The sequence below is a fragment of the Bacillus sp. PK3-037 genome (genome assembly GCF_054161355.1).
In genome coordinates, this window is the sequence record NZ_CP096408.1 from 2070735 (window position 1) to 2186077 (window position 115343).

A 115343-nucleotide genomic window follows, 5' to 3' on the forward strand; every position below is an offset into this window, starting at 1 on the left:
ATCCGACGGTAGAAGGTTTGGCGTCTGTCATCAGCGAAGGAACGGAAAGTCCGTATGAAGCCATTAAGCCGGCAGGAAAACGCGAGACCTACCCGGTTTCCTCCGCCCAAAAGCGGATGTATGTGCTCCAGCAGCTGGAGGATGGAGGCACAGGCTACAATATGCCGGCAGTCTTGGAGCTGGAAGGAAAGCTGGATCTTACAAGAATGGATGCCGTATTCAAAAAGCTGATCAAACGCCACGAGTCACTGCGCACGTCCTTTACAACGGACACAGACGGCGAGCCGGTTCAGCGCATCCATGACGAGGTGCCGTTTAGATTCCACACCTCTGTGCTCGGCGGACAAACTGAACAGGAAGCCGCGTCAGCGTTTATCCAGCCGTTTGATCTCAGCCAAGCTCCGCTGTTCCGGGCGGGAATCGTCAAGGTATCAGACGGGCGGCATCTATTACTGGTCGATATGCATCACATTATTTCAGATGGTGTGTCAGTCAATACGCTCATTCGGGAATTCGGGGAGCTGTATGCCAATCAGGAGCTACCTGCGCTTCACATTCAATATAAAGACTATGCCGTATGGCAGGAGGCCTTTAAAAAAGGAGACACGTACAAGACGCAGGAGGCATACTGGCTGAAGCAGCTCGAAGGCGAGCTGCCCGTACTGGACCTGCCGGCTGATTACGCCCGGCCGCCTGTGCGAAACTTCGCGGGTGATCAAGTCTCATTTACGCTCGATCAAGAACTTACAGCCGGACTTCACAAGCTCGCACGCGAGAACGGAAGCACCCTGTACATGGTGCTCCTGGCAGCTTACACAGCGTTATTGGCGCGCGTAAGCGGACAGGAAGACATCATCGTCGGGTCACCAATTGCCGGACGTCCTCACAAGGACCTTGAGCCGATACTTGGAATGTTCGTTAACACCCTGGCGCTTCGGGCACGCCCGGAGGGCGGGAAGCCATTTGCGCAATTTTTGCAGGAAGTGCGCGAGACTGCATTGGAAGCTTACGAACATCAGGATTATCCGTTCGAAGAGCTTGTCGACAAGCTCGGCGTAACAAGGGATATGAGCCGAAATCCAGTGTTTGATGCGATGTTTATTCTTCAAAATATGGACAAACAAGACATTCATCTTGGAGACATAAAAGCCCGGCCTGCAAATGTCATTCATCAAATTTCTGTATTTGACATGACGTTGATGGCGGCTGAATCAGATGGAGTCATCAAATGTGACATGGAATTTAGTACCGACGTATTTATGAGAACGACAATTGAACGCTGGACGGCTCATTTTACCGAATTTTTGCGTGTTGCCACGTCAAATCCTAATACAACTCTTTCACAAGTGGATATACTCAGCGAAAAAGAAAAACAAAAGATTTTGATAGAACTCAACAAAACCCACGTTGAATGTTCTCAAACTGATACCGTTTTTCATCGCATGTTTGAAAAGAGGGCTGAAGAGACACCGGAGCATATTGCTGTTATTGACGGTGAAAAACAGATCAGCTATCGCCATCTCAACGAAAAAGCCAATCGTCTGGCGCGTACGCTGCAAGAAAAAGGAAAAGAGACGCAGCCAATCGTTGCTGTTTTAGCGGAGCGATCCATTGATGCTATTGTTGGCATTTTAGCTGTTATGAAAGCCGGCGGCGTGTATATTCCGATAGATTCTCATTATCCAAAAGCCCGGGTTGAATATCTTCTCAAAGACAGCGGGGCTGAAATTCTTCTTTTACAGAATGAAGTAAAGCATTTGATTGCAGGCTCAGATATAGGTGATATTTCTTGCGTCTGTCTTGATGATGAAAGTTTCTATGAAGCAAAAAGATGCAACCTTTCTTCATCTCCTGCCCCGGAGGACTCGGCATATATCATTTATACGTCAGGAACAACCGGTGCGCCTAAAGGCGTTATCGTTACGCACCGCAACTTTGCTCATGCTGTTCTTGCATGGCGGAGCATATATCAGCTCGATCAAATGCCTGTCAGGCTGCTTCAAATGGCGAGCTTTTCCTTTGATGTCTTTTCAGGAGACTTGGCGAGAACATTGGCCAACGGAGGGACTCTAGTCATTTGTCCTGATGAAACAAGGCTTGAACCTGCTGAATTATATGCATTGATGAACCGCCAGCGTATCACGATCATGGAGTCAACACCGGCACTCATTGTCCCATTTATGGAATATGTTTACCGCAACCAGCTTAGTCTTCCTGACTTAGACATCCTTATTCTTGGTTCGGATATGGTGAAAGCCCATGATTTCAAAACACTGGCGGACCGTTTCGGAAACAAAATGCGCTTAATCAATAGTTACGGGGTCACCGAGGCCACGATCGATTCAAGTTACTATGAAATGAATATGGGTGAAGAGTATTCGGGAGACAGCGTACCGATCGGCATCCCGCTTCCCAATGTAAAACTGTACGTACTCAGCCAGACTGACCAAATACAGCCGATCGGTATTGCCGGCGAGCTTTGTATCGGCGGAGCCGGCGTTGCCAAGGGCTATCACGGAAAATTTGAATTAACGGAAAAGAAATTTACAGAAAATCCATTTGTGCCCGGAGAAAGACTGTACAGAACAGGGGATCTGGCTTGCTGGCTTCCAAACGGCACTCTCAGGCTTCTTGGCCGGATAGATCATCAAGTAAAAATAAACGGGTACAGAATCGAAACAGAAGAAATTGAAAGTGTGCTCCTCCAAACCGGACTTGTCAATGAAGCGGTTGTTGCGGTTCAAAATGATACGAATGGACAGGCTCGTTTGGCAGCGTATATTCTGCCTTCCGATGCCGATACAACGGCTCTCCGCGGTGCTTTATCAAAAATGCTGCCGGCATATATGGTTCCTGCGCATATCATTCCTTTGGAAACTATGCCGCTGACATTAAACGGGAAGCTGGACAGAAGAGCCTTACCGGCACCAAATGAAGCTGTCTCGCGGCCGTATACTGCACCGGTCAACGAATTGCAGGGAATGACAGCGCAGATATGGGAGGACGTGCTGAGCGTGTCTCGAGTTGGCATTCACGACTCCTTTTTTGAGCTCGGAGGAGACTCTATTAAAGCACTGCAAGTGTCCGCCCGGCTGGCAGCTGAAGGCTGGAGCATGACGATACAAGATTTATTCCGTTATCCAACAGTTCATGAGCTGAGCGGCCATATCACTCCATTGATATCTCAGGCAGAACAGAGGCCTATCGAAGGTGAAGCGGATCTCACACCGATTCAGAGCAGATTTTTTGATCAGCGTCATGCTTTTCGTGATCATTACAACCAATCGGTCATGCTTTTCAGCGAAAAGGGGTTTCATGCTGACGCACTTCGACAAGCGCTGCGCAAATTGACTGAGCATCATGACGCGCTTCGCATGGTGTTTACACAGGATCATACCGAGCGTGTCGTTCAGTACAATCGCGGTATTCAGATTACTGAAAATGAACTGTTCGGATTTCATCTAGCGGATTGGACAAAAGAACAGGCAAAAGGCACACTCTTGAAAGAAAAATTTGCTGCTGAGGAAATCGTGCTTCAAAGCAATATGAATGTAAAAGAAGGACCTTTGCTGCAAGCGGGATTGTTTAAAACGAGAGAGGGAGACCATTTGCTGATTACGATCCACCATCTCGCTGTAGATGGCGTTTCTTGGAGGATTCTGCTTGAAGATTTAGCTGCAGCCTACCAACAGTCTTTGGAGCAAACAGAGATCAAACTGCCGCCGAAAAGCGATTCTTATTTATCATATGCCAACGGTCTGGCACAAATAGCCGGGAGCCGGCAATTGTTATCAGAAATAACATATTGGCAAACGATTTTGGATGCTCATAACGTTTTTCTGCCTAAGGACATGGCTGAGTCGGACAGGCATCAAAGCAGTGCTGAAACAGCTGCATTTGTATTAGCCAGTGACTGGACTAAAAAACTGCTGTTTGAAACGCAGCAAGCCTATGGTACTGATGCCAACGAACTTTTGCTGACCGCTTTAGGAATGGCGCTTTACGAATGGAGCGGGCACGAACAAATTGTGATCAGCGCTGAGGGCCATGGAAGAGAAGGACATGTTCCGAATATTGATATTTCACGGACAGTAGGTTGGTTCACTTCTATTTATCCTATCCTTCTGGACATGAGTGCACCGCATTCATCTGAAGATCAGCTCGGTTACAGAATCAAAGGGACAAAGGACAGGCTGAGAAGAGTGCCACACAAGGGAACGGGCTACGGCTTATTAGTACAAAAGGGAGCCATACAGCATAAAGAGCCTGAGATCAGCTTCAATTATCTTGGACAATTCAGCGAAGGTGAGAGTTCAGATTTGTTTCAACTGTCTTCTTATCAGCCTCGTTACGAAATAGCGGGGGAGAGAGAAAGAGAGTACGAGCTCGATATTAATGCTCTGATAACAGACGGACGCCTGCAAGTCAAAGCAGTATACACCCGGGTGTTCCACGAAAACACAATTCAGTGTTTGATGGACAGCTTTCACAGTCATCTTATCGAGATCATTGAGCATTGTACAAAGAAAAAAGAACGAGAAAAAACGCTGAGCGATTTCAGCAACAAAGAACTAACGCCATCCGCATTATCTAGCATCGAAAATCTCGTTAAAGATCTTTAACTTTTGGAAAAGGTGTGTGGAATTGATGACGCAAGCAACACAGATCCAAGATATTTATCCGTTATCGTATATGCAGGAAGGGATGCTGTTTCATTCACTGCTTGATTTCAGCTCTAAAGCCTATGTGGAACAAACCTCGTTTACCATTACAGGCAGCCTGTGTATCGATTCGTTTCAAAAAAGCTTAAATCTTCTTGTTTCCCGATACGATATTTTCAGAACCATATTCATTAAGGAGGTTCCAGACCTCACTGGGCCGCAGCAAGTTGTGCTGACAAACCGGGAATTGACCGTACAAAGGGAAGATCTTTCTCACCTGAAACATGATGAGCAGCTTGCTCTGATAGAAGACTTTATGCAGCAGGACCGGGAAAAAGGGTTTCACTTGCAAAAAGATCCGTTAATGCGGCTCACGCTTTTTGATAGAGGAGACAGCACATATACATGTGTCTGGACGCATCACCATATCATCATGGATGGCTGGTGCCTGGGCATCATCCTCAAAGAATTCTTCAGCATGTATGACTCACTTAAAAATAACAGGCCTGTACAGCTCGATAGCACGGTGCCGTACAGCCGTTATATTGAATGGCTCGGAGAACAAGATCAAGAAGAAACCGCTGCATACTGGAGAGATTATCTGCAGGAGTACGGCAATACCGCTTCTATTCCCAAACTAAAAAGCCGCTCAGCGAACGGGGAATATGAAGCCGCAAATATCCGTTTTTCTTTAGAGCCGGCTATCGTTCAGAAATTGACAGCAGCTGCTCAAAATTGGGGAGTTACATTAAACACTTTATTTATGAGTCTATGGGGTGTTCTTCTCCATCGTTACAACGGTACGGATGACGCGGTCTTCGGCTCTGTTGTTTCCGGACGTCCGTCAGCGATTGACGGGATCGAGTCAATGGTCGGCTTGTTTATTAACACTGTTCCGGTGCGTATTCGATCTGCAGAGAAAATGAGATTTTCTACGCTTGTCAAATCCGTGCAGGAGGATACTTTACGTTCTGAGCAGCATGGTTATTATCCGCTTTACGAGATTCAAAACCGCAGTGCTTTGAAGCAAGGATTGATCGATCATATTCTTGTCTTTGAAAATTATCCTGTACAGCTTCAGCAGGCAGTCAATAGGCAAAGCGAAAATGACGAAAACGCATTGAAGCTTGATGACATTTCTATGTCAGAACAAACCAGCTATGACCTTAACGTTGTCATCGTTCCAGGTGAATCATTTTATATTAAATTCAGCTACAATGCCGCCGTTTATGAACGTGAAGAGGTGCTTCGAATTCAGGGGCACCTCATGGAGGCAATGGATTGTATTTTGTCAAATCCCGATATTGCTGTCGACAGCATCAACATTGTGCCTACTGAAGAACGAAAGCTCATTCAATCGTTTAACGAAACGGAGCGCGATTATCCAAATAAAACGCTATCCCAATTATTTGAGGAACAGGCTCTCAAAACACCTAACGCGGCTGCTTTGAGAATGGGAGATGAGTGCCGGACATATCGGCAATTAGATGAAAGAGCCAATCAGATTGCACACGCCCTGATAGAAAAGGGAGCTGGATCTGGCGGGATTGTCGCTGTGATGATGGAACGGTCAATGGACATGGCTGCTGCCCTGCTTGGAATTTGGAAAGCCGGAGGCGCTTATCTGCCTCTTGATCCAAGTTATCCGAAAGAGCGGCTTTCTTTTCTGCTGCATGACAGTCAAGCAGCTCTCTTACTGACAGAAGAAGAACTTATTTCATCCATCCCGTCAGGCTATGAAGGCAGTATTGTGACATCAGGACATACAACACATTACAGAACGGATTCCCCTGATGCATCGATTGGTGAGCTTGCCTACCTGATCTATACGTCAGGAACGACAGGACGGCCAAAAGGAGTGCTCGTTGACCATCAAGGAATTGCAAATACCTTGCAGTGGAGACGGGAAGAGTACGGCATGAGCGAAGGGGATACAGCACTTCATCTGTTTTCCTATGTTTTCGACGGCTGCGTGACGAGCTTGTTTACTCCGCTTCTGTCCGGCGCATGCGTGCTGCTGACAACAGATAACGAAGCGAAGGACGTGCTCGCCCTCAGACGGAAAATAGCTCAATACAAGGTTAGTCATATGCTTATTGTTCCTTCCTTGTACCGGGTGTTATTAGAAGTGCTGACTGCTGAAGATGCAAAAAGTCTTCGTATCGTGACATTTGCGGGCGAGGCAGTGACTCCCGACCTGCTTGAGACCAGCAGAAAGATTTGTCCCTCCGCTGAACTTGCAAATGAATATGGACCGACAGAAAACAGTGTGGCAACAACAATCCTTCGTCATCTGAACGAAGAAGAGAGAATCACGATCGGACACCCGATCGCCAATACAAAAGTATATATTTTACAAGGAGAGCAGCTGCAGCCGATAGGCGCGGCGGGTGAACTGTGTATTTCCGGCGCGGGTCTCGCACGGGGGTACTATAAGCGGACAGAGCTAACAGAGAAAGCATTCACAGACCATCCATTCCTTAAAGGGGAACGCTTATATCGAACCGGGGATGCAGGGCGCTTCCTGCCTGATGGCACGATTGAATATATTGGACGTTTTGATGATCAGGTAAAAATCAGGGGATATCGCATTGAATTAAGTGAGATTGAAACTGTTCTTCGGCAAGCATCTGGAGTGAAGGAAGCTGCAGTGCTGGCCCGTGATGTTTCTGATGAGGAAAAGGAACTCGTTGCTTATATCGTTCCGGAAAAAGGAAACGGCCTTCCGAATCTGCACCAGCATCTTGCCGGTACATTGCCGTCCTATATGATTCCCGCAAGCATCATCAAAATCACTCAAATGCCGTTAACATCCAGCGGGAAGCTCGACCGTTCCGCACTTCCGGAACCAGAAAACACAACTAGCTTAACGTACATGCCGCCACAAACCTTAATGGAAACGGAACTGGCACGCATTTGGGAAGAGGTGCTGAACAAAAATCAAATCGGTATTCGCGATGATTTCTTTCAATTAGGCGGACAGTCCTTAAAAGCAGCCACACTCGTATCACGAATACATAAACGGCTGAATATCGAGCTGCCGCTCAGTGACGTTTTTTCTTATCCGACCGTGGAAAGCATGGCAGCCAAACTGATGAGTTTACATGAGCATGCTTTTACGCAGATTGAACCTGCGGATTTTAGAGATGTTTATCCGCTGTCTTTCTCACAAAAAAGATTATACGCTCTTTACCAGTTGGCAGATGACAGCACAGGTTACAACATGCCGGCGGTACTGGAACTGCGAGGACATTTGGATCGCGGAAGATTGAGAAAAGTTCTCACAGAGCTTGTGAATCGGCATGAATCATTGCGTACGGCATTTGAACTGAACAACGGAGAGCCAGTGCAAAAGATTCATCCGGCGCTGACAGCTGATCTGAAAGAGCTTGAAATTGAATCAGAGCAAATGCTGCAGTCTGCGATCTCGTCCTTTATCAAACCGTTTGATCTTACCGCGGGACCGCTTTTTAGAGCAAGCTTGATATCTCTCGAAAAAGAAAGAGCCTATTTGTTGCTTGATATGCATCACATCATTGCTGACGGAATCTCCATGAGTACACTCGTCCAAGAATTCACTGATCTTTATTGCGGAAAAGAGCTTCCAGCTTTAAACCTGCATTATAAGGATTTTGCGGTTTGGCAGCAGGAGAAGTTTCCGGAAACGCATTACAGCAAACAGGAGGCCTACTGGCTGAAGCAGCTAGGCGGCAGCCTTCCAGTATTGGATTTGCCGCTTGATAAAACGAGGCCGCTTCTGCCTGATTTCAGCGGCGGAACATTTGAAGTAAACATTGATAAAAGAACGGCGGAAGAACTGCACCGCTTGATGTTTGAAACGGGAACGACGATGTATATGCTCCTTCTGGCTGTCTATTCCATCATGCTTTCCAAACTGAGTGGGCAGGAGGATATCGTTGTCGGCTCGCCTGCTGCCGGGAGACCGCACGCTGATCTGGAGCGAGTCATCGGGATGTTTGTCAATACATTAGCTATGCGATGCCAGCCTGAGGGCCACAAAACGTTCAGCTCTTATTTGCAGGAAATTCGCGAACTTGCTCTGACTGCATACGAGCATCAGGATTATCCTTTTGAAGAGCTCGTCAATAAGCTTGAAACGAAACGGGAGGTAAATCGCAATCCGCTGTTTGACGCGATGCTCGTGCTTCAAAACAGCGAAGATTTCCGGTTTGAAGTGCCTGGTTTATCTATCTCGTCTGTAACCCCGTCACACAATGTATCTAAATTCGATTTGACATTACACGCTGAGGAGCATTCCGATGGCATTCGCTGCCGCTTCGAATACAGTACCGCGCTGTTTGCAGAAGAGACCATTGCAAGATGGGCTTCCCATTTTATTGAGCTGGTGAAAGGAATAACGTCTGATATCCATAGGAAGCTTTCGGAAATGCAATTGCTATCTGCTCCAGCGCGCGAATTGCTTCTTGAAACGATGGGTCAGTATGCTGACTATCCAAGAGATGAAAGCATCGTTCGTTTATTTGAAAAACAAGCAGCTGAACATCCCGAACATACCGCAGTCGTATGCGATCATATACGGCTGACTTATCGGGACCTGAATGAAAAAGCAGAACGGACAGCGGCTATGCTGATGAAACAAGGAGTCCGATCCGGGGATATCATCGGTTTAATGTTTGATCGATCGCCTGATATGGTGATTGGCGTTTTATCTATTCTAAAGGCCGGAGGGGCATACTTGCCGATTGACCCTGAATATCCTCAAGAACGCATCAGCTTTATGCTGAATGACAGCGGGGCGAGAATTCTCCTGACAGAGCACGGACACAACAAGCCGGCGGATTACTATGGGCAAATTTTATACCTGAATGACGCCGAAAACGAATTGATTTCGCCTGATTTGAAAACGCAAGAAACATTAGCAGACCAGCCAGCTTATGTGATTTATACATCTGGAACCACTGGGCAGCCAAAGGGCGTCGTTGTCGAGCACCGTAATGTGATTAGTCTATTGAAGCATCAGGACCTGCCTTTTGATTTTGGCAGTGAGGACGTGTGGACTTTATTTCATTCATATTGCTTTGATTTCTCAGTATGGGAAATGTTCGGAGCGTTACTGAATGGAAGTACGCTGGTTGTTGTCTCCAGAGAAACAGCCCGCGATCCAAACGCATTCCGCCTATTGTTAAAAAACGAAGGCGTCACAGTACTCAATCAGACTCCAACTGCTTTTTACGGACTCATTCATGAAGAAGAAAACCATACGGACCGATTACATGTGCGATACGTTATTTTCGGCGGAGAAGCTTTACAGCCCGGCATGCTTGTAACCTGGAACGAGAAATACCCTGATACTGATCTGATCAATATGTACGGCATTACTGAAACAACTGTACATGTGACATATAAGAAATTGTCCTCAGCTGATATAGAAAAAAATAAAAGCAATATCGGAAAACCGCTGGCAACCCTTCAGGCTTATGTGATGGATGCTCATATGAATCTACAGCCTACAGGAGTTCCAGGAGAGCTGTATATTGGCGGAGAAGGTGTAGCCCGGGGATATTTGAACAGAGATGATCTGACCGCGGCCCGATTTGTACCTAATCCTTATCTTCCGGGAGACAGATTATACCGAACCGGAGACATTGCAAAGCGTCTGGCAAGTGGAGATCTGGAATATATGGGCCGCATTGATGATCAAGTAAAGGTGAGAGGACACCGCATCGAGCTCGGCGAAATCCAGGCGTCTCTGCTTCAGCTTCCAATAATTAAAGAGGCTGCTGTCATCACAAGAGATGATGAACAAGGCCAATCCGCTGTATATGCTTACTTGGTTGCGGAAGATGGACAGGTCGTAAATGAAGCAGATATCAGGGCTGCCCTGAGAGCCGTTCTGCCTGATTTTATGGTGCCTGCCCGCTTGATCCAGATTGACAGCATCCCGCTAACGGTTAACGGCAAGCTCGACCAGAAAGCCCTGCCGGAACCAGATAAGCGCGCTCAAGCTGAGAATGATATCAGCCCTAGAAATGAGATTGAAAAGGCGATGGCTGACATTTGGGAGGAACTGCTCGAAGCGGAGGAGATAGGTGTCAGCGCGAATTTCTTTGAGCTTGGAGGGGATTCAATAAAAGCGTTGCAGGTGTGTGCACGGCTGAAGCAGCGAGGCTATGAAACGACAGTGCGTGAGATGTTTGAGCATCAGACGCTTGGTGAACTGTCCGCCCGCGTTCGAAAAGCCGTACGCGTAATTGACCAAACGCCAGTCGAAGGCGAGCTGCCTTGGACACCTGTACAGCAATGGTTTTTCTCACAATCATTGGAAGCCCATCATTTTAATCAATCTGTCATGCTCTACCGGGCTGAACGGTTTGATGACATTGCACTCAGAAATGTACTGAGAAGCTTGGTGACACATCATGACGCACTGAGAATCATATGCCGTTACAAAGATGGCAAGCCTGTACAGGTTAACAGAGGAGCAGATCTTCCGGATGAGGAGCTATATGCCTTCGATCTGTTTGATATAAGAGATCATCGTTCAAATACAGCCGGAAATGCACAGGGCTTGTCAGCCGAAGCACACAAACAGATTGAAGAAATGGCAAACCAAATTCAGCAAACCATTCGACTGGAGACTGGCCCTTTGCTTCATGCTGGTTTGTTTAAAGCCGAAGATGGAGACCATTTGTTTCTGACGATCCATCACTTAGTCATTGATGCCGTTTCATGGCGCATTTTATTTGAGGATTTTTCAATTGCTTACGAACAGGCAGTCTCAGGAAAACCCATCGTACTGCCGGAAAAAACGGATTCATATTTCACTTATGCACAAACATTGGCTGACTATTCAAAAAGCCGTCGTCTGCAGCGTGAAATCGCGTATTGGAATGAGCGGGAGGACCGGCATATTGAGCGTATTCCCAAAGATCATTCGATCACATCGAACTCATTCAAGGATACAGAAGTAATTGATTTCGAGCTGTCTCGTGAAGATACAGAATTGCTGTTAACTGGTGCAAACAATGCATACAACACGGAAACGAATGATATCCTTCTGACTGCTTTAGGCCTAGCCTTGCAGGAATGGACGGGACTTGACCATTTCAAAATCAGTATGGAGGGCCACGGCAGAGAAGATTATCTTGACAATATCGACATGAACAGAACTGTAGGCTGGTTCACTTCAATTTATCCTGTATGGCTTGATATGAGTGATTCTGACTATACGGATGAAGGTGAGCGGCTGGGACGACACATTAAACAGACAAAAGACATGCTGCACCGCATACCGCATAAAGGCGCAGGCTATGGAGTGCTGAAATATATCAATAAGATATGGGATTCTGAGTACAGCGACCCGGAAATCAGCTTTAATTACTTAGGCCAGTTTGATCAGGATGTTCAATCAAAAGCTTTTGAGATTTCTGATATTAAGACAGGGAATGAAATCAGCCCGAATTGGGAGCGTCCTTATGTGCTTGATATCAGCGGAGCCGTTTCATCAGGATGCCTGCACATGCACATTATTTATAACCGTCTTCAATTTAAGAAACAAACCATACAAGCATTAGCCGATCATTTTAAACATGCGCTTGAAAACATGATTCAGCATTGCGCGGGCAAAGAAAACCGCGAATGGAGTGCCGCTGATTTTACTGATGAGGATTTAACGCTGGAGGATTTAAGTGAGATTATGGGGGCCGTCAACAAACTATAGGAGAGGAGATTCATTGATGCCGCAGCAACCCGAAATACAGGATATATATCCCTTGTCTTTTATGCAGGAGGGGATGCTTTTTCATTCGCTGTATGATGAACAGTCGAGAGCTTATTTTGAACAAGCGTCTTTTACAATCAATGGGCAGCTTGACTTAGACCGTTTCCAGAAAAGTATGGACGCTGTTTTTGACAGGTATGAAATCTTTCGAACGACTTTTATCTACAAAAATGTAGCCAAACCTCGTCAGGTGGTGCTTAAAAACCGTCCTTGCCATGTTCATTTTGAAGATATTTCTCATCTTAATGAGAGAGAGAAAGAACATTGTACAGAAGCATTCAAGGAACAAGATAAAAAAAGGGGCTTTGATCTTCAGTCGGATGTACTGATGAGAATATCCGTTTTAAAATGGGCGCCTGAGCGTTACGTATGCATCTGGAGCCATCACCATATTTTAATGGACGGATGGTGCTTAGGCATCATCATTAAAGACTTTCTCCACATTTATCAAGCGCTGGGAGAAGGGCGGCTTCCATATTTGCAGCCAGTTCAGCCGTACGGAACGTATATTAAATGGCTGATGCAGCAGGATCGTGAAGAGGCAGCTGAATATTGGAAAAAGCGGCTGCAGCATTTCGAGAAAGCTTCTTCTTTGCCAAAAAGAAACGAGCAAGTATCAGAAGGTGAATTACAGCAGGTCACGTTTACCATCTCTGAAAGAGAAACGTCCGATTTGCAGAAAATCGCAGCAGCATCCGGTGCAACGCTTAACACCGTTTTCCAAGCTTTGTGGGGGATTTTGCTGCAAAAATTCAATCGCTGTGACGATGCCGTCTTCGGATCAGTCGTCTCAGGCAGGCCTTCTGAGCTGGAAGATGTAGAAAATATAGTCGGCCTTTTTATCAATACCATTCCCATCCGGGTCCAAAACAAAGCTCTTTCTTTCTCTGGCCTGGTCAGCCGGATGCAAAAGGAAATGACTGAAGCAGAAGCATATAGCTATTTCCCTCTATATGACATTCAAGCACAGAGTGCTCTTAAACAAGATCTCATTGATCATATTATCGTGTTTGAAAACGTGCCGACCCAGCAAGAAATTGAAGGACTAAACCAGACTGGATCGTTCGGTTTCTCAGTGGAAAACTTTGCGATGGCGGAGGAGACTAATTATGGATGCAGCGTCAAAGTCATTCCAGGCCGCACATTGTTCGTGCGCATCAATTTTCATACAGGTTTATATGAGCCTGGCATAATAGCTGAGATAAAAGATTATTTACAGCATATGATTTCAGCTGTCATCTCTGATCCTTCTCTTCCTGTTTCAAAGATGACGTTACTAGATCATGACAAAACACAGAAAATGGTTGCTGAATATAATACGACGGGAGCTGTTTCAGCGCTAGCTCCGACGCTGCACGGGCTGTTTGAACGTCAGGCGGCTTTGACGCCGGATCGGACGGCCTTACGCTTTTCTGGCGGCTCGCTGACTTACGCGCAGCTTGACATGTACGCCAATAGGCTGGCAGCGCGCCTTACGGCGCATGGTATCACAAAGGAAAGCATTGTCGGTGTTCTAAGCGAGCGTTCGCCGGACATGCTGACAGCCGTTCTCGCCGTATTAAAGGCTGGCGGAGCTTATGTGCCTCTTGATCCTGCATATCCAGAGGAGCGGCTGAGCTATATGCTGAAAGACAGCGGGGCAGCATTGTTGCTGACGCAGCCGGGATTAAAGGCGCCTGTTTTTTCCGGAAAGACACTGGAAGTGGATATGACGGCTCTTGCGAATGAAGAATCTGAATGTCACTCTCTTCATCAAGCGGACAGCGATTCTCTCGCCTATGTGATCTATACGTCGGGCTCCACTGGACGGCCGAAAGGGGCCGCCGTGGAGCACCGCCAGGCTGTTTCCTTTCTGACCGGCATGCAGATGCAGTTTCCTTTAGAGGATGACGACATCATTATGATGAAAACGTCTTTTTCCTTTGATGCATCTGTCTGGCAGCTGTTTTGGTGGACGCTTTCAGGTGCTTCGGCCTATCTGCTTCCGTCCGGCTGGGAGAAAGACCCGGCATTGATGGTAAAAGCCATTCGGGAGGAAGGCGTTACAACGGCCCATTTTATTCCGGCCATGCTGAACAGCTTTTTGGATCAAGCGGAAATAGAGGCACCGAGAAGCCTGAAGCGCGTATTCGCCGGAGGTGAACCGCTTGCTCCCCATACGGCAGCCCGATTCGCTTCTTTGCTGCCGGAGACATCGCTGGTTCACGGCTACGGGCCGACAGAAGCAACCGTTGATGCCGCATTTTACGCGTGTGATCCTGAGCTGGACAAGGATCGCTTGCGCCTTCCGATCGGAAAACCCGTGCCTGGCGCGCGTCTGTATGTATTAGATCCTCATTTAGCCGTACAGCCTGTCGGCGTAGCGGGAGAATTGTATATCGCCGGAGCCGGCGTCGCCAGAGGCTACTTGAATCGTCCGGAATTAACAGAAGAACGTTTTCTTGATGATCCATTTTATCCGGATGAACGCATGTACAAAACGGGTGATTTGGCGCGCTGGCTCCCAGACGGACAGGTTGAATTCCTCGGCCGTCTGGATGACCAGGTAAAAATCCGCGGCTACCGGATTGAGCCGGGAGAAATCGAAGCGGCGCTCAGAAGCATTGAAGGCGTCCGGGAAGCAGCTGTAACTGTTCGTACAGAAAGCGGCGAGGCGGAATTATGTGCGTATGCGGAAGGGCTCGGAAGAAATGAAGTGCGCAAGCAGCTTGAGACATTGCTGCCGGGCTATATGATTCCTGCTCATATCATTGAGATGGAACAATGGCCGGTTACCCCGAGCGGAAAGCTCGACCGAAAAGCGCTGCCTGCTCCTGACGGAGCGGCAGATCGGGAAATCTACACAGCGCCGAGAAACCTGACAGAGATGAAGCTTTCCCAGCTGTGGGAGGAAGTGCTGAAAAGCGGACCTGTCGGCATTCACGACAACTTTTTTGACCGGGGCGGCCATTCCTTAAAAGCCACCGCGCTTGTCTCCCGGATCGCCAAGGAATTCGGCGTCCAAGTGCCGCTGAAGGATGTGTTTGCCCATCCGACGGTAGAAGGTTTGGCTTCTGTCATCAGCGAAGGAACGGAAAGTCCGTATGAAGCCATTAAGCCAACTGAAAAACGCGAGACCTACCCGGTTTCCTCCGGCCAAAAGCGGATGTATGTGCTCCAGCAGCTGGAGGATGGGGGCACAGGCTACAATATGCCGGCAGTCTTGGAGCTGGAAGGAAAGCTGGATCTTACAAGATTGGATGCCGTATTCAAAAAGCTGATCAAACGCCACGAGTCACTGCGCACGTCCTTTACAACGGACGCAGACGGTGAGCCTGTTCAGCGCATCCATGAAGAAGTGCCGTTTACATTCCGCACCTCTGTGCTCGGCGGACAAACTGAACAGGAAGCCGCGGCAGCGTTTATCCAGCCGTTTGATCTCAACCAAGCTCCGTTGTTCCGAGCGGGGGTCGTCAAGGTATCAGACGGGCGGCATCTATTACTGGTCGATATGCATCACATTATTTCAGATGGTGTTTCAGTCAATACGCTCATTCGGGAATTCGGGGAGCTGTACGCCAATCAAGAGCTACCTCTGCTTCACATTCAATATAAAGACTATGCCGTATGGCAGGAGGCCTTTAAAAAAGGAGACACGTACAAGACGCAGGAGGCGTACTGGCTGAAGCAGCTCGAAGGCGAGCTGCCCGTACTGGACCTGCCGGCTGATTACGCCCGGCCGCCGGTGCGAAGCTTCGCGGGTGATCAAGTCTCATTTACGCTTGATCAAGAACTCACAGCCGGGCTTCACAAACTCGCACGGGAGAACGGAAGCACCCTGTACATGGTGCTCCTGGCAGCTTACACAGCGTTATTGGCGCGCTTAAGCGGACAGGAAGACATCATCGTCGGGTCACCAATTGCCGGACGTCCTCACAAAGACCTTGAGCCGATACTTGGAATGTTCGTCAACACCCTGGCGCTTCGGGCACGCCCGGAGGGCGGGAAGCCATTTGCGCAATTTTTGCAGGAAGTGCGCGAGACCGCCTTGGAAGCTTACGAACATCAGGATTATCCGTTCGAAGAGCTTGTCGATAAGCTCGGCATGACGAGGGATATGAGCCGAAATCCGCTATTTGACGTGATGTTTGTGCTTCAGAATATGGACCAAGAATCCATGCAGCTGAAGGACCTGTGTCTCCGGCCCGCAACAAATGTGGAACATCAGGTCTCAAAGTTCGATTTAACCCTATATGCGTACGAGGAAGCTAATGGTTCTATGATGTTTCAAATGGAATATAGCACTGATCTCTATCAGAAAAATACGATTGAAATGTGGCTTCACTATTTAATGAATATGCTGCGCGCCATCATCCAAGACAGCGAAGCAGCACTTGGAACAATACATGTATTGGACGAGAATGAAACCCATTTCCTTATCCATGAACTCAACTGCACAAAAAGAGAGTATCCGAGACATGAAACCATCAGCAGGCTGTTTGAGTTACAGGCCGCACAAACGCCTGATGCCATAGCTGTGGCCGGCGATGAACAAACATTAACGTATAAGGAGCTGAACATCCGGGCAAACAGGATTGCTGCTGTTCTTCGGAGAAAAGGAGTCGGACCTGAAACTGTAGTTGCATTATTGACAACACGAACTCCAGAAATTGCAGCAGGAATGCTCGGCATTTTGAAAGCTGGAGGAGCCTATCTGCCTATTGCTAAGGATCTTCCCGCTGACCGAATATCATATATGCTGTCTGACAGCGGTGCAAAAATACTCCTTCAATCTGAAAAAGCAAACAATCAACGATTAGACTTAGAGCTTACATGTGAGAAAATCGTCATCGAAGAGATTCAAGGACAAGGAGAAACGAAGAACTTTGAATCTCCAGCAGGACCACATTCACTCGCTTATATCATCTATACCTCGGGATCAACCGGCAAACCGAAGGGTGTCATGATTGAGCAGCGAAGTGTGATCCGTCTTGTCAAAAACAGCAATTACATTGAATTTACACCTGAAGATCGGCTTCTGCTGACTTCTTCACTCGGTTTTGATGTCGTTACATTTGAAATACTCGGGCCGCTGCTAAATGGCGCTGCTTTGCATCTCACAGATAAAGAAACATTTCTGGATTCCCATCAGCTTAAGAGATACATAGAACAAAACGGAATCACCACAATGTGGCTGACTGCATCTCTTTTCAACCATTTAACAGAACAGAATGAGAAAATATTTTCCCGGCTCACAAATCTGATTATTGGCGGAGAAGCTCTGTCAGCCAGTCATGTCAATCGAATCAAGCAAGCATGCCCGGAATTGTCAATCTGGAACGGATATGGGCCGACTGAGAATACAACATTTTCGACTTGTTTTCACATTGAAAAACAGTATGAACATTCCATTCCGATCGGCCGGCCGATTGGTAATTCAACCGCATTTATCTTAAATAAATGGGGAATGCTGCAGCCGATCGGAGCTGTCGGTGAACTGTGTGTCGGCGGAGATGGTGTGGCAAGAGGCTATATTGGTCGACCAGACCTGACGAAAGAAAAATTTGTACCAAATCCATTTGCGCCCGGCGAACAAATGTACCGTACCGGTGATCTGGCACGCTGGCTACCGGACGGCACAATTGAATATGTAGGCCGTGTCGATGATCAGGTAAAAATAAGGGGGTACCGGGTTGAACTCGGTGAGATTGAATCAGCGCTTCGTCATATAGACGGTGTCAAAGAAGCAGCCGTATTGGCGCGAACAGGACAATTAGGCACCAAGGAGCTTTACGCCTATATAAGCGTAAAAGAGGGTACTGATGCTGAACAAGTGCGTACTCACCTTTCTCAAATGCTGCCAGGCTATATGATGCCGGCCTATGTGATAGAAATGGATGCTCTCCCGCTCACTGCCAACGGAAAATTGGACCGAAAAGCACTGCCTGAACCAGATATCACATCTAAACAAACGTACGTCCCGCCTCGAAATGACCTTGAAGAACAGCTTGCGATCATATGGCAGGAGGTTCTCGGGACACAGAGGATCGGAATAGAAGATTCGTTTTTTGAACTAGGCGGAGATTCAATCAAGGCTCTTCAAGTATCCGCGCGCCTCGGACGTTATGGATGGAGCTTGCATGCAAGCGATTTATTCCGCCATCCCAAAATAAAAGATTTATCAGCAGTCATCCGGAAGACAGAAAGAGTAATAGACCAAGGATCTGTTCAGGGAGCTGTTCCATGGACACCTATTCAGCATTGGTTCCTCTCTCAGGATATAAAAGAAAGACACCATTTTAACCAGTCTGTCATGCTGTTTAGCCCTGATTGTTTGTCGGAAAATGCACTGCGCGCATCATTAAAAAAACTGGCAGAGCATCATGATGCCCTGCGGATGATTTATCGGGAAGATAGCGGACAACAGATGCAAATCAACCAAGATATTCATGAATCCAAACTGTACAGCTTAAGGATTTCTGATTTTTCAGATTCGGGAATCGATTGGGAAACGAGCATTAAAGAAGAAGTGGCAAATCTTCAGCAAAGTATCAATCTCCAACAAGGACCATTACTGCATGCCGCTTGGTTTAAAACGCTGTCCGGAGATTATTTATTTCTCACGATTCATCATTTGGTCGTTGATGGGGTATCATGGAGAATTTTACTGGAGGACCTGTCAGCGGCATATCATCAAGCAGCTTCAGGACAGGCTATACAGCTTCCGCCTAAAACAGATTCCTATCAGGAATACGCACGGCGAATTCAAGATTATGCCCAAAGCAGCAAGCTGATTCGCGAGGAAACGTACTGGCGGACGGTTGAAGAGGAAAAAGCAGCGGAACTGCCATATGAAATGCCTTATATGGAGAATATGAACAGCAGTGAAAGGGAAACATTGCGCTTTTCACTCACTGAAGCAGACACCGCGGTCTTGCTGCAAAAGGTAAACCACGCTTATGGAACAGATACACAAGATATTCTATTGACGGCGGCTTCCTTAGCGATTTGTGACTGGACAGGGGGCAGCAAGCTCCGTATGGCAATGGAGGGACACGGAAGAGAACACATTCTGCCGGATTTAGACATCAGCCGGACGGTTGGCTGGTTTACATCCATTTACCCCGTCCTTATTGACTTTGAAAATCAAGCGGATGAGCTTGGACCCGCAGTTAAAACCGTGAAAGATACATTGGGCCGGATACCGAACAAAGGGGTAGGGTACGGCATGTTGAAATATCTTACACCTCCCGAACATAAAAGCATGGTGTTTTCAAAAACACCTGAAATCGGCTTTAACTATTTAGGGCAGTTCAACGACATAGAAAGTCAAGACCGTTTCCGCCCATCCGGTCTTGGGAGCGGTAAGGACATCACTCCTACTTGGAAGCGGGAGCAGCTTATTGAGATGAGTGCGATGGCAGCAGAAAATCAGCTTCATTTTCAGCTCAGCTATCCTCCGGCACGGTTTCACAGGGGTGCAATGGAGCGGCTCATCACCATGATTGAATGCTATTTGCAGGATATTATGAAACACTGTGCTGAAAAACAGAACACAGAAAAGACGCTGAGCGATTTCAGCAGCCAATCATTAACGGCAGAGGATTTGGACAGTATATCCAGCTTGGTGGAAGACTTGTAGAAAATCGTGACAGGGAGATATGAACATGACAAAAGCGAATTCAATTCAGGATATTTATCCGCTGTCTTATATGCAGGAAGGAATGCTCTTTCATTCCCTCCTGCAAAAAGATTCACGGGCATATGTTGAACAAGCCTCTTTTACAATAGAGGGAGAAGTCAATTTGCAGTTTTTCCAAGAGAGCATCAATGCTTTAGTAGCAAGACATGACATTTTCAGAACGATTTTCATCAGCCAAAATGTCTCTTCTCCTCAGCAGGTTGTCCTGAGGGAACGGACTGTCAGTGTACTGGAGGAGGACATTGCTCATTTAGATGAAGCGGGCCAATCTGCGTTTGTCGAACGAATAAAAGAAAAGGACCGCGCCAAAGGGTTTCATCTGCAAAAAGATATGCTCATGCGCATCACACTTATTCGAACCGGAATGCGGCAATATACTTGTATTTGGACCTTTCATCACATCATGATGGACGGCTGGTGCCTCGGCATTGTACTAAAAGAATTCCTTCAGATTTATGCATCAAAAATAAAAGGGGCTCCATTATCATTGGAGCCCGTTCAGCCATACGGAACTTATATCAATTGGCTGATGGAGCAAGACAAAGAGAAAGCTGTTTCCTATTGGGACAATTATCTTTCCGGCATTGAGCAGCAAACCTTGCTCCCGAAGCAGAAAAAAACAAAGAGCACAAGCAGGCAGGAGCAAATTACATTTTCATTTTCAAAAGAAGACAGCAGCAGGCTGTCAGAGCTTGCCGTAAGAGAAGAAGTCACACTCAGTACAATTTTCCATACCCTATGGGGAATTCTTCTTCAAAAATATAACAATAGTGATGACGCGGTATTCGGTTCTGTCATTTCAGGAAGGCCCTCAGACATTGAAGGAATTGAACAAATGGTCGGGCTTTTCATCAACACAATTCCCATACGGCTGCATGGATCAAAAACGCCATTTTTACAGCTCGTAAAAGACATGCAAAAGGATCGCCTTGCTGCAGAAGCATACAGCTACCATCCTCTATACGAGATACAGTCCCGTTCAGCAGTCAAGCAAGGTTTGATTGATCACATTCTTGTATTCGAAAACTATCCGGTGCAGAAAGAAATAGAAATGCTGAACAGCCAGGAGCCTGATTCAGATCTTTTTCAGATTCATAACTTTACAGTAGCGGATGAAACCAATTACAGCTTTTATCTTATGGTGGCGCCAGCGGAAGAAATCCATATAAAAATGAGCTATGATGCAGCACTGCACGACCGATCCTTTGTGCTTTCTGTTAAGGAGCATCTTTTGAACACTGTTTCCCAAATCTTAGATCATCCGTATCTCTCACCCGAAGACATCGATATCACAACAGACACTGAAAAGCTGCAGCTGATTGGGGAAATCAAAGATCACAAACCAGTATATGAAACCATCCATGCCATGTTTGAAAAACAGGCAGAAAGGACGCCTGACGCGCGGGCTGTGATTGATCAAGCGCATTCTCTGACCTATAAAGAATTGAACGAATCCGCCAACAGATTGGCACGGCATTTGCGGAAAAAAGGCGTTATGAGGCAGGAACCTGTCGCAATCATGATGGAACGCTCAACTGAGTTCGTTACAGGTATTCTCGGTATATTGAAGGCTGGAGGCGCCATTGTTCCAATCGATCCCCATTATCCGTCTGACAGAATAAATTATATTCTGAATGACTGCGGCTGCTCTCATGTCGTTTCACAAGCGCATTTTGCACCTTTGCTTGAGACTGGCCTGAATGTTATCTATATGGAAGATATTCAAATCGAAGACGGCAGCTGCTTACATTCAGTGAATCGTGCGGACGACCTGCTCTATATGATTTACACATCAGGCACAACAGGAAAACCAAAAGGCGTTCAATTTGAACATCGAAATATGGCTAACTTGCTGCAGTTCGAATTCACTCGCTCTGGCATTGATTTTGAAAATGATGTTTTGCAATTTGCAACTCCTGCCTTTGACGTCTGCTATCAAGAAATATTTTCAACATTGCTGGGAGGCGGCACACTTCATATCGTGCCAGAAGCTATAAAAAGAGACGTGCCGCAGCTGTTTGCATTTATAAAAGAGCATCAGACGACTATTGTGTTTCTCCCAACGGCTTTTATCAAAATGATTTTCAGCGAACAGGAATTTGCGAACGCGTTTCCTCATGATGTAAAACACCTGATTACAGCCGGTGAGCAATTAATCGTTTCCGGTCTTCTCCAAGATGTTTTGCGCCAGCGCAGTATGTACTTGCACAATCATTATGGACCTTCAGAAACTCATGTAGTGTCGGCATATACCATACATCCGGGTGACCAAATTCCGGAGTTTCCTCCGATCGGAAAACCGATTGATTGTACTGATATGTATATTTTAAATCGCCAAAAACAGCTGCAGCCTCGGGGGGTATCAGGAGAACTATATATTTCCGGTTCAAGTGTCGCCAGGGGTTATATCAATAACGAGAAACTGACGCGAGAGAAATTTTTACCCGATCCCTTCAAGCCCGGAGCGGTCATGTACCGAACGGGAGATGTAGCGAGAATTCGTGAAGACGGCAGCTTTGAATATATCGGTCGAGCCGACGATCAAGTAAAAATCAGAGGTTATCGAATCGAGCCGCAAGAAATAGAAATCGCGTTAATGAATCATCCAGAGGTCAAAGAAGCTGCTATTCTTATCCGGCAAAATCAAGGTGAAGAACATGAGTTATGCGCTTATTATTGCAGTATGCACAGGCTGGATTCCTCGGCGTTGCGACAATATCTGGCAAGTGAGCTCCCAGAATATATGATTCCGGCCAAATGGGTCTGGGTTGACAGCATTCCTTTGACGCCGAACGGAAAAGTCGATCAATCAGCTCTTCCAAAACCGGAAGCTTCAATCAGCAGTAATACATACGCTGCTCCGCGGAACCTGTTAGAGGTAAAGCTTTCGCAGCTGTTTGAAGATGTGCTGAAGGAAGCCCCGATCGGCATTCACGACAACTTTTTTGACCGCGGCGGACACTCGTTAAAAGCAACGGTGCTTGTGTCGCGAATCGCCAAGGAATTTCATGTTCAAGTCCCGCTGAAGGACGTATTTGCCCATCCGACAGTGGAAGGATTGGCTCTCATTATCCGACATGCAGAGGAAAATCCCTTTGCGTCGGTTGCACAGGCAAAAGAACAGCCGACGTACCCAGTATCATCAGCTCAAAAGCGGATGTACGTGCTCCAGCATCTAGATAATGGCGGTGTCGGCTACAACATGCCGGCAGTTTTAGAACTGGAAGGGAAGCTTGATCGCGAAAAACTGGCTGCTGTATTCAAGGAACTGATCAGCCGGCATGAGCCGCTTCGAACGTCCTTTGTGCCGGGAGAAGATGCCGAGCCCGTACAGCGTATTCACAGTGAGGTTCCGTTCACGTTAAGTGAAGAAGCCTCTGCTGCTGGATTTGTCCGTCCATTTGACCTCAGTCAAGCGCCGTTATTCAGAGCTGGCCTTGTGAAACTGGCAAACGAGAAGCATTTGCTGCTGGTGGACATGCATCATATCATCTCCGATGGTGTATCCGTTCAGCTTTTAATCCGCGAATTCACTGAGCGCTATGCAAATCGGACGCTTAAGCCGTTACGAATCCAATATAAAGATTACGCCGTTTGGCAGCAGGAATTTCAAAAGGGAGACACATACAAAAAGCAGGAGACTTACTGGCTGAGACAGTTTAGCGGTGAGCTGCCGGTGCTCGAGCTCCCAACAGACAAGCGCCGACCGGCAGAACGGAATTTCACAGGCGGCAAAGTTTTATTTCAAATGAATGAAGAAATCACGTCCCGCCTGAAGGAGCTAGCCCGCAAAAATGAGAGCACGCTGTACATGACGCTACTCGCATTGTATTCAGCTTTTTTGTCGCGGTTAAGCGGTCAGGAAGACATCGTGATCGGTTCGCCTATTGCCGGACGCCCGCATGCCGATCTTGAAGCGGTCCTCGGCATGTTCGTCAATACATTAGCGCTCCGGACGCACCCAGCCGGCAATAAGACATTTACGGATTTTCTGAAGGAAGTCAAGCAGACTGCACTGGAAGCCTATGAGCATCAGGATTATCCGTTTGAAGAGCTGGTTGATCAACTCGGTGTGCAGCGGGAAATGAGCCGGAATCCGCTGTTTGATACAACACTTGTGCTGCAAAATATGGAAAAGCAAACGCTGAAAATGAATGATTTGCTTCTTAGATGGAACGATTTGCAGCATCCGATATCTAAGTTCGATATTTCCCTGTATGTCACGGAGCATGAAGCTGAACTGTACTGTCAGTTTGAATACAGTACCGCTTTGTTTGAAAAAGATACCGTTCAAAAGTGGGCCGACCTTTTTACGACACTTGTGGAAAACACAGTTTCCAGTCCTGACATGGAATTGGACAATATCCCGATCCTCACAATAGAAGAAGAAAGGTCTTTCATTGACTCGTGCCATCCGCTTGAAGAGACAGGCTATCCGTTGAAACAGACCCTGCACCATGCACTCGAACAGCAAGCGGCAAAAACACCTGACCAACCGGCCGTGATCGTTGAAGACGGAGAGATAACCTACAAGGAATTGAACGAACAGGCTAACCGTGTAGCCTGGGAGCTAATCGACCGCGGAGTAAAATCCGAAACGACTGTTGCCATTATGGGAAGGCGTTCCCCTGAAATGCTGATTGGGATTTATGCGATTCTAAAAGCAGGCGGCGCTTATCTTCCTATTGACCCGGATTATCCAGAGGAACGGATTCGCTTTTTGCTGAAGGACAGCGATTCTGGCATTCTCCTTATTCAATCTGACATTCTAGACATTCCGGCTTTTGATGGAGAAATCGTTCATCTCAGTCAATTAAACAGCGGGCTGAAACGTCGTCTGTCCAATCCAAATGTTGAAGTCTATCCGGATTCTTTAGCCTATATGATTTATACATCCGGCTCTACTGGAAGACCTAAGGGTGTACAGGTTGAGCATCGATCTGCAGTGAATTTTTTAAATTCCCTTCAGTTCCGCTATCCTTTGAACCAATCGGACGTCATTTTGCATAAAACGTCGTATTCCTTCGATGCTTCGATATGGGAGCTGTTTTGGTGGCCGTACGCTGGCGCCTCTGTTTATCTGCTTCCTCAAGGAGGCGAAAAAGAACCGGACATGATATTGAAGGTCATAGAAGAACAGCAGATTACAGCGATGCATTTTGTGCCTTCTATGCTTCATGCGTTTTTAGAATATCTAAAAAATGGCCCTGTACCGATCAAAACGAACAGGCTGAAGAGGGTGTTTTCTGGAGGCGAACATCTGGGGGCACATCTTGTCTCTCGGTTCTGTGAATTGCTGCCAGATGTTACGTTAACCAATTCCTATGGGCCTACCGAAGCTACTGTAGAAGCGGCATTCTTTGATTGCCCGCTGGATGAAAAACTTGACCGCATTCCCATTGGCAAACCTATTCATCATGTCAGATTGTATATCCTGAATCAGAAGCAGAGGATGCTGCCTGCTGGATGTATCGGAGAATTGTACATCGCCGGAGCCGGCGTCGCCAGAGGCTACTTGAATCGTCCGGAATTAACAGAAGAACGTTTTCTTGATGATCCATTTTATCCGGGAGAGCGCATGTACAAAACGGGTGATTTGGCGCGCTGGCTCCCAGACGGACAGGTTGAATTCCTCGGCCGTCTGGATGACCAGGTGAAAATCCGCGGCTACCGGATTGAGCCGGGAGAAATCGAAGCGGCGCTCAGAAGCATTGAAGGCGTGCGGGAAGCGGCTGTAACCGTTCGTACAGAAAGCGGCGAGGCGGAATTATGTGCGTATGCGGAAGGACTCGGCAGAAATGAAGTGCGCAAGCAGCTTGAGACATTGCTGCCGGGCTACATGATCCCTGCTCATATCATTGAGATGGAACAATGGCCGGTTACCCCGAGCGGAAAGCTCGACCGAAAAGCGCTGCCTGCTCCTGACGGAGCGGCAGATCGGGAAATCTACACAGCGCCGAGAAACCTGACAGAGATGAAGCTTTCCCAGCTGTGGGAGGAAGTGCTGAAAAGCGGACCTGTCGGCATTCACGACAACTTTTTTGACCGGGGCGGCCATTCCTTAAAAGCCACCGCGCTTGTCTCCCGGATCGCCAAGGAATTCGGCGTCCAAGTGCCGCTGAAGGATGTGTTCGCCCATCCGACGGTAGAAGGTTTGGCTTCTGTCATCAGCGAAGGAACGGAAAGTCCGTATGAAGCCATTAAGCCGGCTGAAAAACGCGAGACCTACCCGGTTTCCTCCGCCCAAAAGCGGATGTATGTGCTCCAGCAGCTGGAGGATGGAGGCACAGGCTACAATATGCCGGCCGTCTTGGAGCTGGAAGGAAAGCTGGATCTTACAAGAATGGAGGCCGTATTCAAAAAGCTGATCAAACGCCACGAGTCACTGCGCACGTCCTTTACAACGGACACAGACGGCGAGCCGGTTCAGCGCATCCATGACGAGGTGCCGTTTAGATTCCACACCTCTGTGCTCGGCGGACAAACTGAACAGGAAGCCGCGTCAGCGTTTATCCAGCCGTTTGAACTCAGCCAAGCTCCGCTGTTCCGGGCGGGAATCGTCAAGGTATCAGACGGGCGGCTTCTATTACTGGTCGATATGCATCACATTATTTCAGACGGTGTGTCAGTCAATACGCTCATTCGGGAATTCGGGGAGCTGTACGCCAATCAGGAGCTACCTCTGCTTCACATTCAATATAAAGACTATGCCGTATGGCAGGAGGCCTTTAAAAAAGGAGACACGTACAAGACGCAGGAGGCGTACTGGCTGAAGCAGCTCGACGGCGAGCTGCCCGTACTGGACCTGCCGGCTGATTACGCCCGGCCGCCTGTGCGAAACTTCGCGGGTGATCAAGTCTCATTTACGCTCGATCAAGAACTTACAGCCGGACTTCACAAGCTCGCACGGGAGAACGGAAGCACCCTGTACATGGTGCTCCTGGCAGCTTACACAGCGTTATTGGCGCGCTTAAGCGGACAGGAAGACATCATCGTCGGGTCACCAATTGCCGGACGTCCTCACAAGGACCTTGAGCCGATACTTGGAATGTTCGTCAACACCCTGGCGCTTCGGGCACGCCCGGAGGGCGGGAAGCCATTTGCCCAATTTTTGCAGGAAGTGCGCGAGACCGCCTTGGAAGCTTACGAACATCAGGATTATCCGTTCGAAGAGCTTGTCGACAAGCTCGGAGTGACAAGGGATATGAGCCGAAATCCAGTGTTTGATGCGATGTTAGTCGTTCAAAATACAGAGCAACAGACTTTGGAGCTGGATGGCATACAACTTCAGCCGGCCGGCGTTTCTCATCATGTTTCTAAGTTCGATATCACATTGCAGGCTTCTGAGGGTGACGAGCAAATTCATTTGCAATTTGAATATTCAACTTCGCTTTTTCAAAAAGCAACGATAAAACAATGGACATATCACCTGACAAATTTGCTGAGTCATATTGTCAAAAATCCGAACACACTTCTTCACAATATCGACATTCTGACTCATGAAGAGCGAAACAAACTGCTGAATGAGTTTAACAGCGGGCAAGAAAATGAACATAAAGTGCAAACAATCGATCAGCTGTTTGAAAAACAAGCAGCGCTGACTCCGAATGCTCCTGCACTCGTCAGCAGAGAAAACACGCTCACCTATCAGGAACTGGACGAATGGTCCAATGGCATTGCATGGGCCCTGCGAGACCGCGGGGTTAAACCGGACACACCAGTCGGAATTATGATGCCTCGTTCATTCAGCATGATTGCAGCCATTCTGGGCGTTTGGAAAGCCGGCGGCTGTTATGTGCCGATTGATCCGGAATACCCGGCGGAACGGAAACGCTATATACTCGGCGACAGCCGAACCAAACTGCTCATCACTTTACCTGCTGCGGACCAAGAAGCACTTGAAGATTTTGAAGGTGAGATATTCGCCGTAGAGAACGCGGAGACATACGACGGATCACCGCTTCCTCAAGTGTCGCGCCCTCAGCATTTGGCTTATATCATTTACACTTCAGGAACGACAGGCCAGCCAAAAGGCGTGATGGTCGAGCATAAAGGAATAGCCAACACCCTGCAGTGGCGGCGAAATGCTTATGCTTTGAATGAGACAGACACAGTCCTTCAGCTCTTTTCTTTTTCGTTTGACGGCTTTTTAACAAGTATGTTCACACCGCTTTTGTCAGGTGCAAAGACAGTGCTGCCTGATGAAAACGAAGCGAAAGATATTTTGTCCATTAAGCATGATCTATCTCATCATCGGATTACACATATGATTATCGTCCCTGTTTTATATCGGGCACTTTTGGACGTCATACAGCCGGAAGATGCGAAGACGCTTAGAGTAGTCACGCTTGCAGGAGAAGCAGCTGACCGGGAATTGATAGACCTCAGCATGGCAATATGCCCGAATACAGAGCTAGCAAATGAATATGGGCCGACAGAAAACAGTGTGGCAACCACAGTCATGAGACATATGGAACGGCAGAAAAACGTATGCATCGGCCGGCCGATCGACAATACTGAAGTGCTGATTTTAAACGGGGATCAGCTTCAGCCAATCGGCGTTGCCGGCGAGCTTTGCATAGCAGGAACAGGGCTTGCGAGAGGGTACGTCAATCTTCCGGAACTGACAGCAAAAACGTTCGTTCAGCACCCATACCAGCCCGAAAAACGGATGTACCGAACAGGTGACACAGCCAGATGGATGGCAGACGGTACAATCGAATACTTAGGACGGATGGACGATCAAGTCAAAATCAGGGGCCACCGTGTAGAAACGAAAGAAATTGAATCGGTTATCCGCCGTATAAGCGGAGTAAAAGAGGCTGTTGTCCTTGCTCGAGAAACAGCGCCTGCTCAAACCGAATTATGTGCTTATATTGTGGCAGAGCAAGACTTTAATACAGAAATGCTGCGTGCCGAATTAAATAAACAGCTGCCTTTATATATGATGCCGGCGTTTATTCAAACGCTGGACTCGCTTCCTTTGTCACCAAATGGCAAGCTGGATCGCCGGGCACTTCCAGAACCTGCACTCAATCAAGTACGTACATTTCATGCACCGAACAGCGAGATGGAACAAAAACTGGCAGATATATGGGGTGAAGTGCTCGGTGCAGAGAAAATTGGAATTGATGATTCGTTCTTCGAGCTCGGCGGAGATTCCATTAAAGCGTTACAGATGTCAGCTCGGCTTCATCGAATCGGGAAACAAATGTCGGTTAAAGATTTATTCAGTCATCCGACCATTAAAGAACTGGCAGCTTATATCCGTGATTCCGATACTAGTGCCAGCCAAGCTCCGGTTGAGGGGGAAGTACAGTGGTCACCGGTTCAGAAATGGTTCCTTTCTCAAGATATAAAAGAGAAACACCATTTTAATCAATCTGTTATGCTGCACCGGAGCACCTCCATCCAAGAAGACGCGCTGCGCAAAACGTTAAAAGCCATCACAATCCACCACGATGCGCTGCGAATGGTGTTCACACAGTCTGAGCAAGGCAAATGGGTTCAATATAATCGGCCGGTCAGTCATTCAGACGACGCGTTGTACAGCCTACAGATCATCAATCTTAAAGGTTCAGAAGTCAATGAATATGAATCTCTGATTAAACATCATGTACGTGACATTCAGCAGAACATCAATTTGGAAAAAGGGCCGCTATTGCAGGCCGGACTTTTCCGTACAGATGATGGAGACTTTTTGTTCCTAACGGCTCATCACTACATCGTTGACGGCGTCTCATGGCGTGTCCTGCTGGAGGATTTGGCAACCGGATACCGTCAGGCTGTAAACGGAGAAGACATTGATTTGCCGCCTAAAACAAGCTCTTTCAAAGCATATACGGAAAAACTCGCTGACTATGCTGAAAGCCGTCAGCTTATGAAACAGCTCTCATATTGGCGCGAAGCTGTAGAGTATCAGGCAAAAGCACTGCCGTTTGATCAAATGGACGCTCAAACGGCAAATGAGAGAAAACGGGATACAGTTTCATTCTCTCTGAATACAAAAGAGACGGAGGCGCTTTTAAAACATGTCAACAGCACATATAACACAGATACGCAAGATATGCTGCTGGCTTCCGTGATTCTAGCTTTGCGGGATTGGACAAAACAATCCGCCGTCAAATTGTCATTAGAAAGCCACGGACGCGAGGATGTGTTAGACGGCATAGATGTCAGCCGCACGGTTGGATGGTTTACCGCCATTTATCCATTATTCGTCAAACTAGATTCAGACTTGACCGGCAAGGATCAAGAAGAATACTTGGTTCATGTGTTAAAAACAACAAAAGATACACTGAGACGCGTTCCGGACAAAGGATTCGGCTACGGTGTACTCAAATATTTGACCCCGCCTGAGAAAACTGGCGTCGATTTCACCGGCACGGCGGACATCAGCTTCAACTATTTGGGTCAATTTGAAAACAGCCGTACAACTGAAGCGACTGATGAAAACACCTTCTCGTTTTCTCCGCTCGGGACCGGAGAAGATATCAGCACTTCTTGGAACCGTGAGCAAACGCTTGACATCAGTGCGATGGCAGCAGAAGGAAAAATGACAGTCAACATGACGTACGAAACATCCCGTTTCCAGCATAAAACAATCGCACAGCTTTGTGAGAATTGCCATCACTATTTACTGAAGCTGATTGATCACTGTCTGAACAAAACAGAAACAGAAAAAACCATCAGCGATTTTGATGATCATGAACTGACCGAGGACGCGCTCCAAGAAATCGCTGATATGCTCAGTTTTCACTAATGAAACCGTATAGAAAGGTGCAGGCGATATGGTTAAAACCAAAAAAATCAAGAACATTTATCCTCTGAGTCATATGCAGGAGGGAATGCTGTTTCATTCCTTCCTCCATAAAGAGGAGGGAGCTTATGTTGAGCAGTCGCTCTTTACGATAAAAGGAAGCCTTAGCTATGAGATGTTTCAGCGCAGTATTCAAGCCATCATCGACCGCCATGATATCTTCAGAACTGTATTTCTGCCGCACGTCCCCAATCTGTCGGGGCCTCGGCAGGTCGTGATGACAGAACGGAATTTCCATTTGCACACTGAGGACATTTCCAGCCTGCAAACGAATGAGCAGAATGATTATATTGAACAGTTTAAGGAGAAAGATAAGAAAAAAGGGTTTGATTTGCAAAAAGACATGCTGATGCGGATTTCTCTGCTCAAAACAGCGGAAAATGAGCATGTCTGTGTCTGGAGCCACCATCACATCTTAATGGACGGCTGGTGTCTCGGAATCATTCTGCAGGAATTTATGCAAATCTATCAATCTATCCATACAGGAAATCACCTTGCTTTGGAGCCTGTTCGCCCCTACAGCACCTATATTTCTTGGCTGACAAAACAAGACAAAGAAACGGCAGCGGACTACTGGCATGCTTATCTGAAAAACTACAGCACCCCCTCACAGCTGCCTCGGGTGACGGACAGAGAAGCAAAAGAAGGGTATTACCGTGAAGAATTAATTTTCACTCTAAATCAAAAGCTGACGGACAAGCTGAAAGAGACCGCCAAACAAACAGGCGTCACGCTTGCCACCTTTATTCAAACGGTCTGGGGCGTCATGCTCCAGCGCTACAACCGAACGGACGATGTCGTTTTTGGCGCGGTCGTTTCAGGCAGACCATCTGAAATCCCGGGTGTTGAGTCAATGATCGGATTGTTTATCAATACAGTTCCGGTTCGTGTTAAAACAGGCAAAGAAGAAACGTTTGCAGAACTGCTCAGCCGCTGTCAACAAGATATGCTGGACGCTGAGCCGTTTACCTGCCATCCTTTATTCGATATTCAGGCAAACACCGCCTTAAAACAGGAACTGATTGACCACATTATTGTCTTTGAAAATTATCCGTTACAGCAAAAAATGGCTGACTCAGCTGATCAGATTGATTCACCTCTGCAAATAGACAATGTGAAAGTGTCTGAACAGTCAGGATACAATTTCAACCTTGTCGTTGCTCCCGGTGATGAGCTCGTCATCAAGTTCAGCTATAATGCGCACGTGTATGATCCTGCCTGGATGACCTGCATCCAAAGACAGCTGACTCAAGCGTTACAAGCCGCTGCAGATCATCCTGACATTCCCGTTGAAGACTTTTCCTTTCTTGATCCGAAAGAAAAAGAGCAGATTTTAACACAATGTAATGACACTTCGACGGCGTATCCGAAAAACAAAACAGTGATAGATATATTCCGCGAACAGGCGGTAAAAACACCAGATCAAACAGCTCTGGTTTACGGAAATAGGTCCATTTCGTATCGTGAACTCGATCAAAAATCGGATGCACTGGCCAGAACATTGTATGAAAACGGGCTGCGCCGAAACGGAACAGCCGGTATTTTGGCTGGTCATTCTCCTGAATTCATCATTAGTGTACTGGCTGTTTTAAAAGCAGGGGGGACATACCTTCCTCTTGACGCGGAGCTTCCGCCTGAACGGATCAGCTATATGCTCGACGAAACAAAAGCCGCTATGCTGATTGTTCAAAAAGGACTGGAGCCAAACACAGCGTTTGCAGGAACCTTTATTTCTGCAGATGCGGAGGCGATGATTGAAGAACAGACGAAACCTTTGGAAATCGTCACTGGCCCGGATGATCTCGCGTACATCATGTATACTTCCGGTTCGACAGGCCGGCCAAAAGGCGTCATGATTACCAATCGCAATGTCGTGTCCCTTGTTTGCAACAGCAATTACACATCAGCTTCTGTAAATGACCGGTTTATCCTGACAGGGTCCATCAGCTTTGACGCCGTCACCTTTGAAATGTTTGGAGCGCTTTTAAAAGGAGCAGCTCTGCATATCATTGATAAATCAACAATGCTGACACCAGATCGTTTTGGCGCGTATTTAATTGAAAACAACATCTCTGTGCTGTTTTTGACAACCGCTCTTTTTAATCAGCTGGCACAAGCTCAAGCTGACATGTTTCACAGGCTTCATACGCTATATGTCGGGGGCGAAGCGCTGTCGCCTGAGCTTATAAATGCTGTCAGGCGCGCGTGTCCGAACCTTTCGCTTTATAATATCTATGGACCAACAGAAAACACGACGTTCTCAACCTTTTTTGAGATTAAAAGAGACTATGCCACTCCTATCCCGATCGGGAAACCGATCAGCAATTGTACCGCTTTCATCTTAGACGCAAAAGGATGTCTCTTGCCAATAGGCGTTCCCGGAGAGCTATGTGTGGGCGGTGACGGGGTGGCAAAAGGCTATTTAAACAGAGATGATGTGACAGCTGCCGTTTTTTCTCCTGATCCTTTCATACCTGGAGAAAGAATATACCGCACCGGTGATTTGGCGCGGTGGCTGCCTGATGGGAACCTAGAATATATCAGCCGGATTGACAGACAGATTAAAATTCGCGGAAAACGGATTGAGCCCGCTGAAATTGAAGCGCGGCTGTTAGAAATCGAAGGGGTACGTGAAGCGGCAGTTACATTGCTGGGAACAGATGGAGAGGCGCAGCTATACACGCATTATGTTAGTGATGAAAGCAGAAACGAAAAGGAAATTCGCGCTGCATTGGCACGAGTGCTTCCTGACTACATGATTCCCCAGCGCTGGGTTCGGGTTGACCGTATGCCGCTTACCGGAAACGGAAAAATCAATCGCAGCGCACTCCCTGTTCCAGAAAACGAGTCTAAAAATCGTCAGGACCTCACACCGCCCAGAAACTGGGTCGAACAGGAATTAGGGCAAATTTGGAAAAGCGTACTCGGCGTTAAAACGATCGGAATACATGATGATTTCTTCGCTCTAGGCGGACATTCACTAAAAGCGCTTCAAGTGATACACATGCTTAAGCATCATCAGCATATTGATATACCGATTGATGTCTTATTCGAAAATCCGACAATCGCCCAGCTTGCGGAAAAGCTTTATTCTAATCAGCTGTCAGCGGCCGGTGAACAGCATGTGATCCAACTGAACCAGCAAGGCGGAAAAAACCTGTTCTGCTTCCCGCCGATTTCAGGCTTCGGGATTTATTTTAAAGACCTGGCATTGCAGCTGAATCACAAAGCAGCCGTGTATGGCTTTCATTTTATTGAGGAAGACAGCCGCATCGAACAATATGTCAGCCGCATTACCGAAATACAGCCAGAAGGGCCGTACGTTCTATTAGGCTACTCCGCGGGCGGAAACTTGGCTTTTGAGGTTGTACAGGCTATGGAGCAGAAAGGATTAGAAGTCAGTGACTTCATTATCGTAGACGCCTACAAAAAGGATCAGTCTATAACAGCAGATACCGAAAACGACGACTCAGCCGCATACCTGCCGGAAGCAGTCAGAGAAACAGTGATGCAGAAAAAAAGGTACTATCAGGAATATTGGGCTCAGTTAATAAATGAAGGCCGCATCAAATCAAACATTCATTTCATTGAAGCTGGCATTCAAACCGAAACGAGCGGGGCTATGGTATTACAGAAATGGCAAGACGCCGCTGAGGAAGGCTATGCCGAATACACCGGGTACGGCGCGCACAAAGACATGCTGGAAGGTGAATTTGCTGAAAAGAATGCAAATATTATCCTCGATATTTTAGACAAGATTAATTCAGATCAAAAAGTGCTGCCAAATAAGCATTAAACAAATACTTGCCGGACAGAAGCGTATCTCTGTCCGGTTTTCTTTTTGCAAGAGAGTCGCGCATAAGAATGGATGCAAAAAAGCGGGGAATGATAACATCATCCTTTTTCTTGGAGGCTTGTCATGGAACATCTTTCTTGGCTTACTTTTTTTATGCTGATACTGGCGAGTTACAGGCTGACACACTTAATTGTATTCGATAAAATTACTGAATTCATCCGAAAACCTTTTATGAAAAAGAAAAGAATCGTTGATGCAAACGGGCACGTGAATGAAAAAAACGTGCCGGCCTCAAACTTTGGCTATATGTTAAATTGCTACTGGTGCGCCGGCGTTTGGTGTGCCATCCTGATCGGTCTTGGCTATCTTTTTTTACCTGATATCGCTGTTCCGGTGATTTTCATATTATCGATCGCAGGCGCACAGGCCATTCTTGAATCAGCTGTCGGCGTAGGCGTAAAACTCGTAGACGTGTTAAAAAGTGTCCAAATTCTCATAAACGATAAAAAGTCCTAAAGCAGGGTAAAGAGGCTTCGGGACTTTTTTACGTTCAGCCGGTTATAATCCAGTTTCTTCAATCCGATTAAGCACCCTTTTACAGCCCGGGAATACCGTAATAACGAATAGTGAAAGCGATGTAATGGGGGAGAAGAAACAGAATGAAGGGTTGTCAAAAGCCGATTGTACGTATTCTTGTCAGCTTGCTCATCGGAACGTTAATCATCTCCGTTCCGTATCTGGCCAAAGCACAAACGGACAGGGAACTGAGAGCCGTATGGATTGCATCCGTACTAAACCTTGATTGGCCGTCAAAAAAAGGCTTATCGATTGAAGCGCAAAAACAGGAGTATCTCAGCCTGCTGGATGACGTTCAGTCAATGGGAATGAATGCTGTCATCGTTCAAATTAAGCCGACGGCCGATGCCTTTTATCCGTCCGCTTACGGGCCTTGGTCTGAATATTTGACTGGTGTTCAAGGAAAAGACCCAGGTTATGATCCGCTCGCTTTTATGATTGAAGAAGCCCATAAACGAAATCTTGAATTCCACGCTTGGGTTAATCCTTACCGCATTACGATGAACCATACAGATCTCAATAAATTGTCTGATGATCACCCGGCAAGAAAGCATCCGGACTGGGTCGTGGCTTACGGAAAGCAGCTTTATTATAATCCCGGCATTCCTGAAGCGAGGGATTTTATCATCGAAGGCATTGAAGAAGTCGTAAAGCATTACGACGTTGATGCCGTTCATATGGATGATTATTTTTACCCTTATAAAATAGCCGGACAGGAATTTCCTGATACCGTACAGTATGAACAATACGGGAAAGACACGTTTCCCGATATTGATGACTGGCGAAGAGATAATGTAAACCAGCTTGTCAGCCAAATCAATCAAACAATCAAAGCTGAAAAACCATATGTCAAATTCGGCATCAGTCCATTCGGTGTATGGAGAAACGCAGAAGACGACCCAAGCGGATCGGATACCAAAGCAGGTGTCAGAAATTATGACGACCTTTATGCAGATACGAGGCACTGGATCCAGCAAGGCGACATCGACTATATTGCCCCGCAAATTTACTGGAGCATCGGCTTCAACGCAGCCGCTTATGACGTGCTGGCTGATTGGTGGAGCAACGAGGTCAAAAACAGACCCGTTCATTTATACATCGGGCAGGCAGCCTATAAAATCAATAACAATTTTGACCCGCCTTGGTCCGACCCTGAAGAATACGCCAGACAAATCAATCTCAACCGTCAGCTGGAGCTGGTGAAAGGAAGCATGCATTTCAGCCTCAAAGACCTCAATAAAAATCCGCTTGGCATCAAAGACAGACTCATCACCGACCTGTACAGTAAGCCTGCATTGGTACCCGAAATGCCTTGGCTCGACAGCAAAGCGCCAAAAAAACCGAAACTGACCAAAGTAACCGCAGACGATAACGGAAACCTCCTGCACATACAAGACCACCCATCAAATCGAAAAACAAAGGAAACAGCCTATTATGCGATATACAGAGCTGAAGGAAAACAGGAGCAAACATTGCTGGCCACAGCAAGAAAAACAAGCGACAAGCAAACCTTCCTGGATAACACCGCAGAACCAAATAAAACATATACGTATTATGTCACGTCCGCAGACCGGCTTCATAACGAAAGCAAAGCTTCGAAAAGAAAAATAAATCAATAGTCTGGAGAGACGGCTGTTTACTAGCCGTCTTTTTCAACAAATTGCGTTTTTATGAATGAGACAAGAAACGTATTGCCGGTGCTGAATTACCTGTATTGGAAACTTCATGACGAAGTATTTGAAAACTGCGGCATCATTCCTAAACATAACATAAAAGAAAGTACATAAAATGATTAGCCATTTTGATCGAGATGATCAGAAAAAAGTGGGGAATTTATGAGAAGTATCAAGGGACTACAACGACGTTAAAATCAGTTGCCGAACAAGCAAATGTTACACAAGGAACGGTTTATTATCATTTTCGCACAAAAAAGAACCTGATGCTGGAGGTGGTTCGTCATGTGTGCGACAGTTCATGGGCAAACGTAAAGAACAATCAGCGTCCGCCAATCGAAAAGCTAAAATCAGCAAAAGCCCGAACGAATGAAAATGCTTATTATCACCGGTTAATTTTAATGCTGACGTTTTAATTTTCAGACTTCTTTTGTCAGGGAATGATTCCTGAATTCACTTAATAGGATGTTACAAAGATGTGAAGGAGGAAACCAAGTGAATTTTGAGCTGACAAAAGAACAGCAAATGGTTCGTGAAATGGTAAAGGATTTTGCAAAGAAAGAAATTGCTCCTCACGCAGAACATGTAGATCAAACGGGTGAATTCCCGATACAAACGTTTCAAAAAATGGGTGATCTCGGACTGATGGGCATCCCCTTCCCTGAGGAATATGGAGGATCAGGCGGAGATACGATTTCCTATGCCTTAGCTGTTGAAGAAATCGGCAAAGCATGCGGCAGTACAGGATTAAGCTATGCAGCTGCAGTTTCACTCGGTGCAAGCCCTCTATATTACTTCGGGACAGAAGAACAAAAACGGGCGCATTTGATTCCTCTGGCTTCCGGAAAAGCACTCGGATCATTCGGCCTGACAGAACCAAATGCCGGATCTGATGCAGGAGGCACGCAAACGAAAGCGGTGATAGATGGTGATGAATATGTGATTAACGGCGAAAAATGCTGGATCACAAATGCCAGCTATGCACGTACGGTGATTGTGACAGCAGTGACAGGCAAAAATGAGAGCGGAAATAATATCATCTCCGCATTGATTGTTCCGACTGACACACCCGGCCTTACGATAACGAGCCCGTACGATAAAATGGGCGTGCGCGGATCAAATACAGCGGAAATTTTGCTTGAGGATGTCCGTGTACCCGCAAGTTACCTGCTCGGCGACCCTTCAAAAGGATTTAAACAGTTTCTTCATACCCTAGATGGCGGACGTATTTCTATTGCCGCTCTTGCAGTCGGCATTGCCCAAGCAGCACTTGAAGCCTCCTTAGCCTATGCGAAAGAACGAAAGCAGTTCGGACAGCCGATCTCTTCCTTTCAGGCCATTCAGTTTAAACTTGCCGACATGGCGATGGAAATCGATCTTGCCCGGCAAATGGTATTAAAAGCTGCCTGGCTGAAAGATCATAAGCGCCCGTTTACGAAAGAAGCGGCTTATGCCAAGCTGTTCTCATCTGAAATGGCAACAAGGGCATGCAACCAAGCGATTCAAATTCACGGCGGTTCCGGCTACATGAGAGAATATGCGGTTGAACGGATGCTGCGGGATGCAAAATTGATGGAAATTGGAGAAGGCACATCAGAGATTCAGCGTATCGTGATCGCCCGACAGCTTCTAAAATAAAATGTAAACGCTTTCCAACCTCGTGAAAGGAGGACCGACACATGTCCGAACTCATCCATTGCACAATCGGCAGGCTGCTGGAACAAACGGCAGCAGCCTATCCTGATCAAGAAGCAGTTGTCTATTCCGACCGGAATATTCGCTACACGTACGCGCAATTCAACAGGCTGTGCCGCCAAACCGCTAAAGGTCTCATGGGGATGGGGATTGGAAAGGGAGACCACGTAGCCATATGGGCCTCGAATATACCGGAATGGCTTGCTGCTCAATTCGCCACAGCAAAAATCGGGGCCGTGCTCGTTACCGTAAATACAAATTACCAATCCCAAGAGCTTGATTACTTGCTGAGACAATCAGATGCGGATGCACTTATCGTCATGAATTCATATCGCGGCACTTCTTATACTGAGATCCTGAACAGCTTAATTCCCGAGCTGAAGGAAGCAGAGCCCGGGCAGCTGCAATCAGAACGCTATCCGTGTTTAAAAACATTGATTTATATCGGTGAAAAACGTTTACCTGGTATGTATCATTGGGACGATACAGAGATGTTGGCACAAACAGTGTCAGATGCCGAGCTGGAAGCAAGAATGAGCAGCCTTGAAAAAGATGATGTCATTAACATGCAATACACGTCAGGAACGACAGGATTTCCAAAAGGAGTGATGCTGACTCATTTTAATGTCATCAACAACGCCGCAAATATCGCTGAATGTATGAAATTAACCTCATCTGACCGCATGTGCATTCCGGTTCCGTTTTTCCATTGCTTCGGCTGCGTGCTTGGCGTTTTGGCATGTGTGTCCGTCGGAGCAGCCATGGTACCTGTTGTAGAATTTGAACCTGCCACAGTCCTTACAACGGTTGAAAACGAGACATGCACAGCACTGCACGGTGTTCCGACGATGTTTATCGCGGAGCTTCATCTTCAAGATTTTGATTCTTATGATCTGTCATCGTTGCGAACAGGCATCATGGCAGGATCATCCTGTCCGAGTGAGGTGATGAAAGCTGTCATTGAAAAAATGGGCATGACAGACATCACAATCGCCTACGGACAAACGGAAGCTTCGCCGGTGATCACACAAACAAGAGCTAATGATTCCTTCCAAAGAAGAGTGGAAACAACCGGCCGATCCTTGCCAGAGGTCGAAGTGAAAATTGTGGAGCCCGGCACGTTTAATGAGGTTCAAAGAGGCGTACAGGGAGAGCTTTGCACCCGCGGCTATCATGTGATGAAGGGCTATTATAAAGACGAAGAAGCTACCCAAAAGGCAATCAACCCAGAAGGATGGCTCTTTACCGGTGATCTCGCTGTGATGGATGAAGACGGATACTGCCGCGTCACCGGGAGATTAAAAGACATGCTCATCAGAGGCGGTGAAAACGTTTATCCGAGAGAAATAGAAGAATTTTTATACCGCCATCCTAATATTTTAGATGTACAGGTAGTTGGTGTGCCTGACGGAAAATACGGGGAGGAGGCAGCTGCCTGGATTAAGCTGAAAGAGGGAAAAACAGCTTCACCCGAAGAGCTGAAAGCCTATTGCAAAGGGAAAATCGCCCGCCACAAAATTCCGCGTTATTTCATCTTTACAGACGAGTATCCTATGACGGCCTCAGGCAAAATTCAAAAATACAAGCTTCGTGAAAAAACGATTCAGCTGTTTCACTTACCATCAAGTCAATGAGGGGTGATTTCATTTGTTTACAAAAGTGCTGATTGCCAATCGCGGAGAAATCGCAATGAGAATCATACGTACGTGCAGCCGCCTTGGGATCAAAACGGCAGCGGTATATTCTGAAGCAGACAGAGATGCGCTCCATACAAAGGCAGCAACAGAGGCTTATTATATCGGAGAATCGAGAGTCAGTGAGAGCTATTTAAATATTGAGAGAATCATAGAGGCGGCGAAAAAGGCAAATGCCGACGCCATCCATCCGGGATATGGGTTATTGTCAGAAAACAGCCGTTTCGCGCAACGCTGCAAAGAAGAAAACATTGTATTTATCGGTCCTTCACCCGCTGTGATTGCCAAAATGGGAAGTAAGATTAAAGCACGAAAGGCAATGGAGGAGGCAGGTGTTCCTGTAGTGCCGGGTGTTTCCGAATCCCTTGGAGATATTCAGGCAGCCTGCCTCGCCGCGAGTAAAATCGGCTACCCCGTTATGCTGAAAGCTTCAGCAGGGGGAGGAGGCATCGGAATGCAGCTCGTTCCTGACGAAGTAGCATTGGTAAAGGCGTATGAAGGAAACAAAAAGCGAGCAGCAGATTTTTTCGGAGACGGGTCTATGTATATAGAAAAGGTGATTGAACACGCCCGCCACATCGAAATTCAAATTCTTGCCGATCACCACGGGCATGCCGTGCATCTGTTTGAACGTGATTGTTCTGTCCAGAGGCGCCACCAAAAGGTCATTGAAGAAGCCCCATCTCCATTTGTTGATGATGAGCTGAGAATGAAGATAGGAGAAACGGCAGTGAAAGCAGCCAAAGCGATCGGCTATGCCAATGCGGGAACGATCGAATTTTTAGTCGATGAGAATAAAAACTTTTATTTTCTGGAAATGAATACGAGATTGCAGGTAGAACATCCCGTGACTGAAGAAATTACAGGTTTAGATTTAGTTGAGCAGCAATTAAGGGTTGCGGAGGGACAGACTCTCAGATTCTCTCAGCAGGACATAAAACGAAACGGGCATGCCATAGAGGTCAGAATATATGCGGAAGATCCGAAAACCTTCTATCCGTCACCGGGAACAATCACCGCTTTTTCTCTCCCGGAACAATATGGAGTCCGACACGAATGTGCAGTAGCAACAGGGAGCGCAGTTACGCCTTTTTACGATCCGATGATCGCCAAAATGATCGTCAAAGGCCCAAACAGAGAGGAAGCGATTGAGAGGCTAAAGGAGGCGCTCCGTGACTATCGGATAGAAGGCATCAAAACGAATATTCCGCTTCTCTTACAGGCTGCTTCATCAGAAGCATTCAAAAAAGGAGACGTCACGACTGATTTTTTGAAAAACAACTTATAAGGAGGAAGCTGTCATGACGATACACATTCAAATGGCAGGGAACCTGTGGAAGGTGCATGTCAAAGCCGGAGACCACATTGAAAAAGGCCAGGAAGTCGCCATTTTAGAATCAATGAAAATGGAAATCCCGATTGTTGCAGAGAGAAGCGGAACAGTCAAAGAAGTGAAAAAAAAGGAAGGTGATTTCGTGAATGAAGGTGATGTGCTGCTCGAACTGAACGATCCAACTCAATAATCGGGGAGGCTTACCATGTCCTATCCTAAAAAAGTCATGTTAAGAGAAGTCGGCCCGCGGGACGGCTTGCAAAACGAACCGGTGTGGCTTGCAACAGAAGACAAAATCGCTTGGATCAACCAGCTTTCCCAGACAGGACTCTCCTATATCGAAATAACATCCTTCGTTCATCCAAAATGGATTCCCGCGCTTCGAGATGCTCTAGATGTGGCAAAAGGCATCAGCCGGGTAAAAGGCGTCACGTACGCAGCACTTGTCCCTAATCAAAAGGGACTGGAGAATGCGCTGGAAGGGGGTATTGACGAAGCTTCTGTCTTTATGTCCGCAAGCGAAACACACAACGTAAAAAACATCAACAAATCCACTGCTGACACTCTCCAAGTTCTCAAACAAGTAACAGACGACGCAAAAAAAGCAAATCTTACAGTAAGAGCCTATCTCTCCACAGTTTTCGGCTGTCCGTATGAAAAACATGTACCGATCGAACAAGTGATTCGCCTTGCAGAATCTTTATTTGATTTCGGAATTTCTGAACTATCGCTTGGAGATACGATCGGCGCCGCAAATCCTGTACAGGTTGAAATCATACTTGAAGCGCTTTTGAAACGATTCCCGGCAAGCCAGCTCGCCCTCCACTTTCATGATACAAGGGGAACGGCTCTCGCCAACATTCTCACCGCTCTGCAAATGGGCATCACCACATTTGACGGTTCAACGGGCGGGCTTGGCGGCTGCCCATATGCTCCAGGTTCATCGGGAAATGCTGCGACAGAAGATATCGTGTACATGCTTGATCAAATGGGAATTGAAACAAACGTAAAGCTCGCCAAGTTGCTTCCAGCAGCCAAATGGATCGAGGAGAAAATCGGGAAACATCTTCCGAGCCGAAATTTACAGGTGTATAAATCATCTTTATAAAAGAAAGGAAATACCAATGGGAGAATCTATTCTTTTCACTGCAAAAACAGAACATATTGCTGTCATCACCCTTAACAGGCCCCATGCGGCAAATGCCCTTTCGGCAGAAATGCTTAGAGACCTGCAATCCACTCTCCAAGAAATCGAATTCAACACGAAAATCCGCTGCGTCATCCTGACAGGCGCCGGTGAAAAAGCGTTCTGTGCGGGAGCAGACTTGAAAGAAAGAATAAAAATGAAACAAGATCAGGTTCTCAAAAGTGTTTCCCTCATTCACAGAACCGCTGCTTTACTCGAAGCCTTGCCGCAGCCGGTGATAGCAGCCATAAACGGAAGTGCTTTAGGAGGCGGGCTTGAATTGGCATTGGCATGCGACATCCGAATAGCAGCCGAGAACGCTACGTTAGGCCTTCCGGAAACGGCTTTAGCCATTATCCCGGGCGCAGGAGGGACACAAAGACTTCCGCGTCTGATCGGCAGAGGAAAAGCAAAAGAACTCATTTATACAGGCAGACGCATAACCGCACATGAAGCCAAAGAGATAAACCTTGTAGAGCATGTTACGGCTTCTTGTGAGCTTATGGCGAAAGCAGAGGAACTGGCAGAAGCCATTTCAGCTAACGGACCAATTGCCGTCCGCCAGGTTAAATTCGCGATCAATAAAGGATTGGAAACAAACCTTGCAACGGGATTATCAATTGAACAAAAAGCATATGAACACACGATCCCGACAAAGGACAGGACAGAGGGACTTCAAGCCTTTCAAGAAAAAAGACGTGCCGTATACACGGGAGAATAAAGATCGGAGGGAACGCCTTATGGATTATGAAAAAGAACGAACAGAACGAGCGGAAAGGATACAAAAAGGCGGAGCGGAGAAGTATCATCGCAGCAACCAAGAAAAAGGCAAGCTCTTTGTTAGAGAGCGGCTTGCCCTTTTATTTGACGATGACATCGAGCTTGAGGACGCTATTTTTGCAGAATGTATGTCAGACGGGCTTCCCGCCGACGGAGTCGTAACCGCCATCGGTAAAATCGGCGGCCAAACCGTCTGCGCCATGGCAAATGATTCTACAGTGAAAGCAGGCTCCTGGGGAGCAAAAACAGTCGAAAAAATCATCAGAATACAAGAAACAGCAGAAAAATTAAACTGTCCGCTCATTTATTTAGTCGATTCGGCAGGCGCCAGAATCACCGACCAGATCAATGTATTTCCGGGCAGAAGAGGCGCAGGGAGAATTTTTTACAATCAGGTCAAATTGTCAGGGCGCATTCCCCAAATCTGCCTTCTATTCGGCCCGTCCGCAGCTGGGGGTGCGTATATTCCTGCCTTCTGCGATATTGTCGTCATGGTAGACGGTAACGCATCTATGTATTTAGGCTCGCCGCGGATGGCAGAAATGGTGATCGGCGAAAAGGTGTCACTTGAAGAGATGGGAGGCGCCCGCATGCATTGTTCAGTTTCCGGCTGCGGAGATATTCTCGCAGAAACTGAACAAGAAGCCATTCACTTGGCACGCTCATATTTATCTTACTTTCCGGCAAATTATAAAGAAAGAGCGCCTGTACAAGAAAAACGGCCGCCAAAGCCCTTTGAGATACCGCTTTCCGACGTTATTCCGCAAAACCAAAATGCACCTTTTAATATGTTTGAGCTGATCGATCGTGTAATAGATGAAGGCTCTTTTTTTGAAATCAAAGCTTTATTCGCACCGGAAATCATTACAGGTCTTGCGAGGATTCACGGACAGCCTGTCGGAGTTATCGCGAATCAGCCGAAAGTAAAAGGCGGCGTCTTGTTCCACGATTCTGCGGACAAAGCCGCTAAATTTATCACATTATGCGACGCCTTTCATATTCCATTGCTGTTCTTAGCGGACATTCCCGGCTTTATGATCGGTACAAAGGTAGAACAGGCCGGAATTATCCGTCATGGAGCCAAAATGATTTCAGCGATGTCAGAAGCAACCGTCCCCAAGCTTTCTGTAATTGTCAGAAAAGCCTATGGAGCGGGGTTATATGCTATGGCCGGACCGGCTTTCGAACCGGATTGCTGCATAGCGCTTCCAACCGCACAAATCGCCGTAATGGGCCCTGAAGCAGCCGTAAACGCTGTCTACGCCAAAAAAATCTCCGAGCTGCCGAAAGAAGAGAGGGCTCAATTTATCAGCAGCAAACGGGAGGAGTACAAAGAGGACATCAATATATACCGCTTGGCTTCAGAGATGATCATTGACGCGGTAATCCCAGCCAATTCATTGCGCGGGGAATTGCACAAACGGCTTATGGCGTACATGACAAAGGAAATAACATTCACCAATCGAAAACATTCGGTTTATCCAGTTTAAAAGGAAGTACCAGGAGCGTGAATAAGCGCTCTTTTGTTGTTTTATATAATTTTATTATGTAAACTAATCAACTGTGCATAAAACCCTCTGTTTTTTACAATAGTAAATATAGGCTGCCGCACACCTATAGCGGCAATCTCCAGTATGATAAAAAGGGGCCTTTATTATGTACCATTTATATTCACATAACGACTTGGACGGAGTAGGGTGCGGGATCGTTGCGAAATTGGCTTTCGGGAAAGAAGTTGAGGTCCGTTATAACTCTGTCAACGGCTTAAATGCTCAAGTCCAATACTTCTTAGAAAAAGCAAAAGAGAGCAGCAGACACGATGCCTTATTTATTACGGATCTGGCTGTCAATGAAGAAAATGAAAAGAGGCTGAACGAGTATGTCCATGCGGGCGGAAAAGTGAAACTGATTGACCACCATAAAACAGCCCTTCATTTGAATGAGCATGAGTGGGGATTTGTCCAGGTGGAATACGATGACGGACGTCTTGCATCGGCCACATCTCTTTTATACGACTATCTTGTCCAAAATGATCTGATGAAGCCGACAAACGCCTTAGATCAATTTACAGAGCTCATCCGCCAATACGACACTTGGGAATGGGAGCAGTACGATCAAAAACAGGCAAAGCGGCTCAATGACCTTTTCTTTTTGCTTTCAATCGATGAATTTGAACAAAAAATGATTCAGCGGCTTTCTGCCCATGACGAATTCTTCTTTGATGAATTTGAAGTGAAACTGCTTGATTTAGAAGAAGAGAAAATCGAGCGCTACCTTCGCAGGAAAAAAAGAGAAATGGTGCAAACCTTTGTTCACGAACACTGTGTAGGTATCGTTCACGCAGAATCATACCATTCTGAACTCGGAAACAGACTCGGAAAAGACAATCCGCATCTTGATTACATTGCCATTTTAAGCATGGGATCAAAACGAGCCAGCTTGCGTACCATTCATGATTACATTGATGTTTCAGAAGTAGCAGGCCGGTACGGAGGCGGGGGGCATGCGAAGGCTTCAGGCTGTTCCATAACGGACGAAGTATACGATTTGTTTGTAGCTGAAGCATTCCGAATGGAACCGGTCCGCCCAGATGCATTCCGTAATTTCTATAATCTGAAAGGGTCGGCAAACGGCTCATTATACGAAAATCGCGAACAAATGAGATTCTTCCTGTTTCCTTTGGACAACGCATGGAACATTCAAATTAACGGGGAGACACAGGACGAAACCTTCGCGGCTTTTGAGGAAGCTGAATGGTTTATTAAAAGGAATTACGCGGCATCTCTTGTACGGGATGAAGTGTTTGTCGCATTTTTAGCGGAACATATGAAGCTTTCAAATCATCATCGAAAATAACAAAAAATATGCATAGGGGAGAGTCCTCCCTATGCATATCCATAAGCTATCGTTTAAAAATGGCTGTGCGTTTTTTTATGACAAAATAAAGTGCAATGACCACTATAGCCAGTATCATAATCGGTGTTGTATAAGTGCCCGCAATGTTCTCAACGTCATCCCACTGGCTTCCGAGCTGAATGCCTAAATAAACAAACAGGATAGACCACGGAATGATAGCAAGTACAGTCAGTACCACAAATTTGAGAAACGGCATTTTGGCAATGCCTGCGGGAATTGATATCGCATGTCTGACAACCGGTATAAAACGTGCCGAGAAGACAACTCCCGTACCATACTTTTGAAACCAGTTTTCTGACATGTCAATGTGATGCTTTTTAATCAATAAGTACTTCCCGTATTTGTCCAAAAACGGCCTGCCGCCATAGCGTCCGATCCAATAAATAAAGATCTGGGCAATGGTGCCCCCGATAACCCCCGCAATGATGGCGCCGATAAATCCAATCGTGCCTTCCGATACCATATAGCCGCCATAGGCCAATACAATTTCACTCGGTATGATTTCGATCATCAACCCAATTGCAATGCCCGCATATCCCATATTCGTCAGCCAAGTTAAAATTTCGCTTATCAAACTGCCCACATTCTTCACAACCTGTCCTTATCTTTTTCACTATTATATGACTGATTGACGAGCAAGATGGTTACAAATTTTTTTATCGCAGCACTTCTTTTGTTTCCCGTTTGAGCACTTCTTCTAAATAAGCTAAAAGCTGAGATCTCATTTCAGGACGCATTAAGCCGATTTCGGTGCTTGCTTTAAAACAGCCCAATTTATCGCCAATGTCATATCGTTTTCCTTCCAGAAGCCGCGCATGAATAGGCTGGGTACGGCAAACCTCACGAAGTGCATCTGTTAATTGAATCTCATTGCCTGCGCCTCTCCCGATCGACTTCAAAACAGGGAAGATAGAAGGATTCAGTACATATCGTCCCATCACTGCGATTTCGGAAGGGGCTTCTTCCGGAGACGGCTTTTCAACTAAATCGTTCACTTCATACACATGGCCTTGAGAGCCTGATGTTTGAATAATGCCATATTTGCTGACATCCTCAGGGAGAACAGGCTGTACGCCGACAATCTCTGTGCCATAAGCGGCGTATACATCCATTAATTGCCGAAGAGCCGGCTTTTCAGACACCATAATATCATCACCTAATAGAACGGCAAAAGGCTCATCTCCGATAAAATGCTCCGCACACAGCACCGCATGGCCTAAGCCGAGCGGTTCTTTCTGGCGGATATAATGTATGTTGGCCAAATCAGCAATCTGCTGCATTTCCTTAAGCGTCTCCGTCTTGCCTTTTTCCCGCAGATTGAATTCCAATTCCGCCGACCGGTCAAAATGATCTTCAATCGAGCGTTTGTTTCTTCCTGTAATAATCAGTATATCTTCAATTCCTGACTCTACGGCCTCTTCTACAATGTATTGAATGGCTGGTTTGTCGACGATCGGGAGCATTTCTTTCGGCTGCGCCTTTGTCGCCGGCAGAAATCTCGTTCCTAAACCCGCTGCGGGAATGACCGCTTTTCTTACTTTTTTTCTCATTCATCTTCACTCCTGATCCTGTATGTTTTTCAGCGAATCTCCAAATACCCAGATTCGGTTTCCGATAAAATTCATCATCATTCCGCCGATAGTGGCGGCGAGCTTACTCACCAAAAGCGAACAGCCGCCTTTTTGAAACAAATAAAGCAGCAAAAAGGTGATCCCCGACGCGGCAATATTAATCATGAGAAAGCGCACGATCTCTTTTCCGTCAGCCTTACGTTTTACACGAAACGTCCAATTCCGGTTCCACATATAGCTGTTGATGATACCTGCCGAATAGGAGCAGATCTGTGCCGGAAGATAAGGGACATGACAAGCGGCGAGAAGAAAGAAGACACCAAAATCTATCAGCGTATTGCCCACGCCCACAGTGCAAAAACGGCCTAATGTTTTTATTTTTTCTTTCAACATAACGGCACTCGGTTTTGACCTCCCTTCATAAAAAATGCAGATGGCTGTCACATTTGTTGATATGAATTACTTTAGCGGACAGTGTTGAATAAACAATTACTAAAATATGAACAAAACATGAAAAATAATGAGGCCTTGCAGATTCATTAAGTTAATCGTTTGATCGTGTAGGTTGACATACTTTACGAGGAACACTAATATTCTGCACAAGTGTTAACCTTTAATGAATTTAGTTAACATTCATTCTCAAGGTTAGAAAGGAGGGGGATATGGTGCAGGAAGAAACATATTACAGCGTCAGAATGAGAGCTTACCATGACGCACCCTATGAAACAAGGCGGAAAACGGATCATCACTTACAACGGTTTACAGGAAGGGGTGAATGGCTTACTACATAAAGGCTACTGCACTCAAGAGGGACAGCGACAAAGCAAAAGTCGTCACAGGTCAGGCCGTAGTCATGGACGGCGGGTGTATCGCAATAGTTCTTGTACTCTAAAAAAACAGCCGCTCTGAACGGCTGTTTTTTTGCGCCTGAAAACCTTTGAAGACTGATTTTTCGGTGTCAGTCTCACCTATATATTTAATGAATAAATGTATCCAGTTTCTTTGTAAGACCGAACAATAATTCCTCCGAAAGTATTCTATACACATTTATTATAATCATGCTAGGATGTTAGATAAAGGGATATTTTGTATAATATTGCATCTCTATTCAATGTGATCGGAGGGAACTCATGAAAAATCCTGCCTTTTTATTTCCTGCCAGCAGCATGTGATTTTCAGGCATCGGCCAGCTGTGGAACGTGTCATCAGGATGGCGGAGGAAAAGGGAGGGCTAAATATACTTATTTGAATGTCAGTGCGCTTTTTCACAGTTCGATGATACGATCGGTATCCGATTTATGTGTCCTTCATGACCTGTGTGATCACCCCCCATTTTTAGAAAAAAGGAGGATGTTAAGTCATGAGTAAAAAGTGTAGCGTATGTTTCTGGGTTCTTGCTTTATTATTGAGTTGTTTATTGGGGGAGTCTGCGTATGCTGCCAGTACTACAATTGCAAAACATGTAGGGAATTCTAACCCGCTTATCGACCATCATTTGGGAGCAGATCCGGTTGCGCTGACCTATAACGGAAGAGTCTACATCTATATGTCAAGTGATGACTATGAATATAATAGCGACGGAACGATTAAGGATAATTCATTTGCCAATTTGAATAGAGTATTCGTCATCTCTTCAGCGGATATGGTGAACTGGACAGACCACGGAGCCATTCCGGTAGCAGGTGCCAACGGGGCTAATGGCGGCCGGGGTATTGCAAAATGGGCAGGTGCGTCCTGGGCCCCGTCAATCGCAGTTAAAAAGATAAATGGCAAGGATAAATTCTTCCTTTATTTCGCAAACAGCGGCGGAGGTATCGGGGTTCTCACCGCAGACAGCCCGATTGGCCCATGGACCGACCCAATCGGAAAAGCGCTCGTAACGCCAAGTACGCCAGGAATGTCTGGTGTTGTATGGCTTTTTGATCCGGCAGTATTTGTAGATGATGACGGCACCGGTTACCTGTATGCCGGGGGAGGCGTTCCTGGCGGTTCAAATCCAACGCAGGGGCAATGGGCCAATCCTAAAACAGCAAGAGTCATGAAATTGGGGCCTGATATGACCAGTGTTGTTGGAAGTGCAGCTACAATTGATGCGCCTTTTATGTTTGAAGATTCGGGAATGCATAAGCATAACGGAACATATTACTATTCCTATTGCATCAATTTCGGGGGCACGCACCCGGCCGATAAACCCCCAGGTGAGATCGGCTACATGACCAGCTCAAGTCCCATGGGTCCCTTTACATATAGAGGGCACTTCCTGAAAAATCCGGGAGCATTTTTCGGAGGTGGCGGAAACAACCACCATGCTGTTTTCAATTTTAAAAACGAGTGGTATGTGGTGTACCATGCTCAAACTGTCAGCTCCGCTTTGTTCGGGGCCGGCAAAGGATACCGTTCTCCCCATATTAATAAGCTGGTGCACAATGCAGATGGATCCATTCAAGAGGTTGCGGCAAATTATGCAGGCGTAACACAGCTTTCCAATTTGAATCCATATAATCGGATAGAAGCTGAAACGTTTGCCTGGAATGGACGCATTTTGACCGAGAAATCCTCAGCATCCGGCGGGCCGGTAAATAATCAACATGTAACAAGCATTCATAACGGAGACTGGATTGCTGTAGGAAATGCAGACTTCGGGGCTGGCGGTGCCAGAACGTTTAAAGCAAATGTAGCATCCACTATAGGCGGAAAAATAGAAGTACGTCTAGACAGTCCAAACGGTAAGCTTGCAGGAACCCTGAATGTACCTTCCACAGGCGGAGCGCAAACCTGGAGAGAAATAGAAACTGCGGTAAGCGGCGCAACCGGTGTGCACAAAGTTTTCTTTGTATTTACCGGAACAGGTACAGGAAACTTGTTTAATTTTGATTACTGGCAGTTTACGCAAAGATAGCAGATGAGAAAACCTTTTGTTTGCAATATAAGGAGACAGATCAGACTTTTCTAATACGGTAAAAGACAAGGAGAGGAAAAAATGATGTCAAGCGTAAAAAAACCAATTTGTGTATTATTGATATGCTTCACTATGCTGTCAGTCATGTTAACCGGGCCAGGCGCCACTGAAGTTTTGGCAGCAAGTGATGTAACAGTTAATGTATCTGCTGAAAAACAAGTGATTCGCGGTTTTGGAGGCATGAACCACCCGGCTTGGATTGGAGATTTGACAGCAGCTCAAAGAGAAACCGCTTTTGGCAATGGACAGAATCAGTTAGGGTTTTCAATCTTAAGAATTCATATAGATGAAAATAGAAATAATTGGTACAGAGAATTAGAGACTGCAAAGAGTGCGATCAAACATGGAGCAATCGTTTTTGCTTCTCCCTGGAATCCTCCAAGCGGTATGGTTGAAACCTTCAATCGTAATGGTGACACATCAGCTAAACGGCTAAGATACGATAAGTACGCCGCATACGCGCAGCATCTTAACGATTTTGTTACCTACATGAAGAATAATGGCGTGAATCTTTATGCGATTTCTGTTCAAAACGAGCCTGATTATGCACACGAATGGACGTGGTGGACTCCGCAAGAAATACTTCGTTTTATGAGAGAAAATGCCGGTTCCATTAATGCACGTGTCATTGCACCAGAATCTTTTCAGTACTTTAAAAATATATCGGACCCCATTTTGAACGATCCACAGGCGCTTAGGAATATGGATATTCTCGGAACTCACCTGTACGGTACTCAGATCAGTCAGTTTCCTTATCCTCTATTCAAACAAAAAGGAGCAGGGAAAGAGCTATGGATGACGGAAGTATACTACCCGAACAGTGATAACAACTCGGCGGATCGATGGCCCGAGGCATTGGATGTTTCAGAGCATATTCACCATTCAATGGTGGAGGGAGATTTTCAATCTTATGTTTGGTGGTACATCCGCAGATCTTACGGTCCTATGAAAGAAGACGGTACGATCAGCAAACGCGGTTACAATATGGCTCATTTCTCGAAGTTTGTGCGTCCCGGCTATGTAAGGGTTGATGCAACGAAAAATCCTAATGCGAACGTTTACGTGTCAGCATATAAAGGTGACAACAAGGTCGTTATTGTCGCCATTAACAAAAGCAACTCAGGGGTCAACCAAAACTTTGTGTTGCAGAATGGATCTGCTTCTAAGGTATCCAGATGGATAACGAGCGGAAGCAGTAATCTTCAACCTGGAACGAATCTCAATGTAACGGGCAATCATTTTTGGGCTCATCTTCCAGCTCAAAGCGTGACAACATTTGTCGTAAATCGTTAAGGGCACCTAAGGCAAGCGGTACCGCAGGAAGAAGAGAAGAAGGATGTGTAACGATACAATTATCTGTTCAAAAAAACCCTAATTTGATGGGTTTTTTTGAATTTTTGGTAACACAATTCCGTTACTGAAAATGACAGAATTGTGTTACCCTGATGTACGAATGACAGAAATACATGTACATTTTTCTGGATTTTAACTCATCAACTGCGATTGATACTCTTCTAAAGATATCTCTCCTCCAGCAAATTGTTTTTCTAGTATTGCAGTCTTTTCAGTCTTTGTTAAAGGTCTTTCACTATCGATATTAATAGCATTTTCTTCACCTTCTAGGGGTTCTAATATATGCTCTCGTTTATTATATGCCTCAAAATATCGAAGACCAAATATTCTCTGTGAAGCTGCATTCAAATGAATACCGTCAGGATTAGGTGTTAATCCCAATGCTGTTGCAAAATAACAGTTCTTCTCCTTTTCAGCAAATTCCAGTAATGCCTGATTAACCTCAGAATGTTCGGGAAAGTACTGACCAAGAAAACCACTTCCTAAATAGTGACCGATTCCACCTATGATAATAGGTAGATCTGGCTCACAAAGTTCATGACGAAACGCCTCAACAATTTCCAAAAATTTCTCATGATAAAGTTTAGAACGTCCTGAAGAACATTCATTTTCACCCTGATGCCATAAAATCCCCTCTAACTTACTGCTTCGCTTTGCAAGTTTTGCTTGTAAGATAGCATGTTCAAACAATGGTCCTTCTACTGACCAATCATCTAGACTTGTGCCACCTTCTGCACAAGGTATTAAACCTATTTCTTTATCTTCATTTTTTCTGCACCATGCAGCTGCAAAAGAAGCCGCAGGACCAACCCCTGCAAAAGCTCGATCATAGTTTATAGGCTCCATCATGATTTGCCATCTTCCATTTCGCAGAACTTTTATATGTTCATTACAAATCATTGGAACATCCTTTAAAAATCCACGTCCAGCCATATTTGATTGACCAACTAGTAAAAAAGAATGCATCATAATTTTTTATGCCTCCTTGTATTTCTCTAACAAAAAAATAAATTGTTAATCAAAGCTATCTGTTTTTTATAATATTTAACTGTTCATTTTTAATAAACTTTACAGTCATCACGTGTTTCTCCTAGCATTTTGCTGGGGTCTATTTACTGTTTAAAAAATCCGGCAAGATTCTAAAATGGAGAAAATGACTTAGAAACATTTCGCCTCATGCAAAGTATCGCCTTTCCAATAATAGGCTTTGCATGAGTGGAAGAAGTACAGACATTTGTAAGCATCCCCTTTAATGTGAATTATAGCGAAATTTACTATTAGGTTGAGTCGTTTTAGTCAAGTTTTTAATGGTATTTTGCTATCCTTCTTATTTATTCAACAAAATGATCCTTTTCTGGAACAGTCTAATGGGCGTCTTTACATAACTTTATTGTAATATAGGGAAGGGGTCTAAGGCAGGGGAATTATTAGGAGGACTTGGTTAGCGAGGGAAAAGTTAATGAACTAATGTGATAGAGACTACGTAGCCTATTCAGCCCCAGTAACTTACGTATAAATTCGACTCCATTCTGAACGACCGATGGCACTATTACTGAGATATTATGAATATTTATAGAAGGGTATTGTAGAACCTTGTCGAAATTTTGATAGAAAAATCTTGTTAAAAGAGGTGTGCACATGTATTCGCCCATTCACATAAAAGAAGCAACAGGTTTGGAAATAATTATTGGGAATTATATAGTCCTTAACTAAAAAGGAATGTTCGCTTGTTCAGTAATCTAGAATACGATTTTGGGTTCTTGTTGAAACAGACCCTAAAACAGTTTTGAAAAGCGCTTATAGCGCAATGTATGTATTTCACATTCGCCACTTTTATTAATGAAGGGGGAACAAGAGAATGAAAACTTATGACGCATTTCCAGAACCAATTGGCGGCTATACTGTCGGTCGAACCCAGATGGATTTTGAGTACACGGCATCAGATCACTCAAAAAGAGAACTGACGGCGTTTGTGTACTATCCGTCCGATAGTAGCGAAGGTAAGACTACATCAACGTACATGTTTCCTGAAGTCTGCGAGATGTTTCATGAGCAGCCACTTGTCACTGCGTATCTTAAAGGGAAGGATGTTTTCTCTATAGATATCAAGACCCAGTGTTACGACGAACTTGCTCTCTCCGGGAAGGAAAAGCGCTATCCGGTGTTATTCTATGTTTGCGGCGGGGGCGGTTCTCCAGAATGGGGTACAGTGATCTGTACAGACTTGGCAAGCATGGGATATGTTGTGGTAAGCATCGGCCATCAGAATAGCACAATGTATAAGCGTAAAGATGGGCGCCTGTTTAATGTATCAAAGGATTTTTCGGATGTCATTATGGCGTTTTCTGAAGATCCGGAGATGCGGGCATTGGCTGGTAAGATGGAGATGCGGCCTGACGATGAAACTGCCATTGAGATGTGCCATAACGTGCTTACACTGCCGATACTTTCCAAGTTAACAGAGTATAGTGAATTACAGGCAGAAGATATAAGGTATGTAGCCGATTATCTTTACAAACTGGACTCTGAAGAGCTGAATTCCATCTTTAAGGGCAGATTGTTGCTTGACATCGGCATGGGCATAGTCGGGCATTCTTATGGAGGGCCTACGACGGCGATTGTTTGCCGGGACGACGATCGGTTCGCCTGCGGGATTGGCTTGGATAGCGGTGCGTTCGGCCTTCTCGACAGCGACCTTAAGAAACCCTTTTTGCTACTGTTTTGTGAACCTAACTATAACATGAATGCGATAATTGGCGCTAACAATAGCATGGAAACCTATTATTTCGCTGTTGATCGTGTTGCGCATTTTGATTACTGCGACATCGTGTTTACCAGTGTTAATGAGGAACTCAGAGGCGAACGGGATGCTATGGAGATGCGAAATCTTGTTACAGACTATACGAAGAACTTTTTTGATCATTACATACTGCAGAAGGCTGCAAGTGTGGAGAGTCTGGCATACGATGGCGTGGACTTGATCAAGAAGACCAGCAACAAGTGACATAACCGATTGCTGTAGGGAGAGGGATGCTCCTTAATCCATATTGGGCAAGGGTGCAATGATTTGTCAAATTCATTGCACCTAAAAAATTATTGTCTTTGTGAGTTACTTTAAAGGACCGAATTCGACTATATGTCTTGGCCATAAAGGTTTTTTCTTATACAGATAATAAACCCTGGCATAAGAGAGACTGAACAACAATGGTGTGGATTTGCGACTTATTTTAGTTTACATAATATATATTCTAGGAAGTAATTAATTTCAAAGAAATAATGTCTCAATAACAAAGTATACTTAAGTTAGTGAGACAGAATAAAAAAATTACTTACAGGAATGTCAAATGCCTGAGCTTCAGCAAGTCTTATTAAGAAACTTCAAAATGGCGAAGTCAACCCATAATAAACGGCTTCCAGCTCTTCCAATGTCATATCACCGTATGCGCATTTGATCACCGAATCAGCAAACTCATCATAATCATAATCGCTGGTAAAGTCTTGCTGCAGAAGTTTTTCGTAGGCTTCAATCTGTTCTTTTTGGTTTTGGATATCTTTTTCCTTTCCTGGATAGTCCGGTCCGTTAACCAAGTCGCTGTTTTGTTTGAACAGCAACATATACTGTTTCAATGTTTCGTCCACAGCTTGCACCTCCTTGTTCTGCCGCTGATTAGATAATGAAAACGGACACCAATTGTGATGTCCGTCAAAACAGTCACTATTTGGGTTCAGTTCCCCAAATCAGTTTTCCGTTATTATATAATGTGATTTTTTTTGTATCTTTAAACCTATTTGACTGGAAAAAAGAATAATCCCCGGCTTGTGAATAATTGCTCCAGTCCTCATTGTGAAGACGAATTTGAATTTCTCCGGTGCTTGCTCCCGGTGACAGCGTCCCGTTTCTAAACCCAAGTTCCAGATAGGCATCTGCACCTTTTACAGGTTTATGTAATGTCACAAACTTGTGCGTCACATTGCTGCATCCGATCTTCGCGTAGTCACAGTCGAAGTTTTGGCCTTTGTTTTTCGTGTTATACCAGTAGCGGACAGTTACATTTTTTAAGTTAACGGTGGCCTTGCTATTGTTTTTCACATTGATCTGAGGACGGATTTGGTTGCCGTTCACACTTCCATCCCCTGTTCTGTATTGCACAGAGATGCTGTTTTCCTGTGCGGGTTTCTCTGGCTTTGGCGTCTCAGATCTGTCTTCACTCGAATTTTGGGAGCCGCGGATGTTTTCTCTTACAAATGTCCCTGAAGCGGATAAATCTGATAACGGCCAACCGCCTGTTTTAGATGCCCCCGGCTTTAAAGCTGAGGATGATTCCTGCTTATCGGAAAGGTTCCAGTTTACCCAGCTGATTTTCTTGCTGTCGAGATAATTCAGCCATTCCCTCGACTGGTCAAGGTATACCCCTCCATTTCCGGAAGCGTCACTCGTACCCCATTCCGTTACAAAAATCGGCGCTCCTTTGCTGAGCGCATAGTCCGCTTTATCCCTTAAAAACTGGCCGTGTGTGCCGGCATAAAAATGAAGCGCGTACATGACGTTTGCATCCTTAAGCTGATCATCCGCAGCATCGTTGACATCCTGGCTCCAAGTGCCGGTTCCGGTAATAATGATGTTATCCGGGTCATTTTTACGGATAACGGAAATCACTTCTTCAGCATACGGTTTGATATCGCGCTTCCAATTTACATCACCGTTCGGTTCATTAGCAATTTCATATATAACGTTTGGTGAGCTTCCGTAAAGGCTTGACATTTCCTTAAAGAATTCCTTCGCCTTCTCTTTATTTTGATTTGGATTGCCGTCATTTAAAATATGCCAGTCAATGATGACATATATCCCGAGCTCTTTTGCCGCTTCAACAGCTTCTTTGACTTTATTTTTCACAGACGGATTCTCGATATAACCGCCGTCAGCCGTGTACATTGCCGCCCGGAAGACGGTAATTCCCCAATCGTCTCTGAGCCATTTTAAAGTGTCTTTATTGACATAATCACCGAACCACTGCAAACCGTGTGAGCTGATTCCTTTCAGCTGCACCGGTTTTCCGTTTTGATTGACTAGCTGAGTACCTTTGATACTAAGCTGGCCATTAAGGGTTACAGGCGTTTTCGCCCCTGCTGCAGAGGCTTCTGGTGCCGCGACACTGCTAATTGTTAATACTGTCATCAATAAACAAGCGATAAAGATAGAGACTGAACGTTTCATATAGCACTCTCTCCTCCTTCAAATAATCATGTAAAACGTATGCCTATTAGCTGCTGCTCTCCCTCCCTTTCTTTTTTTAAACACGGACTCATTGTAAAAATCTTTCTCATGATTGTCTATCAACCTAATTTCTTGTTTTTAGGCGGCTTAAAAGCCTGTCTATTGACTCTTTTTGTGTTGCTTCCTATACAGCTGACACGTGTATATCAGGGATAAAAATGCTTGTTCAGGACTTTACACGTTATTTTTTGATGAAATCAAAAGATTCCGCTTTTTTTCGGCAAATAAAAAGCTGCATTCAAGTCATTGAATGCAGCCGTATTCTTTATAAATTATGCTTCTTGTTTCTCTTCTTCCCAAGTTTCAGCGTGTTTCAGTCCTGGAATATTTTTCGCTTTAAACACAGGATCTAGTCCTTGTTTGCGCTGTTTCGCGTAATCTTTATAGACTTTGTATGCTACGTTTGACAGCAGCGTGATCACAACTAAGTTAATCAGCGCCATAACCCCCATAAAGAGATCCGCCATTTCCCAAACAATCTGGAACCCTGCTACACATCCAAAGACAACCATAGCAATAACCGCAATACGGTAAATGTTCAGCCATGTTTTGCTTGTTTTAATGAATTCAATGTTTGTCTCGCCATAATAGTAGTTTCCGACAACTGAGCTGAAAGCGAATAAGAACATTGCGACTGCTATAAAACTAGGCGCCCATCCCCCGATATGGTGGTCCAAAGCAGCCTGCGTTACTTGGATGCCGTCACCTTTTGGTGTTACACTGTACAGCAAAATAATAAACGCTGTGGACGTACATACGATAAATGTATCGAAAAACACGCCTAATGTCTGGATAAAGCCTTGCTTAGCCGGATGCGAAACATGAGCTGTCGCAGCAGCGTTTGGCGCGCTACCCATTCCCGCTTCGTTAGAAAAAAGTCCGCGCTGTGCACCGATGACAATGATAGCCCCTATTCCTCCGCCGACAACTTGTTCAATTCCTAAAGCGTTTTTGACAATTGTAGCAATAACGCTTGGGAATGCAGAAATATTTGTGAATACAACATATAGTGCAATAAGAATATAAAGTCCCGCCATGACCGGAACAATCAACTGTGTCACAGCGACAACACGTTTTAAACCGCCAAAAATAATAAAAGCCGTTAAAACAGCAAGAACAACAGCGACAACTATTTTATTCACATGAAAAGCGCCTTCTAACGCTCCCGCAATTGTATTTGATTGAACAGCGTTAAAGATTAAACCGAATGATACGGTAATTAAGACAGCAAATACGATGCCGAGCCATCTGACCCCAAGCCCCTTTTGGATATAGTAAGCCGGTCCGCCTCGGAAATCGTCTCCGTCCTTCACTTTATAAAGCTGAGCTAACGTACTCTCAACAAAGCTTGAAGCCATACCGACAGCTGCTACAACCCACATCCAAAATACAGCGCCTGGTCCGCCTGTCGCAATCGCTAAGGCAACACCAGTCAAGTTCCCTGTACCGACTCGGGATGCGGCAGAAATAAAAAATGCCTGCATAGAAGAAACACCTTTGTTGCCTTGTGGCTTCTCACCTACTATTCTAAACATTTCGATAAAGTAACGGAATTGGATAAAACCAAAACGAAGTGTAAAAAATAATCCAAGTCCTATTAAAATATAAAATAAATATTTCCAGATAAAATCACTTGGAATATTAATCAAACTGTTGAAAAAAGACTCCATATTTACCTCCTGTTTCATCAATTCATTGTGAATTCAATTTCGATGTTAGATTTTTTAACATAACGAGTATTATTATATCACAATATGTCGAATTAGGAAGTTTTTTCGGAAGAATATTATGTTAGTTTGATTTTTTATTTCCTATGAATAAAATCATTAGAAATCAATTAAAAGAGTCTCCCTTTCTATTCATTCTCCGCTTGTTTCTCCTAACCTTAGGGTGTATATCGTGATAATGTTTGAGCTGCAAACATATCTTTAAAATATGTTTTGAATCACACCCTAGATCGGGTATACATATACTAATAAAAGACATTTCACTTTAAAAAGGAACTGAAACGATATATACTTAACAAAGTGAATTTTATTTTTAAATTTAATAAATCAGGTTTACTTTTAAGATGGTCTGGGGTATCATTATAAAAATATTCAGTAATATCGAAGGGGGGAGATCATTTGAAAAAAGTAACGATACTTAAAGCGTCCATCTTATTTTTGGCGATTGCCAGTTTTCATTTGTTCTCAATTCCCCACGCCTTTGATATTGGCCATCATTATAAAGCGGTAGCCGACCAGCAGGAAATACATGAGATGAAAGCTGGCCAAAATGCAGATGATGAAAAGAAATCCATCACCGGAGCTTTTGCGCTGACTGCCTTCTCAATGGCTGTGCTGCTGATGACCGCGGAAAACAAAGATATATGTTACTCCCGGAGAAGGCAGCGAAGAAAAAGCTTTATACTGGCCAAATTTTATCAATCGTCTTATTTCGACAAACTTCATGTTCAACATCACCCGAATATATAACGAAAATATGAGGAGGCTGTTAACATGTTGTTTATCTTAAGAATGGTGATTTTAGGCTTGTTCTCTTTCACAGCGCTGAACTTATTTGTATGGCAAGGTATTGAAGTCATTCATGCCGTGACAGACTTATTCACCAGCCATGAAAGCTGATGAAAAACAAAATATACCCGCTCACGATATGTGGGCGGGTTTTTTAATGATTATTCAGTTGTAAGACGCCAGACAGCTGTGACCTTGCCTGATTCTTCTTCATCAATAAAGAATGAACCATTGCTGTATCTGTCGTTTGTTCGCAGCTCTTTAGCCTGCAGTTCTTTTCTGTCCCCTTTTTCCGTCTCTGCCATAAACCGCTCATCTAGTCCGCACGCGAACAGCGAAACGACACGATGCGGATTTTTCTTCAGTTCCCGCAGCATAACGACTCCCCGTTTTGCACGGGAGGTCTTTTCAAACTCAGAAAGACTCATACGTTTGACCGCTCCCCGCTGTGTAAACAATACGAGAGAATCAGACTCGTGCAGAATTTCTCCTGACACGACAAAGTCTCCATCTTTCAAGTTAATTCCTTTAACGCCAGCTGCACGTGCGCCCACAACATTTACTTCATCTTCTCCAAACCATAGGCCATATCCGAGATGTGTCGCCATCAAGATCTGACTGTCACCATTTGTCACATGTACATCAATCAGCTCGTCTTCACCCTTTAGATTTAACGCCACAAGTGCTTTAGAATAACGCTGTGCTTTGTAATGGGTGAGTTCTGTCTTTTTCACCATGCCGTTTTTCGTGAAGAATAAAAGATAAGCAGATGGATCAAACTCTTTTATCGGTATGGCCTTTACAATCGTTTCGTCACGTTCAATCGTGATTATGTTAGAAAAATGCTGGCCCATGTCCTTCCATCTGATATCAGGCAGCTGGTGAACCGGACAATAGATATAGCTTCCCTTATTCGTGAAAAGCAGCAGCACATCTGTCGTATTCATTTCAAACTGATGCAGCATCCTGTCTGTATCCTTCATTCCAAAATCCTGTCCGTTTGAAGCGGCAAAGGAACGCTGGCTTGTGCGTTTTAAGTAGCCATCTTTTGTAACGGTCACGTATACATCCTCAGAGGCAACCATGACTTCAAGATTAATTTTGATTTCCTCAATTTTTTCTTCAATGACAGAGCGTCTCGTGTCCGCATATTTCTTTTTCAGCGCTTTTAAGCTGTTTGTAATGACCTTTAACAGCTTTTTGTCATTGCTCAGAATCGATTCAAGCTCTTCAATATTTTTGTTGAGCTCTTCAGCCTCTTCCTTGAGCGCTGTGATATCGGTATTCGTTAAACGATATAGCTGCAAGGACACGATAGCTTCAGCCTGAGGCTCAGTAAATTCATATTTCGCCATTAAATTGTTTTTGGCGTCACGTTTATCGCTTGAGGAGCGAATCGTTGCGATAACTTCATCCAAGATCGATAAAGCTTTCATAAGACCTTCTACAATGTGATGTCTGTCTTTTGCTTTTTGAAGCTCGTAAACGGATCGGTTTGTGACAACTTCTTTTTGGTGGCCGATGTATGCATCTAAAATAGATGGCAGACTCATCAGCATTGGACGGCGGTTGTGGATCGCCACCATATTAAAGTTATACGTAATCTGCAAATCAGTATTTTTATATAAGTAATTCAAAATGCCCTTGGCATCTGCTTCTTTCTTTAGTTCTACGACCACTCTAAGGCCGGTTCGGTCTGTTTCGTCTCGAACCTCGGAGATGCCCTCAACCTTTTTATCAATACGGTACTCGTCCATTTTTTTCACAAGGTTGGCTTTATTGACTTCAAACGGAATTTCTGTAATCACAATTTGCTCACGTCCGCCTCTGATCGCTTCGATCTCAGCTTTTCCGCGGACAATAATTTTCCCTTTTCCGGTTTCGTAGGCTTTTCTAATGCCATCAACGCCCTGGATAATTCCGCCTGTCGGAAAGTCAGGCCCTTTGATCACTTCCATGAGATCGTCCACAGAGCATGACGGCATTTGAATGCGTTTGATAACAGCATCAATGACTTCTCCTAAATGATGAGGCGGTATATCAGTCGCGTATCCTGCAGATATACCGGTAGATCCGTTTACCAGCAAGTTAGGGAACATAGCCGGAAGTACAACAGGCTCCTTGCTTGTATCATCAAAGTTCGGGACAAATTCAACAGTATTTTTGTCAATATCCCGCAAAAGCTCTGATGCAATCGAAGACAACTTCGCTTCTGTGTAACGCATGGCCGCCGGAGGATCTCCATCTATACTTCCGTTATTCCCGTGCATTTCAATTAAAACATTACGCACTTTCCAGTCCTGGCTCATCCGCACCATTGCTTCATACACCGAACTGTCTCCGTGCGGATGGTAGTTACCGATGACATTACCGACCGTTTTGGCCGCTTTTCTGAAATTTTTATCAAATGTGTTTCCGTCCGTATGCATCGCATACAGAATTCTGCGCTGTACGGGCTTTAAACCGTCGCGCGCATCAGGCAGCGCCCTGTCTTGAATAATATATTTACTATAGCGTCCAAAACGGTCGCCGATCACCTCTTCTAATGGTAAATCATGAAATAATTCTGGCTGTGACAATCATTAAACCTCCTCAGCGACCGATAAGTTTTCATTTTCTAAAATATTGCTTTCTTCGTCCAAGCCGAAAGCTACGTTTTTCTCAATCCACTTTCTGCGCGGCTCTACTTTATCGCCCATCAATGTCGTCACGCGTCTCTCAACACGTGCCGCGTCGTCAATTTTGACCCTTACAAGCGTACGGGACTCCGGATTCATCGTCGTTTCCCACAGCTGATCTGCGTTCATCTCACCAAGACCCTTGTATCGCTGGATTGTATAGCCCTTGCCGACTTTTTTCAGTACATCATCCATCTCTTCATCAGACCATGCATATTCAATGATTTCTTTTTTTCCGCTGCCTTTGCTCACCTTATATAGAGGAGGCAGTGCAATAAATACCTTTCCATTCTCAATGAGCGGCTTCATATAGCGATAGAAAAAGGTTAAAAGCAGCACTTGAATATGAGCGCCGTCAGTATCGGCATCCGTCATAATGATGATTTTATCGTAGTTAATGTCGTCGACTGAAAAATCAGCCCCGACACCGCCGCCGATCGCATGAATAATCGTATTAATCTCTTCGTTTTTAAAGATATCAGCAAGCTTTGCTTTTTCCGTGTTAATGACTTTACCGCGCAATGGCAGAACCGCTTGGAATCTGCGGTCTCTTCCCTGCTTTGCTGAACCGCCCGCAGAGTCACCCTCAACGAGATACAATTCATTTTTTGCCGGATTTCTTGAACCCGCTGGTGTCAGCTTACCGCTTAATGTCGCTTCTGATTTTTTTCGTTTTTTCCCGCTTCTGGCTTCTTCCCGCGCTTTACGCGCTGCTTCTCGCGCCTGGCTCGCCTTTATTGCTTTTTTCACAAGAAGAGTAGCGGTGTCCCGATTTTCCTCTAAAAAGTAAGCAAGCTGTTCTGATACGATTGCGTCTACAGCAGATCTTGCTTCGCTTGTGCCGAGTTTTCCTTTTGTTTGTCCTTCAAATTGAAGAAGTTCTTCAGGAATACGGACTGAGATAATAGCTGAAAGCCCTTCCCTTATATCTGTGCCTTCCAGGTTTTTATCCTTTTCTTTCAGCAAAGCCACTTTTCTCGCATATTCATTAAAGGCTCTCGTCATCGCTGTCTTTGCACCTGACTCATGAGTTCCGCCGTCTTTTGTTCTGACGTTGTTAACAAACGACAGGATATTTTCTGAATAGCCGTCGTTAAACTGAAACGCAAAATCCACTTCGATGGAATGATGCTCTCCTTCAAACGAGACCACTTCAGACAGGGCATCTTTTTCCTCATTTAAGTAAGCAACAAACGCTTCTATGCCGTTCTCATAATAAAAGACTTCTCGCTGGCCGTTCCGCTCGTCAATCAGTTCAATTTTTAATCCTTTTAATAAAAACGCTGATTCCCGTAAGCGTTCAGAAAGCGTTTCAAAATTATAAGTTGTTGTGCTGAACATTGTCGGATCAGGCTTAAAGTGAGTAAGTGTGCCTGTCTTTTTCGTTTTACCAATCTTTTCGAGAGATGTGACCGGTTTACCTCCGTTTTCAAAACGCTGCTGATAGACGAAGCCGTCCCGCTCAATCGTAACCGTCAGCCATTCAGATAAAGCATTCACGACAGATGCGCCGACGCCGTGAAGCCCTCCGCTTGTCTTATAACCGCCTTGACCGAATTTTCCGCCTGCGTGAAGCACCGTTAAAATGACCTCAGGGGTTGGTTTGCCGAGTTTATGCATTCCAGTCGGCATGCCGCGGCCTCTATCCTGTACAGAAATACTGTTGTCTTTATGTATTTTAACGATAATGTGATCCCCATGGCCGGCAAGTACCTCATCGACGGAGTTATCTACAATTTCATAAACCAAGTGATGCAAGCCTCTCGCGTCGGTTGAGCCAATATACATACCCGGCCTTTTCCTTACGGCTTCAAGGCCTTCCAGCACCTGTATGGCATCTTCGTTGTAATCAAATTGCTGTTTTCTAGCCAAACGTACAAACCCCTTTCAAAAAACTAACATTCTCTTTTTCATTGTTACTTGTCAATTGTATAAAAGTATTTTTCATAATCCTTGCCCCGGTGTGCTTCTGCCTTGGACTCTTCATTATAACCAATGTCATCCCATTCTCAACATACAGCTAACGAATCATTCCGTAAAACATCCAAAAGTGCTGTTTTTTCGAGATGAGAACGTATGTTTGTTTATTATATATAAAGCAGCGGACCTTCGCAAATCGAACGGCCGGAATCCAGCTTAGCAAGGCATTCAAAAAAAGCTGTTCAAGCTTTATTGTATCTGTTTCACAGTAATTCGCAAACAATATCTTTACATGAAAAAGCAAAAATCCTTGAATTCACAAGGATTTTTGCAGCTCTGCACCTATTTTGTTACAGCGTGTGCCACTTTTATGCACAGATCCATGATGACCGTTCTGCCTTCTTCCTTCAGCATCTGATAAGCCTCTTCGTTTACCAGGCCTTGCTGCGCCCAAAATACCGGGGCATCTGTCTCCAGAAACTCTTGAGCGACATCAGGAAGCTGTTCTGAACGTCTGAATACATTTACGATATCAATCGGACCGTCAATTTCTTTTAGCGATGATACGGCTTTTACACCAAGCGCCTCTTCGATCGTCGGATTTACTGGTATGATTTCATATCCCGCATCCTGCATCGCTTTTGATACCATATACGATGTTCTATCGGGACGGTCTGAAAGCCCGACTACCGCTATTCTCTTACTTCCATCAAGAATTTCTTTGATTTCCGCTTTTGAAGGGTTTTGCATGATAGACCACTCCTTTTTGTTTATTCTACACGACCGAAAAGGAAGAAATCAAAACATGATGTATGGCTGATTAGATTTGTAAGCAAACTTTACAAAAAAACTTATCATCAGATCATGACATCTCATGTTAAAATAGAGATTAGGGACATTGAAAAAGGAGAAATGTAGATGTTAATTGCTTTATTGATTATTTTGGCCTACTTGATAGGCAGTATTCCATCTGGCTTAATCGTAGGTAAGCTTGCCAAGGGAATTGATATTCGGGAGCATGGAAGCGGAAACTTAGGCGCTACCAACGCGTTCCGTACACTGGGCGTAAAAGCTGGTTCGGTTGTCATAGCCGGAGATATTTTAAAAGGGACACTGGCAGCTGCATTGCCTTACCTCATGCATGTTGATATTCATCCGCTCCTTGCGGGAGTCATAGCGGTTCTTGGCCATGTGTTTCCTGTGTTCGCCAAATTTAAAGGCGGCAAAGCCGTAGCAACTTCAGGAGGCGTCTTGCTGTTTTATGCACCTCTGTTATTCATTACAATGGTTGCGGTCTTTTTCATCTTTTTATACTTGACTAAATTTGTCTCTCTGTCATCAATGTTAACAGGGATATATACTGTCATATATAGTCTCTTTGTACATGATAAGTATTTATTGATTGTCGTCACGCTGCTCACTGTTTTTGTAATATACAGGCACCGGGCGAATATCAAACGAATTATCAATAAAACAGAACCTAAAGTCAAATGGTTATAAATGTTTATAAAACTTCTATTTTGACACGAGATAGCCTTATACGTTTATAATAGAGAAAATCAAATGATAACAAAGGGAAAAGGGGGTCCTGTTATGAATATGACAGTTAACGAAGACGCGCTGAACTGGTATAAAGAAGAGCTTGATTTACAAAACGGAGACCAAGTTCGATTTTTCGTCCGCTATGGCGGCTGCAGCAACGTTCAAAAAGGCTTTTCTCTCGGAGTGGCGAAAGATGCTCCCCAAGAGGCAGGAGTCACGGCAGAAGTCGGCGGCATCACCTTCTTTATTGAAGAAAGTGATCTTTGGTACTTTGACAACCATGATCTTCTCGTCAGCTATTCAGAGTCTGCTGATGAGCCTGTATTTGAATACCATTAAGAAAAAGAACGCATATCCTATGCGTTCTTTTTTTTATAAATGAAAACGTGTGAGATGGTCGGTCAGCTTTTCTTGTTCTAAGATATATTTTTGCGTCTCGCCCAAAAGATCAAAGTGGGGAAATTCGCTTTTTTTATGTATCCATTCTTCCTTCAAACCGTACGCCGCACCCCATTGAACCAGCTTATCAATATCTGCACAGCCTGCTTTTGTCACGGTTTTAGATTCCGGGAAACGGTCATCCAGCCAATAATGTGTTAAAAATGCGATTTCCCCTCTTTTGACTGCCTTCTTCCAGCGGTTAACTTCCTCCCGTTTCACGCCAAATGCCATATGTCATTCACTTCCCTATTTTTTGGCCTTTTCATATGCTGCGTGCCAATCGGGGAAAGCCTTACGAAACTGAATCGGTTTAAAACTTTCTTTATCCACACAAATATGAGATGATTTCGCTTCAATAGATAGCTCACCAGCCGGATTATAAATATGGTAGCCATATATGGTTTTAAAGCCGTTGTATTCCTCAATCCATGTGTGCACCACCGCAGTTTCCCCATAATGAAGGGGTTTTTTGTAGGAAATATTGATATCAACGACTGGAGAAAGCACGCCTTTCTTTTCCATATCACTGTACAAAAAGCCTAGGTCTTTAATGAGTGCCGTCCTTCCGACCTCCATCCAAACAAGATAATTCGCATGATATACGATCCCCATTTGATCTGTTTCGGCGTAACGCACTTCTATTTCTGTTTTTGATACATGCAAGATACTCTGCTCCCTTAATCAGTTTAGCCCCATTTTACCATATCCAAATCAGAAAGAAAAAAACCAGGTTTCCCTGGTTTTTACGAACGGTATCCGTTTTCTCTCGCTTCGGATTCGTCTTGAATTTCATTGCGAAATGCTTCGATGCTCTCTTCCCGTCTTGTGTTTTTTTCTTTGATGCGCTGCTTATCTTCTCCTGAAGCAAACTCCATTGATTCCTCTGCTTCTTCTATATTTTCGATCGTATTTTGAACCATATCCTGTAGTTTCTCTACGTTGTCGGAACGGTCATCAGGATTGGGCTGCTGATATTGATTTTGGTTTTTTGTCATTGGGATGAACCTCCTAGAATAAAATCAATCCGGCGCTATTCGCCTTTCGTCTGCATGATAATTGGCTGCTGACCAGAAGTATCGTGCATTTTTCCCCCTTTATTGCGTTTATACTTAACAGGCTTCGTACCCAAGTGGCTTGGAGCATATTGAGGCTGACCGTTTTTCTTGTTGTTTCCCATGTTTATCCCTCCTCAACAAATAGGATTCTCAAAAGGAGGGGCAAACATGAATACAAATTAAAGGTTATTTTTGCTTAAATCGCTGTTCAAGCTTTTCCTCAAGCTGATTTAAATATTCCGTATTCGTCATCAGCTCTTTTTTGTTTTCCATGACGAGCTCATGAAAAGAACGTTTTCTCATCTTCTTCACTCTTCTCACCTCCGCGTATTCTTTTATTTTTTCCAATTCTGAAAATTTGTAAGCATGTTTGCACATAAAAAAAACTGAATCTAATGAAGATCCAGTTTTTCTTTCATCTCTTTTTTTGTCATGGTCCCGATATGTATGTCTTGAATCACGCCTTTTTCATCTAAAATATACGTAGTTGGGTATGAAAACACATTATAGTCAGCATTAATTCCTTTTTTATCAATCAAAATGGGGAAGGTTAAATGATACGTATCAGCAAAGGTTTGCACCTGTTTCTCGCTTTTCTCAGCTGAAGTGAAATTAACTGCAATAACCGCTACATCTGAGTGCTCCTTTTGCAGTTCCTCCATCGCCGGCATTTCCTGTCGGCACGGTTTGCACCAAGTTGCCCAGAAGTTAAGCAGAACTTTTTTGCCTTTGACATCTGATAAAGAGGTTCTTTCTCCTGATAGCGTTTTCAGAGTGAAGTCAGGCGCTTGCTGTCCCTCTTCAATGCCTATTTCTTTTTTGCTAAATTGCTGATAGATGTTCCAGCACATGTATCCGGCAAGCCCAATCAACAGGATTCCTGCCACCCATTTTTTCAGCATAATGTCACCCCCGGAGCAATCTTATCTCATAAAAAGAAGAGAAAGCAGGGTGCCTTCTCTTCTTTATACATTATGATTGCTTCATTTTTTCGCGAAGCACCATTTGCAGAATTCCGCCATGGCGATAATAATCAATTTCAACTTCACTATCGAAGCGCACAAGTGCTTCAAATGTTTTTACATTTCCGTCTTCATCAATTGCTCTTACTGTAACGATATCACGAGGGCGTACGCTTTCATCAACATCCACCTCGATCACTTCTTTACCGCTTAAGCCGAGTGTATCCGCATTTTCACCTTGTTTAAATTGAAGCGGGAGCACACCCATGAATACCAGGTTACTTCTGTGGATTCTTTCAAAGCTCTCAGCAATGACAGTTCTAATGCCGAGCAGGTTTGTTCCTTTTGCAGCCCAGTCACGGGAAGATCCCATACCATAATCTTTGCCCGCTAAGATAGCAAGGCCTGTTTTATCTTCTTTATATTTCATGCAGGCATCATAGATTGATGTCACTTCACCAGAAGGCCAGTACGTTGTAAATCCGCCTTCTGTGCCCGGCGCAATTTGGTTTTTGATGCGAATGTTTGCAAATGTTCCTCTCATCATAACCTCATGGTTTCCGCGGCGTGAACCGTAGGAGTTAAAGTCACGAGGTGACACACCTTTTGCTTGCAAGTATTTTCCGGCAGGTGTATCTTTTCCGATTGCCCCTGCAGGAGAGATATGGTCTGTTGTGACTGAATCGCCGAATTTACCGACAACACGAAGGCCTTTTAAAGGTTCAACCTTGCCTGGTTCAACTGACATTTCTTCGAAGAATGGCGGGTTTTGGATATAAGTTGACTCATTATCCCATTTGTATAGCGCTTCATCTGTTGTCTCAATCTCATTCCAGCGTTTGTTGTCATCGAATACTGTCTCGTACTCCTTGCGGAAGAGCTCCGGTGTAACAGTTTGTTTAACAAGTGAATTAATTTCGTCCATTGACGGCCAAATATCATTGAAGTACACTTTTTGTCCGTCTTTTCCGACACCGATCGGATCCGTTTTCAGGTTAATGTTCACTGTTCCAGCCAGCGCATAAGCTACTACAAGCGGCGGAGAAGCAAGATAGTTACCTTTCACAAGCGGATGAATACGTCCTTCGAAGTTACGGTTTCCAGAAAGAACAGACGTAATCAACAGGTCATTTTTCGCAACTGCTTCTTCAATTTCCGGTGAAAGCGGACCTGAGTTTCCGATACATGTTGTACATCCGTATCCGACAAGGTTAAAACCAAGCTCTTTCATGTATGGAAGAAGGCCTGAATTAACAAGATATCCTGTAACAACCTTAGAACCCGGTGCAAGTGATGTTTTCACGTAGTTAGGCACTTTGAGTCCTAATTCAACCGCTTTTTTCGCCACAAGGCCGGCGCCGATTAAGACGTATGGGTTAGATGTATTTGTACAGCTTGTAATCGCAGCAATGGCGATTGCACCCGTTTTCATGACTGTTTCTTCGCCGTTAAGCAATTTAAATTTAATTTCTTTGTCTTCCTCTTCAGCGTTTAATCCGAATCCTTGGTTACCCGCAGGGCTGACTAAGTGCTTTTTAAACGTTTCCTGCATAGCAGAAAGCGGAATCAAATCCTGAGGACGTTTTGGACCGGAAAGGTTTGCTTCAATTTTAGACAAATCAATTTCGACGACATCAGTAAATTGCGGGTCTTCTACATCTGGAGTGTAGAACAAACCGTTGCTTCTGCAGTATGCTTCTACTACGTCAATATGTTCAGCATCGCGGCCTGTCAGACGCAGATAATTTAGAGCTTCTTCATCTACAGGGAAGAATCCGCATGTTGCACCGTATTCCGGAGCCATGTTGGCGATTGTCGCACGGTCTGCCAGCGGCAGTTCAGCAACTCCCGGTCCGAAGAACTCAACAAATTTACCGACTACGCCTTTTTCACGCAGTACTTGTGTCACTTTTAACGCCAAGTCTGTGGCTGTTGTTCCGTTCGGAAGCTTTCCGACGAGTTTCGCGCCGATTACCTCAGGAACAGGGAAATAAGAAGGCTGCCCAAGCATTCCGGCTTCGGCTTCAATTCCGCCGACACCCCAGCCGAGAACACCGATTCCGTTAATCATTGTTGTATGCGAGTCGGTTCCTACCAGCGTATCAGGATACGTAATCAGTTCTCCGTCTTCTTCGACTGCGTGGACAACACTTGCCAAGAACTCAAGGTTTACCTGGTGAACGATACCTGTTGCCGGCGGTACTGCCTGATAGTTATTAAACGCTTTCTTTGCCCAGCTTAAAAATTTGTAACGCTCTGCATTTCTTTCGAATTCCAAGTCCATATTAATAGCCAAAGCATCTTCTGTGCCCGCTTTATCAACCTGTACAGAGTGGTCGATGACAAGATCAACAGGAATCTCAGGGTTGATTTTGTCAGGATCTCCGCCGACAGCTGCCATTGCTTTACGTAATGAAGCAAGGTCAACTACTGCCGGTACGCCAGTGAAATCTTGTAAAATTACGCGAGATGGTTTAAACGGAACATCGATTTCCTTTAACTCGGCAGTTCCCCATTTTGCCAAATTTTCCACATGTTCTTTTTTGATGACGAATCCGTCAACTTGACGCAATACAGATTCTAAAAGAACTTTAATGGAATAAGGAAGCTTCGACACATTTCCGATCCCCAAATCTTCCAATGCTTTCAAAGAGTAGTAATGATAAGTTTTCCCATTTGTAGTAAACGATTTTCTCGCTTGGAAAACGTCTTGTGCTGCAGTTTTTTGCTCGTTTGCCATTCTCCAAAATCCCCCTTCAGATCAGTTCATTCTCAGATGAACATTACATTCCATCACAATTTTCTCACAATTTCATATTAAAACAAAATCATACATAAGTAAATATCAATGTTTTTATTAAATACAATAAGATCGGCTTATCAGGTCAAAAAAGCGGGAAATTTTACTGTCTGCACTCTCTCATATTCCTCATTGAAAAAAGCCATATTATGATTGAGGTGATAATGATGGTCAAACGAAAAGCAAATCACGTAATAAATGGGATGAATGACGCGAAAAGCCAAGGCAAAGGCGCCGGCTATGTAGAAAACGATCAGCTTGTACTGACTGAAGCAGAACGCCAAAATAACAAAAAAAGAAAAACCAATCAATAACGTTGAACTCTTTTAAGGAGGTTCTCATTTTATGACCAATAAAAATACAAGTAAAGATATGCATAAAAACGCTCCTAAAGGACACAATCCGGGTCAGCCGGAACCCCTCAGCGGAAGCAAGAAAGTAAAAAACAGAAATCACACAAGACAAAAGCACAATTCCAGCCATGATATGTAATAAAAGCAGACCTTAGCGTCTGTTTTTTTATGCGTTCACCCATTTCTGACCAACTGCATAAGCTAAAGCAAGGTTGATATATGGAGGAATGCTTCCATGACCCATTCAAAACGAAACGATGCTAATGATTTCGATGGTATGGAGGAATGGCTTCGGCAATTTTTTGAAGATCCGTTCGCCTGGTACGACGAAACATTACCTATTGATCTATATGAAACAAGTCAGCAATATATTATTGAAGCAGATCTGTCGTCTGTACAGCCGACACAAATCACAATTACCTTGTCCGGATGTGAGTTCATCCTGACGGTTAAATTCTCAGAACAGACTCTTGAAAAACAAATGATGCTTCCTTTTTATTTGAATGACAAGTCGATTGAGACTGAATGCGAAAATCAAATTCTCACAGTTGCCGTCAATAAAGAGACGAATGCTGGCTCTTCTTTTTCTCTCCAATTCCCCCTCAGCTAAAATCAAAAGTCACTTTCATCCCCTATAATGAAAGTGACTTTTTTTCCGTCCATTTATCGTCAAATACCCTCTAGTGACTCTCCCATGGCCAAATAGCAGATTCACTATACAATAGAATATGATCTACCATCTCTTTTGACTAGACATCTATCATTTTTTTCTATTTTTTTTAAACATTGTTCTTCTATTCTTTCTTCATATACAATATGGTTAGTATAAGGGGGAATGATTGATGCTGGAAGGCTGGTTTTTGTGGTTTATTCTGTTTTGGGTGATCACGATGATTGTCTTGTTATCAATCGGCGGTTTTTTTATGTTTCGAAAGTTTTTAAAGCGTTTACCAAAAGAGGACGGCAAATCTGAGCTGGATTGGCAGGATTACTATATTGAAAACAGCAGACATCTATGGAGCAATGAAAACAAACAATTTCTAGATGAATTGGTCACACCTGTTCCGGAGCTGTTCAGAGATATAGCTCGAGCAAAAATTGCCGGAAAAATCGGAGAGCTGGCATTAAAAGAAAACGTAGCAGCAATTGATCAGCGGCTTATTATCAAAGGTTATATTCTGGCTACTCCGAAAAGAGACCATACCTTTTTAAAGAAACATCTAAGAGACAAGAAAATCGATATTGAACCTTATCAGGCCCTTCTTAAATAAAAAACCTTTCCCGCAAGGAGGAAAGGTTTTTTAATTCATTTGAATGTCTGCTGACTGCAGCTCGCTTTGAAGTTTTCGGTATGACAGATACATGGCGATTCTCCACGGCACAATCATACCGAAAGCCAGAATCCAAAACATTCCGCTCAGTGCGCCGTAATCAACCGATGTGCTTAAAATTGATTTCATCACAATTCTGATCACTAAAAGGCCGACTAATATAAAGAAAAATGCCTTAGAGCGTTTCATGTAAATTTCATTATTTTTAATTTCAAACTTTGAAGTTTTTATAAGAAAAATAGAGAAAATCACGCCTAAAGTGATCGCTTCTAAAAACTCTTCACCCGTTACCCAAAAAACCGGAAATAAAAACATTAACGCCCCCGTACTCATAAAAATCGGCGGGAGAATGATTTTTTTCGGTGAAACGGGCTTATCGGAAGACTTAATTCTGACCACCATCACAGCTGCAGCCATTAAAACAGCAACAATTGATGAAACTATAATCATCATACTTATCATTCCTTTGTTTTCTCGGAGTGTTGACACTATATACTATACTCCAAAACAATAAAAAAAACCATTTTGAAAAGAAATGACTATCAATTTCCCATAACGCGGTTGACAGCTTCTAATACTTTGGACTCCTCAAACGGTTTGACAATAAAATCTTTGGCCCCAAGTTCAATGGCTTCCGTAACAATTCTTTGCTGGCGCATTGCGGTACACATGATGATCTTTGCTTTAGGGTCAAAGGATATGATCTCACGGAGCGCCTTAATGCCGTTTTTCACCGGCATCGTAATATCCATCGTCACTAAGTCCGGCCGAAGTTTTTTATACAGGTCAGCCGCTTGCTCGCCGTCCGCCGCCTCACCTGCTATTATGTAATTTGCCTCTTCCAAGATCTCTCTGATTTTTACTCTCATGAACTTGGCGTCGTCTACAACTAAAACTCTTGTCATATTCCCCTCCAAAAATCGAATTCCTCAGGTAATAGTATTATTGTACCAAAAACAAAAGGATTAGTAGTAGTGCAAAAGTAATTTAACAGTCAGAAACCTGTAAATCCTCCAAAAAGATCCGACAGCAAAATAATGATCAAGTTCATCCAGTCAAAAAATAGCAGGACCCCAATAACAATCATAAGTACACCGCCCGCTTTCATGATCAAAAGCTGATTCTTCCTGATCCACTTCAGCTTCGTGATGAAGAACGACAATAATACAAACGGAACGGCAAATCCGAGAACATATAGCATCATATACGGTATCGCTGAGCCAGGATTAGTACCTGCTAATGTGATAACAGCCCCCAAAATGGGACCGGTGCAAGGCGTCCAGCCGGCCGCAAAAGCCATACCGATTAAAACGGAACCGAAAAAACCGCTTGGCCTATGCTTAAAATGGACTCTGCGTTCTTTCATGATAACCTCAGGCCGAAACACGCCAATCGTAATAAAACCGAACAGAATAATGAGCAAAGCGCCAACTTGCCGAATGGCATCATGATAATCCCTAAACAGGGTTCCAATAAAAGATGTTCCATATCCTAAAGCTATAAAAATCACTGAAAACCCCAGCAAAAAAAACAGCGTATGGGCCAAGCTTCTTTTTTGCAGCAATAGTTTCTCTGTTTTCACATCATCCATGCTGACTCCTGTAATATATGACAGGAAAGCCGGATAAAGCGGCAAGCAGCAAGGCGAAATAAATGATAAAAATCCCGCGCCGAATGTCAGAAAATAATTCACATCTCCCATGTCCTCATCCCTTCATGATTTGACATTCCTTCAAGTTATGACAAAATCATTTCATTTTTTTAACACTTTCACTCGAAGGATTTCTATTTTCAAAAAAAACTTATATAATTTAATTTGACATTGAGACATTGTACTCCTTCTCATTTGAAAATTAGTATAAATATGGATATAATATAAACATTCACTTTTGAAGATCTAATGTATGAAAGGATACATCCCTGTGATTAGAGAGCATCTATTAAATGAAATTGAAAAAAAAAGAGCAGAGCTGCTGCAAATTGTCATGGCGAACGGAATGACATCTCATATTACGATAGAACTCAGTCAGGAGCTTGACCATCTTCTCATACAATATCAAAAGCAGCGCCTTCGAGCAGTAGCGGGTGATGAATGATTGCAAAATAAAAAACCCGATAAAGGGTTTTTTATTTTATAACCATGTTTCTCTATATCATAATCTTTACGTATTATTTCGTTTGATTATTCATGGCTTTCATCATTTGATTGATTTTCTTTTGAGAAGGTTTCATTCCCATTTGCATCATCATCATGCGTAACATTTGTTCATTAATAGGCGGATTCTTTTTAAGATAGCTCATCATATATTTACGAGCAATAAAAAACCCGAGTGCAACACCTATGAGCAGTGCAACAACGCCCACTAGGATGCCAACCCATAAAGTCATTTTATTTCCTCCTTCATGTTGTCTAGTTTAAAGTGTACTAAACCAAAAGCTATTATACAACATTTACATCTCTTTTTCTTCGGTTTTAGACAAAATTTCTTTCTTTCACCGGATTTAACCACCCATACCGCTTCGTATTGAAATCCATTGCGAGAAAGCAAGGGCTTACTTTGCGAAGAACTTCAAAAAATATCGTTTCCGCCTCGTAATCTCCGTTAGCTACAATTTCAATCATGTGTTCTTTCATCATAAAAGACGCTTGTCCCTTTGCTTTTGGGAGAGATAATCTATAAATATAATCCAGCTGTGTATAGTTTGTATTGTTCAAATTCATTTTTAACCGCTGATGCATATGTAAAATCGGAATGGGTTTTGTGATATATTGAATTTGTTTCTCTGTCATTTCATACTGCTGCCTCGTCAGGCTTGTCCAATGATAGTCTTGAAACAGCTCAAACATAACCGATTCCCGCCCGAAATAATGATTGGCAAATTCCTCTTTGATCAGGTACGTATAGTAGTGACGTTCCATCTTCTCATCCCCTTTTCCAGCAGCATTTCATTTGCATTCTATTATACAAAAGAAGAGAAGAAAGAATTGTCTATTACTGTTAAACAGCCAATACTATTTTTGTCGGATAAACAAGAAAAAGAGGATGATTTGACTCATCCCCTTTGAAAAAACTTATTTATTGATTAATGCTTTGACTCGATCCACAACATTTGCAACTGAGAAGCCGTATTCATTGATAATGGTTTCGCCAGGAGCGGAGGCGCCGAATTTGTCAATACCGAGCACGTCTCCTTCAAGCCCTGTGTATTTGCCCCAGCCAAATGATGAGCCCATTTCAATCGCAAGACGTTTTCTCACATCTGACGGAAGCACGGAGTTTTTGTATTCATCCGATTGTTTCTCAAAACGATCTACTGAAGGCATGCTGACGACAGAAACATCAATATTTTCTTTCGCCAATTCTGCCTGTGCTTCAATTGCCAGGCCAACCTCTGAGCCCGTTGCGATGAGAAGAGCGTCAGGTGTTTCGTTTTTAGACTTAGAAACAACATAAGCACCTTTTTCTACACCAGCCAATGCCTCTTCAGCTGTTTGGTCGATTGTAGGAAGGTTTTGACGTGTCAATACAAGCGCTGTTGGCTGATTTGTGCTCTGCACCGCAAGCTTCCAAGCCGCTGCTGTCTCATTACCGTCTGCAGGACGGATTAAAGAAAGGTTAGGCATTGCGCGTAATGAAGCAAGCTGCTCAACCGGCTCGTGAGTCGGTCCATCTTCACCGACCGCGATACTGTCGTGAGTAAAGACATATGTCACAGGAAGACCCATTAATGCTGCAAGGCGAATGGCCGGACGCAAGTAATCAGAGAAGACAAAGAATGTTCCGCCGAATACACGAAGTCCGCCGTGAAGCGCCATACCATTTAAGGCTGCACCCATAGCAAATTCGCGAACACCAAACCAGAAATTTTTGCCTGAGTAATCAAGCGCTGTATAATCACCGGAATTTTTAATAGTCGTTTTGTTTGACCCTGCTAAGTCTGCAGAACCGCCGACAAAGAACGGAATTTTATTCGCAAGACCGTTCAGAACTTCACCTGAAGAGGCACGGGATGCCAGACTGCTTCCTTTTTCATAAACAGGCACCTCTTGATCCCAGTCTTTCGGAAGTTCTCCTTTGATAGCCAGCTCAAGCTGTTCAGCGAGTTCCGGATAAATTTCTTTATATTTAGCGAATTGGTCATTCCATTCCTGTTCCTTTTTCTCGCCGGATTCTTTTACTGTTTTTGCGAAATGCTCATATACTTCTGACGGGACGTAGAAATCTTTTTCATACGTCCATGCGTAAGCTTCTTTTGTTAATTTACTTTCTTCTTTGCCAAGCGGAGCACCGTGAACACCGGAAGTGCCGGCACGATTAGGCGAACCGAATCCGATTGTCGTTTTCACTTCAATTAATGTAGGTTTCTTATCATTTTGGCGTGCTTTTTCGATAGCCGCTGTTAATTCTTCAATATTGTTTCCATCCTCAACGTAAAGAACTTCCCAATTCATCGCCTCGAAACGCTGTTTCACGTTTTCAGAGAATGAACGATCCAGATCTCCGTCCAATGAGATGTCATTAGAATCGTATAATACGATCAGACGGCCAAGCTGAAGATGGCCTGCAAGTGAAGCGGCTTCAGAAGAAATACCTTCCATTAAATCGCCGTCACCGCAAATGCTGTATGTATAGTGATCGACTACATTGAATGAATCGCGGTTGTAAGTTTCGGCTAAATGGCGTTCTGCGATAGCCATTCCGACCGCCATTGCGATTCCTTGTCCAAGCGGCCCTGTTGTTGCATCAACACCTGCTGTATGTCCGAATTCCGGATGCCCCGGTGTTTTGCTGCCCCACTGGCGGAATCCCTTAAGGTCTTCAATGCTGAGATCATACCCGCTTAAATGAAGCATGCTGTATAAAAGTGCTGATCCGTGTCCCGCAGATAAAACAAAACGATCGCGGTTAAACCACCCAGGGTTTGCCGGATTTACCTTCATAAATTTTGTCCATAGCGTATATGCCATTGGCGCTGCCCCCATAGGCATACCAGGGTGACCAGAGTTTGCTTTTTCAATAGCGTCTATTGATAGTGTGCGAATGGTAGCAACTGATTTCTTTTCAATTGTATCCATAAAAATCCCCTTCCTTATATGTTGTACCCTTTCATCATAAATGTCTGACGACTTTTTCTCAACTGTTTCAGCTTAAATTTGAGAGAAACATGATACATTTTGTCACCTGAAGAAAGCGCTGTTGTTTGTAGTATATACAAAAGAGGAATACGATATTGCCGTATTCCTCTTATATTAGTGAAGTCTGTTATTATTTTTTTCTCTCTTTAACTTTTCAGGTGTTACGTCATTGCCTTCAGGATCAATGATTTTTACACTTTTTAATGTGTTTTTCATAGAAGAACGAAATCCTTTTAGGTACTCTTGACGGAGCTTTTGCTGTTCAGCTTTTTCTTCTTCTGTAATAACGCCAGCTTTAGCTTTTGCGGCAAGTTCATTGATTCTGGCAATTTTTTCGTTTGAAATCATGATAAACTCCTTTATTGCATTTTGTCTATATACTACTAAAACAAGAGGAGTTTTACAACTGATTCACTCGCCTGTCTGCTCATTCTCTATGTATTCCTGAAAACGCCGATGGACTGTCGCCTTTGACACATCATAGCCAAAACCTCTCAACGTAGCCGCGATTTCAGCAAACGTCAGTTTATTCGCCCTCAACCGGACAATCTCCGAGATCGGAACTTCTATTCTTTCTTTTCCGCTATTTTCATGCTGGTTTTTCAGGTTCTTTTGTGGCTTAAAACCATTTTTCACTGCGCGTTTCATTCCGCGTTTAATTTTCATGTTGTGGATTTTCCGCTGGTATTCCTCCACAATGCTGACGATTTCCAGCACCATAGAGTCAGCCTCTGATAACTCCAGCTCACCTCTGTGTGCGGTCGTATATACTTTCACACCTTCCCTGTAAATACAATGAAGAAGTGCAATTTTCGCGTTTCCCCGGCCGAGTCTTGTTTCATCCTGAACTAAAATCACGTCAATATTTGAATTCTTGATATGATCAAGCAAATCAAATACACCATCCCGGTCCATTTCATATCCGCTGGCTTTTTCAGAAATCACTTTGACGACTTCCATGCCGTTCTCGGCAGCAATGGCCGTAAGCTCCTCCTCCTGCCGCTTTAATGAGGTTTCTTGCTGTTCTTTATTTGTGCTTACTCGGGCATAAATGAGTGCTTTCACCTTTCTACCTTTCCTCTCTATTTAACAGTAGCCAGTTCGTATGCAGCCGGGTGTTCCTTTTTTAATGGAATCACCAATTCATCCCCAGGCTGAATCTCAGACGTCTGGAGATTATTTTTTTCAGCTACCCATTCAACAAAATCACTTTTATTTATCTTTTTTGAGTCATCCACCTGATCAGCGAGCGACCAGAGCGTATCCCCAGACTGAACTTTTATTTTAACATATTGATTAAGCTCCTGGTCGCTGCTTGTATATGACAACAGAAGGATAACCACGCTTAGAATCACAGTGAACAGGCCGACAAAAATAATAGATTCTTTATTCATGATAACAACCTCCGACAAGAATGTTTGTTCGCTTTTTTTATAATTTCAGTATATACGAACAAATGTTTCTGTCAATTGTTTTTTTCGAACCTATGTTTGTACTGTCAGGAAAATCATGCTATAATCTATTTAAAATCGACGTTTAGAGGTGCAAAAAATGACGAAGCTATCAAAAAGGCAACTTGATATCCTCCGTTTTATTAAAACAGAGGTTAAATCAAAAGGATATCCGCCTTCGGTTAGAGAGATCGGAGAGGCTGTCGGCCTTGCGTCCAGTTCTACTGTCCACGGCCATTTGGCCCGTTTGGAAACAAAAGGGCTGATTAGACGCGATCCGACAAAACCAAGAGCGATAGAAATTCTGGATGAAGAAGTAGAGATTCCAAAAAGCCAAGTCGTTAATGTTCCGGTAATCGGAAAAGTAACGGCGGGCTCGCCTATTACGGCGGTTGAAAACATTGAAGAATACTTCCCGCTTCCTGATCGTATGGTTCCTCCGGACGAGCATGTGTTTATGCTGGAGATCATGGGTGACAGTATGATTGACGCAGGTATACTTGATAAGGACTATGTTATTGTTAAACAGCAAAACACGGCGAATAACGGTGAAATCGTAGTGGCGATGACAGAAGATGATGAAGCTACGGTAAAACGTTTCTATAAAGAGGATACACACATTCGCTTACAGCCTGAAAATCCAACCATGGCTCCGATCATACTGCAGAATGTCAGCATATTAGGAAAAGTAATTGGTGTGTTCAGAACTGTCCATTAAACTATTGAGCTATCAGTTACAAAGAATAAACCCCCTCTTCCTTTGCGGAGTGGGGGTTTTGTTTTTAAAAAAAGCAGGCTCGCCCTGGCTTAGGTGCGAACCTGAATAGGAGGAAAAAGAACATCATGTTTACACCATAATTATCCATCATTTAATTGTTGAAGTCAAGAAATTTTCTTTCCTTAACGAAACTTTTAAAAAAAAGTGCTGTTTAACAAATTAGACGTTCTCTTCTTATAAATGTTTCGAATTTTGGACGTGAAAAGATGAGTTATACTCTGCTCTTTTATATTGAGCGTGGCAAAAGTAAATATACTGAAAATTTAGTACATAGTTTATTTAGTTAATTTATTCCGCAAAAAAAAGCTCACTTCTTTTCAAAAATGTGAGCTTCAATCAAAATTAAAATATTCTACACCATAGCGGCCTTTTACCTGAACACTTGCACAGTCTTCTGAATGCTCTTCAGCTAATATTCGATACCGGTGATAAGGTTCAATGGAAACCTTATCTTGAGCGCTAAAGTCAAACCAATTACCGGTGAATTGTTTTGTGCTTAACGTAGTATAATCCCCTGCAAGTCCCATTCGCTGAAGCTTAATGTCAACTGAACAAGTGTTCACTCCTAATATCGTAAATTGGTATCCTAAAAAATAATCCATTGCCGATACATCACTAATGTTTTCTACATAAAACGCTTTTGTTCCGTCATTTAGAATAAAGTCGGTTTTATGCTCAAACTGTGAAGTTGCTGCATGAATGGTCCCGGTTCCAAAAACACATAGTAAAACAGCTGTCATGAGCAATATTTTATTTCTCAACTGCAATCCCCCTCCTTCACCATATATTAACCCCAGAAGATAAATATGTATATCCCCTGTTACTCTGTTTCCCGTACTTTTTCAATCGTAAAAATCCATGTGGGTTTTAGCTTGCTTATAATATTGAAGCCTGTCTTGAAGAGTTCCTGTATGGAATTCAAATTTATGGCCGTCAGGATCAGTGAAATAAATTGATTTTCGATCACGTTCATCTCGTTCTCTCCCAGGCAACATAGTAACATGAAGGTTTTTTAATTTTGCGGATATTTCTTCAAACTTGCTTTCCTCAATTGTAAAAGCGATATGGGTATAAGAAGCGTTAATATCATTTCTGGGAATGTCACGCTCTTCGTTGAGAGCCAGCCATATGCCGTTTAAATCAAAATATGCAGTGCTTCTTCCTTTAACAAGCAGTTTAGCATTAAAGACATTTTGATAAAACTCGATTGAAGTCAGTAAATCAGAAACAGAAAATAACAAGTGATTGATCCCTTTGATCTCCACTGCGTCTCCTCCTTAGTATTTAAAAATAGATGATTAAAAACCAGTGAATAATTGATTATTTTAACAGAATCTCACCCCACCCCTTGTGTACGGACATTGAAGCCAGAAAGTTTCAAACGACCAGCAAAAAATACCAGTGTAAACAAAAGCAATATGTTCAAAATAAACCATATTACTTCAGAAGGGAATGACCATTATGAATGGCTACGGCCTTCATGAAACGTTGGAATTGCACGAATTGCTTACGTTTAAGAATCTTTGTTTGACAAAATCTTCAACCATGACGGGACTTGTACAAGATGAAGAATTAAAGAGTATTCTTGAGCAGGATGCTCAAAAAACAAAACAGCAGGTTGCGCGTTTGCAGGAATTGCTGTCAGTGAGAGGTGAACAAGCGTGAATGAGTTCTTTCAAAAATTAGCTGGAATGGGCAGCATGACCGAACAAGTGATCGCAACGGATTTTTTAATATCGGCAAAGACAGGCGTTAGAAATATTGCAGCTGCCATCACAGAATCTTCTTCCCCAGAAGTCAGAGAAACGCTGCAGCAATATTTACATGACGCGATGAATACCCATGAACAAATTTTTCATTATATGGCTGCAAAGGGTTTTTATCATTCTAAAGATTTAACTCAGCAAATAAGTGTCGATCTTGAGGCTGCAGATACCGCTAAAGATTTGCCACAAATATAGGTGATCAAATGAAACATATTATCGCTCTTGCTTCTAAGACAGCTTTAACTCTTGCCCTATTGTATGTGATTTTGGATAGAGTTTACCATGCTTCCTTTTTAAGTGTGCTGTTTATTGCATTTTTCTTAAGCTTTGTAACATACCTTTCCGGTGACATCCTGATCTTGCCGAGAACCAGCAATATGACAGCTTCACTGGCTGACTTCGGACTTTCACTCGTTATTCTTTGGGTCTTTCTTGAAACGCAAACTAGAAACGGTTTCTCACCGTTTGCAGCCGCTCTGATTGCATCTGTCTGCCTTACAGTTTTTGAATATTTTTTTCACCGGTATTTACTGAAAAATGTGCTGGATGAAACATTCCGAAACGAACTGACTGTCAAAGACAACACTTTGCAATATCAAACTGAGGCATCAGATGAATTGTTTCCTGAAGCCAATGATCAGAAGGACGAAAAATAAGGAGGCGCAAAGCCTCCTTATTTTAATAACTGTTTTCTATGAAATGGGTCATCACTTCTGTAAAATCATAAAACCTCTCATTTTGAGTCACGGATCTGCTTTTTAAAGAAAAGATGCCAAACAAAGATTCTCTGAAACCTGTACTCATCTCTAACTGGATGCTCAAACCGGTTTTTGATTTATTCGCTATATTGTTTGGACTTACGCCTGCATGCGGATGATCCGTACCAAGCAATTGAGCCGGAAAACCGGCTTTTTGCAGTTTTGAAACTAATTCTGCCGCTCTTGATCGGTCTGTTCCGCCGATTTGTATCAGTTGGTCCTCTCCTGCATATCCATGCAATGAAATAACATACTCATGACTTGCTACAAGCTTGAGTGCCTGAGGCTCATCAAAATGTGTGCTTGTTATATGCAGTACTGAATTTCCAGACGTCTTCAAACCTTCAAACAAATACATGGAATATTCTTTGCTGAGCTCTCTCGCCAATTCACTTGTGCCGCCTTCAATACCTCCTCCGTGAATAGCTACAACAAGCACAGAGCTGCCGGTTTCTTTTGTGGCAATGTTATAATCTGAAGGATCTTCGTGATTCTTTAATTCCTCGAAGTTCTGATAGATATCCTCTGCATATACAGAAGAAACCGGAACAAACAACAAGAAAATTAACAGCAATTTTACATTTTTTAAAGTTGATGGAAAACGTTTGGCTATGTTACAATCAACATGCTTCAAGGAATGGAGCAAACGGCGGAGCAGGGATACTTTGGCCGGTTTCATCTACTCCGCCTCAAAACCAAAAACACAGGATGCTGGACTCTTTGAGGCTTTAGCACGAATTATATCGTCCTCCTTGTTAAATTTTTGTTAAATTCACAATATTATATACCATTAGCCCGGGCGCTGTTCTTCACATTTATGAATTTATACTCCTTAGCAAAAAAGTAAGATCGCACCGGCTTTATTCTCATTCCCCCATTAAAATAAAAAAATGCACCCGCCTGCTGGCTTGTGCACCTTTTACTTTCTGTTATTCCCGCGTTTCTTTACTTTATTGAGCTTATTAATGTCTTTTTCAATTTTTCTTATTCTCCGCTTTTGCGGCATGGCTTTTATTTCACTGTAAACAGCAATAAACCCGCTTAAAGTAACTGCTGCAATATAAATGAAACGATTTTTGATAAAACGGTCAACAAGATCATGGTCACCTGCTTCTTTTTCAAACCTGTCGATTACATCTTTATCGAACAGCTGATCGACATAAACTTGCTTCATCCCCACTGCAAATCCCGCAGCCAGCCATACAATCAGAAACAAACTGATATAAAACATAAAAACCCTTCCTTCCCCGTCTGTATGAGGCGCAGCATGAAAATGTGCCGAACCGATTGTTTACCGGACGAGAGACTGTCAGATGAACTATTGTCTTTGTTATATATTATTCATTTGGACGGGCAATATGTAATGTCATAATCTACAGTTAGAAATTGAATCCCAAACAGCCACATTTCGTGAACAGCTGTTAACCTGCTTGCACCCGCCGGAGCCTTTATTAGAAAGGTTTCAGATAATGGAAGCGGGCAGGTCCCGATTTTTGTTCTAAGATAAATCCCTTCATCCCCAGCACCGCTTTTTCTCCGCCTGCTGGACAAAATCAGGTTCTCTTTGTGATGATAAGGCTTTAAAATGCCTGTCATGTTACTGAAAGGAAGCGGCAGAGAAATATTCATGTACCCCTCCCCTTTTGAGCGATATACAGAATACAGCGCGGTAAAAATGGTTTCGTTTTTTTCATTTGTTCTGATCCAGGCACGCACCTTTTTTCTTCCGTCTTTTTTTGAATGGACACCTTTTATTGTACTGTACATCCTATACCAGTCAGGATTCGTAGACAGGTGTATTTGTCCGGTTCTTTTGCTGATGTATTCATACATTTTCGCAAAGGGCTGAAACCAAGTGCTCCACGTCACTTTTGCTTTTACCTCATAATCTTTCGTCTGTTCATAAAAAGAAACAATCAACGGTGTCAAATGCTCCGGTGAAAAATCGTTTGAACGAAGGCTTCTCATATCATCCACAAGTCCGCTATATTGAATGTTATTTTCAGCATGAATGTTGTGCAAAAAGTTCTTTCCGATTGTTCTCTTTCCGTATATACGGCTGAAAACCTTGACGCTCGCATCCGAGGGCTGAGGATTTTCTTTTCTCCATCCTGCAAGAGCCGGCAAAATAACACCGAATGCGTTCACGACACCGTGTATCCAAATCATTTGGCTGATGGTCAGCGTGACTTCTTGCCGGAATACACCGAATGAGTAAATAAAAGAGAAACAGATCGTTATCATTAACACTACAGAAGACAGCCGGATAAGCACTTTTCCTGTCTTACTGCGAAAAGCTGTCTTAAATATTAAGTATGAGTTAAAATATAGTGCCGCCATATAGATACCAACCGCCAAGATATCAAGTGTTTTTGAGTATGTTATTCCGAGTGCGATGAGGAGCGGCGACAGTAAAATAATCCATGTCACCCAACCGTACATAATCCGTTTATCTCTATTGACTCTGCCAAGTAAACCATGAAAGATCGGGATCAGAAAAGCAGAATAGTGAAAATGAACAGCTGTGAGCAAAATAATAAGAGGACCGAAGTGCAGGATATGTAAATGCGCAGCATAGGCAAAAAACCAAAATCCCCCTCCTCCTAAATAAACGAGTCCAAATAAAATAGATGTTTCTTCAATTCTATGTATTTTTGTTTTCGAGAGCCGCAACACACCATATAAAGCCAACAAAGCAGTGTATATCCACCAGATCAGTGCAAAATACCCCACGTCTGTCACAAGGGCTAATACCGCGAAAACAGCTGCTGCCGGATAGATGTGCATCAATAATTTTTCCGAAAATTGAATAGTCCTGTGAGCTGATTGATGAAAAACAAAAGGAAAAATTCCCGGCACAAAAAAGAGAATGGAAAACAAGACAAGCGCCTCCGCAACTGATATGTCGGGAGCTTCAGATACAAGAAACCAAATGAAACAAAGCGCACTAATGATGCCGTTTCGTTTTAACATACTTCTCCCTCTGTTTCCTGAAACGTCCCTTTATAAAAGAATAGAGTGCCAAGAATTGCATTTTCCACATGAACTTGAATAGTGAAACAGTTGTTGCTTTCATCAAAAGTTTCGCAAACAGTGGAATTACCGCTCAGCCATTTTGGCAAAGGAATTCTTTTTCCGCATATTAATAGCCATTGCTTCCCTGATGTAATGTGGAGAGACCCGTCAGAGAATGCTTCAAAAGTTAAAACGGACAGCAGAATATGAGGTTGGCCGAAAAAATCAAGTATTCGTTTTTCATTTTCGTCGTATACCATAACTGCATCAAAGAAACGCTTTTTATCTTTAAAGACAAAAGTCCGATTCCATTCAATCCCCGTATGTTCCTGCTTCGTAAGACATGTTCTGTTTTTAATTGTAAAAGGGATGTCCTTTCCTCTTTCTGAAAAGAAACATCTAAAAAACACTCCGCACTTCAGCAGCATTCTGACAAAAAAAGACCCTCCGCTTATTTCTGACATCGTTCCTCTTCCGCTGAATGGATGTGACCTGTCTAATTGATAACGTTTCTGCAGCTTGGGATGTAATAGATGATAATTTATAATTGTTTTTTTATACATTGAACTCACCATTTCACTTCTTTCTTTTTCGTTTCGTATGCCGAGCACTTGGAAGCCGGAGACTGATCAAGCCGCTTGCCGCAGTAGCCACACTTAACAGTAAAGAACATATTCCGGCATCCAGAAAAGCGCAGACAGCAAGGATACAGGTCTGCACAGCATGAAGTGTCCATTTTCTCTTTAATGGACTCAGCCATAAAATGCCCAATCCTAACTTCACTGCTCCTGCCATATTGTTCGTTTCAAAATCTGTAAACCCGTGGCAAAACCAAAACAGACTAAAAAACAAGCACGTCAGCATATAGACAAACGCATAACGGAACGATTGTTTGGGATGTATTTTGTTCAATCCAAAGTCTCAATGAATCAAAACTCCATGCTGTTGCCCAGCCCAACAGCGGCCGAAATAATAAACGGTCAATCCATCTTCCCAGAAAGCCATATGCCGTTTCATATTGATACTGCGTCATAAATGTAAGCTTCCCGTTATCATGCTGTATGTATTTCCAATACCCGCTGCCTTTTTTAATCAGGGATAACGGATGGTTGGAGGAAAAGGCCAGGGAGGATACTCTTTGAGAGGAATGCAATTTCGTTCCCACGGTTTCACCAGCACCTGACACCTTTAATCCAAAGCCAATTCTTGTCTCGTAAAGAAACCTCTGCGCTTCATTTACGCTTCTATGTAAATATGTAATGTCAGAAAACCGCAGATCCCATTCCTGATGTAGCGATGGGTTTTGCGTATATTCCCAAAGCTTGTCCAGGTCAGATATCATCTCGATTTCGACATAAATCGGCTTCTGTTTCACAGTCCCTCCCCCCTTCATTTTCTAGCAGTTCCTATATTAGCATATTTATAGTATTAAAATATATTAACGTTAAAATTTGAGTTCAAAGCCTTCTACATCTTCTGAAACCTCCACAGGTATCCCCATAATGGTTTTAGGTTTGGAAACGTAAACAAAACGCATCTCTTCTTTTAACTGCTGAAGTGTGCTTTCATTAACTACAATTTTTGCTGGCTTTACCGGACTATTATCAATGGCCGCTTTTATTTTACCGAGCACGCAGAACCCTCCTTCTTTACATTCGCATCACGATAGAAAAAGCAGAGATATCAGCATAATTACATTAACTACAGCCAAAATGCCTGAGACATATGCTATGCTCTTTTCTTTTCTCCAGAAAAACAGCACATTGGCCAATAACACAAAACTGATCAGTGCACAAATACCCGAAATGCTAATTGATTAAAAAGAAATCTTTGTTCCTAAAAGCCCATTACAGCCAGACAAACCATCAAGATGGTGAAATTTATAGAATAGAACACTTGCCGACAACAGATTCAGCATAATTCATGCTCACTCTGGACATGATTTCATTAGCTGATATAAAATTTGCTTGAAAGTATATATTGGATAAAGAGGAGCAATATATGGATAAATATCAAGAAAAAACATTACCGGACATTACAAAACATATAACATTAGAGGTGCCTATTCAAAAAGTTTGGGAGACAGTCTCAACTTCAGAAGGCATAGCCAAGTGGTTTATGCCGAATGATTTTCAGCTGAAGGAAGGATATAAATTTCATTTACAATCACCATTTGGACCATCACCTTGCAAAGTTTTGACGGTTCATGCTCCCGGAGAGCTTTCTTTTGAATGGGATACTGATGGATGGATTGTTACATTTCAATTAACAGACGTAGGGAACAAAACAGAATTCACTCTCATCCACAGTGGTTGGAAGAAGCCGGACGAAATGATCGGTAAGGCAAACGAGAAAAGCTCAGTCATTCGGGATAAGATGGATGGAGGCTGGACAGGCATTGTGAATGAACGCCTTCGCAAGGCTGTTCAAGAGTAAGGTATTTCATTGCTATACAGTATAAAAAGAGAGAGCTCCCCTCTCTCTTTTATTCATGGTAAAGTTATATTCACTGAACTGTATCTCCGAATCAATCGTAAAACGTAACTGCTTTTGATTTACCAGAGTAATCAGTAACAAAGAACTCTGCCTTGTTATTGCTTCCATCTACAAATTTCCCGATACTGCTAAAGGTATGACATTCTCCGGGTGAAAAATAATTAGAACCCACATATTCATCAGGGTTGTCGCCAGCATCATCCTCATATAGATGCAGCGATACGGAGAAAGGTGTACTTCCTGAAAGACAAACTCTAAAATCACCTCCGCTCGAGTATACTGTCGGACTTGAATAAGTATAGGTGTAAGTCCCAAGCTTATCCCACTCTCCGGCTCCAGCAGTTCCCGCTTTTTCTGCATGTGCAGATAATGGAAAAGCCACAGCGAACATGAAAACAGACAGGTACCCTATTAGCTTATTGCATCTCATAATTAATATCTCCCCCTTATTTTAATCATAGCAACTTACAGTTATATATATCACCTCCCTTTAAATAAAATTGCAGGTATGTGTATAGCATTGGAAGCTTCATACGTTTTATCATCAGCATTTTTTCCTGAAGAAATCACATCACTCTCCCTTTGCATGTGTTATACAAAATATTCAAAACAGACGTATTCTCATTTGAACCGCCATCTTTTATAATTTGTTAATAAGGGTTTGTACTTCAAACAAGAGGAGGAGAAGCATCATGGAATTAAGCGTCACAAAAATGTTAGTTATTTTATTTGTAGGTTTCCTAGTGTTTGGTCCTGATAAGCTGCCTGCGCTTGGCCGGTCTGCCGGAAAAGCCTTATCAGAATTTAAAAAAGCGACAAGCGGATTGACTCAAGACATAAGAAGTAGTGGTTCAGAAAACAAAGAAGACAAGCAAATGTAAGGTTAAATGATTTGGCCGATGCACATCGGCTTTTTATATTGTTGTTTCTGCATGATCCCTCAGTTTTCCTCTGATTTTTACTCAACTTCTTTTTTTGGACAGCCCTTTTTTACTTTTGCACTTTAAACTGTCCAATCCGCAAACTCTAACTTCCATATAATAAAGCGTATGATCATAAAAGGAGGGGTATTTATGGGTTATTACAAAAAATATAAAGAAGAGTATTGTACGGTTAAGAAAACGTATTACAAGAAGTATTACGACTATGATAAAAAACATTATGATCACCATGACAAAAAAGATTACTACTGTGATTTTGACAAAAAACATTATGATCACGACAAAAAAGACTATGACTACATTGTAGAGTATAAAAAGCGTAAGAAACACTGCTAATACTCCATTTAATCTCCTCAATTTTGCTTCCCCGGTCAATGGCCGGGGGTTTTTTTTGCAGAAAAAACTATGTAACTTCAATGTCTAAACGAATCATAGGTCTAATTTGTTAAAAAAGGATAAAGCTTTTTTACCTTTGGTGAGTGTCGTACAATTATTATTTGCTCCTGAATGCCGATTTTTTAATAAAAATTGAACATTTGGTACATAGTTTAATTTGTTTATTTTTAGATCTATGGTATCAATATATAAACATAACCCATTCATAAACATGAGATTTTAAGGATTTTGTCGATTTATCTTAATAAAAGCCGTTCCAAAATAAGGTATAATAATTGGCGAAACCACTTTTAAAAGGGGGAATTTTGTTGAAAAAAGCATTAATTGCAGGTGCAGTAGGAACAGCTATTCTTTTCGGGACCATTTCTTCAGGAGTTCCAGGTCTTCCAGGAGCAGACACTCAAGTGGCAAAAGCGGCTTCCCAGCTGCCTAAGGGAATCGGCGGACGCGCCTACATAAACAGCACAGGCGCTGTATTCACGGCTAAAATTAAGCTTCCCGACACTGTGAACATCCAAGACTCTGTCTCTACCCCTTATATTTATTCAGGCTTTAGCGCAAAAAACGGAACAGAGGCAGATATCGGCCTTCAGTACAGCAAACAATACAACGTCTGGAAACCGCTCATGAAAGTCGGTTCTAAAAATGATGAAACGTATATCGAAGGAAAAGAGAAATTCACTTACAATAAAGGCTTTCGTCCCGGAAGCACAGTGCAAATGACGATCTACAAAAACTTGAACGGGAATACTCGCATGACCCTCTGGGGAACGAACAATGACGGCTATACCGGGCGTATTATCATGGAAATTCAAGGAACAAACATCGGCACTCTGTCGAAATGGAAAACACTTGCCACCGCTGCGGTTTCAGCTGAAAGCCAACGCTCTGCCATTAAAGTAACTTTTTCAACAACTTTTAACAACATCACAATCGACAATAAAGCAGTGACACCTGCCGTAGATACACAGGATTTTGCAAAAGTCCTCCCTTCTGGAAATAATGTCACGATTTCTGTTAATAAATAAGGAATGCTGCAAAGGGCGCTGGCAATGCCGGCGCCCTTTTTTTATTGTATAACCTAAAAATTCAATCCACTGAATAAAATGGTGATTCCAATACTATGATGTCATCATTTACCATACTTTCTCTCTTTACGAATTAAAAAATCCCCTCTCTTTTTTCTTGTTTAGCTTAAAAGTTATTAAAATGTTGATTAATGCAGCTGGGAAATATAAAAAACCTACTCCTAGAATACCTAAAATTATACTTGAACTTATGATAAAACTTTTTGTCATCTCTTGACTGTCAATAAAAATAAGAAGGGTAATCAATCCTGCTAATACACCTACGAACCATGCGTTACCCCCTGCATAAGAATCATCTAACATTCCCATCAGCTGTCCGAGGATTGAGATGACAATAGCAGTAAAACTTGATAAGGCAAGTCTTTTCATTCTTCTCTCACCTTTTCATATATTTAATCCGGTACATATTAACACTCCTTAACGTGCGTCAATGCTTGAATTTCCCCTACTTAAATGTTTTTCAATTCTATTGCCACTTAATGACTACTACCATTGAATACACGCAGAAGCTAATCAGACTCTTTTAATACCTTGGCTCTCTAACGAAACCGAATAGGTAAAGTGGATTCAAGTCTGCTAAGGAGTTGCAGTGAATCTTTTCTTAAATTAAAAAGCCTAATGATATCTTTCCTTACATTAGTTTTAGTATTTTCTTTTGGTGTAATCCCAGTTTCTAAATCAGCGCTGGAATGTGAGCCCCTGCTTTTTTGGACATTAACTAATTTCCCTATATTCATCGATTTCTTGTTCAAGACTTACTTATCTTTGAAAACTAATATGGATTTAAAAGGAATTCTAGCAACAAATACAGAATTGGAAAGATAAGCGCAAAAGCCGCTACAGCAACTGCAATACTGAAAACTGCGCTTACATTAAAAGAAAGAGGTGTCTTTAGAATGGTTCATTTTAAAAACTACCCCGATCCTTCTCTAAACGCCAAATCTGAGTCACACCCGGAATATACATCTGAAATTGAACATGTCAAGGAGAGAATGCAAAACCTTATTAAGCATTCCGTTACAGATCAAAACATCGAAGTTACTGACGCAAGGATGACGGCAGAGGGAGAGATCACCTCTCTTTTAAAAGAACGTCTTGACAGAGAATACCATAAGCTTTTAAGTAAAATCACCCGGGAAGTAAATGTGGAAGACTTCGGAGCTGTTCCCGATGGACGAGACAATACAGAAGCTTTTCGAAAAGCAATCGGTAATGGTCGCGTCAAAGTAAATGTTCCTGCCGGAGAATATCTGGTTCAAGGGATTAAACTTCCGTCCTGGACAACAATTGCAGGGCAAGGTAAAGGAATTACCGTAATTAAACTTCATGAAGACACTCCCGCTCATGAATGGGTAATCACAAATGATGATTACCAAAATGGGAACCGCAATATTTTTGTTCAAGGAATGTCATTAGACTGGAATCCAAATAGACAATGCGGTGTGAAAAATCCTGGCGGTCAATTCTCCAGCTGTTTAACTTTTGCTAAAGTTGAATATGGATGGATTAGAGACGTGGAAGCCATTAACGCAGGCCTTCACGGTATTGATATTACATCCCCAACGTACGATCATTTACCTGATACCGACTGGACTAAAGACGGCTCAAAATATATTTGGATTGATAACTGTGTGGCATATGGTTCAGGAGACGACGGCATTACTACCCATTATAGTGAATACATTTTTATTTCAAATTGCCATTCCGGTAATCCGCGAGGAACAGAGTTTGCAGAGGGTGTATCCAACTCCAACGGAATAGAAATCGACGATGGGTCTAAGCATGTGTGGCTTTTAAATAACTTTACAAGCGGAAACATTCGTGGAGTAGAGGTTAAAGCGCATGCAATGTGGCCAGCCTCTCAAAATGTCCATATCATCGGCCATGTTTCTTATCGTGATGTCCGGGCATTTGATCTTCGTCATATTGGTCATCATCAAGCCACTGATCCTGAAAGCACAACGGCTTATGATGTCACACTCATTGATTGTTCAGCAATTGAACCGGTTTTCAACTCTCTTTATGAAGCTGTCACGCCAAGAGCGCTAGTTGTTTCAGCATATAAAAACGTTAATGTAAGCGGATTCACAGCAATTGGTGATCCCGATTATGACTATAAGGAAAATCCTGTCGTAGCTTTGCAATACCGCAGTCAGAATATCACCCTTAACGGTATTAAAATTCGCGGATTTAAAAAAGCCGGTGTTGATATTCATTTATCAGGCGGGTCAAATAAAACTGATTATATCAAAATTTCAAACTTTGATATTTATCAATCTGCTCCGAAAGGAATTTCAATCGGTGGCGGTCTCTATAATGTGAATATACTAAACGGTGCAATGATTGCTGATAACGGAGCGGTCGGAATTCAGTCGCCTAATAATCAAACCGTCATTCTCGGTGTACAGGCAGAAGGATATAGTGCAGCTGTCACCATCAAAGGTCAATCATACCAGCATGTACCCATTAATTTAAAAGGAGGCGCACAGCTTGCAACAACCTCTGGCTTCGCCTTTAACCAAACGAGCGCAGTTATCGCTGGTACCGGAGACATTACGGCGAAGGGAGAAAGAAATGCGGTCATCGGCGCTTCAGGAGGCTCGAGCACAGAAGGCTCCCGTGCATTAATCGCTTCTTCAAACAATGCTCATATTAAAGGAAACAATGTTTCAAGAACAATTTTGTCTTCTGAAAGTATTATACTGGAAGAACCATACACCGTGGCAGGAGGCCATCAATCAATGAAATGGCTTCTTGACTCAGTTAGAGGAAACGGGACATTTGCAGGAGCGATCAGTTCTTCCTTAAATGGATATGGAGAGTATTTTGAGAGTTCAACTGGGCAGTTAATCCAGACAGGTACAATCGTCACTTTAAGAGGTGAAAAAATAGCGCCCGCCCACGTGGGTGATTATATGCTTGGAGTTATTTCGGAAACAGCAGCTTTCATTTCAGGAGCATCCAGCTTCGTCTGGCAGGGCCGCTATTTGACTAATGAGTTTGGCGGATTCATTTATGAGGATCTGGTCGACAAGGAAACCGGTGAATTGATACGTGTGCCAAAACAAAATCCAGACTATGATGCAGCGCTGGAGGCCGCTTATCATTCACGGGCTGTAAGGGACGAATGGCATGTGGTTGGACTGGCGGGACAGCATTATGTACGTATTGACGAAACTGTGGGACAAGGAGACTACCTTACTGCGCGTAATGGGATAGGAACAAAAGCATCTGAAGGAACCTGGAAAGTAATGAAAATCACTACCGTTTACGCTCCGAAAAAAGGGTATGGCATCGCACTCACCGTCATTAGATAGTAAGAGTCTGGAACAAGTTCTTTATACTGATGAAATGATATCAGTTTTTTTCATTTCCTGTTGGTTTAATATCAAGATATCTCAAGCTATAATAGCCCAAGATTCAGGCTCATTTTCTTGAAACTTGGGCTTCATGACCACTTCATTAAAAATCAATACCTATTCCCTTCTTCACATTTGCGAAAAGGTTAACATTAACCAACATTGCATTTTTACATCAGTATTTAAAAATTCCGTGCATTCCAATTAAGATGCTAATACTATTCCTTACCTTTTTTATACATTTCATTTTATAACTCTTAAATCTTTGGAACGGCTTTTATATCTGTAGCCTTAAAACTTTCTTGCTACACATAACGTTGAATGTTTCCGCATCTTTGATTTTCCCTCACTTTTTTATTCAAATAATTCATTCTTCACTTGCTGCATCATACTCCCCTTTTTGATTTTCGTATACCAACCCTGTACAATATTCAAAAACCCAAAAGGATGATGAATATGTGTGGCAGATTCACTTTATTCTCAGAATTTGACGACATCATTGAGCAATTCAACATAGATCACTTCTTGCCTGAAGACGAATATCACCGCAGCTATAATGTCGCGCCAGCACAAAACATCCTTACCATTATTAATGATGGATCAAGCAACCGCCTTGGAAAATTAAGATGGGGTCTCATTCCTCCTTGGGCTAAAGATGAAAAGATCGGTTATAAAATGATCAATGCTCGTGCTGAAACATTGGCCGAGAAACCCAGCTTTCGAAAACCGCTTGTCAGCAAACGCTGCATCATTCCGGCCGACAGCTTTTATGAATGGAAACGTATTGATCCAAAAACTAAGATTCCTATGAGAATCAAACTGAAATCATACAATCTGTTCGCCTTTGCCGGCTTATACGAAAAGTGGAATACGCCTGAAGGTTGCCCGCTCTACACTTGCACAATCATTACGACAAAACCTAATGCACTTATGGAAAATATCCATGACCGAATGCCGGTTATATTGAGTCACGATCATGAAAAAGAATGGCTGAACCCTAAAAATACAGATCCCGATTTTCTCAAAAGCTTGCTTTTGCCATATGATGCTGATGACATGGAAGCATACCAGGTTTCATCGTTAGTTAACTCACCTAAAAACAATTCACCTGAGCTTATTGAAGCCCATTAAGTACCCTGCCAGATTGCTTTATATATCACCTTCGCCTAAGCAAAATAAACGAACGTGTACATGATTCAAAACAACCCCTTATGTGCCACGCGTTATTTTTAAACCATAATGAATGATTCAGTCAGCTGCCCAATTTTCAAATTGAATTGATTAAGAATATAGAGCGTTTCTCTGTAATGAGGAATGCTTTTTTCTTGTCCAAAGTGAAAAAGGATAGTTTTAAAACAACAAGGAAATAATCTTTTTCAATATTTTTTTATTGTAAAACGATAAATAATATGTTAAATTCAAATCGACATTATTAGGTGAGGTGCTTTTTATGAAACGAGGATCAACACTCTTTTTAAAGATAGCTGTTATTCTTATTGGAATTCCAGTTCTTGCTCTGTGCATATTTTTAGTGCCGGAGATAGCGAACTTTGCAGCGGAATTGTATCCAGATATTTCTTATCTGAAATATCTTGTTTATATCGATTTGTATGCAGCGGCGATACCTTTTTATTTCGCTCTGTATCAAGCCTTTGCACTTTTAAGCTATATTGACCGGAATAAAGCTTTCTCGGAATTATCAGTAAGAGCTTTAAAGAAAATAAAATACTGTGCAATCACCATCAGTCTATTACTTGCAGCAGGCATGCCACTCTTCTATCTCATCGCGGAGATGGACGACGCTCCAGGTATTATACTAATCGGATTGGTTCTTATTTTTGCCTCAATGGTTATCGCAGTCTTTGCTGCTGTTCTCCAAAGGCTTTTGCAAGAAGCTATAGATATAAAATCAGAAAATGATTTAACAGTCTGAGGTGAAAACAATGGCAATTATAATCAATATTGATGTGATGCTGGCTAAAAGGAAAATGAGCGTAACGGAACTGTCGGAGAAGGTTGGAATCACGATGGCTAATCTTTCTATATTAAAAAATGGAAAGGCAAAGGCCATTCGATTATCAACTTTAGAGGCGATTTGTAAGGCTTTAGAATGTCAGCCCGGAGATATTTTGGAATACCGAAGTGATGAAGACACCCCAGATTAATAAAGCAGGAATAATCATGCAAGGAAAAGATAGTTACTCGGCGGTGATTCTATGGGCATAACCCTATGTCTATTTAGCGACTATACTAAACAGGCCTTTCATTTAATCGAAAACCTTTGGAGGCAAAATTCATGAAAGCATTTAAACAACTCGTTTGTTTTGGCTGGGAGCAGGCCCTATCATGTCTGTTTCCTGTCGTTATTTTTACCTCTTTGGCAATTACACAAATCATACCGCTTCCCCTCCTGCCACGGTATGACTGGCTGCTCATCATCTGCCTTCTCATGCAATGGTGGATGGTGTATTCAGGGCTTGAAACACGGGATGAACTAAAGGTGATCACAATGTTCCACCTTATTGGACTTGCTCTTGAACTTTTCAAGGTACATATGGGCTCTTGGTCTTATCCGGAGGAGGGATATTCCAAAATGTTTGGAGTGCCTTTGTATAGCGGCTTCATGTACGCAAGTGTAGCCAGTTATCTTTGCCAGGCATGGAGGAGGCTTAAGGTTGAACTGGTGAAGTGGCCGCCGCTTTGGGCCGTTGTACCTCTCGCCGCTGCGATTTATTTGAATTTTTTCATCCACCACTTTTGGATTGACGTCCGCTTTTGGTTATCTGGACTTGTCTTGATCGTCTTTTGGCAATCATGGGTTACATACGACGTGAATGGGACTCGTTACCGTATGCCGCTCGCCCTTTCATTTATGCTCATCGGATTTTTTATATGGATAGCAGAAAATATCGCAACGTTTTTTGGGGCTTGGGAATACCCAAACCAAACCGATACATGGACTCTCGTTCATCTAGGAAAAGTGAGTTCATGGCTCTTGTTAGTGATTGTCAGCTTTCTTATAGTAGCGACGTTAAAACAAGTTAAGGGGAAAAACTCCACCAGGATAGATACTAGTCCATTTTTATAATCGTTTAAGAATCTTCTTTAATAAAAGTTGGATCCCGCATAGTAAGCAATTAGCGTACAACATTCTGAATAAGATAAAGTGGAAAAAGCAACGTTTGAATTGTTGCTTTTTTCTTTATAAATAGCTGCCGGAATTATAGAGGCTATTTCAGTAAGATTTCGATCAGGAAGTAATGCTTTAATCAAAATCAGCTTTCGTATAGAGAACTCAGTCATTTGGACTCAACCTTATGTCTCTCTAATTCACCCTCCCATAAAAGAAGTCGTCAGGTTGCATAAAATGAATGAATCGCTTATGTCATTTATCGCTCGGCATTTATTTCTTTTGGTAGCTGTGATGGCGCTTTGGGAACTTTTCGCAGTTTGATATTGATGACATCAGAGGAATAAAGCGTAACAATCATACTTCCCTCATATCGTTTGGCCCGGATTAGGACCGGTTGGTTATATTGATTATGAAAGCGAAAGTCAGGGCCTCCCCAGCTTACGGTTGCATCACGTCCGGATGGCACATACGGTACGCTTCTTGTATGAGAATAGCGCTGAACGATTTGCAGCCCTGCACGATCGACAGCATTAAATAATGTTGATGACACCTGACAAATTCCCCCGCCTACACCTTCAGACAACTCACCTTTTACGATAATAGGTGCACGCATGTATCCTTTGTCCTGAGTTCTCATCCCAACAACTTGGTTAAATGAAAACGTCTCATTTGGAAAAACAACATGATTGTCAATTGCTTTTGCAGAAAGGGAAATATTGTGTGAACGGCTTTTATTGCTTGAATTAAAATAAGTTACATACTGGCCTAATTGCTGCGTACTGATGTGAGCAAGCAACTCGCTGTCAACTTTCGGATAAATGTTCAATTCCGGCACTTCTATTTTGGATGGGCCATGACCAAAGAAATAGGCATAAAATTTCTCCTTAAACGCTTGTTGATAAAGTCTGTAACCCATTTTCCCCGGGATGATAATTCCTTGATCGTTAAGCTTGGCGTTTATGGGCTCCCGGTAAATTTGTTGATCAAGCCGTTTGATAAACTTACGGTATTTTTCATGATCAATCATTGGGGTACCGGGAAGAGGCATCGTAAAATCTTCGCGGTGAACAGTAGCAATCGTCCGTCCTTGTTGTGTGATCGCTAAACTGTCAGATGGCTCGCTGGGCTGAGCCAATAATAAAAGGCCAGTGATCCAAATATGTATCATAAGTCGGCATACCTCCCGACAATTAGTATGAACAGGAGCTTATCCTTTGATGTATCTCGTCTTATCATATCATTCTCTCTTTGTTTGAACACAACGTGAGCCCTCGCTAAGAGAGCTTTGACTTAAGTGATAAGTCCATGTCTACTTCAGCATTCACTTTACCTAGTGTTAAGAAATCATGTCTTAACCAATACCAATGTTGTCAAGCAATCGTTGAATTAAATAGTAAATGAAGTTACTGCCATAGGCAGCTATTTTTGTTTAGATGTACTATCTGATCCTCGGTCATCGTATCAATCTTCACCTAAGTGAAGAAAATCAATATTGAACTAATCAGCTAATATAAAAAAATAAAAGTGCTGTCGACTTCGGCCATCGGTTAGCATCTTCTCGTTAGATCAAGAGTTTGCTGTTGAATGATTTCAGTTAAGGTTGAATAAAATCAGATTGAAAGCATCCAACCATCAATGTTACAGGATTTATTAACGGCTAAATGCGCTTTACACTATTCTATAAGAAGGAAGGAAGCGTCGATGACAAAGCTCTGCCGAGAAGTTTGGATCGAAGTAAATCTTGATGCCATAAAAAAAAATTTGCGAGCAATACGCCATCACATACCAAAAAAGACCAAAATTATGGCTGTCGTAAAAGCGAACGGTTATGGTCATGGGTCTGTAGAAGTGGCGCGCCATGCATTGGAACATGGGGCTAGTGAGCTCGCTGTTGCCAGCGTGGAGGAAGGAATCGTTTTACGAAAAGCGGGAATTACAGCGCCTATCCTTGTGCTTGGTTTTACATCCCTTAGTTGTGTGAAAAAATCAGCAGCTTGGAATATAGAGTTATCAGCATTTCAGGTTGATTGGATCAAAAAGGCTAACAATATATTGGAAAGTGAAGCGAGTACTAACCGATTGGGTATTCATATTAATGTGGATACTGGTATGGGCCGACTAGGTGTACGTACAAAAGAAGAACTTTTAGCAGTAGTGAATGCATTAACAGCAAGTAAACTCCTAAGGTGGGAAGGTATCTTTACACATTTTTCAACAGCCGATGAAGAAGACACCACTCTAACCAGACTGCAGCACGATCAATTTCTCCGTTTTCTCCGTTTTTTAAAAAACCAAGACATTGAGCTGCCCACCGTGCATATGAGCAACACGGCTGCGGCTATCGCTTTTCCGGAATTTAGCGCTGATATGATTCGTTTAGGTATAGGCTTATATGGATTATATCCTTCAGCATATATAAAACAACTACATCTCGTTAAGCTTGAACCTGCACTAAATTTAAAGGCGCGTATCGCTTATGTGAAAACCATGCTGACAGAACCCCGTACCATTAGTTATGGTGCTACATACATCGCAAATCCCGGTGAAGTCATTGCTACACTCCCGATCGGATATGCTGACGGTTATTCTCGCGCGCTTTCAAATCGCGGGTTTGTTCTTCATCGCGGAAAACGAGTGCCGGTGGCGGGAAGAGTGACAATGGATATGATCATGGTTAGTTTAGGAGAGAGTGAAGGCAAACAAGGAGAGGAAGTTGTGATTTACGGTCACCAAAAGGGAGCTGAGATTCCCGTTGATGAAGTTGCTGAAATGCTTAATACGATTAACTATGAAGTGGTGTCTACATTAAGCCGCCGCATCCCCCGTTTTTATATAAGAGATGGCGAGATTTTTAAGATATCAACTCCAGTAATGTACGTGTAGATTTTTTGTTTCATTTTTTTGCAAATGTGAGGTCAATCCCTTTTTTATGCTGATTTAAGATCCTATAATAAGAGGGATTCAGTTTTACACACTTATCCCCCCTATCGTCTGCAATTTTAGAAAGAGGATCACAATACCAAATAGGAATTTTAGGTATTATTTCTCGATTCATTAAGAAGAAGTATTGTGAATACTTAAGCTACTTAGTCGCTGCCTTTTTCCCGTTTTGCAGAAAAACAGAGTCCCAGATCCAAAAGATTACAGCAAATGATATACTAAATAAGTAAACTTCGTATTCCATTAGAAAATCTAAGGTGTTCTTTGAAAACTCCAAAAACAACTTTTATTGTATATTTTGTAATTAATTGACATTTACTTTGTAAAGAAAGAGAACCGCAACACTTCCTAAAACCTGGGTGCTTATCACATCCACAAACACAAAAGATTAAGAAGCCTTCTTCATTCGTTGTTGCTCTTTAATTTGTTCAGCAACAGCTGAAACATGAATACATTCCATATATAGGTCGTCAGCAACTGTATTTTTCACGCTAACTTGTATACTCAAAATTCTTTTGATTTGTTTTTGGATGGTAAAACACGTTTCTCTACTCTTTCATATAGAGTAAGCAATTGCTTGATAAAAGAAAATTTCGGTACTAACCAATACGAAAATAACGCTGAAACACACCCTATTAAAGCCCCTATTGCAACATCAAAAGGATAATGAACCCCTACCCAAATACGAGAGATCGCTACACAAAATGCAAGTATAAGCCATACCCATCCAGTCTTTTTACGAACAAGCCAAAACGAAAAACAAATCGAAAAAAAGAGAATCGTATGGTCACTAGGAAATGAATTATCTACAGCATGATCGACAAGTTTATTAACATCAGGCAATACTGCAAACGGTTGATAATTCAAATGAAATTTCCCTGCTATTTTTCCAATCACCTCAGCAATCACAAAAGCAACCATCGCTTGAATAACCATCATCCTACTTTTTCTGGATCCGGTAAACCAATAAGCTATAATAATTAAAGCCAAAATATATACCATATATTCTGCCAAAAATACCATGGCTGAGTTTAGGAATGGATATTGTTTACCTAAATCATTAATTGCTCGAAAAATATCAATATTGAATTGAGAAAAAGACATTTTCAAATCCCTCCTTTATAGTAAGGTGTATAACTGATTGCCATATACCTTCATTACATGAATAGTTTTGATTATTGTACTCAATCTAAAAATACCAACCTTCTTGTACGTTTATCATTTTATTATGGAAAAAAAGGTTTAAATGAGACTTAACTACTTCTTAAATATGTGAATGTACTGTTTCTTACTCTAACAAGACGGTTTCACTTGAAAAATAAGCGGCATACGTATGTATATTTCGACTAATGTTTTTAAACGCGAGCTGAGAAAACATCATCTTACTTCCCCTCCCACGCTTTTTTTACTTTCATAAAAATAGGTATCACCATGAGTATGACATTTCCATCTCCTTCTTCTTTCTTTTTTTTCATTGTAATAAAAAAAGAAAAAGGAAAACATCGAACTTCCTTACAAACATTCGTGTATTCTTACAATTTTGTCATTTTTCTCGTCATTTTGTAAATGTGTTCATCGCCTTGCCTTTCGCTATTTTCATAAACTCTTGTAACTCTGGGTTTATATTCTTCTTTCTGTATGCAACGCCTAGTTTCGCAACAATTTTAGAATCACATATTTCTTTGTAAACAACTTCTGATTGATATAATTTATTTGCAGACACTTATCCGCTGTTAATTAAGTTAGACTGACTTTAATTTAAAACCAACAGTAGTCTTTGACAAAAATAAAGTCCTAGACTGCTGCTGGTTTATTGGACTAGCGTAATCAATTGTCACTTATCATTATTGACTACTTTCAGTTTCACATTCATTATTTTGTCTTCCATACAGTTATCCCGAGTATCGCCATAAATGACATAACTGTATCCTATTTTACTCATTCTTAGCTCCGTTTTATGTTTAGTCTGCTCCTCTCTCTTTGACGAACAACCATAATCCAATTGCAAAGAAAAACAAAATATAGGCGATATCTATCGCTAACGATATAGGTAAGCCAACTAATTCCGATTTATATTGTGACGTGCTCCAATAAACACTTAAATCATCATGATGAATGAATAGAATGTGTGTCCATGATGTAGATAAGAGACTACCTCCAAATATCATTTGTAAAAAGTATAGCACTAGGCTACCGCCTACTGCGATAGCAGCTGATCTCGTCCACACGCCAATCAAGGATGCTAGACTTGCATATAGGCAACATTGCAATACGATTGCTCCGATAGAGTATATAACATCCGTCATGTCGCCCCATTGTATGTTTTTTGGAGCCATCAGAAGATTCACTAACAAAGAAACAATGAATATATTAACAACACTCGTAATGATGAGCAAAACCATTGCAGCAATTTTTGCAACATACAACCGTGAGCGCGAGGACGTATGCAGGAACAGTTGTTTCAGAGTACTATATTGATACTCATCCGTCCAAATAAGAGGTGACAAAACAATCGCCCAAGGTAGAATAACAAGCATTCCCGATAGGCCAAGCAAAGCATTTACCATTTGAGCCACCGTATCATCAGCCTTGAGATTACTGGTGTATGCCCAAGAGAACAGTACCGTCATCACAATAAAACCAATGTGTGAAAGAATAAAGATTCTTTTATTCACTATCTTTAAACATTCATTCCATAACAATTTAACTCACCTCACCGCGCGCAGTTGTCCATTTTAAAAACTTATCTTCTAAACTCGTATGTGCCGACAACACCCGATGAACTTCCACCCCGGCATCACACAATGCTCGAATCAGCTTTGGAACTTGACCTTCATCAATAGCTACTGTCATAGTATGCAAACCGTTAGATAATTTCTGTGTCTGCAGATAATCCAATGCATGATAATCATCCCCAAACAAGTTAACCACAACTTCGCTTGTAAGCTCAACATTATCAATGTGAAGAGTGATACAGAATTCCCCATCATTTAACCCATCATCAATCCGCTGCTCTGTCACTAAGCAGCCATTCTGCATAATAACCACTCGGCGTGCCATCTGCTCAATCTCAGACAGTTGATGACTGGAAATCACAATTGATACGCCCAACTCTGCCGCAATTCTATTTAAATAGTTCCGGGTTTCACGGACACCAGAAGGATCAAGTGCATTCATCGGCTCATCTAACACAAGCAACTTTGGCTTTCGCAGTAGTGCTTGTGCAATTCCCAAGCGTTGTTTCATTCCCATGGAGTACGTGCCTACTCGCTGCTTAAGCGCATGTTCTATACCGGTTAGACTGGCTACCTCCAGCAACCAATCCTTACTCGCATTTTTGTGCAAACGCTGATATTGACGTAAATTTTCGTATCCACTCAAATAAGGATAGAATGCAGGTGCTTCAATCACTGCCCCTACATTGAAGAGTGCTTTAGAAAACTGACTCTTAATACTGTAACCTGCAATCTGCACGTCCCCGGCACTTATTGTGCTTAGACCAACTATCATCTTCATAGTGGTTGTCTTGCCCGCTCCGTTCGCACCAAGTAGTCCAATAATCTCTCCCTCTACCACATCGAATGATATGTCTTGCACAATCAACTTGCCCTTGATTTCTTTCGTTAGGTGTTGCACCGATAGTACCGTTTTCAATTGTCCCACTCCTTACTACAATATAAGTACAGCCTCATAATTTTTGACGTAGCTTGTTTTTATTTTTCATATATTCATGTTGAGTATGTTTCATTTTCTCATGCATCTCTAATTGGATGAGGCGCCCTTCTTCTTGATTAAAGTAATGTTCATAAGCTTTAACAGTATCCTGGTGACGCCACTTCATATAAACAATCAGCTGCTCTTTATACCTGTGAAATTCACTTTCATCCTTTGCCCTCTCGTAAATCATTTTCATTCTGGTTGTAACAAACCAATGCCTTGCTTTATGGGGATTTAATTTTAGACCGCTGTATTTCATAGCCTTATTCCAATGATAAAACCATGCTTCTCTTTTCAAACCTGTTTCGCGAGAAATTACAAAAATTGGATCATTATCATTCAAGTCATTTAGTTTTTTAGAACATTTAGTGTATTTAATGCGTTCATGATTTATATAATGTTTCATTAATTTTGCTGTATTCGGACTAAACTGAATGTATTTCACACGTTTTCCATAAACTTCCCTTGCTAAATGTCATTGCTTCCGTTTCTCTTTTTGCTTTTCGATAATCTCCAATCAAAAGTTCTACAACCTCAGATACTCTGGCACCTGTCTCGAAAAGCAAGAGGGTAACAATTTTTTCTCGGAGTGTCCAACCTACTGCATGTCCTGCTTCTAACACTCGATCCGGAAGATATGGATCATTAATTATGTGCGGCTCCCATTCACTTGCCCCCATTTTGAAATACGAATCAATGATCTTTCTATAGGAAATCGGTTCCTCTGTACCACTTATTTTCCGGCTCCCATAATGGTTTTCGGAAGGGCTTGCCTCCACCCAGACAGTCCGATAGAGCAGAATGGCCTACTAGACGTCCGTTTGAGAAAAAAGTAGAGTAATGGAACAGTAATTAATGTTACTAAGCCTGCTTGGATACCTTGCTGTAAGAGTTTAGAAGCTCCTGCTTGGCGGGCTATTGAACCGATTAAAGTAGCAAAAAACAAAGCAAATACGAACGTTCCCCAGCTTAGCAAGATAGTTACCAACCATTTTGGATGATTGTTTTGATTTCCGCTTTTGGTATGATGAAATTGCATTTGGATACCCCTTTCACAACATTCATATGAAGCACTATAACCACTACAGTCACTATACGTTCTATAACTGTTATTGTTTCAAATTCCTGCATATCCCACTTCCCTTCTGATTAAAATTGTTGTTTTATTGAGGTGCCTAACAAAAAAAGCGTCCTAGCTTCAGTTGCCGGCACGCTTACTTTCTTAGTATATGAACATATAACGACATTTCAGAGTTATTCGGATTTTCAAACTATATCTTCTGAAGTTGCTGACTCTTTCTTAAAATAAGTTTCTAACTGATCAAAAACTAAGAGCTGTGTGCATCCAACAATTTCACTCCACAACCACATATCCATTGTCTGTAAAGTAAATCCATCAGGAAAATTCTTCATTTTCACAATCATTGAACCTCTAGCCGATTGTTTTATGTACTATAGCCTGTTCTTCTCCATTAATAAAACGTACAATGTCCTCATCAAATTCAATTGGTTGATTAAAGGCATATCCTTCTTTTAAAGCCCTAATAAATAAATTAGGATCAATCTTTTTACAGCTTATAAAGAACATGGCATATTGTTCATTTTTGTCTCTAAGCAATTCGAAATTAATCAACAATATGTATAAATCTTAATCTGATAAATTTAATTTAATGAAGACGTCTCTTGTGAGCAAACGCTGACTACAAAAAATATCGCTATTAAACAAAAAAATTAATACTATTCCATTACACTTATAGGGAAAGTTATAAAACCTGATGGAGAATACCCTACCACCAGCATTGCCAAGGCCGTTCGCCTCGTAGAAAGGACCTTTAACGATTACTCCCGAGGCATATAATGAGAATCCAACTAAAAGACCGTCGCCTCTTAGTAAACTCACAATAACAACGATTATAAAATTTCTCAAGGAACGATCAGCAGCCCGTTAGCTACCCCTGATTAAAGATAACCTGTTACCACACTGTTACGTTAGAACTTCCACTACTTTGATATCCCTCTGTCGCTAAGACTTGGTAAGACCAATTACTGCCCAGATTCATCCCATATCTCTTCCATGCGTTAACGTGATTGCTGAAAGTGATTGTAGCGTTGCTTCCAGTTGGTCTCTTCGACTGGCGAACACTCCAGTACTGCGTAAAAGTAGTTTTATCGCCATCAATGGAAGGTGCATCATAACGTGTAGTTGTGTACACGTCATATGTACCCCCATCACTGTAAACCGTACCTTTATACGTTCCAGTAGGTCTATAAGTACCCCATGAATCCACTACATAATATTCAATGAGAGGTGCTCTCGTCCAACCATATAAAGTCAAATATCCATTGCCATTCGGCGCCCAAACTCCGGCATTATAGTTTATTGTTCTAAATGGCGAGCCTGTAGTCCAGCCTTTACCAACAACGAAATTTCCAGTATTAGACCAATTAACACTGTAATTCCCGCCAGATCCATTGACTGCGTTTACTGTTCCGCCCCCATCAGTCCAATTTTGCCAGTAGTCTGTGCCAGCTGCAGAGGCGGTTGCCGAAAACATGCTGATACTCATTAAAGCTGCCGTTAATCCAACTAAGAAATTCTTTTTAAATTTAAACATATGTTACCTCCTATAATATTTTTTCTGACTTTAACATGAGGTAGCACTCGTATATATTTAAAACATTCTTCATTACTAACGCCAAAGCTTTTGATCGTTCTCTTCAATATAATATCACGAATTCACGAGCAGATATTATTAATATTTGTAATTTAATTACAAATACCTAAAAAATTATATTATAAGTGGTCTTGGTCACCATAGCCTGATCCTTTTTTCGCAGAATCACAATTCTTGTTTCTACATCTGATGGAGTAATATCTGTAATTAATCCGCATTCGAACCATTTCGTATAAAGAAATATACATTAGAGATTGTGAAGTCATTGTAGCTGTTTCAGATGGTGTTCCTGATTTTTGAGGCTGTTATGGAACGTTTTATGTCCAAAAGATCAGCCCATATACTGTGTATTTGATGTTATCTACAAAGACGGTCAGTCAATTGCAGCTAAGCCGCTCACTGAACGTAAGACAATTCCAAAACTGACTTGAACTGTAAAGTCTTTGTTATTGAGGGAATTCAAGGAAATGGACTCGCTTACTTCAATCTGGCCAAAGAAAAGAATTTAGAGGGGATCGTACTCAAGAAAGCTGACTCCCCTTATGAAATTAATAAACGTTCTCATAATTGGCTGAAAGTGATTAATTATGATTACACCGAAGTTCTCATAACCGGCTACACTAAGAAGGATATAAATTCTTTCTGTCTTACCCTGATGGAACTGCAACTGGGTTTATGGAATGTATGCCACAAGCAGAACGAGTCAAGTTTTATTCTATGAAACAAGTAAAGTCTGAATCTGTTGATTATATATTTATTGAGCCTATCTTATGTAAGGTTAAGCACAGATTTAAGACTAAACACGGTAAACTCCGCATACATCCTTCGAATCCTGAAGAGTATAAACTCTCTGTTACATAACTTCTTAGTGCCAAGCCCTATAAAGCTTAATGAAAATTTAGTACATAGTTTAATTAGTTTATTTAATTTTCATCTATTCATCAAAGCTATTAGGGTAAACGATACTTTCTACAAATCCAATCTCCTTTCCCTTATTGCGAATATCCATTCATCCCTCATAGCTGTACGCCCATATTTCTTTAGAATCCCTCAGCTCGCCACAGTTCCCTGTTATAATGAACTCTCTAACACTAATGATCATCTGCCACACGTTACCTCCGTGTGAGAAGCCGTTTGGATCGTGGCGTAATTTATACGGATAAACGTCTTCTCCCGTGTAATTATCAACAAAGAATAGCTGTGTTCTGAATTTGACATACGCTTTTTGATTGGATTGTCCTGAGATGTTTTCTTTGCTATAGAAAGTTCGACGCTCAATGCTTGTGATAAGCTTTATCAGGTCATTAATATCATTCATCGTATAATTTGCCCTTCCCTTACCCCTTTCAATAAAATAAATATTTTTATTTTGATTCTAATGTGATTTTTTTAAAATCCTTTTTAGTTTCCTATATTTCATTTCACATTTCTTCTGAATTTTTTTGCGAATTGGACTTTTGATAAAGTCATGGATTATACACTAGCTGCTGTAATTTGGTTTGTATTCAAGTCCAAATCAAAACAGACTGAGTATCATGATCACTTCGAAGAAAGACGCCGCCATAGAAACTAAATCATCCTTCTATGACCGTTATCGATACGTGTGTTTTTCCGATAACGACCCATCCTTATATGTTTAGTTAAAAAACTATCTTTTATTTAGACTTGTTCAGCTTGTCGTATAGTATCTAACAGTTTCTTTTTCAAATGTTTTTATGTGATTGCATTCGAATCAAACCCTTACTCTTGTTTCGTTTTCAAATTCATTATTTAAAGCAGCTGCTTATTCAGAGGATTTCTCTAAAAAATCTCTAATTGTCTTAGGAGCAATCTTTATAGCTCTAATGCTAGGTATTTATCAACTCCTTTCCTTTATCGGTGATTACTTTAATAGGCTCAATTTAAATATTGGACTTATCATCTTACTTGAGATCGCTTTGATCATTGTTTTGGTATCTATTGCAGTAAACTTAATGAAGCTTATTGCGAATCGGTTAAGGAAAACACCTCATGGAAAAGAGCTTTAACTCTTTTCCTTTTTTATGCTAAGTGCCCCTCTCTATTGGTCTCTTATGTATGAAATCAAATGCAATATTAACTTTCTCAGGTTCCATTTCCTCTGTTTCTCGCTGCACAACAATAATTAGTTGGCCATTTTCCTGACGATCCATGCTCTGGACTGAATATCCTTTAGCAGCGTAATATTCACCAATAATCTCATCTACGTAGTTGCTATGCAGATTTGTTTTTATCACTAGTGTACCATCCACTTATTTTATTTTTATTCTTTATTGGTTTAAATGTATTCTATACTCAGCTGAAATAAGGATTGTCTTTAAGGAACAGTACTTCCTCTATCTGTTGACCACGTGAGTCAAAGTGAAAATCAAAAATCGCTATAGCTTCTTATTATTCATACTGTAAACATCATTAACCCCCCCTTACAGATTTCAATAGTAATAAAAACATCTTAATATCCGCATTTAAATGACATTAACCGACACACAATTTCCATATGTATGGTATTAATATCACTATTTCCCTAATCCACAAAACCATATAATGTGATTGCAAGAAGAAAATTATGGAAATGGGGGATTTTACATGAGTTACAAAAAAGCATTAACAGGTGTTGCATTATCTGTAGGTTTACTTGTTTCAGCATCTCCAGCGTTCGCTGCAAGTACAAGCCCGGATCAGGTAGTAGCAAATGTTGCAAGTGATGATTTTAAAGCTCAAGCTATCACATGGGATCTACCTAGCACTACAGGTATTTTTGCCAACACATTTGAACAAGACGGAATCCGCTGGTATTTAAAAAGCATTACAAAAGTCTCGGAAGGATATTGGATTGGCCACTACGAAGGTGTACGAATATAAGATCGTAATTGGGGGCTTCTGGCTCCCTTTTTTAACTTCATCGTCCAGACCTTCTGGATTATAATTGTAAAAAGCAGTGATTCATCTTGAAACTTAATTGCCATTACCTTTAACCTCTCAGAGTTTCTTTCTAAGGCCATTACGCACTTGTTTAATAATATGTCTGGTTTTAAAATGCTTTACTTCCTCTTCAATACATCTCTCGGGAGCATCATTCCGCATTCAGAACATTTGTAAATATCCATATGTCCATAGTTCTAATTCACTTTCGCCGCAGCTAGGACAAATAATATCTTCGACCCGCGCCCTTCAATAACTCAGTTTTGTTGCCGTCTCCGAAAATAACAGACGTGCTTCTTTCTTTTTCTCGTTAACGATGTACCATAGCCTTCCAGCAATCCTATTTCTCCGATGAATGTTCCCGCCCTGTATGGATTCCATAGCTCCGTTTCCTTCTGCTTGACGATTTCACCAGCATACATTATTTTCATGATTGCTTATTTCTCTTTGATCAGTTTCCGTCATAAGTGCCGCTGTAGAGCTGTCGGTGACACAAACCAAAACACCATTACACTGACGACGCAATACCCAATAACCATCGATGGTTAGGCTCCTTCCTTTTTCATCCCGATAATGCATCTGCTCGCCGTCCCATACTCTGAATGCTGTGTTCATTGCGCATCCTCCTATATATATCTTTTGATCGTTTTTAAAGCGAATGAAGCCATGTTTTTCATATCTACTTTGTGAAAACACTTTCTATCTTCTGTATCGCACAGAGGGATTTTTATAGCTATGTTGGATTGTTCATAGATTTTGTATGTGCCGGTTTTCTGTTGCATAATGCACATGGTTTACTTTCTGTTGATGAGATCCTACTATTTTCACGCTATTTCCTCCTTAACGCCCTTGCTGCCGCCGCATTTAGAGCAGCAGGCATCTAGGCGGATTTATATATTTAAACGAAGTTCACCAAATGTTAACAAAAAACCCCTTGGATATTTTTGTATTATATGTAATAATACAAGTGTATTAAAAAACAAAAGGAGTGTTTAAAATGAGAATGAAAAAAGTTTTAGCTGGTTCTGCTTTATCCCTTGCTTTGCTGGTATCAGCTGCCCCTGCTTTTGCTGCTAGTCCAGATGGTACACATTCTGAAAATAATAGTGTTGCTTCAAGTGATTTCAAAGCTAAACTTTATACAAAAGAAGAAACAAATGACTCCGGCATCTTTATTAATACGCATACCGATGCGGAAGGAGTCACTTGGTTCCTGAAAAGAATCAATAAAAACAGCGATGGAACTTGGACAGCATATTATGAAGGTCGGAAACTTTAGCCATTAGAGAGGGAGCTTTGCTCCCTTCTATTATTCTTATTTAAAAAGAATAGTTTTCCACTATGTGGTCTCATAAGTAAGAAATCAAATGCAATATCAACTTCCCCTAATTCCTTCTTTTCTGTCACTCGCTGAGATCCTCAATGTTCTCGACTGATTCACCCTTAGCTGCAATATTAGTAATTGATCATACCATTGATGTGATTGCTGTATAAGGTTCGTCTTTAAAATACAAGCCTCCATATATGAAAAACGATGGACTCTCCATCTTCATTATTAAAGAAAAAAGTGCTTCATCACAACAACTATTTCTTATAAAAGAATAAAATAAGTGATCGTTTTCATCTTTCCTGTTACGAAAACTCTACTCAAGCCAGAAATCATTTTGTTTTTTTAAAAAACATTCTTGATTTTCACATTTATATAAGCACTCATAAAACATTAGATCATATCCATTTACTAAAATGCCGGTATAACAGCTATTATATGGAGATTTAACCACCAAATATATGGGGGCATATTTACATCTAAATACTCAAAAATAAGAACAAACGTGCCTATTGCACTTTCATTCCACACCCTACCCAAATTTTCATTTTCCTAAATACGACTCAAAATCACCCTATTTTACATCGTAATCGCTATCGTAAAACCGTATAATACCAATGTTTTTCTCTCTTAAAATTTCCTCTTTTTCTTCAATATTTACTTAAAGCAGCCCCTTCCCTCTACTCCCTCTTACGTTTTACGATCGTTTAATTATGACTTGATTGTATTTGTTGACAATTTGACAGAGAAATTTAATGCACTTCTAACTTTTTTAATTGCAATAGGAATTGTGATTGATCCCACAACTCAAGGCATTTCTGACAGTGAACAAGCAATGGATTACGAATCTCTACAATAAACCCCTACCTTCTCTTAATTGAGGAGGGTATTTTTTCGTTTTTAAGATAACATTAATCTTCCTTATTCATTTAAATATGATAAAATATTACATATTTAATATAGGAGGGCTTGTCTTGGAGCAATTGATCTCTTCTTCTAAAGTCGGAGTGAAAATAAATGAGTGGTATAAATACATAAGATTGTTTAGTGTCCCAGATTCGGAAATATTGAAAGCTGAGGTCGAGGAAGAAATAAGGCATATGAAAGAAGATCAAGATTTATTGTTGTACTATTCTCTCATGTGTTTTCGCCATCAGCTGATGCTGGATTACCTTGAACCCAAAACAATGAACGAAGAACGCCCTAAAATTTCAGACTTATTAGAAAAGATCGAAAGTAGCCAAACTGATTTGAAAGGAATTCTTGAATATTATTTTAACTTTTTCCGGGGTATGTATGAATTTGAACAGTACGAATATCTTAATGCCATAAGCTTCTATAAGCAAGCTGAGAAAAAGCTATCACTTGTCGCAGATGAGATAGAACGAGCAGAATTCCACTACAAAGTTGCAGAGATTTATTATCATATGAAGCAGACACACATGTCGATGCATCATATTGTTCAAGCAATAGAGAGTTATAAAGCACATGAAACATATACTGTAAGGGTTATTCAATGTTCGTTTGTTATTGGACTTAACTATTTAGATATGGAATATCCTGAAAAAGCGATTCCTCATTTTAAAGAAGCTCTAGACAAAGCAAGAGACATCGACATGCCACGTTTAATCGGTTCGTCCCTATATAATCTTGGCTTATGTTTATTTGCTGAGGAAGCTTATGAAAAGGCAGCTGAGTACTTTAAAGAAGGTATACTAGTATACCAAAACAACGGGTATGAGCATTCAAATCGTTTATTAGATATCTTGTTAATGTTATCAAAAACCACATTTAAAATGAGGAATCAATCAGAAGCAATTTCTTGGTGTGCGCATGGTCTGTCTTTATCCAAGAATTTAAATGATGAATTTATGGCTAAAATGTTTGAATCCATTAATGCCTTATATGTTGATGACGACAAAGAAAAATTAAATTCGATTCTAAATTATTTAGAATCGAAATCAATGCTTTCAGACGTGGAGGATTTAGCCTTAGATGCAGCGAAGTATTATAATGAAAAAGAAGACCATAAAGTAGCTAATGTTTTTTATGAGAAAGTGCTTTATACCCGTAAACAAATTCAGAGAGGGGATTGTCTTTATGAAACTTAAGCATGCATCTGTCTTTATTTTAGCCATTGTTTTAATTGGATTTGTCAGCATTTATTTAACTAACACTCAAAAAGATGTCCAAGAAGCACGTAGAGGGCATACAGCAAGTATTGGTTATTTCACTGATGGACATTCATTTGAAGTTGCTAGTAGAGGTCATACTTCATAATATGTATCATTCCCCCTTCAAATTTTGAAGGGGTTATTTTTACGGTTTATGTCCACCAGTTAGACCTGCTTTCTGAAGCGCATTCCTGCAGGTGTATAAGAAACTGCTCTCAGAATCACTTCCGATCCATATTTGTTTCTATCCCATTCATTATAGACCCGAGCTTTCTTCTTTCAAATAGGCTTATTTGCTGATTAGAGTTATCTTCAATATTAGACAGAGTAACTGAGATACTTCGTACTTCCATGATTCTAATAAGAAGATTCGTTATTATCATTATTTTGACTGATGTTCCCTTTTAAAAGAATCATGTATGATCGGTATAGAAAACGTTTTCAAAGAAAGGGGATACCAACATGTCTAATCGTATGAAGCGAGTGTTGTTGCTTTTTGTCACTGGATTGTTTATGAGTTTGTCTGCAGTCACTTCTACTGCCTCGGCTCAAACCGGCGGATCGTTTTTTGACCCTTTTAACAGCTATAACTCCGGATTATGGCAAAAAGCAAATGGTTATTCGAATGGAAATATGTTCAACTGCACTTGGCGTGCAAATAACGTCTCAGTGACGTCATTAGGTGAAATGCGTTTGGCGCTAACAAGTCCATCTTATAACAAGTTTGACTGCGGGGAAAACCGCTCTGTTCAAACATATGGCTATGGACTTTATGAAGTCAGAATGAAACCAGCTAAAAACGCAGGGATCGTTTCATCGTTCTTCACCTACACAGGTCCAACGGATGGAACTCCTTGGGATGAGATTGATATCGAATTTTTAGGAAAAGACACAACAAAGGTTCAATTTAACTATTATACAAATGGTGTAGGAAACCATGAGAAGATTGTAGATCTCGGATTTGATGCAGCCAATGCCAATCATACGTATGCGTTCGATTGGCAGCCAAACTCTATTAAATGGTATGTCGATGGGCAATTAAAACATACTGCGACAAGCCAAATTCCGACAACACCAGGAAAGATCATGATGAACTTGTGGAATGGTACGGGTGTAGATGAATGGCTCGGTTCCTACAATGGTGTAACACCGCTATACGCTCATTACGACTGGGTGCGTTATACAAAAAAATAGTGCCAAATGTGATAAGAGCCTGCTGCCTCAATATAGCCAGGCTCTTATGATTGTGAAGTTCCTGCAGGTGTATAAGAAGCTGCTCTCAGAATCGCTTTCGTGCCATATTTGCTTCTAATCCCATCCATAACGAACCCAAGCTTTCTTCTCTTTTCATTATCCACTTCAAATAAACTCCACTGTTGATTAACTTCATCTTCAAAATTTTATAACGTAACTGAGATGCTTCTCGCTGTCTTACCCGAGTAAAACTTATGAAAGAGCATTCGGTGAAACCCACCGCCAAGATCATCTTTACTGTAACCAATTCCTAGACATATTGTTCGACCAACTTTGTTGTTTGTACGTGCCCTTCTTGCGACTTCCTCACAAATCTCCAGAAGAACAGCCTTAATCTCTTCTTTTCTTGTATAATCCCCTCAGTAAAATCTGACTCTTGCCAAATCTGACCCTGCATCAACAGAGCACCTATTTCTGATAAATCAATTCCATGTGCATGGTAGTACAATTGGTTTCCCATTATTGCAAACTTCTTTTCAAGCAGCTCTAAAGGACATTTAGCCAACTGACCTACAGTTGATATCCCCATCCGGTTCAGATTTCTTTCCATTCTCCCTCCTATCCCCCACATTTTAGACAATGGGTGTACTTTCCAAAGTTTATTTGGCATATCTTCATATCTCCCACGTCGATACCACTCTTAGTCTTCTTACTCTCCAGGTCAAATGCA

Annotated in this window: 93 protein-coding genes and 8 pseudogenes (2 of these 101 cut by a window edge); 51 read left to right on the top strand and 50 right to left on the bottom strand. The window is 42.7% G+C overall.

What is annotated here, in order from left to right:
• The 16 genes from fenC to M1D69_RS10975 all read left to right on the top strand — a co-directional run.
• On the top strand, positions 1-4622 hold the 3' portion of the coding sequence (gene fenC, locus M1D69_RS10900; protein ID WP_458106090.1) for a fengycin non-ribosomal peptide synthetase FenC. 3061 nt of this gene lie to the left of the window's left edge; only the last 4622 of its 7683 coding nucleotides appear in the window; its start codon lies beyond the left edge, outside the window; it ends in the stop codon at positions 4620-4622.
• A 25-nt stretch (positions 4623-4647) separates the two neighbouring features.
• A complete protein-coding gene (fenD, locus tag M1D69_RS10905) occupies positions 4648-12363 on the top strand; it encodes a fengycin non-ribosomal peptide synthetase FenD (protein ID WP_458106089.1) in 7716 nt (2571 codons plus the stop codon).
• Positions 12364-12379: 16 nt separating this feature from the next.
• The gene (fenE, locus tag M1D69_RS10910; protein ID WP_458106088.1) at positions 12380-20044 is read left to right on the top strand and encodes a fengycin non-ribosomal peptide synthetase FenE; all 7665 of its coding nucleotides are present in this window, start codon (positions 12380-12382) and stop codon (positions 20042-20044) included.
• 25 nt (positions 20045-20069) lie between these two features.
• Positions 20070-30866 (top strand): fengycin non-ribosomal peptide synthetase FenA, encoded by a 10797-nt coding sequence (gene fenA / locus M1D69_RS10915; RefSeq protein WP_458106087.1) that lies wholly within the window; start codon positions 20070-20072, stop codon positions 30864-30866.
• Between the two features lie 28 nt (positions 30867-30894).
• Positions 30895-34719, top strand: a complete 3825-nt coding sequence (gene fenB, locus M1D69_RS10920) for a fengycin non-ribosomal peptide synthetase FenB (RefSeq protein WP_458106086.1) — start codon at positions 30895-30897, stop codon at positions 34717-34719.
• 123 nt (positions 34720-34842) lie between these two features.
• Positions 34843-35235 carry a DUF1360 domain-containing protein gene (locus tag M1D69_RS10925; protein ID WP_044155692.1) on the top strand — a complete coding sequence of 131 codons (393 nt, stop codon included), beginning with the start codon at positions 34843-34845 and terminating at the stop codon, positions 35233-35235.
• A gap of 143 nt (positions 35236-35378) precedes the next feature.
• Positions 35379-36914 (top strand): glycoside hydrolase family 10 protein, encoded by a 1536-nt coding sequence (locus M1D69_RS10930; RefSeq protein ID WP_256766943.1) that lies wholly within the window; start codon positions 35379-35381, stop codon positions 36912-36914.
• A gap of 191 nt (positions 36915-37105) precedes the next feature.
• Positions 37106-37384 (top strand): TetR/AcrR family transcriptional regulator, encoded by a 279-nt coding sequence (locus M1D69_RS10935; RefSeq protein ID WP_458106164.1) that lies wholly within the window; start codon positions 37106-37108, stop codon positions 37382-37384.
• A 79-nt stretch (positions 37385-37463) separates the two neighbouring features.
• Positions 37464-38606, top strand: a complete 1143-nt coding sequence (locus tag M1D69_RS10940) for an acyl-CoA dehydrogenase family protein (protein WP_458106085.1) — start codon at positions 37464-37466, stop codon at positions 38604-38606.
• Positions 38607-38647: 41 nt separating this feature from the next.
• Positions 38648-40297, top strand: coding sequence for an AMP-binding protein (locus M1D69_RS10945; protein ID WP_458106084.1), 1650 nt, complete (start codon positions 38648-38650; stop codon positions 40295-40297).
• A gap of 13 nt (positions 40298-40310) precedes the next feature.
• Positions 40311-41645: an acetyl-CoA carboxylase biotin carboxylase subunit gene (locus tag M1D69_RS10950; protein ID WP_202657109.1), complete on the top strand. Its 1335-nt coding sequence runs from the start codon at positions 40311-40313 to the stop codon at positions 41643-41645.
• A 13-nt stretch (positions 41646-41658) separates the two neighbouring features.
• Positions 41659-41880 (top strand): acetyl-CoA carboxylase biotin carboxyl carrier protein subunit, encoded by a 222-nt coding sequence (locus M1D69_RS10955; RefSeq protein ID WP_069486614.1) that lies wholly within the window; start codon positions 41659-41661, stop codon positions 41878-41880.
• A 15-nt stretch (positions 41881-41895) separates the two neighbouring features.
• Entirely contained in the window at positions 41896-42798 is a 903-nt protein-coding gene (gene ldeG, locus M1D69_RS10960) for a hydroxymethylglutaryl-CoA lyase (protein WP_263870981.1), read from the top strand.
• Between the two features lie 16 nt (positions 42799-42814).
• Positions 42815-43597 (top strand): enoyl-CoA hydratase, encoded by a 783-nt coding sequence (locus M1D69_RS10965; protein WP_458106083.1) that lies wholly within the window; start codon positions 42815-42817, stop codon positions 43595-43597.
• Between the two features lie 19 nt (positions 43598-43616).
• On the top strand, positions 43617-45146 hold the full coding sequence (locus tag M1D69_RS10970; protein ID WP_044155705.1) for an acyl-CoA carboxylase subunit beta: 1530 nt from the start codon (positions 43617-43619) through the stop codon (positions 45144-45146).
• Between the two features lie 166 nt (positions 45147-45312).
• On the top strand, positions 45313-46512 hold the full coding sequence (locus M1D69_RS10975) for a DHH family phosphoesterase (RefSeq protein ID WP_024121607.1): 1200 nt from the start codon (positions 45313-45315) through the stop codon (positions 46510-46512).
• A 46-nt stretch (positions 46513-46558) separates the two neighbouring features.
• Here the strand turns inward: M1D69_RS10975 and M1D69_RS10980 are convergent, their stop codons facing one another.
• The 3 genes from M1D69_RS10980 to M1D69_RS10990 all read right to left on the bottom strand — a co-directional run bounded on the left by M1D69_RS10980 (position 46559) and on the right by M1D69_RS10990 (position 48587).
• Positions 46559-47155 (bottom strand): DedA family protein, encoded by a 597-nt coding sequence (locus tag M1D69_RS10980; RefSeq protein ID WP_014113955.1) that lies wholly within the window; start codon positions 47153-47155, stop codon positions 46559-46561.
• Positions 47156-47228: 73 nt separating this feature from the next.
• The gene (galU, locus tag M1D69_RS10985; RefSeq protein WP_059335677.1) at positions 47229-48122 is read right to left on the bottom strand and encodes a UTP--glucose-1-phosphate uridylyltransferase GalU; all 894 of its coding nucleotides are present in this window, start codon (positions 48120-48122) and stop codon (positions 47229-47231) included.
• 6 nt (positions 48123-48128) lie between these two features.
• Positions 48129-48587 (bottom strand): GtrA family protein, encoded by a 459-nt coding sequence (locus tag M1D69_RS10990; protein WP_458106082.1) that lies wholly within the window; start codon positions 48585-48587, stop codon positions 48129-48131.
• A gap of 715 nt (positions 48588-49302) precedes the next feature.
• On the opposite strand from M1D69_RS10990, the pseudogene M1D69_RS10995 reads away from it, so the two are divergent.
• The 3 genes and pseudogenes from M1D69_RS10995 to M1D69_RS11005 all read left to right on the top strand — a co-directional run.
• Positions 49303-49439: pseudogene (locus M1D69_RS10995) on the top strand (malonyl CoA-acyl carrier protein transacylase); the annotation flags it as partial.
• 64 nt (positions 49440-49503) lie between these two features.
• Complete coding sequence (gene xynD / locus M1D69_RS11000; RefSeq protein WP_458106081.1) at positions 49504-51042, top strand: alpha-L-arabinofuranosidase; 1539 nt, start codon at positions 49504-49506, stop codon at positions 51040-51042.
• Positions 51043-51123: 81 nt separating this feature from the next.
• Entirely contained in the window at positions 51124-52395 is a 1272-nt protein-coding gene (locus M1D69_RS11005) for a glucuronoxylanase (RefSeq protein ID WP_458106080.1), read from the top strand.
• 192 nt (positions 52396-52587) lie between these two features.
• Here the strand turns inward: M1D69_RS11005 and M1D69_RS11010 are convergent, their stop codons facing one another.
• The gene (locus tag M1D69_RS11010; RefSeq protein ID WP_458106079.1) at positions 52588-53424 is read right to left on the bottom strand and encodes a sialate O-acetylesterase; all 837 of its coding nucleotides are present in this window, start codon (positions 53422-53424) and stop codon (positions 52588-52590) included.
• Between the two features lie 889 nt (positions 53425-54313).
• On the opposite strand from M1D69_RS11010, the gene M1D69_RS11015 reads away from it, so the two are divergent.
• Positions 54314-55459, top strand: coding sequence for an alpha/beta hydrolase (locus M1D69_RS11015; RefSeq protein WP_458106078.1), 1146 nt, complete (start codon positions 54314-54316; stop codon positions 55457-55459).
• Between the two features lie 374 nt (positions 55460-55833).
• Here the strand turns inward: M1D69_RS11015 and M1D69_RS11020 are convergent, their stop codons facing one another.
• From M1D69_RS11020 to M1D69_RS11030, 3 genes are all read right to left on the bottom strand, one after another.
• A complete protein-coding gene (locus tag M1D69_RS11020; protein WP_458106077.1) occupies positions 55834-56094 on the bottom strand; it encodes a YnfE family protein in 261 nt (86 codons plus the stop codon).
• Positions 56095-56170: 76 nt separating this feature from the next.
• Positions 56171-57670: a cellulase family glycosylhydrolase gene (locus M1D69_RS11025; protein WP_458106076.1), complete on the bottom strand. Its 1500-nt coding sequence runs from the start codon at positions 57668-57670 to the stop codon at positions 56171-56173.
• A gap of 332 nt (positions 57671-58002) precedes the next feature.
• Positions 58003-59400: an alanine/glycine:cation symporter family protein gene (locus M1D69_RS11030; RefSeq protein WP_458106075.1), complete on the bottom strand. Its 1398-nt coding sequence runs from the start codon at positions 59398-59400 to the stop codon at positions 58003-58005.
• A 456-nt stretch (positions 59401-59856) separates the two neighbouring features.
• Between M1D69_RS11030 and M1D69_RS11035 the strand changes: the two genes are divergently transcribed.
• On the top strand, positions 59857-60207 hold the full coding sequence (locus M1D69_RS11035) for a hypothetical protein (RefSeq protein WP_202853909.1): 351 nt from the start codon (positions 59857-59859) through the stop codon (positions 60205-60207).
• A gap of 24 nt (positions 60208-60231) precedes the next feature.
• Entirely contained in the window at positions 60232-60357 is a 126-nt protein-coding gene (locus M1D69_RS11040; protein WP_010334426.1) for a hypothetical protein, read from the top strand.
• A 50-nt stretch (positions 60358-60407) separates the two neighbouring features.
• On the opposite strand, the gene parC is transcribed toward M1D69_RS11040, so the two are convergent.
• The 3 genes from parC to M1D69_RS11055 all read right to left on the bottom strand — a co-directional run bounded on the left by parC (position 60408) and on the right by M1D69_RS11055 (position 65594).
• Positions 60408-62825: a DNA topoisomerase IV subunit A gene (parC, locus tag M1D69_RS11045; protein WP_458106074.1), complete on the bottom strand. Its 2418-nt coding sequence runs from the start codon at positions 62823-62825 to the stop codon at positions 60408-60410.
• Between the two features lie 3 nt (positions 62826-62828).
• Complete coding sequence (gene parE, locus M1D69_RS11050; RefSeq protein ID WP_095713928.1) at positions 62829-64796, bottom strand: DNA topoisomerase IV subunit B; 1968 nt, start codon at positions 64794-64796, stop codon at positions 62829-62831.
• A 390-nt stretch (positions 64797-65186) separates the two neighbouring features.
• Positions 65187-65594 carry a CoA-binding protein gene (locus M1D69_RS11055; RefSeq protein WP_458106073.1) on the bottom strand — a complete coding sequence of 136 codons (408 nt, stop codon included), beginning with the start codon at positions 65592-65594 and terminating at the stop codon, positions 65187-65189.
• Between the two features lie 168 nt (positions 65595-65762).
• Here M1D69_RS11055 and plsY point away from each other — a divergent pair, with 168 nt between their 5' ends.
• Positions 65763-66344, top strand: a complete 582-nt coding sequence (gene plsY / locus M1D69_RS11060; RefSeq protein ID WP_024121591.1) for a glycerol-3-phosphate 1-O-acyltransferase PlsY — start codon at positions 65763-65765, stop codon at positions 66342-66344.
• Between the two features lie 93 nt (positions 66345-66437).
• Positions 66438-66725: a HesB/YadR/YfhF family protein gene (locus M1D69_RS11065; RefSeq protein WP_024121590.1), complete on the top strand. Its 288-nt coding sequence runs from the start codon at positions 66438-66440 to the stop codon at positions 66723-66725.
• A gap of 33 nt (positions 66726-66758) precedes the next feature.
• Here M1D69_RS11065 and M1D69_RS11070 read toward each other — a convergent pair whose 3' ends face one another.
• The 7 genes from M1D69_RS11070 to acnA all read right to left on the bottom strand — a co-directional run bounded on the left by M1D69_RS11070 (position 66759) and on the right by acnA (position 71584).
• Positions 66759-67058 carry a hypothetical protein gene (locus M1D69_RS11070; protein WP_024121589.1) on the bottom strand — a complete coding sequence of 100 codons (300 nt, stop codon included), beginning with the start codon at positions 67056-67058 and terminating at the stop codon, positions 66759-66761.
• A 15-nt stretch (positions 67059-67073) separates the two neighbouring features.
• Complete coding sequence (locus M1D69_RS11075; RefSeq protein ID WP_010334419.1) at positions 67074-67490, bottom strand: YbgC/FadM family acyl-CoA thioesterase; 417 nt, start codon at positions 67488-67490, stop codon at positions 67074-67076.
• A gap of 80 nt (positions 67491-67570) precedes the next feature.
• Positions 67571-67822: a small acid-soluble spore protein Tlp gene (tlp, locus tag M1D69_RS11080; protein WP_458106072.1), complete on the bottom strand. Its 252-nt coding sequence runs from the start codon at positions 67820-67822 to the stop codon at positions 67571-67573.
• Between the two features lie 35 nt (positions 67823-67857).
• Complete coding sequence (locus M1D69_RS11085; RefSeq protein WP_458106071.1) at positions 67858-68004, bottom strand: acid-soluble spore protein N; 147 nt, start codon at positions 68002-68004, stop codon at positions 67858-67860.
• A 64-nt stretch (positions 68005-68068) separates the two neighbouring features.
• Positions 68069-68194: an FbpB family small basic protein gene (locus tag M1D69_RS11090; RefSeq protein WP_003244964.1), complete on the bottom strand. Its 126-nt coding sequence runs from the start codon at positions 68192-68194 to the stop codon at positions 68069-68071.
• Positions 68195-68274: 80 nt separating this feature from the next.
• Positions 68275-68784, bottom strand: a complete 510-nt coding sequence (locus M1D69_RS11095) for a redoxin domain-containing protein (RefSeq protein ID WP_024121585.1) — start codon at positions 68782-68784, stop codon at positions 68275-68277.
• Between the two features lie 70 nt (positions 68785-68854).
• Positions 68855-71584: an aconitate hydratase AcnA gene (acnA, locus tag M1D69_RS11100; protein ID WP_458106070.1), complete on the bottom strand. Its 2730-nt coding sequence runs from the start codon at positions 71582-71584 to the stop codon at positions 68855-68857.
• A 227-nt stretch (positions 71585-71811) separates the two neighbouring features.
• Here acnA and sspO point away from each other — a divergent pair, with 227 nt between their 5' ends.
• The 4 genes from sspO to M1D69_RS11120 all read left to right on the top strand — a co-directional run bounded on the left by sspO (position 71812) and on the right by M1D69_RS11120 (position 73268).
• Positions 71812-71958 carry an acid-soluble spore protein SspO gene (gene sspO / locus M1D69_RS11105; protein WP_003221239.1) on the top strand — a complete coding sequence of 49 codons (147 nt, stop codon included), beginning with the start codon at positions 71812-71814 and terminating at the stop codon, positions 71956-71958.
• Positions 71959-71989: 31 nt separating this feature from the next.
• Positions 71990-72136 (top strand): small acid-soluble spore protein P, encoded by a 147-nt coding sequence (locus M1D69_RS11110; protein ID WP_003221237.1) that lies wholly within the window; start codon positions 71990-71992, stop codon positions 72134-72136.
• Positions 72137-72214: 78 nt separating this feature from the next.
• On the top strand, positions 72215-72607 hold the full coding sequence (gene cotM, locus M1D69_RS11115; RefSeq protein WP_458106163.1) for an outer spore coat protein CotM: 393 nt from the start codon (positions 72215-72217) through the stop codon (positions 72605-72607).
• Positions 72608-72839: 232 nt separating this feature from the next.
• Entirely contained in the window at positions 72840-73268 is a 429-nt protein-coding gene (locus M1D69_RS11120; RefSeq protein WP_284560719.1) for a DUF2621 domain-containing protein, read from the top strand.
• Positions 73269-73298: 30 nt separating this feature from the next.
• Here the strand turns inward: M1D69_RS11120 and M1D69_RS11125 are convergent, their stop codons facing one another.
• From M1D69_RS11125 to M1D69_RS11135, 3 genes are all read right to left on the bottom strand, one after another.
• On the bottom strand, positions 73299-73790 hold the full coding sequence (locus M1D69_RS11125) for a CcdC family protein (RefSeq protein WP_458106162.1): 492 nt from the start codon (positions 73788-73790) through the stop codon (positions 73299-73301).
• 80 nt (positions 73791-73870) lie between these two features.
• Positions 73871-74233 carry a response regulator gene (locus tag M1D69_RS11130; RefSeq protein WP_010334411.1) on the bottom strand — a complete coding sequence of 121 codons (363 nt, stop codon included), beginning with the start codon at positions 74231-74233 and terminating at the stop codon, positions 73871-73873.
• A gap of 89 nt (positions 74234-74322) precedes the next feature.
• Entirely contained in the window at positions 74323-75030 is a 708-nt protein-coding gene (locus tag M1D69_RS11135) for a cytochrome c biogenesis protein CcdA (protein WP_044155730.1), read from the bottom strand.
• A 220-nt stretch (positions 75031-75250) separates the two neighbouring features.
• Between M1D69_RS11135 and ynzD the strand changes: the two genes are divergently transcribed.
• Positions 75251-75424, top strand: a complete 174-nt coding sequence (gene ynzD, locus M1D69_RS11140) for an aspartyl-phosphate phosphatase YnzD (protein ID WP_024121579.1) — start codon at positions 75251-75253, stop codon at positions 75422-75424.
• Positions 75425-75497: 73 nt separating this feature from the next.
• Here ynzD and M1D69_RS11145 read toward each other — a convergent pair whose 3' ends face one another.
• From M1D69_RS11145 to yneA, 6 genes are all read right to left on the bottom strand, one after another.
• Entirely contained in the window at positions 75498-75716 is a 219-nt protein-coding gene (locus M1D69_RS11145) for a YneF family protein (protein ID WP_003221221.1), read from the bottom strand.
• Between the two features lie 85 nt (positions 75717-75801).
• On the bottom strand, positions 75802-76248 hold the full coding sequence (sirA, locus tag M1D69_RS11150) for a sporulation inhibitor of replication protein SirA (RefSeq protein ID WP_024121578.1): 447 nt from the start codon (positions 76246-76248) through the stop codon (positions 75802-75804).
• A gap of 153 nt (positions 76249-76401) precedes the next feature.
• Complete coding sequence (gene tkt, locus M1D69_RS11155; RefSeq protein WP_458106069.1) at positions 76402-78405, bottom strand: transketolase; 2004 nt, start codon at positions 78403-78405, stop codon at positions 76402-76404.
• A 174-nt stretch (positions 78406-78579) separates the two neighbouring features.
• Entirely contained in the window at positions 78580-78813 is a 234-nt protein-coding gene (locus M1D69_RS11160) for a DUF896 domain-containing protein (protein WP_024121576.1), read from the bottom strand.
• Positions 78814-78876: 63 nt separating this feature from the next.
• A complete protein-coding gene (locus tag M1D69_RS11165; protein ID WP_024121575.1) occupies positions 78877-79530 on the bottom strand; it encodes a YneB family resolvase-like protein in 654 nt (217 codons plus the stop codon).
• A gap of 17 nt (positions 79531-79547) precedes the next feature.
• Positions 79548-79859 carry a cell division suppressor protein YneA gene (yneA, locus tag M1D69_RS11170; protein WP_059291742.1) on the bottom strand — a complete coding sequence of 104 codons (312 nt, stop codon included), beginning with the start codon at positions 79857-79859 and terminating at the stop codon, positions 79548-79550.
• A 157-nt stretch (positions 79860-80016) separates the two neighbouring features.
• Between yneA and lexA the strand changes: the two genes are divergently transcribed.
• Positions 80017-80634 (top strand): transcriptional repressor LexA, encoded by a 618-nt coding sequence (gene lexA / locus M1D69_RS11175; protein WP_458106068.1) that lies wholly within the window; start codon positions 80017-80019, stop codon positions 80632-80634.
• Positions 80635-81026: 392 nt separating this feature from the next.
• On the opposite strand, the gene M1D69_RS11180 is transcribed toward lexA, so the two are convergent.
• Together M1D69_RS11180 and fosM are read right to left on the bottom strand one after the other, a co-directional pair.
• Complete coding sequence (locus tag M1D69_RS11180; protein WP_458106067.1) at positions 81027-81455, bottom strand: hypothetical protein; 429 nt, start codon at positions 81453-81455, stop codon at positions 81027-81029.
• Between the two features lie 81 nt (positions 81456-81536).
• Entirely contained in the window at positions 81537-81959 is a 423-nt protein-coding gene (gene fosM / locus M1D69_RS11185) for a FosM family fosfomycin resistance protein (RefSeq protein WP_458106066.1), read from the bottom strand.
• Positions 81960-82155: 196 nt separating this feature from the next.
• On the opposite strand from fosM, the gene M1D69_RS11190 reads away from it, so the two are divergent.
• The 3 genes from M1D69_RS11190 to M1D69_RS11200 are packed head-to-tail and all read left to right on the top strand — an operon-like array spanning position 82156 to position 83116.
• Positions 82156-82359, top strand: coding sequence for a DUF892 family protein (locus M1D69_RS11190; RefSeq protein ID WP_024121571.1), 204 nt, complete (start codon positions 82156-82158; stop codon positions 82357-82359).
• Entirely contained in the window at positions 82356-82655 is a 300-nt protein-coding gene (locus tag M1D69_RS11195) for a spore coat protein (protein WP_059335692.1), read from the top strand. The genes M1D69_RS11190 and M1D69_RS11195 overlap by 4 nt, the downstream gene beginning before the upstream one ends.
• Positions 82656-82663: 8 nt before the next feature.
• Positions 82664-83116: a YndM family protein gene (locus tag M1D69_RS11200; protein ID WP_268497838.1), complete on the top strand. Its 453-nt coding sequence runs from the start codon at positions 82664-82666 to the stop codon at positions 83114-83116.
• Positions 83117-83138: 22 nt separating this feature from the next.
• On the opposite strand, the gene M1D69_RS11205 is transcribed toward M1D69_RS11200, so the two are convergent.
• From M1D69_RS11205 to M1D69_RS11230, 6 genes and pseudogenes are all read right to left on the bottom strand, one after another.
• A complete protein-coding gene (locus tag M1D69_RS11205) occupies positions 83139-83897 on the bottom strand; it encodes a poly-gamma-glutamate hydrolase family protein (RefSeq protein ID WP_458106065.1) in 759 nt (252 codons plus the stop codon).
• A 240-nt stretch (positions 83898-84137) separates the two neighbouring features.
• Entirely contained in the window at positions 84138-84449 is a 312-nt protein-coding gene (locus M1D69_RS11210) for a hypothetical protein (RefSeq protein ID WP_458106064.1), read from the bottom strand.
• A gap of 110 nt (positions 84450-84559) precedes the next feature.
• Positions 84560-86191 (bottom strand): YndJ family protein, encoded by a 1632-nt coding sequence (locus M1D69_RS11215; RefSeq protein ID WP_458106063.1) that lies wholly within the window; start codon positions 86189-86191, stop codon positions 84560-84562.
• Positions 86185-86805: a DUF4166 domain-containing protein gene (locus M1D69_RS11220; RefSeq protein ID WP_458106161.1), complete on the bottom strand. Its 621-nt coding sequence runs from the start codon at positions 86803-86805 to the stop codon at positions 86185-86187. Before M1D69_RS11220 ends, M1D69_RS11215 begins: the two co-directional genes overlap by 7 nt.
• Before the next feature lie 4 nt (positions 86806-86809).
• Positions 86810-87608, bottom strand: a pseudogene (locus M1D69_RS11225) (hypothetical protein).
• A 69-nt stretch (positions 87609-87677) separates the two neighbouring features.
• Positions 87678-87866, bottom strand: a complete 189-nt coding sequence (locus tag M1D69_RS11230; RefSeq protein ID WP_458106062.1) for a hypothetical protein — start codon at positions 87864-87866, stop codon at positions 87678-87680.
• A gap of 368 nt (positions 87867-88234) precedes the next feature.
• Between M1D69_RS11230 and M1D69_RS11235 the strand changes: the two genes are divergently transcribed.
• A complete protein-coding gene (locus M1D69_RS11235; RefSeq protein WP_458106061.1) occupies positions 88235-88669 on the top strand; it encodes an SRPBCC family protein in 435 nt (144 codons plus the stop codon).
• Positions 88670-88760: 91 nt separating this feature from the next.
• On the opposite strand, the gene M1D69_RS11240 is transcribed toward M1D69_RS11235, so the two are convergent.
• A complete protein-coding gene (locus M1D69_RS11240) occupies positions 88761-89159 on the bottom strand; it encodes a hypothetical protein (protein WP_458106060.1) in 399 nt (132 codons plus the stop codon).
• Between the two features lie 262 nt (positions 89160-89421).
• On the opposite strand from M1D69_RS11240, the gene M1D69_RS11245 reads away from it, so the two are divergent.
• The 3 genes from M1D69_RS11245 to M1D69_RS11255 all read left to right on the top strand — a co-directional run bounded on the left by M1D69_RS11245 (position 89422) and on the right by M1D69_RS11255 (position 91094).
• Positions 89422-89610 (top strand): twin-arginine translocase TatA/TatE family subunit, encoded by a 189-nt coding sequence (locus M1D69_RS11245; RefSeq protein WP_044155756.1) that lies wholly within the window; start codon positions 89422-89424, stop codon positions 89608-89610.
• A 192-nt stretch (positions 89611-89802) separates the two neighbouring features.
• Positions 89803-90006, top strand: a complete 204-nt coding sequence (cotC, locus tag M1D69_RS11250) for a spore coat protein CotC (RefSeq protein ID WP_458106059.1) — start codon at positions 89803-89805, stop codon at positions 90004-90006.
• Positions 90007-90371: 365 nt separating this feature from the next.
• Positions 90372-91094 (top strand): YrpD family protein, encoded by a 723-nt coding sequence (locus M1D69_RS11255; RefSeq protein ID WP_458106058.1) that lies wholly within the window; start codon positions 90372-90374, stop codon positions 91092-91094.
• A gap of 126 nt (positions 91095-91220) precedes the next feature.
• Here the strand turns inward: M1D69_RS11255 and M1D69_RS11260 are convergent, their stop codons facing one another.
• Positions 91221-91523 carry a hypothetical protein gene (locus tag M1D69_RS11260; RefSeq protein WP_458106057.1) on the bottom strand — a complete coding sequence of 101 codons (303 nt, stop codon included), beginning with the start codon at positions 91521-91523 and terminating at the stop codon, positions 91221-91223.
• A 527-nt stretch (positions 91524-92050) separates the two neighbouring features.
• On the opposite strand from M1D69_RS11260, the gene M1D69_RS11265 reads away from it, so the two are divergent.
• The 5 genes from M1D69_RS11265 (at position 92051) to M1D69_RS11285 (ending at position 97601) form a co-directional block, all read left to right on the top strand.
• Positions 92051-94471 carry a peptidase G2 autoproteolytic cleavage domain-containing protein gene (locus M1D69_RS11265; protein ID WP_458106056.1) on the top strand — a complete coding sequence of 807 codons (2421 nt, stop codon included), beginning with the start codon at positions 92051-92053 and terminating at the stop codon, positions 94469-94471.
• Between the two features lie 498 nt (positions 94472-94969).
• Positions 94970-95644, top strand: a complete 675-nt coding sequence (locus M1D69_RS11270) for an SOS response-associated peptidase (RefSeq protein ID WP_458106055.1) — start codon at positions 94970-94972, stop codon at positions 95642-95644.
• A gap of 319 nt (positions 95645-95963) precedes the next feature.
• Entirely contained in the window at positions 95964-96446 is a 483-nt protein-coding gene (locus M1D69_RS11275; protein ID WP_458106054.1) for a DUF2975 domain-containing protein, read from the top strand.
• A 10-nt stretch (positions 96447-96456) separates the two neighbouring features.
• Positions 96457-96678 carry a helix-turn-helix domain-containing protein gene (locus M1D69_RS11280; protein WP_202853651.1) on the top strand — a complete coding sequence of 74 codons (222 nt, stop codon included), beginning with the start codon at positions 96457-96459 and terminating at the stop codon, positions 96676-96678.
• 131 nt (positions 96679-96809) lie between these two features.
• Complete coding sequence (locus M1D69_RS11285; RefSeq protein ID WP_458106053.1) at positions 96810-97601, top strand: DUF817 domain-containing protein; 792 nt, start codon at positions 96810-96812, stop codon at positions 97599-97601.
• A 301-nt stretch (positions 97602-97902) separates the two neighbouring features.
• Here the strand turns inward: M1D69_RS11285 and M1D69_RS11290 are convergent, their stop codons facing one another.
• Positions 97903-98814 carry a VanW family protein gene (locus tag M1D69_RS11290; protein ID WP_024121554.1) on the bottom strand — a complete coding sequence of 304 codons (912 nt, stop codon included), beginning with the start codon at positions 98812-98814 and terminating at the stop codon, positions 97903-97905.
• 533 nt (positions 98815-99347) lie between these two features.
• Here M1D69_RS11290 and alr point away from each other — a divergent pair.
• Positions 99348-100529 carry an alanine racemase gene (gene alr / locus M1D69_RS11295; RefSeq protein ID WP_458106052.1) on the top strand — a complete coding sequence of 394 codons (1182 nt, stop codon included), beginning with the start codon at positions 99348-99350 and terminating at the stop codon, positions 100527-100529.
• 199 nt (positions 100530-100728) lie between these two features.
• Here the strand turns inward: alr and M1D69_RS11300 are convergent, their stop codons facing one another.
• The 8 genes and pseudogenes from M1D69_RS11300 to M1D69_RS11335 all read right to left on the bottom strand — a co-directional run bounded on the left by M1D69_RS11300 (position 100729) and on the right by M1D69_RS11335 (position 106918).
• On the bottom strand, positions 100729-100830 hold the full coding sequence (locus M1D69_RS11300; protein ID WP_458106051.1) for a hypothetical protein: 102 nt from the start codon (positions 100828-100830) through the stop codon (positions 100729-100731).
• Between the two features lie 260 nt (positions 100831-101090).
• Complete coding sequence (locus M1D69_RS11305; RefSeq protein WP_458106050.1) at positions 101091-101690, bottom strand: undecaprenyl-diphosphatase; 600 nt, start codon at positions 101688-101690, stop codon at positions 101091-101093.
• Positions 101691-102547: 857 nt separating this feature from the next.
• A complete protein-coding gene (locus M1D69_RS11310; RefSeq protein ID WP_458106049.1) occupies positions 102548-103288 on the bottom strand; it encodes an ABC transporter permease in 741 nt (246 codons plus the stop codon).
• Between the two features lies 1 nt (position 103289).
• Positions 103290-104240: an ABC transporter ATP-binding protein gene (locus tag M1D69_RS11315; protein WP_458106048.1), complete on the bottom strand. Its 951-nt coding sequence runs from the start codon at positions 104238-104240 to the stop codon at positions 103290-103292.
• Between the two features lie 34 nt (positions 104241-104274).
• Complete coding sequence (locus tag M1D69_RS11320) at positions 104275-104748, bottom strand: hypothetical protein (RefSeq protein ID WP_458106047.1); 474 nt, start codon at positions 104746-104748, stop codon at positions 104275-104277.
• Positions 104749-105045: 297 nt separating this feature from the next.
• Positions 105046-105342: pseudogene (locus M1D69_RS11325) on the bottom strand (CPBP family intramembrane glutamic endopeptidase); the annotation flags it as partial.
• A 308-nt stretch (positions 105343-105650) separates the two neighbouring features.
• Positions 105651-106014: pseudogene (locus M1D69_RS11330) on the bottom strand (hypothetical protein); the annotation flags it as partial.
• 262 nt (positions 106015-106276) lie between these two features.
• Positions 106277-106918 (bottom strand): glycoside hydrolase family 11 protein, encoded by a 642-nt coding sequence (locus M1D69_RS11335; protein ID WP_268497819.1) that lies wholly within the window; start codon positions 106916-106918, stop codon positions 106277-106279.
• Between the two features lie 306 nt (positions 106919-107224).
• Between M1D69_RS11335 and M1D69_RS11340 the strand changes: the two are divergent.
• Positions 107225-107839 (top strand): annotated as a pseudogene (locus tag M1D69_RS11340) (ATP-dependent DNA ligase); the annotation flags it as partial.
• A gap of 73 nt (positions 107840-107912) precedes the next feature.
• Here the strand turns inward: M1D69_RS11340 and M1D69_RS11345 are convergent.
• A pseudogene (locus M1D69_RS11345) lies at positions 107913-108296 on the bottom strand (hypothetical protein).
• A gap of 526 nt (positions 108297-108822) precedes the next feature.
• Between M1D69_RS11345 and M1D69_RS11350 the strand changes: the two are divergent.
• Positions 108823-109005, top strand: coding sequence for a hypothetical protein (locus M1D69_RS11350; RefSeq protein ID WP_458106160.1), 183 nt, complete (start codon positions 108823-108825; stop codon positions 109003-109005).
• A gap of 18 nt (positions 109006-109023) precedes the next feature.
• Here the strand turns inward: M1D69_RS11350 and M1D69_RS11355 are convergent, their stop codons facing one another.
• A complete protein-coding gene (locus tag M1D69_RS11355; RefSeq protein WP_458106046.1) occupies positions 109024-109233 on the bottom strand; it encodes a hypothetical protein in 210 nt (69 codons plus the stop codon).
• A 349-nt stretch (positions 109234-109582) separates the two neighbouring features.
• On the opposite strand from M1D69_RS11355, the gene M1D69_RS11360 reads away from it, so the two are divergent.
• Positions 109583-109858 (top strand): LCI fold-containing protein, encoded by a 276-nt coding sequence (locus M1D69_RS11360; protein ID WP_024121546.1) that lies wholly within the window; start codon positions 109583-109585, stop codon positions 109856-109858.
• A gap of 468 nt (positions 109859-110326) precedes the next feature.
• Here M1D69_RS11360 and M1D69_RS11365 read toward each other — a convergent pair whose 3' ends face one another.
• The gene (locus tag M1D69_RS11365; protein ID WP_458106045.1) at positions 110327-110533 is read right to left on the bottom strand and encodes a hypothetical protein; all 207 of its coding nucleotides are present in this window, start codon (positions 110531-110533) and stop codon (positions 110327-110329) included.
• 382 nt (positions 110534-110915) lie between these two features.
• Here M1D69_RS11365 and M1D69_RS11370 point away from each other — a divergent pair, with 382 nt between their 5' ends.
• The 4 genes from M1D69_RS11370 (at position 110916) to M1D69_RS11385 (ending at position 113525) form a co-directional block, all read left to right on the top strand.
• A complete protein-coding gene (locus M1D69_RS11370; RefSeq protein ID WP_458106044.1) occupies positions 110916-111197 on the top strand; it encodes an LCI fold-containing protein in 282 nt (93 codons plus the stop codon).
• 787 nt (positions 111198-111984) lie between these two features.
• Complete coding sequence (locus M1D69_RS11375) at positions 111985-112104, top strand: phage holin (protein ID WP_458110412.1); 120 nt, start codon at positions 111985-111987, stop codon at positions 112102-112104.
• A gap of 115 nt (positions 112105-112219) precedes the next feature.
• Entirely contained in the window at positions 112220-113356 is a 1137-nt protein-coding gene (locus tag M1D69_RS11380; RefSeq protein ID WP_458106042.1) for a response regulator aspartate phosphatase, read from the top strand.
• A complete protein-coding gene (locus M1D69_RS11385; RefSeq protein ID WP_024121541.1) occupies positions 113346-113525 on the top strand; it encodes a hypothetical protein in 180 nt (59 codons plus the stop codon). Before M1D69_RS11380 ends, M1D69_RS11385 begins: the two co-directional genes overlap by 11 nt.
• A gap of 39 nt (positions 113526-113564) precedes the next feature.
• Here the strand turns inward: M1D69_RS11385 and M1D69_RS11390 are convergent.
• Positions 113565-113766 (bottom strand): annotated as a pseudogene (locus tag M1D69_RS11390) (UV damage repair protein UvrX); the annotation flags it as partial.
• Positions 113767-113881: 115 nt separating this feature from the next.
• On the opposite strand from M1D69_RS11390, the gene bglS reads away from it, so the two are divergent.
• Positions 113882-114613: a beta-glucanase gene (gene bglS, locus M1D69_RS11395; protein ID WP_105991897.1), complete on the top strand. Its 732-nt coding sequence runs from the start codon at positions 113882-113884 to the stop codon at positions 114611-114613.
• Positions 114614-114657: 44 nt separating this feature from the next.
• On the opposite strand, the pseudogene M1D69_RS11400 reads toward bglS, so the two are convergent.
• Positions 114658-115343 (bottom strand): annotated as a pseudogene (locus M1D69_RS11400) (DinB/UmuC family translesion DNA polymerase); its annotated part runs 133 nt beyond the window's last position; the annotation flags it as partial.

Coding starts and splice junctions, on each gene's coding strand:
- fenD (WP_458106089.1), top strand. CDS start 4,648: ATGACGCAAGCAACACAGATCCAAGATATTTATCCGTTATCGTATATG.
- fenE (WP_458106088.1), top strand. CDS start 12,380: ATGCCGCAGCAACCCGAAATACAGGATATATATCCCTTGTCTTTTATG.
- fenA (WP_458106087.1), top strand. CDS start 20,070: ATGACAAAAGCGAATTCAATTCAGGATATTTATCCGCTGTCTTATATG.
- fenB (WP_458106086.1), top strand. CDS start 30,895: ATGGTTAAAACCAAAAAAATCAAGAACATTTATCCTCTGAGTCATATG.
- M1D69_RS10925 (WP_044155692.1), top strand. CDS start 34,843: ATGGAACATCTTTCTTGGCTTACTTTTTTTATGCTGATACTGGCGAGT.
- M1D69_RS10930 (WP_256766943.1), top strand. CDS start 35,379: ATGAAGGGTTGTCAAAAGCCGATTGTACGTATTCTTGTCAGCTTGCTC.
- M1D69_RS10935 (WP_458106164.1), top strand. CDS start 37,106: ATGATCAGAAAAAAGTGGGGAATTTATGAGAAGTATCAAGGGACTACA.
- M1D69_RS10945 (WP_458106084.1), top strand. CDS start 38,648: ATGTCCGAACTCATCCATTGCACAATCGGCAGGCTGCTGGAACAAACG.
- M1D69_RS10955 (WP_069486614.1), top strand. CDS start 41,659: ATGACGATACACATTCAAATGGCAGGGAACCTGTGGAAGGTGCATGTC.
- ldeG (WP_263870981.1), top strand. CDS start 41,896: ATGTCCTATCCTAAAAAAGTCATGTTAAGAGAAGTCGGCCCGCGGGAC.
- M1D69_RS10965 (WP_458106083.1), top strand. CDS start 42,815: ATGGGAGAATCTATTCTTTTCACTGCAAAAACAGAACATATTGCTGTC.
- M1D69_RS10970 (WP_044155705.1), top strand. CDS start 43,617: ATGGATTATGAAAAAGAACGAACAGAACGAGCGGAAAGGATACAAAAA.
- M1D69_RS10975 (WP_024121607.1), top strand. CDS start 45,313: ATGTACCATTTATATTCACATAACGACTTGGACGGAGTAGGGTGCGGG.
- galU (WP_059335677.1), bottom strand. CDS start 48,122: ATGAGAAAAAAAGTAAGAAAAGCGGTCATTCCCGCAGCGGGTTTAGGA.
- xynD (WP_458106081.1), top strand. CDS start 49,504: ATGAGTAAAAAGTGTAGCGTATGTTTCTGGGTTCTTGCTTTATTATTG.
- M1D69_RS11005 (WP_458106080.1), top strand. CDS start 51,124: ATGATGTCAAGCGTAAAAAAACCAATTTGTGTATTATTGATATGCTTC.
- M1D69_RS11010 (WP_458106079.1), bottom strand. CDS start 53,424: ATGATGCATTCTTTTTTACTAGTTGGTCAATCAAATATGGCTGGACGT.
- M1D69_RS11015 (WP_458106078.1), top strand. CDS start 54,314: ATGAAAACTTATGACGCATTTCCAGAACCAATTGGCGGCTATACTGTC.
- M1D69_RS11025 (WP_458106076.1), bottom strand. CDS start 57,670: ATGAAACGTTCAGTCTCTATCTTTATCGCTTGTTTATTGATGACAGTA.
- M1D69_RS11030 (WP_458106075.1), bottom strand. CDS start 59,400: ATGGAGTCTTTTTTCAACAGTTTGATTAATATTCCAAGTGATTTTATC.
- M1D69_RS11040 (WP_010334426.1), top strand. CDS start 60,232: ATGTTGTTTATCTTAAGAATGGTGATTTTAGGCTTGTTCTCTTTCACA.
- M1D69_RS11055 (WP_458106073.1), bottom strand. CDS start 65,594: ATGCAAAACCCTTCAAAAGCGGAAATCAAAGAAATTCTTGATGGAAGT.
- plsY (WP_024121591.1), top strand. CDS start 65,763: ATGTTAATTGCTTTATTGATTATTTTGGCCTACTTGATAGGCAGTATT.
- M1D69_RS11065 (WP_024121590.1), top strand. CDS start 66,438: ATGAATATGACAGTTAACGAAGACGCGCTGAACTGGTATAAAGAAGAG.
- M1D69_RS11070 (WP_024121589.1), bottom strand. CDS start 67,058: ATGGCATTTGGCGTGAAACGGGAGGAAGTTAACCGCTGGAAGAAGGCA.
- tlp (WP_458106072.1), bottom strand. CDS start 67,822: ATGACAAAAAACCAAAATCAATATCAGCAGCCCAATCCTGATGACCGT.
- M1D69_RS11085 (WP_458106071.1), bottom strand. CDS start 68,004: ATGGGAAACAACAAGAAAAACGGTCAGCCTCAATATGCTCCAAGCCAC.
- M1D69_RS11095 (WP_024121585.1), bottom strand. CDS start 68,784: ATGCTGAAAAAATGGGTGGCAGGAATCCTGTTGATTGGGCTTGCCGGA.
- acnA (WP_458106070.1), bottom strand. CDS start 71,584: ATGGCAAACGAGCAAAAAACTGCAGCACAAGACGTTTTCCAAGCGAGA.
- sspO (WP_003221239.1), top strand. CDS start 71,812: ATGGTCAAACGAAAAGCAAATCACGTAATAAATGGGATGAATGACGCG.
- M1D69_RS11110 (WP_003221237.1), top strand. CDS start 71,990: ATGACCAATAAAAATACAAGTAAAGATATGCATAAAAACGCTCCTAAA.
- M1D69_RS11120 (WP_284560719.1), top strand. CDS start 72,840: ATGCTGGAAGGCTGGTTTTTGTGGTTTATTCTGTTTTGGGTGATCACG.
- M1D69_RS11125 (WP_458106162.1), bottom strand. CDS start 73,790: ATGATAAGTATGATGATTATAGTTTCATCAATTGTTGCTGTTTTAATG.
- M1D69_RS11130 (WP_010334411.1), bottom strand. CDS start 74,233: ATGACAAGAGTTTTAGTTGTAGACGACGCCAAGTTCATGAGAGTAAAA.
- M1D69_RS11135 (WP_044155730.1), bottom strand. CDS start 75,030: ATGGGAGATGTGAATTATTTTCTGACATTCGGCGCGGGATTTTTATCA.
- M1D69_RS11145 (WP_003221221.1), bottom strand. CDS start 75,716: ATGACTTTATGGGTTGGCATCCTAGTGGGCGTTGTTGCACTGCTCATA.
- sirA (WP_024121578.1), bottom strand. CDS start 76,248: ATGGAACGTCACTACTATACGTACCTGATCAAAGAGGAATTTGCCAAT.
- tkt (WP_458106069.1), bottom strand. CDS start 78,405: ATGGATACAATTGAAAAGAAATCAGTTGCTACCATTCGCACACTATCA.
- M1D69_RS11160 (WP_024121576.1), bottom strand. CDS start 78,813: ATGATTTCAAACGAAAAAATTGCCAGAATCAATGAACTTGCCGCAAAA.
- yneA (WP_059291742.1), bottom strand. CDS start 79,859: ATGAATAAAGAATCTATTATTTTTGTCGGCCTGTTCACTGTGATTCTA.
- lexA (WP_458106068.1), top strand. CDS start 80,017: ATGACGAAGCTATCAAAAAGGCAACTTGATATCCTCCGTTTTATTAAA.
- M1D69_RS11190 (WP_024121571.1), top strand. CDS start 82,156: ATGAATGGCTACGGCCTTCATGAAACGTTGGAATTGCACGAATTGCTT.
- M1D69_RS11200 (WP_268497838.1), top strand. CDS start 82,664: ATGAAACATATTATCGCTCTTGCTTCTAAGACAGCTTTAACTCTTGCC.
- M1D69_RS11205 (WP_458106065.1), bottom strand. CDS start 83,897: ATGAAACCGGCCAAAGTATCCCTGCTCCGCCGTTTGCTCCATTCCTTG.
- M1D69_RS11210 (WP_458106064.1), bottom strand. CDS start 84,449: ATGTTTTATATCAGTTTGTTTCTGATTGTATGGCTGGCTGCGGGATTT.
- M1D69_RS11215 (WP_458106063.1), bottom strand. CDS start 86,191: ATGTTAAAACGAAACGGCATCATTAGTGCGCTTTGTTTCATTTGGTTT.
- M1D69_RS11235 (WP_458106061.1), top strand. CDS start 88,235: ATGGATAAATATCAAGAAAAAACATTACCGGACATTACAAAACATATA.
- M1D69_RS11240 (WP_458106060.1), bottom strand. CDS start 89,159: ATGAGATGCAATAAGCTAATAGGGTACCTGTCTGTTTTCATGTTCGCT.
- M1D69_RS11245 (WP_044155756.1), top strand. CDS start 89,422: ATGGAATTAAGCGTCACAAAAATGTTAGTTATTTTATTTGTAGGTTTC.
- cotC (WP_458106059.1), top strand. CDS start 89,803: ATGGGTTATTACAAAAAATATAAAGAAGAGTATTGTACGGTTAAGAAA.
- M1D69_RS11260 (WP_458106057.1), bottom strand. CDS start 91,523: ATGAAAAGACTTGCCTTATCAAGTTTTACTGCTATTGTCATCTCAATC.
- M1D69_RS11265 (WP_458106056.1), top strand. CDS start 92,051: ATGGTTCATTTTAAAAACTACCCCGATCCTTCTCTAAACGCCAAATCT.
- M1D69_RS11270 (WP_458106055.1), top strand. CDS start 94,970: ATGTGTGGCAGATTCACTTTATTCTCAGAATTTGACGACATCATTGAG.
- M1D69_RS11275 (WP_458106054.1), top strand. CDS start 95,964: ATGAAACGAGGATCAACACTCTTTTTAAAGATAGCTGTTATTCTTATT.
- M1D69_RS11280 (WP_202853651.1), top strand. CDS start 96,457: ATGGCAATTATAATCAATATTGATGTGATGCTGGCTAAAAGGAAAATG.
- M1D69_RS11285 (WP_458106053.1), top strand. CDS start 96,810: ATGAAAGCATTTAAACAACTCGTTTGTTTTGGCTGGGAGCAGGCCCTA.
- M1D69_RS11290 (WP_024121554.1), bottom strand. CDS start 98,814: ATGATACATATTTGGATCACTGGCCTTTTATTATTGGCTCAGCCCAGC.
- alr (WP_458106052.1), top strand. CDS start 99,348: ATGACAAAGCTCTGCCGAGAAGTTTGGATCGAAGTAAATCTTGATGCC.
- M1D69_RS11300 (WP_458106051.1), bottom strand. CDS start 100,830: ATGGAATACGAAGTTTACTTATTTAGTATATCATTTGCTGTAATCTTT.
- M1D69_RS11305 (WP_458106050.1), bottom strand. CDS start 101,690: ATGTCTTTTTCTCAATTCAATATTGATATTTTTCGAGCAATTAATGAT.
- M1D69_RS11335 (WP_268497819.1), bottom strand. CDS start 106,918: ATGTTTAAATTTAAAAAGAATTTCTTAGTTGGATTAACGGCAGCTTTA.
- M1D69_RS11350 (WP_458106160.1), top strand. CDS start 108,823: ATGCTAGGTATTTATCAACTCCTTTCCTTTATCGGTGATTACTTTAAT.
- M1D69_RS11360 (WP_024121546.1), top strand. CDS start 109,583: ATGAGTTACAAAAAAGCATTAACAGGTGTTGCATTATCTGTAGGTTTA.
- M1D69_RS11365 (WP_458106045.1), bottom strand. CDS start 110,533: ATGAACACAGCATTCAGAGTATGGGACGGCGAGCAGATGCATTATCGG.
- M1D69_RS11370 (WP_458106044.1), top strand. CDS start 110,916: ATGAGAATGAAAAAAGTTTTAGCTGGTTCTGCTTTATCCCTTGCTTTG.
- M1D69_RS11385 (WP_024121541.1), top strand. CDS start 113,346: ATGAAACTTAAGCATGCATCTGTCTTTATTTTAGCCATTGTTTTAATT.
- bglS (WP_105991897.1), top strand. CDS start 113,882: ATGTCTAATCGTATGAAGCGAGTGTTGTTGCTTTTTGTCACTGGATTG.